General features: G+C 53.8%; 109 protein-coding genes, 5 tRNA genes and 2 pseudogenes (1 of these 116 running past the window's edge). 78 read left to right on the top strand and 38 right to left on the bottom strand.

All coding sequences use genetic code 11. From position 1 onward, the window contains the following. Window positions 1–9 carry the 5' end (the start) of a phage holin family protein gene (locus tag M2118_RS03950; RefSeq protein WP_280794638.1) on the bottom strand. Its footprint begins 390 nt before the window's first position, so 9 of the gene's 399 nt are visible here — the first part of the coding sequence; the start codon lies at window positions 7–9; its stop codon lies off the left edge, out of view. A 109-nt stretch (window positions 10–118) separates the two neighbouring features. On the opposite strand from M2118_RS03950, the gene M2118_RS03945 reads away from it, so the two are divergent. The 4 genes from M2118_RS03945 to M2118_RS03930 all read left to right on the top strand — a co-directional run bounded on the left by M2118_RS03945 (window position 119) and on the right by M2118_RS03930 (window position 4,825). Further along, the gene (locus M2118_RS03945; RefSeq protein ID WP_280794637.1) at window positions 119–1,255 is read left to right on the top strand and encodes a thiamine pyrophosphate-dependent dehydrogenase E1 component subunit alpha; all 1,137 of its coding nucleotides are present in this window, start codon (window positions 119–121) and stop codon (window positions 1,253–1,255) included. Further along, window positions 1,255–2,235, top strand: a complete 981-nt coding sequence (locus M2118_RS03940) for an alpha-ketoacid dehydrogenase subunit beta (RefSeq protein ID WP_280794636.1) — start codon at window positions 1,255–1,257, stop codon at window positions 2,233–2,235. Before M2118_RS03945 ends, M2118_RS03940 begins: the two co-directional genes overlap by 1 nt. A gap of 10 nt (window positions 2,236–2,245) precedes the next feature. Then, a complete protein-coding gene (locus tag M2118_RS03935) occupies window positions 2,246–3,643 on the top strand; it encodes a dihydrolipoamide acetyltransferase family protein (protein ID WP_280794635.1) in 1,398 nt (465 codons plus the stop codon). Window positions 3,644–3,742: 99 nt separating this feature from the next. After that, window positions 3,743–4,825: a Fic family protein gene (locus M2118_RS03930; protein WP_280794634.1), complete on the top strand. Its 1,083-nt coding sequence runs from the start codon at window positions 3,743–3,745 to the stop codon at window positions 4,823–4,825. A gap of 9 nt (window positions 4,826–4,834) precedes the next feature. On the opposite strand, the gene M2118_RS03925 is transcribed toward M2118_RS03930, so the two are convergent. From M2118_RS03925 to M2118_RS03885, 9 genes are all read right to left on the bottom strand, one after another. Further along, complete coding sequence (locus tag M2118_RS03925) at window positions 4,835–5,470, bottom strand: LysE family translocator (RefSeq protein WP_280794633.1); 636 nt, start codon at window positions 5,468–5,470, stop codon at window positions 4,835–4,837. An 8-nt stretch (window positions 5,471–5,478) separates the two neighbouring features. After that, window positions 5,479–7,062, bottom strand: a complete 1,584-nt coding sequence (locus M2118_RS03920; protein WP_280794632.1) for a phytoene desaturase family protein — start codon at window positions 7,060–7,062, stop codon at window positions 5,479–5,481. 33 nt (window positions 7,063–7,095) lie between these two features. Next, window positions 7,096–7,527, bottom strand: coding sequence for an Lrp/AsnC family transcriptional regulator (locus tag M2118_RS03915; protein ID WP_110232594.1), 432 nt, complete (start codon window positions 7,525–7,527; stop codon window positions 7,096–7,098). A gap of 136 nt (window positions 7,528–7,663) precedes the next feature. Further along, window positions 7,664–8,188 (bottom strand): nuclear transport factor 2 family protein, encoded by a 525-nt coding sequence (locus tag M2118_RS03910; protein WP_280794631.1) that lies wholly within the window; start codon window positions 8,186–8,188, stop codon window positions 7,664–7,666. Window positions 8,189–8,216: 28 nt separating this feature from the next. Next, a complete protein-coding gene (locus M2118_RS03905) occupies window positions 8,217–9,182 on the bottom strand; it encodes an MBL fold metallo-hydrolase (RefSeq protein ID WP_280794630.1) in 966 nt (321 codons plus the stop codon). A gap of 59 nt (window positions 9,183–9,241) precedes the next feature. Then, complete coding sequence (locus M2118_RS03900; protein WP_280794629.1) at window positions 9,242–9,676, bottom strand: cupin domain-containing protein; 435 nt, start codon at window positions 9,674–9,676, stop codon at window positions 9,242–9,244. A 27-nt stretch (window positions 9,677–9,703) separates the two neighbouring features. After that, window positions 9,704–10,141, bottom strand: a complete 438-nt coding sequence (locus M2118_RS03895; protein WP_280794628.1) for a cupin domain-containing protein — start codon at window positions 10,139–10,141, stop codon at window positions 9,704–9,706. 20 nt (window positions 10,142–10,161) lie between these two features. Then, a complete protein-coding gene (locus tag M2118_RS03890) occupies window positions 10,162–11,013 on the bottom strand; it encodes a fumarylacetoacetate hydrolase family protein (protein WP_280794627.1) in 852 nt (283 codons plus the stop codon). Window positions 11,014–11,032: 19 nt separating this feature from the next. Further along, a complete protein-coding gene (locus M2118_RS03885) occupies window positions 11,033–12,097 on the bottom strand; it encodes an NADH:flavin oxidoreductase/NADH oxidase (RefSeq protein ID WP_280794626.1) in 1,065 nt (354 codons plus the stop codon). A gap of 170 nt (window positions 12,098–12,267) precedes the next feature. On the opposite strand from M2118_RS03885, the pseudogene M2118_RS08875 reads away from it, so the two are divergent. The 14 genes and pseudogenes from M2118_RS08875 to M2118_RS03820 form a co-directional block, all read left to right on the top strand. Next, window positions 12,268–12,417: pseudogene (locus tag M2118_RS08875) on the top strand (helix-turn-helix domain-containing protein); the annotation flags it as partial. Window positions 12,418–12,486: 69 nt separating this feature from the next. Then, window positions 12,487–13,035 carry an IclR family transcriptional regulator gene (locus M2118_RS03880; protein ID WP_280794625.1) on the top strand — a complete coding sequence of 183 codons (549 nt, stop codon included), beginning with the start codon at window positions 12,487–12,489 and terminating at the stop codon, window positions 13,033–13,035. A gap of 87 nt (window positions 13,036–13,122) precedes the next feature. Beyond that, a complete protein-coding gene (locus M2118_RS03875; protein ID WP_280794624.1) occupies window positions 13,123–13,767 on the top strand; it encodes a TetR/AcrR family transcriptional regulator in 645 nt (214 codons plus the stop codon). 104 nt (window positions 13,768–13,871) lie between these two features. Next, complete coding sequence (locus M2118_RS03870) at window positions 13,872–15,416, top strand: class I adenylate-forming enzyme family protein (RefSeq protein ID WP_280794623.1); 1,545 nt, start codon at window positions 13,872–13,874, stop codon at window positions 15,414–15,416. A gap of 38 nt (window positions 15,417–15,454) precedes the next feature. After that, entirely contained in the window at window positions 15,455–17,212 is a 1,758-nt protein-coding gene (locus M2118_RS03865) for an acetyl/propionyl/methylcrotonyl-CoA carboxylase subunit alpha (protein ID WP_280794622.1), read from the top strand. 8 nt (window positions 17,213–17,220) lie between these two features. Continuing rightward, entirely contained in the window at window positions 17,221–18,102 is an 882-nt protein-coding gene (locus tag M2118_RS03860) for an HpcH/HpaI aldolase/citrate lyase family protein (protein WP_280794621.1), read from the top strand. Next, a complete protein-coding gene (locus M2118_RS03855; RefSeq protein WP_348519953.1) occupies window positions 18,044–18,583 on the top strand; it encodes a MaoC family dehydratase in 540 nt (179 codons plus the stop codon). The genes M2118_RS03860 and M2118_RS03855 overlap by 59 nt, the downstream gene beginning before the upstream one ends. After that, window positions 18,570–19,334, top strand: coding sequence for an SDR family NAD(P)-dependent oxidoreductase (locus M2118_RS03850; RefSeq protein ID WP_280794619.1), 765 nt, complete (start codon window positions 18,570–18,572; stop codon window positions 19,332–19,334). Before M2118_RS03855 ends, M2118_RS03850 begins: the two co-directional genes overlap by 14 nt. A gap of 224 nt (window positions 19,335–19,558) precedes the next feature. Continuing rightward, entirely contained in the window at window positions 19,559–20,659 is a 1,101-nt protein-coding gene (locus M2118_RS03845; protein WP_280794618.1) for a substrate-binding domain-containing protein, read from the top strand. A 104-nt stretch (window positions 20,660–20,763) separates the two neighbouring features. Beyond that, window positions 20,764–23,178 (top strand): ATP-binding cassette domain-containing protein, encoded by a 2,415-nt coding sequence (locus tag M2118_RS03840; RefSeq protein WP_280794617.1) that lies wholly within the window; start codon window positions 20,764–20,766, stop codon window positions 23,176–23,178. Then, complete coding sequence (locus M2118_RS03835) at window positions 23,178–24,212, top strand: ABC transporter permease (protein ID WP_280794616.1); 1,035 nt, start codon at window positions 23,178–23,180, stop codon at window positions 24,210–24,212. Before M2118_RS03840 ends, M2118_RS03835 begins: the two co-directional genes overlap by 1 nt. A 19-nt stretch (window positions 24,213–24,231) precedes the next feature. Next, window positions 24,232–25,287, top strand: a complete 1,056-nt coding sequence (locus tag M2118_RS03830; RefSeq protein WP_280794615.1) for a zinc-dependent alcohol dehydrogenase family protein — start codon at window positions 24,232–24,234, stop codon at window positions 25,285–25,287. Window positions 25,288–25,302: 15 nt separating this feature from the next. Next, a complete protein-coding gene (locus M2118_RS03825) occupies window positions 25,303–26,733 on the top strand; it encodes an aldehyde dehydrogenase family protein (RefSeq protein ID WP_280794614.1) in 1,431 nt (476 codons plus the stop codon). A gap of 75 nt (window positions 26,734–26,808) precedes the next feature. After that, on the top strand, window positions 26,809–27,552 hold the full coding sequence (locus M2118_RS03820) for an SDR family oxidoreductase (protein ID WP_280794613.1): 744 nt from the start codon (window positions 26,809–26,811) through the stop codon (window positions 27,550–27,552). A 65-nt stretch (window positions 27,553–27,617) separates the two neighbouring features. Here the strand turns inward: M2118_RS03820 and M2118_RS03815 are convergent, their stop codons facing one another. After that, window positions 27,618–28,088: a MaoC/PaaZ C-terminal domain-containing protein gene (locus M2118_RS03815; RefSeq protein ID WP_280794612.1), complete on the bottom strand. Its 471-nt coding sequence runs from the start codon at window positions 28,086–28,088 to the stop codon at window positions 27,618–27,620. 128 nt (window positions 28,089–28,216) lie between these two features. Between M2118_RS03815 and M2118_RS03810 the strand changes: the two genes are divergently transcribed. Further along, on the top strand, window positions 28,217–29,803 hold the full coding sequence (locus M2118_RS03810) for an acyl-CoA carboxylase subunit beta (protein ID WP_280794611.1): 1,587 nt from the start codon (window positions 28,217–28,219) through the stop codon (window positions 29,801–29,803). Between the two features lie 5 nt (window positions 29,804–29,808). Next, entirely contained in the window at window positions 29,809–30,123 is a 315-nt protein-coding gene (locus M2118_RS03805; protein ID WP_280794610.1) for an EthD family reductase, read from the top strand. Window positions 30,124–30,295: 172 nt separating this feature from the next. Here the strand turns inward: M2118_RS03805 and M2118_RS03800 are convergent, their stop codons facing one another. Next, entirely contained in the window at window positions 30,296–30,898 is a 603-nt protein-coding gene (locus tag M2118_RS03800; protein WP_280794609.1) for a biotin transporter BioY, read from the bottom strand. Window positions 30,899–31,195: 297 nt separating this feature from the next. Between M2118_RS03800 and M2118_RS03795 the strand changes: the two genes are divergently transcribed. Genes M2118_RS03795 through M2118_RS03780 form a run of 4 tightly spaced genes read left to right on the top strand, consistent with a single transcriptional unit; the run spans window position 31,196 to window position 35,517 of the window. Further along, window positions 31,196–32,476: a Mur ligase family protein gene (locus M2118_RS03795; RefSeq protein ID WP_280794608.1), complete on the top strand. Its 1,281-nt coding sequence runs from the start codon at window positions 31,196–31,198 to the stop codon at window positions 32,474–32,476. Next, window positions 32,473–33,198: a type 1 glutamine amidotransferase gene (locus M2118_RS03790; RefSeq protein ID WP_280794607.1), complete on the top strand. Its 726-nt coding sequence runs from the start codon at window positions 32,473–32,475 to the stop codon at window positions 33,196–33,198. The genes M2118_RS03795 and M2118_RS03790 overlap by 4 nt, the downstream gene beginning before the upstream one ends. Window positions 33,199–33,202: 4 nt before the next feature. Continuing rightward, complete coding sequence (locus M2118_RS03785; protein WP_280794606.1) at window positions 33,203–34,672, top strand: peptide MFS transporter; 1,470 nt, start codon at window positions 33,203–33,205, stop codon at window positions 34,670–34,672. Next, entirely contained in the window at window positions 34,672–35,517 is an 846-nt protein-coding gene (locus M2118_RS03780; protein ID WP_280794605.1) for an alpha/beta fold hydrolase, read from the top strand. Before M2118_RS03785 ends, M2118_RS03780 begins: the two co-directional genes overlap by 1 nt. On the opposite strand, the gene M2118_RS03775 is transcribed toward M2118_RS03780, so the two are convergent. Next, a complete protein-coding gene (locus M2118_RS03775; RefSeq protein ID WP_280794604.1) occupies window positions 35,514–35,840 on the bottom strand; it encodes a GNAT family N-acetyltransferase in 327 nt (108 codons plus the stop codon). The two genes, M2118_RS03780 and M2118_RS03775, sit on opposite strands and share 4 nt — an antisense overlap. Before the next feature lie 37 nt (window positions 35,841–35,877). Between M2118_RS03775 and M2118_RS03770 the strand changes: the two genes are divergently transcribed. Next, window positions 35,878–36,729: a DNA-methyltransferase gene (locus M2118_RS03770; protein ID WP_280794603.1), complete on the top strand. Its 852-nt coding sequence runs from the start codon at window positions 35,878–35,880 to the stop codon at window positions 36,727–36,729. Next, entirely contained in the window at window positions 36,722–37,387 is a 666-nt protein-coding gene (locus tag M2118_RS03765) for a pyridoxamine 5'-phosphate oxidase family protein (RefSeq protein ID WP_280794602.1), read from the top strand. Before M2118_RS03770 ends, M2118_RS03765 begins: the two co-directional genes overlap by 8 nt. Window positions 37,388–37,434: 47 nt before the next feature. Here the strand turns inward: M2118_RS03765 and M2118_RS03760 are convergent, their stop codons facing one another. After that, the gene (locus tag M2118_RS03760; RefSeq protein WP_280794601.1) at window positions 37,435–39,255 is read right to left on the bottom strand and encodes an MDR family MFS transporter; all 1,821 of its coding nucleotides are present in this window, start codon (window positions 39,253–39,255) and stop codon (window positions 37,435–37,437) included. A 106-nt stretch (window positions 39,256–39,361) separates the two neighbouring features. Here M2118_RS03760 and M2118_RS03755 point away from each other — a divergent pair, with 106 nt between their 5' ends. Next, window positions 39,362–39,751 (top strand): winged helix-turn-helix transcriptional regulator, encoded by a 390-nt coding sequence (locus M2118_RS03755; RefSeq protein ID WP_280794600.1) that lies wholly within the window; start codon window positions 39,362–39,364, stop codon window positions 39,749–39,751. Next, a complete protein-coding gene (locus tag M2118_RS03750) occupies window positions 39,748–40,488 on the top strand; it encodes a M15 family metallopeptidase (RefSeq protein ID WP_280794599.1) in 741 nt (246 codons plus the stop codon). Before M2118_RS03755 ends, M2118_RS03750 begins: the two co-directional genes overlap by 4 nt. Here the strand turns inward: M2118_RS03750 and pgm are convergent. Then, window positions 40,485–42,107 carry a phosphoglucomutase (alpha-D-glucose-1,6-bisphosphate-dependent) gene (gene pgm / locus M2118_RS03745; RefSeq protein WP_280794598.1) on the bottom strand — a complete coding sequence of 541 codons (1,623 nt, stop codon included), beginning with the start codon at window positions 42,105–42,107 and terminating at the stop codon, window positions 40,485–40,487. The two genes, M2118_RS03750 and pgm, sit on opposite strands and share 4 nt — an antisense overlap. Window positions 42,108–42,142: 35 nt before the next feature. On the opposite strand from pgm, the gene pheA reads away from it, so the two are divergent. The 16 genes from pheA (at window position 42,143) to M2118_RS03665 (ending at window position 60,260) form a co-directional block, all read left to right on the top strand. Beyond that, window positions 42,143–43,087 carry a prephenate dehydratase gene (gene pheA / locus M2118_RS03740; protein WP_280794597.1) on the top strand — a complete coding sequence of 315 codons (945 nt, stop codon included), beginning with the start codon at window positions 42,143–42,145 and terminating at the stop codon, window positions 43,085–43,087. An 18-nt stretch (window positions 43,088–43,105) separates the two neighbouring features. Continuing rightward, window positions 43,106–44,374 (top strand): serine--tRNA ligase, encoded by a 1,269-nt coding sequence (gene serS, locus M2118_RS03735; protein WP_280794596.1) that lies wholly within the window; start codon window positions 43,106–43,108, stop codon window positions 44,372–44,374. Then, the gene (locus M2118_RS03730) at window positions 44,375–45,202 is read left to right on the top strand and encodes an HAD family hydrolase (protein WP_280794595.1); all 828 of its coding nucleotides are present in this window, start codon (window positions 44,375–44,377) and stop codon (window positions 45,200–45,202) included. 91 nt (window positions 45,203–45,293) lie between these two features. After that, a tRNA-Ser gene (locus tag M2118_RS03725) sits at window positions 45,294–45,381 on the top strand. 34 nt (window positions 45,382–45,415) lie between these two features. Continuing rightward, window positions 45,416–46,756: an LCP family protein gene (locus M2118_RS03720; protein ID WP_280794594.1), complete on the top strand. Its 1,341-nt coding sequence runs from the start codon at window positions 45,416–45,418 to the stop codon at window positions 46,754–46,756. 69 nt (window positions 46,757–46,825) lie between these two features. Further along, window positions 46,826–46,917 (top strand) — tRNA-Ser (locus M2118_RS03715). A gap of 287 nt (window positions 46,918–47,204) precedes the next feature. Continuing rightward, window positions 47,205–47,783: a type IV toxin-antitoxin system AbiEi family antitoxin domain-containing protein gene (locus M2118_RS03710; protein WP_280794593.1), complete on the top strand. Its 579-nt coding sequence runs from the start codon at window positions 47,205–47,207 to the stop codon at window positions 47,781–47,783. After that, window positions 47,780–48,700, top strand: a complete 921-nt coding sequence (locus tag M2118_RS03705) for a nucleotidyl transferase AbiEii/AbiGii toxin family protein (protein WP_280794592.1) — start codon at window positions 47,780–47,782, stop codon at window positions 48,698–48,700. The genes M2118_RS03710 and M2118_RS03705 overlap by 4 nt, the downstream gene beginning before the upstream one ends. Beyond that, window positions 48,693–48,845, top strand: a complete 153-nt coding sequence (locus tag M2118_RS03700; RefSeq protein WP_280794591.1) for a hypothetical protein — start codon at window positions 48,693–48,695, stop codon at window positions 48,843–48,845. The genes M2118_RS03705 and M2118_RS03700 overlap by 8 nt, the downstream gene beginning before the upstream one ends. Further along, window positions 48,842–50,230 carry an antiviral reverse transcriptase Drt3a gene (drt3a, locus tag M2118_RS03695; protein ID WP_280794590.1) on the top strand — a complete coding sequence of 463 codons (1,389 nt, stop codon included), beginning with the start codon at window positions 48,842–48,844 and terminating at the stop codon, window positions 50,228–50,230. The genes M2118_RS03700 and drt3a overlap by 4 nt, the downstream gene beginning before the upstream one ends. Next, window positions 50,227–52,278: an antiviral reverse transcriptase Drt3b gene (drt3b, locus tag M2118_RS03690; protein WP_280794589.1), complete on the top strand. Its 2,052-nt coding sequence runs from the start codon at window positions 50,227–50,229 to the stop codon at window positions 52,276–52,278. Before drt3a ends, drt3b begins: the two co-directional genes overlap by 4 nt. A gap of 1,104 nt (window positions 52,279–53,382) precedes the next feature. Next, the gene (locus M2118_RS03685; protein ID WP_280794588.1) at window positions 53,383–54,078 is read left to right on the top strand and encodes an ABC transporter ATP-binding protein; all 696 of its coding nucleotides are present in this window, start codon (window positions 53,383–53,385) and stop codon (window positions 54,076–54,078) included. 62 nt (window positions 54,079–54,140) lie between these two features. Continuing rightward, entirely contained in the window at window positions 54,141–55,433 is a 1,293-nt protein-coding gene (locus M2118_RS03680) for a hypothetical protein (RefSeq protein WP_280794587.1), read from the top strand. Window positions 55,434–55,437: 4 nt separating this feature from the next. Continuing rightward, complete coding sequence (locus M2118_RS03675; protein WP_280794586.1) at window positions 55,438–56,328, top strand: ABC transporter ATP-binding protein; 891 nt, start codon at window positions 55,438–55,440, stop codon at window positions 56,326–56,328. Then, window positions 56,325–57,464 (top strand): ABC transporter permease, encoded by a 1,140-nt coding sequence (locus M2118_RS03670; RefSeq protein ID WP_280794585.1) that lies wholly within the window; start codon window positions 56,325–56,327, stop codon window positions 57,462–57,464. The genes M2118_RS03675 and M2118_RS03670 overlap by 4 nt, the downstream gene beginning before the upstream one ends. Window positions 57,465–58,133: 669 nt before the next feature. Next, complete coding sequence (locus M2118_RS03665) at window positions 58,134–60,260, top strand: DEAD/DEAH box helicase (RefSeq protein ID WP_280794584.1); 2,127 nt, start codon at window positions 58,134–58,136, stop codon at window positions 60,258–60,260. 48 nt (window positions 60,261–60,308) lie between these two features. Here M2118_RS03665 and M2118_RS03660 read toward each other — a convergent pair whose 3' ends face one another. After that, window positions 60,309–60,905 (bottom strand): DUF1349 domain-containing protein, encoded by a 597-nt coding sequence (locus tag M2118_RS03660; protein WP_280794583.1) that lies wholly within the window; start codon window positions 60,903–60,905, stop codon window positions 60,309–60,311. Window positions 60,906–60,963: 58 nt separating this feature from the next. Next, a complete protein-coding gene (locus tag M2118_RS03655) occupies window positions 60,964–61,878 on the bottom strand; it encodes an EamA family transporter (RefSeq protein WP_280794582.1) in 915 nt (304 codons plus the stop codon). 166 nt (window positions 61,879–62,044) lie between these two features. Here M2118_RS03655 and M2118_RS03650 point away from each other — a divergent pair, with 166 nt between their 5' ends. Next, window positions 62,045–64,066 (top strand): acyl-CoA dehydrogenase, encoded by a 2,022-nt coding sequence (locus M2118_RS03650; RefSeq protein WP_280794581.1) that lies wholly within the window; start codon window positions 62,045–62,047, stop codon window positions 64,064–64,066. A gap of 73 nt (window positions 64,067–64,139) precedes the next feature. Here the strand turns inward: M2118_RS03650 and M2118_RS03645 are convergent, their stop codons facing one another. Beyond that, window positions 64,140–65,753: an MFS transporter gene (locus M2118_RS03645; protein ID WP_280794580.1), complete on the bottom strand. Its 1,614-nt coding sequence runs from the start codon at window positions 65,751–65,753 to the stop codon at window positions 64,140–64,142. A gap of 56 nt (window positions 65,754–65,809) precedes the next feature. On the opposite strand from M2118_RS03645, the gene M2118_RS03640 reads away from it, so the two are divergent. Further along, the gene (locus tag M2118_RS03640) at window positions 65,810–67,111 is read left to right on the top strand and encodes an Nramp family divalent metal transporter (RefSeq protein WP_280794579.1); all 1,302 of its coding nucleotides are present in this window, start codon (window positions 65,810–65,812) and stop codon (window positions 67,109–67,111) included. Here the strand turns inward: M2118_RS03640 and M2118_RS03635 are convergent. Then, window positions 67,108–67,323 (bottom strand): DUF5652 family protein, encoded by a 216-nt coding sequence (locus tag M2118_RS03635; protein ID WP_110232646.1) that lies wholly within the window; start codon window positions 67,321–67,323, stop codon window positions 67,108–67,110. The genes M2118_RS03640 and M2118_RS03635 overlap by 4 nt on opposite strands. 60 nt (window positions 67,324–67,383) lie before the next feature. Between M2118_RS03635 and M2118_RS03630 the strand changes: the two genes are divergently transcribed. The 5 genes from M2118_RS03630 to M2118_RS03610 all read left to right on the top strand — a co-directional run bounded on the left by M2118_RS03630 (window position 67,384) and on the right by M2118_RS03610 (window position 73,970). Continuing rightward, entirely contained in the window at window positions 67,384–68,034 is a 651-nt protein-coding gene (locus M2118_RS03630) for a Pr6Pr family membrane protein (RefSeq protein WP_280794578.1), read from the top strand. Between the two features lie 42 nt (window positions 68,035–68,076). After that, window positions 68,077–69,009: a polyphosphate kinase 2 gene (gene ppk2, locus M2118_RS03625; RefSeq protein ID WP_280794577.1), complete on the top strand. Its 933-nt coding sequence runs from the start codon at window positions 68,077–68,079 to the stop codon at window positions 69,007–69,009. Window positions 69,010–69,023: 14 nt separating this feature from the next. Continuing rightward, entirely contained in the window at window positions 69,024–69,740 is a 717-nt protein-coding gene (locus M2118_RS03620) for a dienelactone hydrolase family protein (RefSeq protein WP_280794576.1), read from the top strand. A 21-nt stretch (window positions 69,741–69,761) separates the two neighbouring features. Then, the gene (gene metH / locus M2118_RS03615) at window positions 69,762–73,361 is read left to right on the top strand and encodes a methionine synthase (protein ID WP_432418376.1); all 3,600 of its coding nucleotides are present in this window, start codon (window positions 69,762–69,764) and stop codon (window positions 73,359–73,361) included. Window positions 73,362–73,484: 123 nt separating this feature from the next. Beyond that, window positions 73,485–73,970, top strand: coding sequence for a hypothetical protein (locus M2118_RS03610; protein WP_280794575.1), 486 nt, complete (start codon window positions 73,485–73,487; stop codon window positions 73,968–73,970). On the opposite strand, the gene M2118_RS03605 is transcribed toward M2118_RS03610, so the two are convergent. Genes M2118_RS03605 through M2118_RS03595 form a run of 3 tightly spaced genes read right to left on the bottom strand, consistent with a single transcriptional unit; the run spans window position 73,967 to window position 77,033 of the window. Continuing rightward, entirely contained in the window at window positions 73,967–74,734 is a 768-nt protein-coding gene (locus M2118_RS03605; protein WP_280794574.1) for an ECF transporter S component, read from the bottom strand. The two genes, M2118_RS03610 and M2118_RS03605, sit on opposite strands and share 4 nt — an antisense overlap. After that, the gene (locus M2118_RS03600) at window positions 74,731–76,524 is read right to left on the bottom strand and encodes an ATP-binding cassette domain-containing protein (RefSeq protein ID WP_280794573.1); all 1,794 of its coding nucleotides are present in this window, start codon (window positions 76,522–76,524) and stop codon (window positions 74,731–74,733) included. Before M2118_RS03600 ends, M2118_RS03605 begins: the two co-directional genes overlap by 4 nt. After that, window positions 76,521–77,033 carry a hypothetical protein gene (locus M2118_RS03595; RefSeq protein WP_110232653.1) on the bottom strand — a complete coding sequence of 171 codons (513 nt, stop codon included), beginning with the start codon at window positions 77,031–77,033 and terminating at the stop codon, window positions 76,521–76,523. Before M2118_RS03595 ends, M2118_RS03600 begins: the two co-directional genes overlap by 4 nt. Window positions 77,034–77,143: 110 nt before the next feature. Here M2118_RS03595 and M2118_RS03590 point away from each other — a divergent pair, with 110 nt between their 5' ends. After that, window positions 77,144–77,518, top strand: a complete 375-nt coding sequence (locus M2118_RS03590) for a hypothetical protein (protein WP_110232654.1) — start codon at window positions 77,144–77,146, stop codon at window positions 77,516–77,518. Here the strand turns inward: M2118_RS03590 and M2118_RS03585 are convergent. From M2118_RS03585 to M2118_RS03555, 7 genes are all read right to left on the bottom strand, one after another. Further along, window positions 77,515–78,126: a hypothetical protein gene (locus M2118_RS03585; protein ID WP_280794572.1), complete on the bottom strand. Its 612-nt coding sequence runs from the start codon at window positions 78,124–78,126 to the stop codon at window positions 77,515–77,517. The two genes, M2118_RS03590 and M2118_RS03585, sit on opposite strands and share 4 nt — an antisense overlap. Before the next feature lie 292 nt (window positions 78,127–78,418). Next, on the bottom strand, window positions 78,419–78,979 hold the full coding sequence (locus tag M2118_RS03580; protein WP_110232656.1) for a TetR/AcrR family transcriptional regulator: 561 nt from the start codon (window positions 78,977–78,979) through the stop codon (window positions 78,419–78,421). A 47-nt stretch (window positions 78,980–79,026) separates the two neighbouring features. Continuing rightward, a complete protein-coding gene (gene hemL, locus M2118_RS03575; protein ID WP_110232657.1) occupies window positions 79,027–80,337 on the bottom strand; it encodes a glutamate-1-semialdehyde 2,1-aminomutase in 1,311 nt (436 codons plus the stop codon). Next, a complete protein-coding gene (gene hemB / locus M2118_RS03570) occupies window positions 80,334–81,308 on the bottom strand; it encodes a porphobilinogen synthase (protein ID WP_110232658.1) in 975 nt (324 codons plus the stop codon). Before hemB ends, hemL begins: the two co-directional genes overlap by 4 nt. Further along, on the bottom strand, window positions 81,305–82,051 hold the full coding sequence (locus M2118_RS03565; RefSeq protein ID WP_110232659.1) for a uroporphyrinogen-III synthase: 747 nt from the start codon (window positions 82,049–82,051) through the stop codon (window positions 81,305–81,307). The genes hemB and M2118_RS03565 overlap by 4 nt, the downstream gene beginning before the upstream one ends. Further along, complete coding sequence (gene hemC, locus M2118_RS03560; protein WP_110232660.1) at window positions 82,048–82,974, bottom strand: hydroxymethylbilane synthase; 927 nt, start codon at window positions 82,972–82,974, stop codon at window positions 82,048–82,050. The genes M2118_RS03565 and hemC overlap by 4 nt, the downstream gene beginning before the upstream one ends. Then, window positions 82,967–84,232: a glutamyl-tRNA reductase gene (locus M2118_RS03555; protein WP_110232661.1), complete on the bottom strand. Its 1,266-nt coding sequence runs from the start codon at window positions 84,230–84,232 to the stop codon at window positions 82,967–82,969. The genes hemC and M2118_RS03555 overlap by 8 nt, the downstream gene beginning before the upstream one ends. 62 nt (window positions 84,233–84,294) lie before the next feature. Between M2118_RS03555 and hemE the strand changes: the two genes are divergently transcribed. From hemE to M2118_RS03535, 4 genes are read left to right on the top strand one after another with little or no spacing between them, the layout of a single operon-like run. Then, on the top strand, window positions 84,295–85,374 hold the full coding sequence (gene hemE, locus M2118_RS03550) for a uroporphyrinogen decarboxylase (protein WP_110232662.1): 1,080 nt from the start codon (window positions 84,295–84,297) through the stop codon (window positions 85,372–85,374). Beyond that, window positions 85,371–86,726: a protoporphyrinogen oxidase gene (gene hemG, locus M2118_RS03545; RefSeq protein ID WP_110232663.1), complete on the top strand. Its 1,356-nt coding sequence runs from the start codon at window positions 85,371–85,373 to the stop codon at window positions 86,724–86,726. Before hemE ends, hemG begins: the two co-directional genes overlap by 4 nt. Continuing rightward, window positions 86,723–87,409 (top strand): hydrogen peroxide-dependent heme synthase, encoded by a 687-nt coding sequence (gene hemQ / locus M2118_RS03540; protein WP_239406840.1) that lies wholly within the window; start codon window positions 86,723–86,725, stop codon window positions 87,407–87,409. The genes hemG and hemQ overlap by 4 nt, the downstream gene beginning before the upstream one ends. Further along, a complete protein-coding gene (locus M2118_RS03535; protein WP_280794571.1) occupies window positions 87,406–88,509 on the top strand; it encodes a ferrochelatase in 1,104 nt (367 codons plus the stop codon). The genes hemQ and M2118_RS03535 overlap by 4 nt, the downstream gene beginning before the upstream one ends. A gap of 73 nt (window positions 88,510–88,582) precedes the next feature. On the opposite strand, the gene M2118_RS03530 is transcribed toward M2118_RS03535, so the two are convergent. From M2118_RS03530 to M2118_RS03520, 3 genes are all read right to left on the bottom strand, one after another. Next, a tRNA-Phe gene (locus M2118_RS03530) sits at window positions 88,583–88,658 on the bottom strand. A gap of 51 nt (window positions 88,659–88,709) precedes the next feature. Then, a tRNA-Asp gene (locus M2118_RS03525) sits at window positions 88,710–88,783 on the bottom strand. Between the two features lie 29 nt (window positions 88,784–88,812). After that, window positions 88,813–88,888 (bottom strand) — tRNA-Glu (locus M2118_RS03520). Window positions 88,889–89,047: 159 nt separating this feature from the next. On the opposite strand from M2118_RS03520, the gene M2118_RS03515 reads away from it, so the two are divergent. Together M2118_RS03515 and M2118_RS03510 are read left to right on the top strand one after the other, a co-directional pair. Next, window positions 89,048–90,331 (top strand): M23 family metallopeptidase, encoded by a 1,284-nt coding sequence (locus M2118_RS03515; RefSeq protein ID WP_110232665.1) that lies wholly within the window; start codon window positions 89,048–89,050, stop codon window positions 90,329–90,331. A gap of 251 nt (window positions 90,332–90,582) precedes the next feature. After that, window positions 90,583–91,775, top strand: a pseudogene (locus M2118_RS03510) (IS3 family transposase); the annotation flags it as partial. 65 nt (window positions 91,776–91,840) lie between these two features. Here M2118_RS03510 and M2118_RS03505 read toward each other — a convergent pair. Beyond that, a complete protein-coding gene (locus M2118_RS03505; RefSeq protein WP_110232666.1) occupies window positions 91,841–92,332 on the bottom strand; it encodes an inorganic diphosphatase in 492 nt (163 codons plus the stop codon). Between the two features lie 46 nt (window positions 92,333–92,378). Here M2118_RS03505 and tilS point away from each other — a divergent pair, with 46 nt between their 5' ends. The 14 genes from tilS to M2118_RS03435 all read left to right on the top strand — a co-directional run bounded on the left by tilS (window position 92,379) and on the right by M2118_RS03435 (window position 104,585). Continuing rightward, window positions 92,379–93,404, top strand: coding sequence for a tRNA lysidine(34) synthetase TilS (tilS, locus tag M2118_RS03500; protein ID WP_280794570.1), 1,026 nt, complete (start codon window positions 92,379–92,381; stop codon window positions 93,402–93,404). A gap of 26 nt (window positions 93,405–93,430) precedes the next feature. Continuing rightward, the gene (gene hpt / locus M2118_RS03495; protein ID WP_280794569.1) at window positions 93,431–94,000 is read left to right on the top strand and encodes a hypoxanthine phosphoribosyltransferase; all 570 of its coding nucleotides are present in this window, start codon (window positions 93,431–93,433) and stop codon (window positions 93,998–94,000) included. 78 nt (window positions 94,001–94,078) lie between these two features. Then, complete coding sequence (gene ftsH, locus M2118_RS03490; RefSeq protein WP_280794568.1) at window positions 94,079–96,082, top strand: ATP-dependent zinc metalloprotease FtsH; 2,004 nt, start codon at window positions 94,079–94,081, stop codon at window positions 96,080–96,082. A 2-nt stretch (window positions 96,083–96,084) separates the two neighbouring features. Then, the gene (gene folE, locus M2118_RS03485; RefSeq protein ID WP_280794567.1) at window positions 96,085–96,666 is read left to right on the top strand and encodes a GTP cyclohydrolase I FolE; all 582 of its coding nucleotides are present in this window, start codon (window positions 96,085–96,087) and stop codon (window positions 96,664–96,666) included. Further along, window positions 96,659–97,474, top strand: coding sequence for a dihydropteroate synthase (folP, locus tag M2118_RS03480; protein ID WP_280794566.1), 816 nt, complete (start codon window positions 96,659–96,661; stop codon window positions 97,472–97,474). The genes folE and folP overlap by 8 nt, the downstream gene beginning before the upstream one ends. Further along, window positions 97,467–97,829 carry a dihydroneopterin aldolase gene (gene folB / locus M2118_RS03475; protein ID WP_280794565.1) on the top strand — a complete coding sequence of 121 codons (363 nt, stop codon included), beginning with the start codon at window positions 97,467–97,469 and terminating at the stop codon, window positions 97,827–97,829. The genes folP and folB overlap by 8 nt, the downstream gene beginning before the upstream one ends. Then, window positions 97,829–98,338 carry a 2-amino-4-hydroxy-6-hydroxymethyldihydropteridine diphosphokinase gene (folK, locus tag M2118_RS03470; RefSeq protein ID WP_280794564.1) on the top strand — a complete coding sequence of 170 codons (510 nt, stop codon included), beginning with the start codon at window positions 97,829–97,831 and terminating at the stop codon, window positions 98,336–98,338. Before folB ends, folK begins: the two co-directional genes overlap by 1 nt. Further along, on the top strand, window positions 98,335–98,817 hold the full coding sequence (locus tag M2118_RS03465) for a DUF3180 domain-containing protein (RefSeq protein ID WP_280794563.1): 483 nt from the start codon (window positions 98,335–98,337) through the stop codon (window positions 98,815–98,817). The genes folK and M2118_RS03465 overlap by 4 nt, the downstream gene beginning before the upstream one ends. Next, a complete protein-coding gene (locus M2118_RS03460) occupies window positions 98,801–99,523 on the top strand; it encodes a Rossmann-like and DUF2520 domain-containing protein (RefSeq protein WP_280794562.1) in 723 nt (240 codons plus the stop codon). Before M2118_RS03465 ends, M2118_RS03460 begins: the two co-directional genes overlap by 17 nt. Window positions 99,524–99,525: 2 nt before the next feature. After that, a complete protein-coding gene (panC, locus tag M2118_RS03455) occupies window positions 99,526–100,395 on the top strand; it encodes a pantoate--beta-alanine ligase (protein ID WP_280794561.1) in 870 nt (289 codons plus the stop codon). Further along, window positions 100,392–101,894: a lysine--tRNA ligase gene (lysS, locus tag M2118_RS03450; RefSeq protein WP_280794560.1), complete on the top strand. Its 1,503-nt coding sequence runs from the start codon at window positions 100,392–100,394 to the stop codon at window positions 101,892–101,894. Before panC ends, lysS begins: the two co-directional genes overlap by 4 nt. 27 nt (window positions 101,895–101,921) lie before the next feature. Next, window positions 101,922–102,098 carry a hypothetical protein gene (locus M2118_RS03445; protein ID WP_280794559.1) on the top strand — a complete coding sequence of 59 codons (177 nt, stop codon included), beginning with the start codon at window positions 101,922–101,924 and terminating at the stop codon, window positions 102,096–102,098. Beyond that, on the top strand, window positions 102,098–103,561 hold the full coding sequence (gene cls, locus M2118_RS03440) for a cardiolipin synthase (protein ID WP_280794558.1): 1,464 nt from the start codon (window positions 102,098–102,100) through the stop codon (window positions 103,559–103,561). The genes M2118_RS03445 and cls overlap by 1 nt, the downstream gene beginning before the upstream one ends. A 13-nt stretch (window positions 103,562–103,574) precedes the next feature. After that, complete coding sequence (locus M2118_RS03435) at window positions 103,575–104,585, top strand: aldo/keto reductase (protein ID WP_280794557.1); 1,011 nt, start codon at window positions 103,575–103,577, stop codon at window positions 104,583–104,585. A 16-nt stretch (window positions 104,586–104,601) separates the two neighbouring features. On the opposite strand, the gene M2118_RS03430 is transcribed toward M2118_RS03435, so the two are convergent. Genes M2118_RS03430 through M2118_RS03415 form a run of 4 tightly spaced genes read right to left on the bottom strand, consistent with a single transcriptional unit; the run spans window position 104,602 to window position 106,701 of the window. After that, window positions 104,602–105,084, bottom strand: coding sequence for a YbaK/EbsC family protein (locus M2118_RS03430; protein ID WP_280794556.1), 483 nt, complete (start codon window positions 105,082–105,084; stop codon window positions 104,602–104,604). Between the two features lie 15 nt (window positions 105,085–105,099). Then, complete coding sequence (locus M2118_RS03425; RefSeq protein ID WP_280794555.1) at window positions 105,100–105,423, bottom strand: TfoX/Sxy family protein; 324 nt, start codon at window positions 105,421–105,423, stop codon at window positions 105,100–105,102. A 1-nt stretch (window position 105,424) separates the two neighbouring features. After that, window positions 105,425–105,772 carry a carboxymuconolactone decarboxylase family protein gene (locus tag M2118_RS03420; RefSeq protein WP_280794554.1) on the bottom strand — a complete coding sequence of 116 codons (348 nt, stop codon included), beginning with the start codon at window positions 105,770–105,772 and terminating at the stop codon, window positions 105,425–105,427. After that, window positions 105,769–106,701: a pirin family protein gene (locus M2118_RS03415; RefSeq protein ID WP_280794553.1), complete on the bottom strand. Its 933-nt coding sequence runs from the start codon at window positions 106,699–106,701 to the stop codon at window positions 105,769–105,771. The genes M2118_RS03420 and M2118_RS03415 overlap by 4 nt, the downstream gene beginning before the upstream one ends. A 176-nt stretch (window positions 106,702–106,877) precedes the next feature. On the opposite strand from M2118_RS03415, the gene M2118_RS03410 reads away from it, so the two are divergent. The 6 genes from M2118_RS03410 to M2118_RS03385 all read left to right on the top strand — a co-directional run bounded on the left by M2118_RS03410 (window position 106,878) and on the right by M2118_RS03385 (window position 113,978). Continuing rightward, window positions 106,878–109,397 carry an ATP-dependent Clp protease ATP-binding subunit gene (locus tag M2118_RS03410; protein ID WP_280794552.1) on the top strand — a complete coding sequence of 840 codons (2,520 nt, stop codon included), beginning with the start codon at window positions 106,878–106,880 and terminating at the stop codon, window positions 109,395–109,397. 25 nt (window positions 109,398–109,422) lie between these two features. Next, entirely contained in the window at window positions 109,423–109,932 is a 510-nt protein-coding gene (locus M2118_RS03405; RefSeq protein ID WP_280794551.1) for an amino-acid N-acetyltransferase, read from the top strand. 13 nt (window positions 109,933–109,945) lie between these two features. After that, entirely contained in the window at window positions 109,946–110,593 is a 648-nt protein-coding gene (locus tag M2118_RS03400; protein ID WP_280794550.1) for a hypothetical protein, read from the top strand. Window positions 110,594–110,641: 48 nt separating this feature from the next. Further along, entirely contained in the window at window positions 110,642–111,925 is a 1,284-nt protein-coding gene (locus tag M2118_RS03395) for a helix-turn-helix domain-containing protein (RefSeq protein ID WP_280794549.1), read from the top strand. A gap of 92 nt (window positions 111,926–112,017) precedes the next feature. Continuing rightward, on the top strand, window positions 112,018–113,541 hold the full coding sequence (gene exaC, locus M2118_RS03390) for an acetaldehyde dehydrogenase ExaC (protein ID WP_280794548.1): 1,524 nt from the start codon (window positions 112,018–112,020) through the stop codon (window positions 113,539–113,541). A gap of 44 nt (window positions 113,542–113,585) precedes the next feature. Further along, entirely contained in the window at window positions 113,586–113,978 is a 393-nt protein-coding gene (locus tag M2118_RS03385; RefSeq protein ID WP_280794547.1) for a DUF779 domain-containing protein, read from the top strand. Here the strand turns inward: M2118_RS03385 and radA are convergent. Further along, complete coding sequence (gene radA, locus M2118_RS03380) at window positions 113,975–115,339, bottom strand: DNA repair protein RadA (RefSeq protein ID WP_110232691.1); 1,365 nt, start codon at window positions 115,337–115,339, stop codon at window positions 113,975–113,977. The two genes, M2118_RS03385 and radA, sit on opposite strands and share 4 nt — an antisense overlap. Window positions 115,340–115,343 lie beyond the last annotated feature (4 nt).

Raw genomic sequence — 115,343 nt, 5'->3', positions numbered from 1 at the left:
TGACTTCATACCTCCATTCTGGCAGGTGAGCTCTTTAGTTGGGATACTCCTACGGTTTTCGCGAGAGATTGTAGAAGACCTACCAGTTCAGGGGGCTTTGACGGGATAGATTGGGTACATGGCCGATGAGACATTAGATCCCATGGTGCAGTTCCTCACGCCCGAGGGACACTATGCCCCCAGCGCAAGTGCAGAAGAGTTTCTGCCTTACTTTCAGCGCCTAACTGAGGCAGACCACCGCAAGTTTTACAAAGACATGGTTGTCATCCGCCGCTTCGACACTGAAGCAACCAACCTCCAGCGCCAGGGCCAGCTTGCTCTGTGGGTACCTAGCCACGGTCAAGAAGGTGCGCAGGTAGGTTCCGCGCACGCGACCAAGAAGCAAGACCACATCTTCCCCGCTTACCGCGAGCACGCTATTGGCATGATCCGCGGCATTGATGTTCTGGAAATCATTCGTGTTCTTCGCGGTCTGACTCACGGCGGCTGGGACCCCACCCTGCCTGAGCACGGCAACTTCCACATCTACACGCTGGTTATTGGTTCGCAGGCATTGCACGCTACCGGTTACGGCATGGGTATCAAGTTCGATGGCGCCACTAACACCGGAAACCCAGATACCGACCAGGCCGTCATTGTCTACTTCGGTGATGGCGCAACCAGCCAGGGCGACGTCAGCGAAGCACTTGTCTTTGCTGCCAGCTACCAAACCCCTCAGGTCTTCTTCGTACAGAACAACCACTGGGCAATCTCGGTACCGGTGAGCACCCAGGCACGCGTTCCCCTCTACAAGCGTGGTGAAGGCTTCGGCATTCCCGGTGTTCAGGTCGACGGTAATGACGTCTTCGCCAGCTATGCCGTGACTGCCAAGCAGCTCGATGACGCTCGCAGCGGCAAGGGCCCCAGCTTGATTGAGGCTCACACGTACCGCATTGGTGCGCACACCTCGAGTGACGACCCCACGAAGTACCGCACAGATGCTGAGCTTGAATCGTGGATTGCTCGCGACCCCATCACCCGCATGGAAGCATTCCTGCGGAACTCTGGCGCACCCCAGTCCTTCTTTGACGAAGTTCACCAAGAAGCTGCTGACTTTGCTAGCGACATTCGTCGTCGCACCGTTGATCTGAAGAACCCTGAACCTGCCAGCATGTTCAACCACGTTTACACAGATCCACACCCACTCATGGAAGAACAGAGTGCGTGGCTTGCTAACTACGAAGCGTCTTTCGATGAGCAGGGAGGCGGTCACTAATGGCTATTGAAAACCTTCCTTTAGGTAAAGCAATCAACCTCGGTCTTCGCCAGGCGATGCTCAACGACCCCAAGGTCATCCTGATGGGTGAAGACATCGGAACACTCGGCGGAGTGTTCCGTGTGACCGAAGGTCTCAAGAACGAATTCGGCGCTGACCGTGTGCTCGATACTCCTCTTGCCGAATCCGGCATTGTCGGTTCTGCTATTGGTCTGGCAATGCGCGGATACCGCCCTGTGATCGAGATTCAGTTCAACGGTTTCGTTTACCCCGCCTTTGATCAGATCACCAGCCAGCTGGCGAAACTGACCAACCGTCACGAGGGTGCCATGCAGTTCCCCGTGGTGATCCGCATTCCTTACGGCGGTCACATTGGTGCGGTTGAGCACCACCAAGAAAGCAACGAGGCATACTTCCTCCACACAGCAGGTTTGCGCGTGGTCAGCCCCAGCAATCCTCACGATGCTTACTGGATGATCCAGGAAGCAATTCAATCGAATGACCCCGTCATCTTCTTCGAGCCCATGAGTCGCTACTGGCCCAAGGCAGATGTGGACACGTCGGCTTCCAACTTCCCCCTTCACGCCAGCCGCGTGGTTCGCCCAGGCAATGACGTCACCGTCATTGGCCACGGCGCGATGGTCAGCGTTTTGCTGCAGGCAGCAGAAGTTGCCGCCACAGAGGGCATGAGCCTCGAAGTCATTGACGTTCGTTCGCTTTCTCCCATCGACTACGCACCGATTCTCGAATCAGTTCGCAAGACCGGTCGTTGTGTCATTGCTCAGGAAGCTCCCGGCAACGTGAGCCTCGCATCTGAGTTGGCAGCAACCATTACCGAGAAGGCGTTCTACTCGCTTGAAGCACCTGTGCTCCGTGTGACAGGTTTCGATACTCCCTTCCCTCCAGCAAAGCTCGAGGCCATCTACCTACCCGACTCGGACCGCGTCCTCGACGCAGTCGACCGAGTGCTGAGTTACTAGGAGTGACCAGATGACGGTGTCTAAGTTCTATCTCCCCGACGTTGGCGAAGGTCTCACCGAGGCAGAAATTGTCTCGTGGAAGGTCAAACCCGGCGACTCGGTCGCCATCAACGATGTCCTCGTTGAGATCGAGACTGCGAAGTCTCTCGTTGAGCTGCCCAGCCCCTATGAGGGACAGGTTGGCGAACTTCTTGCCCAAGAAGGCGAAACCGTTGAAGTTGGCACCGCCATCATCACCATCGCAACTGCCGGCCACTCCATGCTGACTTCTCCCACCCCCACCCTTGCTCAGGCAGCAATGGCGAATGAAGTATTCGTCACCGCAGACAGCGAGATCGACGGGGCTGTTGACGCCAAAGAAGAAGGTTCCGGAAGTGTTCTCGTTGGCTATGGCGTTGGTGGTCATGCTGCGACGCGTCGTCGCCGCGGCGGCAACGCACCTGCACCGACTCCTCCCGCAGCACCTGCTGTGGTGACCCCCGCACCTCAGGCAGTTGCTCCAGCACCTGTTGCCAAGCGCCCAGCATCACTGCCTGTCGCCGAAGCAGTTCCTGTTATTGCCAAGCCGCCTATTCGCAAGCTTGCCAAAGACTTGGATGTGAACCTCGCAGAGGTGGAAGCAACCGGTCTTGCAGGTGAAATCACGCGCGATGACGTGATTCGTCACGCGTCTCAGGCCAGCGTTTTCCGCAACATTCAGACACCCGAGTGGCCAGAAGAGCGCGAAGAGCGCATTCCGGTCAAGGGTGTGCGCAAGGCCATCGCGACAGCGATGGTGCAGAGCGCATTCACTGCTCCGCACGTTTCTGTGTTCGTTGACGTTGATGCCACTCGCACCATGGAGTTCGTCAAGCGTTTGAAGAACTCTCCTGACTTTGCTGGTGTGAAGGTGTCGCCACTGCTGATTCTGGCCAAGGCCATCATCTGGGCAGTGCGACGCAACCCCACGGTTAACTCCACCTGGACCGACAAAGAGATCATTGTTCACCGCTACGTGAACTTAGGTGTTGCTGCTGCAACTCCACGTGGTCTGATTGTTCCCAACGTGAAAGACGCTCAGGAAATGAGCCTGCTTGAGCTGGCCCAGTCCCTGGAGCAGCTCACCTTAAATGCACGTGACGGCAAGACCTCACCGGCAGACATGGCTGGTGGAACCATCACGGTCACCAACATTGGTGTCTTCGGTATGGACACCGGAACACCCATCTTGAACCCCGGTGAAGTGGGCATCTTGGCCCTGGGAACCATTAAGCAAAAGCCCTGGGTTGTTGACGGCGAAGTTCGTCCACGTTTCGTCACCACATTGGGTGCAAGCTTCGACCACCGTGTTGTTGATGGTGACGTAGCTAGCCGCTTCTTGGCTGACGTGGCCAGCGTGGTTGAAGAACCTGCGCTCTTGCTCGACTAAATACGAAGATATGTATAGCTAGATATACATGTTTCTGAAATATGTATAGTTTTTGCAAAAAAATATACATATGTGCTGAATTTCAGATACCATTGCTGAATGCAATGGAACCCAGATCTGCCGTATAACAGCCTTCCATTGTTGCCTCCTGCCACAGAGATAGAGACAAAGCAGGTACTGAGGGCCACCACCGAGGCTCGCGCAGCACTAGCAACACTGAATCAAGTCGTCAGGTTTATTCCAGAGCCCGTTCTTTTGTTGAACGCACTCCCCCTCATTGAGGCACAAGCCAGTTCAGAGATAGAAAACATCTTGACGACGCGTGATGATCTGTTTCAACATTTTGAAAACGAAACAATTTCATCAAGCCCTGAGCTGAAAGAAACGTTCCGATATCGCAGGGCAGTATTTTCTGCAATTGACTTTTTAGATACCCGACCATTGAGTTTTTCAGTAGCACAGCATGTGTGCTCAGAAATTAAAAATCGACAAATGGACATTCGCACGTTGCCGGGAACTTTTATTGGCAATGCAACAACTGGAGCTGCTGTTTATACGCCACCTCAGGGTAGAGACGTTCTTCACTCATTAATATCCAATTGGGAAGAGTTTTTACATTCGACAACAGAGCTAGATCCCCTCATCGCAATGGCGGTGATGCATTACCAGTTTGAAGCAATACATCCCTTCAGCGACGGTAATGGTCGTACCGGCCGAGTGCTCAACATCCTTTTTCTGCTCGAAAAGCGTTTACTGACTTTGCCAATCCTGTATCTCTCGCGGTTCATCATTACGCACAAAGAGGAGTATTACTCCAAGTTGCTCGCTGTGACACAGAATGCAGCGTGGGAAGAGTGGATTCTGTTCATGTTGAATGCGGTGCGAGAAACGTGTGAGAGAACGACAGACCTCGTGGAAGAGATCTTTAGTCTCTACAACACCTATGTGGCACTTTTCCGTGAGGTTCCTGGTGTTCGTAATGACCCTTACTTAGTGAATGTTTTGTTTGCCAAACCTTTTTGCAGAATTTCAGATGTGGTTGAAAAATGTGGTGTCACACGACTGACTGCAACCAAATGGCTTGAGTCACTTCAACAAGCAGGGATATTAGAAGATAAAAAGGTTGGCAGGGATCGAATCTTCATCAATAGAAGGTTCTACGAAATTCTGCGAGAAATCTAAGTCCCGGGACTAAAGAGAATCGAAGAAGGCCACCCAAATGGCCAAGCCAACAATCAGAACACCTCCGGTGCCCTGAACAATGGCAAGTCGTTTAACGTCTTTAGCGAACCAGTCTCTGGCTAACCCCGCACCGATGGCATACATCGAGTCACTCAAGATACCGATGATCTCGAAGATGATGCCGAGGATCAGCAGCTGAAGCATGACGTTGCCTTGCTTCACATCAACAAAACCTGGGAGTACAGCGGTGAAGAACACCATGGTCTTCGGGTTGCTCAGACCAACGAAGAAGCCTTCTCGTAATGTCTTGAACTTTGATTGCGGAGAACCAGTGGCATCCACATCAAAGCCGTGGTCTTTGCGGTGACGGAAAGCCTGGATACCCAGATAAGCAAGATAGGCAGCACCGAGGTATTTGATTCCATAGAACAAGAACTCTGAGCTGGCAACAATGGCACCCAGGCCCAGAACTACCGCGATGAGCCACACCAATGTGCCCATCGCATTACCCACCACAGTAAGCACACCGGCGCCCTTGCCTAAGGCAAGCGAGCGCCCAACGGCAAACATCACCGAGGGGCCGGGGATCAAAATGATCACCAGCGCCGCAATGCTAAACGCGATCAGGTTCTCAATGGGAGGCATGGGCTGTATTAGTTACTTTCCAGCACAGCCATCGCTGCGTTGTGTCCGCCGATACCGGAGACAGCCCCACCGCGACGCGCACCTGAACCACAAAGTAGAACACCGGGGTAGTCGGTTGCCACACCCCAGCGCTTGGCAGGAGTGGACAAGTCATCGCCATCTTCAACCCACGGCCAGGAGAGCAGACCGTGGAAGATGTTTCCACCGGTCAGGTTGAGAGCATCTTCGAGGTCGAGGGTGGTCTTGGTCTCCACACAGAGCTCACCGTTGGCGTCACGCATGAGGACGTCTTCGATGGGCTCAGCTAGAACGCTGTTAAGTGAGCGCAACACAGCAGCCTGCAGTTCAGCACGAACAGCGTCATTGTTCTCGCGGTTCACCAGCGAGTGTGGTGCGTGAATACCAAACACAGTCAAGGTTTGAGCACCAGACGCACGAAGCTCGGGACCCAAGATGCTGGGGTCACTCAGTGAGTGACAGTAAATCTCACAGGGAAGAGTTGAAGGAACCTTCCCCGAGACTGCTTCATCAAATGCAGTCTGCAACTGGGAGTAGCTCTCGTTGATGTGGAATGTTCCACCAAAAGCCTGTTCAGGAGTCACGCTAGGGTCAGCCAACTTCGGCAGACGCTTGAGCAGCAGGTTCACCTTGACCTGAGCACCCTCTGGGCGAGAAGTAGATTCAGGAGTTTCACCCAAGAGCTCAGAAAGAACCCAGGGGGACACATTGGAAAGAACCCAAGGTGTTGTCACCTCGGTAGCAACGCCATCCTTGCTGTAGAACACAGAGGCTGCTTCGCCTGCCTTTTCTGCGGGCGCAATAGCGGTAACTTCAGCTTCGGTAACAAGCTGAGCTCCAGCTTCGCGAGCAGCGCGAGCAATCTCACCCGAGACAGCACCCATGCCACCAACAGGAACATCCCAGTCCCCGGTAGTGCCACCAATCACGTGATACAAGAAGCAGCGGTTCTGATCCAGACTCGCATCGTGGGGGGCAGAGAAAGTCCCAATGATGCCGTCGGTATAGACAACACCCCGAGCAATCTCACCCTGAATGTCGCGTTCAATAACTTCACCCAGAGGACGCTCGATGAATTCATCCCAGACAGCGTCGTCACCGACGATGGCCTTAGCTTCGGAACGGGTCACGAGAGGTTCAGTCACGGAAGGCCACAGTGCCTTGGCCAACGTGATGGTCTTGGCATAGAACTTCTCAAACCCGGCAGCATCTTCAGCTTCACCAATACGTGAGAAAGAGGACGCAGTCGCAGCAGAGTCCTGGTTGTCCACGAGCAGACCCACCTCCGGGTTGCCAGGCACGGGAGTGTATGAAGAGTAACGACGACGAATGAGCTTCACGTCGAGACCGAGGTCCTCGATGATCTTCTGGGGCAGCAAGCTGACCAAGTAGCTATAGCGAGACAGGCGGGCATCCACACCCTCAAATGCCTGGGCAGAAATAGCAGCGCCACCGAGGTGATCGCTCTTCTCCAGCACGAGGACAGACCGGCCAGTCTTAGCGAGATAGGCAGCGGCAGTCAGACCGTTGTGACCACCACCGACGATGACGACGTCGTAGGCTTCTTTGCTCATATTCCCAGCCTAGTGGGGACGTTCGGAGGCGAACTATTGGCGATAAATGAGTCGCGACATCACGATAGAAGTTCGCGTGTGGTCCACATTGGGTGCATTCCGAACAGCCTCAAGTGCGTCTTCCAAACTGGCGATGTTGTGGCTGCGCATGTGGACGATGGCATCGGCACTTCCTGAGACAGTTCCCGCATCCACCACATCAGGAACGCCTTCCAGTAGGCGACGAAGCTCATCCGGGGCAACAGTGCCACGGCAGAACAACTCGACATAGGCTTCCGTCTCCAGGCCCTCAACGGAGGGGTCAACGTGGATGGTGAAACCACGGATCACACCGTCTGCCATCAGGCGGTCAACACGACGTTTTACCGCTGAAGCTGAGAGCCCGATGACTCCACCAATGTCTCCATAGGCGGCTCGAGAATTCTGACGCAGTTGATCAATGATGCGACGGTCCAAGTTGTCCATGACATGAGCTTATAAGTCGCTCAAAATAGATGCTTTCAGAAGGCTGCGCAAGCCGCACTTGTAAAAGGTAAAGCTCAATTTATCCAATTGTTCGGATTCAATAGGTTTGAACCCCTACCCGTTCATAAACGTGTTGTTATGCCCAATCAACTTTGATTCGAGTAAGCAGCAAAGAAGAAATCTGCCACCGACCATCTTTGAGGAGGTAGGTCTCGTGGTAGTGGCCGTAGCCGTGCATAACTTCATTGCCATAGTCGAGCTGGTCATACAGAGTCCACTTCCCTTTCGCGGTAAGCGGAGACGTAAGCGTGAGTTGAGGGTCGTGCCCTTGGTGAACAGTAATGATTCCGCCCACCGCTTTTTCGATCCGTAAAGCTGCCTCCTTGCCACCCCGAACAATTGTTTTTGTCGGATTGAGGTGCTCAGAAGTCATGCCATGGCGGCCAACGTGATAGTGGTCTTCGCCGCTGAAATCAATGATGGCTTCATTAGTAAAGATTTCCTCCATTGCTGACCAATCCTTATGGTCCACAGCAGCGAGATATCTGGATTTTAGGTTTTTGATGGCCTCCAAGGCAATTAAAGATTCATTGAAACCAATTTCTCTGTGAGTTTCAATATCTAGTACGACCGAATCGAAAGGCTGCAAGTTGTCATTCATAAGAACTCCTTTGTTCTGAAGTGGTGATTTAGATGCCGGTGAAGTTTCTTGAGGCGTAAAGATACATATCTGCCTGTGCAATGACCATGCGACGTGTGGTTGGGTTCATCGAATCCCAGGGTTTTGTCCATGTCAGAGATTGCGCAACTGACCATGCGGAAGGCTCGACCCCACTGTTGAGAAGTTCAGTAACTTGACCTACTCGGTTGATGTGGTGGTTTCTTATCTCGGTGCATCTTGAACGGAGATTCGCAATGACAGGACCATGACCGGGAAAGCCAGTGGCTCCGCGCAAACCTTCAATGGTTGCTACAGAAGTCAAATAATTGACCATAGCTTCTGGTTTCCACACCTTTCCAAGCCCTACACCGGGATTGAATTCACCCAAAATATGGTCGCCAGTGAAAACCTGATTCTGGTCGACGTCTTCAATACAAATATGCCCCGGAGTGTGTCCAGGAGTGTGGTGAATACGTAAATTTCTCCCTGGAATTAGTAAATAATCACCATCACGTAGCAATATGTCGGCCCTAATTCGTGGCGGAATATTTGGTGTCTGTGTTTCAAGCTCAACTCGAAGCACGTCACGATGCTCTTGAGGTACCTGCCAATGCTCGAGCAGATTATTTCTTTGATCTACGGAATGAGGGAGAAAATCTAGTAGCAACTCTTCTTGCTCTATTTCGTGAAGAGCTATAGGACATCCTGACTCTTCACGAACATGGTGAGCCATGCCTACGTGGTCTTTATGTTGATGGGTGACGGTGACCGAGCACACATCTTTTGCTTTGCAGCCCAGACGCGAAAGTCCTAGCTGTAACTCGGACCAATTACTTTCAGAATTCCATCCCGGGTCGATGAGATGAATATCGCCAGCTTTATCGAGCAGCACATATGTTGCGATGTATTCAGGGTGATCTGAAGGAAGTACGTGAGGAATCATCCACACGTACTCACCAACTTGAGTAACTGGGGGGAGAAGTGAATTGACCATTAATTTGCTCTGGGAAAAACAGATGCCGGGGCTAAATGTCCCGGCATCTGTTCGTATCCTTATGGAATCAGGTCGATCTCGATCTCAGCGATGTCCTGGTCCTTGAGGTTCACAACAACGTTGTCGAGTGCACGAGCGGTCATCCACACAAGTTCCTTGGACTTAGAACGGTTGCCCTCAATGTGAGGAATTCCAGGGGGTACGTAAACGTAGTCACCTGCGGTGAGGTAAACAATGTTTTCGAAACGCTCTCCGTAACGAATGAATGCGTCACCTTCGAAAACGTAACCTGCGGTTTCTACTTCACCGTGGTGGTGAGGGTCTGAAACTTCACCGGGGCCGGTGTAGACCTTGCCAAGCCAAAGGCTTTCAACATCTGAGTTCTCTTTGCTAACACCCGAAACGCGGCGAGCGTTGAGGGTCTGAGTGGTGTTCTCAAGAAGGTCTGCTGCGCGGTTTACAGCAATCTTTTTCTGAATTACAGGAGTGGACATTTTTCTTCCTTTCAATTGGTTCTGTTGTTAGTCGACGTACTTGATGTCAATGTCAGCAACGTCTTGGTTTTCAAGGTTGATGACGATGTTGTCCGGATTACGAGTAGTCATCCAGATGAGTTCTTCAGTGTGAGAAAGGTTCCCTTCGATGTGAGGAACGAAAGGAGGGACGTAAACGAAGTCGCCTTCCTCCATGTAGACAATGTCTTCGTAGCGCTCGCCGAATCGGATGAACCCGTTTCCCTTGAAGATGTACCCGCCGGTTTCAGCTTCTCCATGGTGGTGAGGATCAGAAACCTCACCGGGGCCAGTGAAGACCTTTCCAAACCACAGATCTTTGACAGCTGTGTTCTCCTTGCTTACGCCAGAAAGTCGGCGGGCATGAGCGGTCTGGCCGGGTGCTTCTGGTAACTGATCTTTGCGCTGGACGCTAATTTTCTTGAGTACTTTTGGTGCTTCAGACATTTCTAATCTCCTTTGATTGGTTAAGAACGTTCTTCAATGACGGGGTTGACGAGGCGACCAATACCTTCGACTTCGACCTCCACGACGTCACCGGGGAAGAGCCAAAGCTGTGGGTCCCTGCCATCTCCGACGCCACCTGGGGTACCTGTGACGATGACATCTCCAGGATTGAGGGTTGTCCATTCAGAGCAGTAGATGATGAGGTCTTCGACAGAGAAAATCAGCTGGTCTAGCGTTGAGTCCTGAACGACAACATCATTGACCTTTGTCGTGATGCGCTTGCTACCCAGGTCATCAATCTCATCTGGAGTGACAATTGCCGGACCGAAACTTCCAGATTTCGGGAAGTTCTTTCCCGGGGCAAACTGGTGAGTGTGGCGCTGGTAATCACGGATTGAACCGTCGTTGAATACTGAATATCCAAAGACGGCAGCTTGCGCTTCCTCGCGGGTTGCATGTCGAACTGTCGAACCAATGACGACTGCCATCTCTCCTTCGAAGTCGAACTTCATGCTGTTCGTAGGGGCTACCAATGCCTCGCCGTCGCCTACCAATGAGTCATTGAAGCGAGTAAATATCACAGGGAACTCAGGAGTCGGCCGGTTCATTTCTGCAATGTGATCCGCGTAGTTCAATCCGACGCAGATGATTTTTCCTGCATCTGTAACTGGGGGTAAAAGCTCTACTGAAGCGCGGTTAACAGTTGGGGCAGTGTCGCGAAGATCAAGCGCAAGGGGAACTAGGTTACGACGCATGCTCTCTCCGAGAGAAGCCCCACCAACCAGCCGAATTGCACCGAGATCAACGATGGTGTCCCCTTCGAGGATTCCCCAGCTTTTCTTGTTTTCTTGTTTGAACGAAACAAATTTCATGATGATCCTTTGTGCTTCTTTAGTTCCAGTAACCAGGGCGGTGTGGGACGGGGCGGTAGTCAACTTCAATCCCTAATTCGTGTGCAGCACGAAGGGGGAAGTGAGGGTCGTTGATGAGTTGGCGGCCAATAAAGATGGCGTCTGCCTTCTCTTCTTGCAAGATCTGCTCCGCCTGCACTGCAGTAGTTATCTTTCCGACTGCAGCAGTGAGAACTTTGCCTTCGTTCTTGACGGTTTCAGAGAACGGGACCTGATAGCCAGGAGTGGAGGAGATGAAAATTGAACGCAACAGTCCACCGCTAGAAATGTCGAAGAGGTCTGCGCCTAATTCCTGACACCACTTTGCAACAATTGCAGTCTCTTCAGGATTCCAGCCGCCATCAACCCAGTCAGTGGCGGAGAAGCGAACAAACAGTGGAATATCCGAACCGATTTGCTCTCGGACAACCTTGACTACTTCAAGCAAGAATCGAGCTCTGTTCTCAAGCGAGCCACCATATTGGTCTTCTCGGATGTTGCTTAGCGGAGAAAGGAACTCGTGCAACAGATAACCGTGTGCGGCGTGGATCTCAATTACTTTGAACCCAGCTTCAACGGAACGACGAGCAGCATCAGCAAATTCTTGAACGACTACAGCAATATCTTCAGTCGTCATGACCCGGGGAACAGTAAGTCCATCTACTGCGAGCGCTGAAGGGCCGATGGTCTCCCAGCCTCCTTGATCCAAAGGCAAAGCTTTTTCATGCATATCGTCAGAAGCCTTACGTCCTGCATGTGCAATCTGAATAGCGGGCACAGATCCTTGAGATTCAATGAAAGCCGCTACAGGCTTCCAGAGATCACGCTGGTGGTCATTCCAGATTCCTGCACACTGCGCTGTGATTCGGCCGATTGGGCTAATGGCTGTTGCTTCAACCATGACCATTCCCGCTCCTCCAGCGGCGTAGCTACCGGCATTTACAAGGTGCCAAGAGTTTGGATTCCCAGTCTGGTCTTCGCATGCGAACTGGCACATAGGGGGTACCCAGATGCGATTACGGAAATAAACATCGCGAATTGTAAGCGGTTCGAATAGAAGTGCCACGGGGTTCCTATCGGTGTGAATTCTTCGTTGAAATCTTCAGACGCACTCATGTCGTCAAGTCAAGATTGATGTTCACACCCCCACTCACGCCATCGATATCGAAAGTTTGTCTCGCAGAGGGGGACTTAATCGGGTACTTTTGGTGAACAAGCGCTAGTTAGGAGTTAGAGGTGGAGAAATACACTGTTCAGTCACTTGACCTTGGCCTTCGGATTCTCCAGCTGATGGGGACTGCAGACGTCCTTACAGTGAGGAGCGCCGCAACTTCTCTTGGCATCAGTACTTCAGCAGCCCACCGAGCTCTGCGCACTTTGGAGGACAGAGGGTTCGTATCAATCTCTTCAAACTCAAGGGGATACGTCCCTGGCCCTTATCTAATGGGAATGTTGATGACTCCAGGAATCCAGCCTAAAACCAAATTCAAACTCAGACCAGTGATCCAGGCTGTTCGAGAGCAGACAGGTGAATCTGTTCATAGTGCTGTATTGCTGGGTAACCAGGTTCTTGTAGTCGACGGAAGAAGGTCTAATCATCCCAAAGACATTGGTTTACGAATTGGAATGACGGCCCCGGCACATGCGATGGCGGCGGGGAAATTGTTGCTGGCTCAACTAGATCAGGCACAGCTCAGAGCGATTCTCCCTAATCAGACTTTGCCAAGGAGAGGCCCGAAGACCATTACAAACAGGGATGAACTCGAGGCTGAGTTACGGCGTGTGCGAGTAGGGGGAGTGGCATATACCATTCAAGAATCTGAAACAGGTATTAACTCCCTCGCACTTCCTCTTGCAGGCTCAAACTGGAGAGACAGAATCGCTCTGGTTATCTCACTCCCGATTAGTCGAGGAAAAGCCAGCCGCTTGCGAGAGTTGGCAGAAATCAGCGAATCAATTATCAGCTCTTTTGGTGGGGAACAAGCTGTGACAAATAAATGGTGAGACAAGCAATAAAAAGGACCGCTAGACCCTTAGGCTAATAAAATAACTAACAACTCATAGTTCGTTTAGAAACTTCCTCCACGCAACATGATCGGAACCAGAATGACCGGTATTACTGCTGCAGGCCAGATCACAGCCAACGCCATTCGCGATGAAGCTGCTCAGCTGTTCTTTCTGCATGGTTTCGAAGCCACGAGCCTTCGCCAAGTTGCTACTGGCGTGGGGATCAAAGTTGGAAGTCTCTACAACCACATTGAAAACAAAGAAGACCTCCTGCTTCAAATCATGGGTGGCACCATGGATGAACTTATGGAGATTCAGGAGAAAGCCCTAGCTGAGTGCTCGGACATCATCGAAAAGTTAATTGTTCTACTTTCTTGCCACATCCGTTTTCATGCGGAGCATGCACAAGTTGTATTCATCGGTAACTCGGAACTTCGTTCACTCTCCCCAGAGAACCGTGCACAAATCATCGCTCGCCGTCGCGAATATCAAACGATGATCCAAAATCTCATCGAAGAAGCTGATCGAAGTGGAAGAGCGTTAGTGCTCGATGCGCGACTGCACACCTTCAGCATTGTTGCTATGGGTACCCACGTTGCAAGTTGGTACAAGGGTTCTGGAAACCTTTCTTTGGACCGAATTATCAACATCTATTCGAAGATTGCGCTCCGTGGACTTGGCGTCGCTGATGCGGATGCACTGGTCGACAAAAAGTTCCCCGCTTTATAAAGCCACACTCTTGAGTAGCCAAAGGCTTGCTCATTTGCTTTCAACCCGTTATCGTATAAATCACGAACAAGCGTTCGCTTGTTTGTTCAACCGGGAGAGCAAAGATGCACACCATTGGAGACTGGACTCGACTCAACTACAGACGTAATCCATCAAAGGAAGCGTTTGTAAGTTTTGACGGACGAGTCAGTTTTGGTCAGGTAGCCGAGCGAGCTTGGCAACTCTCCCGCGGATTGCGTGAAGCTGGGGTTAAGCCTGGCGAGGTTGTTGGCGTATTGGCCGGTAACTCAACCTTCAACGCCGAGCTCTTTATTGGCATCGCAAACTCAGGTTCAATCTACGGTGCGTATAACTGGCGTTGGGCGGCAGAAGAGCTTGCTGGCGGAATTAAAGAATCAAGTCCAGCCCTCATCATCGCCGAGGACCGCTTCACAGATTTGGTAACTCAGGCAATCGAGATTCTGAATAACGATGCTGAATATTCCGGCACAATCCCACGCGTAGTTTTTGAGGGAGAAGTAGAGAAACTTCGAATTGGCACTGGAGTATTCACCGCTGAAATCACTTCCGAAGATCCGCTTTGTTTGATCTATACCGGTGGCAGCACTGGAATTCCAAAGGCAGTTGTTCTTTCGCATCGTTCAGCAACTTCTAATGCTTTGAACGAAATCATCTCGTGTGATTTGGGCAAGAATCCCGAAGACCGTGGATTGATCCTCACTCCAATGTTCCATTCGGCTGCACTTCTTTGCTGGCTCACAACCCACTTCGTCGCTGGATCCACAAGCATCATTGCTCAACAGTTTGATGAAGAAACAATGATTCGACTCGTAGAGAGCGAACAAGTCACCAACACATTCATGATCCCTAATATGATGCGACGCGTGATGCAGGCAGGCGTATTCGACCAGCCTGCTTTCCAAACGCACTTCCGCGCACTACATACCGGTGCAGGTTTGTTACGCATGCCAGATAAGGAACGCTTCCGAGAGATTCTTCCCAATGCTGATCTGTTCTTCCGATACGGACTTACAGAAGCTGGTCCGCAAGTTACGAGACTTCACACCCGGGACATGCTTGACCCCGCAGTTGATGGATCCATCGGACAGGAGTACTTCACTGTTGAAGCTGAAGTAATGATTCCCGGCACTACTGAAATAGCAGCTCCTGGAGAACTGGGAGAAATTTACGTCAAGGGACCTTCTCTCATGACGGGGTACCTCAACCGACCTGAGGCAACTGCAGAAGCATTTATCGACGGTTGGTTACGAACTGGTGACCTTGCAACGCGTGACGACCGAGGGTTCTTCTTCTTCAAAGACCGCCTTAAAGAAATGATTAAATCTGGCGGCGAGAACGTGTATTCCGTCGAGGTAGAGCAGGTGCTTTACACACACCCTGCTGTGTTGGAAGCAGTTGTACTCGGAGTTCCGAACCTGGAATGGGATGAAGAAGTCCGAGGCGTTATTGTCCTTCGCGACAACATGACTGCAACAAGTGACGAATTGCGTGCACATGTTCGCAAGTCACTTGCTGGATACAAAGTTCCCAAGAAGCTCGAATTTGTCACAGCTGACTTTCTGCCAAGAAGTGCTGCAGGAAAACTCGAAAAACTCACACTCAAGTCAAAGCTTGGCTGGCTCGGGTAGCCAGATCATCGAACACAAGAAAAGTAGACAGGTTCAGAATGTTTAAGAAGGTCCTTATCGCCAACCGTGGTGAAATTGCTGTTCGCATCATGCGAAGCGCGAAAGAACTCGGCATCACTAGTGTCGCTGTTTACTCTGACGCAGATGCTCAAGCACTTCATGTTCGAAGCGCAGATGAGACTGTCGCGCTAGGGGATGGTCCCGCGAAGGATAACTACCTTAATATCGAGAAAATAATTCAGGCCGCTAAAAAATCAGGTGCTGAAGCTATTCACCCGGGATATGGCTTCCTTTCCGAAAATGCAGAGTTTGCTGCAGCTGTCACAGCCGCAGGTATGAAATTTATTGGGCCTTCTGAACACGCAATTCGCACTATGGGGGAAAAGGTGGCAGCTCGTGCTGTTGCTGTAGAAGCTAATGTTCCCCTCGCACCTGGAACCAATCACGCTGTTTCTGGGGAGGCAGAGCTTCTAGAATTCGGTGAAAAGAATGGCTACCCCATTCTCATCAAGGCTTCAAATGGTGGTGGCGGTCGCGGAATGCGTCAGGCAAAGAGCGCTGACGAAGTAGCTGAGGCTTTTGCCTCTGCTGTACGCGAGGCAACTGCGGCCTTTGGAAGCGGAGATGTATTCGTCGAGCGATACCTCACTAACGCTCGCCACGTTGAAGTCCAGGTATTCGCAGACTCGCACGGAAACGCTGTGTTCTATGGTGATCGTGACTGCTCGGTGCAACGTCGCCACCAGAAACTTTTGGAAGAGGCACCCGCACCCTTCCTGAGCGAAGAGCTTAGAGAGCAAATGGGCGAGGCTGCCGTTCGTCTTGCACGTGAAGTTGCATACGAGGGTGCTGGAACTGTTGAGTTCCTCGTCGAGGACAACAAGTTCTACTTCCTCGAAATGAACACACGAATTCAAGTAGAGCACCCCGTCACAGAAATGGTTACCGGAGTTGATCTGGTTTCAGAGCAAATCCGAGTCGCAGCAGGTCTTCCTCTCAATCTTCCGACTTCGCTCACATCCGTCAATGGTGCTGCCGTTGAAGCGCGTATTAATGCAGAAGACGTCGCAGGCGGAAACTTCTTCCCCTCGCCGGGCCTGATTGAGAGCATCAGCGTCCCCGAGGGGAGCTCCATTCGTTGGGATTCTGGTTACCTCAGTGGTGACGAAGTTTCTCCAAACTACGACAGTCTTGTGGGCAAGTTAATCGTTCATGGGGCAAACCGTGCAGAGGCAATCAAGGGCCTTTATGACGCACTCGCCGCACTCAAGATTGAGGGAATTTCAACCACAATCCCCGCGGCTATGGCGGTACTCGACCACTCTGATTTCCAGTCCGGAGCCTTCTCGACGCTGTGGCTTGAAAGAAGTGTGACGCTTCCTGAGTCGGGTGAAGAATACGAAGGTGCACTCACCCGTCAAGAAGTAGAGGTAGGTGGCCGATTCTTCGTAATTCCTTTCATCGATGAGAACTTCGTTGGAGTTGCTTCGGCAGGAGCACAAACTGCCGCATCAGACTCTGCTGGTTCAGGACGAGGAAAGTCTCGCCGTTCCGGAGGGAAAGCAGCTGGAGCTCAAAGCGATGGCAAGGTGAAAGCACCGATGCAGGGAACGATAGTGAAAATGAACGTTGCTGTTGGAGACGCCGTTACTGAAGGAACCGTTCTCTTTGTTCTTGAGGCGATGAAGATGGAGAACCCGATTAAGGCTCCGTTTGATGGAACCGTCAAGGAAATCAATGTCGAACTCGGCTCCGCGATTGCCGCGAAGACTGTCCTTGCTGAGATTGAGGCTTAGGAGCTGTAATGAAGGCTGTTAGATCTGTACTCTTTGTTCCTGGACACAAGGCTGATTGGATTCTCAAAGCTTTAGCGTCGCAGGCAGATGCCATCATTATCGACCTCGAGGATTCGGTCCCTGAGGCTTCAAAGGCAGACGCACGGATCAACGCTAGGGAAGCAATTCAGGCAAACAACACTGATAAGACAGTGTTAGTTCGCCCAAATGCGCTTGATACTCAGCACTTTGGGAAAGATATTGAATCGGTCGCGGTTTCAGGATTAACTGCTTTACTTCTCCCAAAGCTTTTCTCGCGCGATGACATGATCCGATTCGATGCCTTGGTTACAGCAGCTGAAATCTTAAATGGCGTTGAACGAGGTTCAATCGAACTTGTCCCCACTCTAGAAACAGCCGCATCAGTAAATAAGGTAGACGAACTTCTCGATGCCCCCCGTGTGGGTGGAGTTATGGCTGCTGCAGCCAAAGATGCTGACATTTCCCGTGAGGTTGGTTTCAGTTGGACTGAAGAGGGTTTTGAAACCTTGTATCTCCGAAGCAAGGTTGTTGTCGCTGCGCGCAGCGCAGGAATTCAATGCATCTTGCTAGGCCTCTGGCAGGACGTACACAATCTCGATGGAATGCGTCGATTTGCACAAGCAAATTCTGGCCTTGGGTACAGCGGACAGGTTCTCATCCATCCTTCGCACGCTGAGATTGCGAACGAAGAGTATGGGCTTTCCGAAAAGCAAGCAGATTACTATCGCCGCCTCATCGCTGCATTTGAAGCTGGTGTAGCTGTCGGTAATGGTGCCGTCTCATTTGAGGGCGACCACATTGATTTAGCTCATGCAAATAACGCGCGTGATCTTCTCATCCAGTCCGGGCAATCCCTGGAATCTAACTAAACCTAGAAAGAAAACAATCATGTCCGGAATGTATTTTGAAGATTTCGTAGTTGGAGAAGAAATTCACCACGCAGTCACACGCACTGTGACGGAAACCGACAACCTCATGTTCACTACTTTGACCATGAATGTTCAGCCACTTCACCTTGATGAAGAATTTGCCTCCAAGAGCATGTACGGTCAGCGCATTGTGAACAGTATCTTTACTCTTGGACTTGCAACCGGTATCCCTGTTCAGGAAACCACGCTGGGAACCACGCTGGGTAACCTTGGTTTTAGAGACATTGAATTCCCCAAGCCTGTATTCATAGGCGACACGCTTCGTGTCTCGACTATTGCACTAGATAAGCGACTTTCTTCCTCACGCCCCAACACGGGCATTGTTGGAATCGAACACCGCACTTACAACCAGCGTGATGAGCTAGTTTGTGTTGTACGCCGTAGTGCTCTCATGATGTGTAAGGACTATGTCTCAAAGTAATCAACAAGCTGCCCCTAGGACTGTTCTAGTCACGGGAGCAGCCGGCGGTATGGCTGCCGGTATCAATCAAAAACTGATTGAGCAAGGGCACACAGTAATTTGTGCTGATTTGATTTTTGAGAAAGTCCAAGCCGAAGCAGTAAGGCTTAAATCACTCGAGGGAAATGCTTTCCCACTCGAGCTTGATGTCAGCAAAGTTGACTCGATACGAGCTGCCATGCAGCAGTTGAAAGACCAGTCACTGAACGTTGATGTGATTGTCAATGCTGCCGGGATACTCGATCGAAAATCTATGGCTGATCACGATGACGAATCTTTTCAGAACGTCATGCTTGTCAATCTCGTGGGCCCCTTTAACCTCATTCGTCTATTGAGCCCTGGAATGGTTTCACGAGGATGGGGCCGAATAATCAACATCTCCTCCATCGCAGCTAGGAACGGCTACCCGTTCCCAAGTTATGCCTCTTCAAAAGCAGGACTTTCGAACCTTACTCGCTCGTTAATCAATGATTTCTGGGGTACGGGGGTGACAGTTCACAACATTTGCCCGGGGCTAGTCAATACCCCTATGGCCGATCCTCACTTGATTGAGAACGCTGAAAAACGAATTCCTACTGGAGCAGCAGTTCAACCTGAAGAAATTGGCCAAGCGGTGGTTTTCCTCATGCAAGATGCAGCTGCAAGCCTCAATGGAAGTGATTTTGTGATGGATGGTGGCGTCACGAGTTACTTCCAGCTTTTCGAGCGCTGAAGCCAACTTTCTGCAATTTTTTCGCACTTTTGTATTGACATGCGTGTTTACTAATGAATAACATTTAGATAACAAACAAGCGTTCGTTATTTTATTTGGGAATTAATCCCTATAATAAAAATACAAGCGGTTGTTCGTTTGTTTCGGAGATAGAATCAGAATCGTCGGTGATTCGAATCGGGTGACTACTTCGAAGATCAACAAAAACAAAGGAGTTATTGTTCATGGCTAAGAATCGACTATTGCTGGCCGCAGCTGCTGTTGCTGCTTCCAGCGCGTTGCTTCTGAGTGGTTGTGCATCAACTGATGCAACAAGCACTGGAACTGCAACCGAAGAAGCCGGTAGCGCTGTCTACAACACCGGAAACATCAAGGACTTTTGTCCAGACACCCCAACCAAGGTTGGCTACGCAAAGGGTAGCAACAACACTTGGACCAAGACCGTTCTGGCAGAGCTGACAAAGGCTGCTGAACAGTGCTCAAACATCACTGAGGTTATCTTCACCGATGCAAAGGGCGATCAGCAGAAGGCAATTTCTGATGTTGACAGCCTCGTTGCTCAGGGCGTTCAGGTACTTATCGTTCAGCCCGAATTTGGCGCTGCACAGCTTCCTTCCATCCAGGCTGCAACTGACGCAGGCGTGAAGGTTGTATCCTTCATCTCTGACCCAGGTGGAACCCCTGGAACTGACTACGTAACCTTCGTGAACCACGATGTTAAGTACATCGGTGAGCAGCAGGCTGCTTTCTTCAACAAGGCTCTCAACGGCAAGGGAAAGATCGTATTCCTTGGTGGTACACCTGGTGCAGCATCTAGCGTTACCTTCTTCGACGCTTTCAAAGAAGCACTCAAGGCATACCCCGGCCTGAGCCTCGTTGAAGACAACTTCGTTGTAACCAACTGGGATCCAGGTGAGAAGAAGAAGGTTATGACCGCTCTTCTCGCTAAGTACGGACGTATCGACGGTGTCGTTTCTGACTACACCACCACCGACACTGGTGTTATCGATGCTTACACCGAAGCTGGCGTTGCACTTCCTGCACTAGCTGGTCAGGCATCTGCAAACGTAAACGGCTGCCAGTGGGAGAAGTCGAACTTCGCGTTCTTCACTCTCGATGGAACCACCACCACTGTTGAGATTGCTCTCCGCAAGGCACTTGCTGCATACGTCGGCAAGGACAACCCAGAGCCTTCTCGTCCACAGTTGCCTATCTTCATTGACACCACTTCGGGTAAGAACCCTAAGTGCAGCACCGTTCTTCCTCCAGACGCTGACCTCTCGTCAAGTCTGACCGAGGCTGAACTCAAGAAGATGCTCGGCTAATTCAGTAACAACTAAGAAATAACGAGGTATTACCAATGGCGGTAGAAGCTCTCCACGTAAACGACGTGTCAAAGAGTTATCCAGGTGTTCGGGCTCTCAGAAATGTGAGCTTGAACGTACTGGCTGGCGAAATCCACGGAGTTGTCGGAGAAAACGGAGCTGGAAAGTCCACCCTGATGGGTGTAATTTCTGGAACTGTTACTCCAGAGACAGGAGAAGTCCGAGTCTTCGGAGAGCTTCTACCGTCAGGTAATGCCTCGGCATCGCGTGACTTTGGAATCACCATCGTCCGTCAAGAACCAGCGCTTCTTCCAGACCTCACAATCGCCGAGAACATGTATCTCGGAATGCCCAAAGAAAAGCGCCCAAAGACTACCGAGCTCAACTCCTGGGCAACCAAGCAGCTCGCTGTTTGGGGAACAGACCTCAATCTCTCGCCTTCATTGCGAGTTGAGGATCTTCCACCAGAACACAGATTTATCGTTGAAATTGCTCGCGCACTCGCAGCGCAACCCAAGGTACTTATCCTTGATGAGCCAACTGAGCATCTCTCTGCCGAGGACGTAAATATCCTCTTCGGGCACATTCGCCGTCTTGCAAAAGAGGGCGTTGCGATTATTTACATTTCGCACCGTGTAGCTGAAGTTCGAGACATCGCTGAACGAGTGAGTGTTCTTCGCAACGGTGCTTCACGTGGTACCGAACTAGTGTCGAAACTTTCAGAGTCCGACATTGTCAACTTGATTGTGGGACGTGAACTTTCATCTACGTACCCTGCAAAGTATTCAGGCGACAAGAATGCAATACCCAACTTTGTCGTTAGTGGATTACACGGGGATAAGTTCAAAGATGTTTCGCTCGAGGTTCGTCCTGGTGAAGTAGTTGGCCTGGCTGGAATTGACGGTAACGGTCAACGCGAATTCCTTCGTGCTCTGGCCGGTCTTAACAAGTTCGCTGGAGTTGTAGAAATCAGCGGACAAGAAGTGAAGTATCGCTCCGCTGCTCAAGCTACAAAGCAAGGAATTGCTTACGTTGCAGCAGACCGTCACCGAGAGGGTGTTGTCTCAGGCCTAAGTGTCAAGGACAACATTGCGCTTCGTTCGCTCAAAAAATTCACATCGATGGGCCTCGTCTCCAACAAAAAAGAGAACTCCTCAGTTAGCTCATTGGTTAATGAGTTCAATGTAAAGACTCCAACAATTGCCGCATCTATTGCGACACTGTCGGGCGGTAACCAGCAAAAGGCAGTACTCGCAGGAGCTTTTGGATCGGGTCCATCTGTACTTCTTCTTGACGAACCTACTCAGGGAGTAGACGTTGGTGCGCGAAGCGAGATTTATACGCTCATACGTCAGCGAGCTGAAGAAACCGGCATGGCTGTAATCGTACTTTCGACAGATGCCAAGGAACTTGCAGGAATTGCGGACCGAGTCCTTGTCTTTTCCCGCGGAAAAGTTGTAAGTCAACTTGAGGGAAAGAAAGTCACTGAAGAAGAAATCATCGGTGAAGCCTTACGCTCGACAGCAGTCCGTGAAACTCAAGTAGTAACGCGATCTAAGCTTGTTCGCTGGCTGGGCGGTGACGCCGCACCTCTGGCAATTGTGGGGCTTGCGATTATTGCCCTTTCACTCATTACCCAAGTGGCAAACGGCTTCTTCTTGTCTCCGATGAGCATCCAAAGCATGCTTACCTTGCTTGTGCCACTTGGTTTGGTAGCTATGGCGCAGGCGATGGTGCTTCTTGTGGGAGGAATTGATCTTTCAGTCGGCCCACTAATGGGTTTGATAGTTGTCCTGGAGTCCTACCTCCTGATAGACGGCTCATCGATTGCGATGCAGGGATTCGGTTGGAGTCTTTTCGTAATCGTCCCAATAGTCGTCGGTTCAATCAACTGGGCTCTAGTTGACTTAGCAAAGATCAACCCAATGATTGCCACCCTAGTAACTTTCACAGGAGTTCAGGCAATCTCACTGATTCTTCGCCCAACACCGGGCGGTGTAATTGCACGTTCAATTACAAAGTCGATTACGACCAAGATTGGTCCAGTTCCAATCCTGTTCATAGTTGTCGTAATTCTTGCCCTCCTATTAACCTGGGCACTTCTTAAGACTCGCCAAGGAATTGTTCTACGAGCAACTGGGTCGGATGAAAATGTTGCAGCTCTCAACGCAATTAATCCAAAGAAAGTTCGCTATTTTGCCTACGTCGGCGCGAGCCTTCTGGCTGGTGTTGCTGCAGTAACTTTGATGGCTCAAATTGGATCCGGTAATGCCTCAGGTGGTACTAGTTACACCCTCGCAAGTATTAGCGCGGCAGTCATCGGTGGCGTCAGCCTTGCCGGTGCACGCGGTACATTCTTTGGCGCGATCATGGGTGGCGCACTTCTCCAAGTGGCCAACAGCGTAACAACATTCCTCGGGCTCTCTACTGAGTGGCAGTCGTTCCTTATGGGCGGTTTGACCTTGTTTGCCGTAGCTGCTTACTCATTGTTCCGTTCACTCAAGAAGGCGGGTCACTAATGTCTCAACAGAACACTCTCCGCAAGGGCTTCACTAGGCCTGCCTTTACTTCCATCGCGATTACGACAGTGATTTTGTTCGCAATTTGTGCAGTATTCGTGCCGAGTTCATTGGATCCCATATCTGTAGTTGGCATGATGCCGTTCGCCGCGGTCCTGGCAATTGCATCAATCGGTCAGACCTTGGTTATTCAGCAGAGAGGTATTGACCTCTCCGCTGCAGGTGTAATTAGCATCTCTGCAATGGGTTTTGGTGTGATGTACTCACGCTGGGGCATCGATCCGTTTACGGCTGTGTTGCTTTGTTTCGGAATTTCTGCAGTGGTGGGTCTTGCCAATGGCTTATTGGTTGCGCTTGTAGGAATTAGTCCGCTTGTAGCAACTCTTGCAATGAACACAATCCTCTTTGGATTTGTTCAGTTGATTACAGGTGGGGCCCCTGCCCAAGCACCAGAAGTATTTAGCCAGTTCGCGCAATCAGACATCTTTGGAATTTCCACACTCGTATGGATTGCAATCGTGACTGTACTTGTCATGGCACTGCTCACCTCGAAGACGGTATCTGGACGTCAGTTCATTGCGGCAGGCGCAAACCCTGCTGCAGCGCGGGTAAATGGAGTACGTACGAACTCCAGCGTAATTCTGGCTTATGTCACTGCTGCCTTGACCTACTCTTTTGCCGGGATGCTGCTTGCTAGCTACCTCCAAAACGTCGGCGTCCAGGTTGGTAATGGCTACATGCTCGCGGTTATTGCCACCGTCATTGTTGGTGGTACACCATTGGCTGGAGGCAAGGGAACCATCATAGGTTCAGCAATCGCAGCGCTCTTTATGTCTCAACTTGTTCAGATGGTTCTCACGATGGGAGCACCAACATCTGTCCAGATGCTCGTACAGGCTTTGACGATTGCTGTCGCGGCAACTCTTCAAGGTGTCTCGGGTAACTTCAAGTTCAAAGAGAAGAAAAAACCACTTCACCCCTCTCAAATCGTGACCACGGATACCGAATCAGTCGGCGTCCACCACATGCCCTAACTAGAAAAAGGAGACAACAATGAAAGCTTTAGTTCTCACAGAACTGGGTAAGGACCTGGAGATCCTCGATGTAGAGGAGCCCACAATTACCCCTGATGGCGCAATTATTCGCGTCAAGGCAAACGGCATTTGCCGAAGCGACTGGCACCTGTGGCAGGGTGACTGGGCATGGCTCGGTCTCGAACTCCCGCTTCCTCACGTCATGGGACACGAATTCTCAGGTGTTGTTGAAGCTGTTGGTTCAAACGTCACCCGTTACAAGGTTGGCGACCGGGTAATCGTCCCACACGCACACGGTTGTGGCGTTTGTGAATACTGTCTCAACGGTTACACCAATGTCTGCCAGAACGTCTCCTTTGCAGGAACCAACTACTGGGGCGGATACGGAGAACTTGTACTCGTTCCAGAAGCAGACCGTAACCTCGTAGCACTTCCTGAATCAGTTTCATTTGAAGCTGCTGCAGGCTTGAGTTGCCGCTTTATGACTGCTTGGCACGGCATTGTCGACCAGGTAGCAGTTCGCCCTGGAGAATGGGTTTTCGTCAACGGTTGCGGTGGATTGGGCCTTTCCGCAATTCACATTGCTCGCGCACTTGGCGCATCTGTAATTGCAGCTGACATCAACCCTGCGGCACTTGCGCTTGCTAAGGAGCAAGGTGCAATGCACGTCATCAACTCCAAAGAAGAGGACGTAGTAGCAAAGGTTCACGAACTCACTGGCGGCGGCGCACATGTTGCCGTTGATGCCCTCGGTATCAAGATCACTTGCCAGGCAGCAATTGGCAGTCTCCGTAAGCGTGGACGTTTATTGCAGGCGGGCCTCACCTCTGCTGCGGAAGAGGGCTACATTCCCATCCCAATCGACGCATTGGTTCTTCAGGAGCTCTCGATCGTGGGTGTTGCAAACATGCCTATCGCTCGCTTCCCTGACATGATGCGCATGGTCGAAAACGGTGTTATTGACCCCCAGGCCATGGTAACTAAAACCGTAAACCTCAAGGAAGCTGCAGACATCATGCAGAACATGGGTAGCTTCGCTAACCCAGGTGTCAGCGTCCTCACCGACTGGAACTAATAAAGGGAAACCACAATGAAGAAATATGAAAACCTCTACATCAACGGTGAATGGGTTCCTGCTCACGGTGAAAAGAAAATTGAAGTTGTTAACCCTGCGAACGAAGAAGCATTCGCAGTCGTTACCAGCGCAAGCTCTGAAGATGTCGAACGAGCAGTTGCGGCAGCCAAAGAGGCATTCAAGACATTCAGTCAAACTACTTTGGCAGAGCGTATTGAACTCCTCGAGAGGATCCTAAAGATCTACGAGCGTCGTCGTCAGGAGTTCTCAGATGCTCTCACCGAAGAGTTGGGTGCTCCAAAAACCCTTTCTGAAGGTGCACAGACTTGGCTTGGAATCGGTCACATTCAGGCGACCATTGATGCTCTTAAGTCGATGACTCTCGAGGAGAAGAAGGGTAACTCCACCATCGTGCGTGAGCCCGCTGGTGTTGCTGCGCTGATCACCCCATGGAACTGGCCTATCAACCAGGTCTTCACCAAGACCGCTTCAGCTCTCGCTGCAGGTTGCACGATGATCCTCAAGCCAAGCCAGGTCACACCAATTGACTCATTCCTCTTCACTGAAATTCTTGATGAGGCTGGAGTCCCCGCAGGTGTGTTCAACCTGGTTACGGGAGACGGTGTAGTTATTGGTCGACAGCTTTCCTTGCACCCAGATGTAGATGTGGTTTCCTTCACCGGTTCGACACGCGCGGGACGCGAAATTTCTCGTGACGCTGCTGAGACAATCAAGGTTGTTCACCTCGAACTCGGTGGAAAGTCTCCGAACATCATCCTTGACGATGCCGATCTTGAGAAGGCTGTTTCGACTGGTGTAACCATTTGTTACAGCAACGCTGGTCAATCCTGCAGTGTTGCGACTCGTATGCTCGTGCCTCGCTCCAAGCTGGCAGAAGTCAATGAGATCGCTAAGCGAACCGCTGAGGCGTTTGTCGTTGGTGACCCCACCAAGGATGAAACCACAATGGGTCCATTGGTAAACGCTCGTCAGTTCAAGTCTGTACAGGGATACATCCAGACTGGAATTGAAGAAGGCGGAGAACTCCTCACTGGTGGCGTCGGTCGTCCAGAAGGTCTCGCCAAGGGCTTCTACACAAAGCCAACGATTTTCACCAATGTTGACCCCAAGTCGACAATTGCCCAGGAAGAAATCTTCGGCCCAGTCCTCGTCATCATTCCTTTTGACAGTGAGGAAGAAGCAATCGAAATTGCTAATGATTCAATTTATGGACTTGCAGCGGTAGTTCAGTCAGCAGACAAGGACCGCGCAATCAAGGTTGCCTCCAAAATCCGTTCGGGACATGTCTACATCAACCACTACACGGATGATTACGTCAGCGTTCCATTCGGAGGTTGGAAGCAGTCTGGTACCGGATACGAACACGATGAGTGGGGTATCCGAGGCTTCCAGCTAGTCAAGGCAGTACTGGGAACTGCTGTCTAGACCTGAAATCGCCGATGGCGATGGCCCCGTGTAAAAGCGGGGCCATCGCCATTTGAAAGCTAATTGGAGAATTAAATGAACAGGCTTAGTGGAAAAATAGCGCTCATTTCTGGTGCAGCCAAAGGTATGGGTGCGAGCCACGCGAGAGCAATCGTTGCAGAGGGCGGATCTGTCGTTATTGGCGACGTCGATGAACAAAATGCTCTTGCCCTAGTTGAAGAGCTCGGCGAGAGGGCAGCTTTTGCGCGACTTGATGTTCAAGTAAATGAAGACTGGGATAACGCAGTCCAAACTGCACTAGATGCTTTTGGCGGTTTGAACGTATTAGTAAACAACGCTGGAATCTTGCGATCAGCAGACATCGTAGACATGCCTGATGCTGATTGGGATTTGGTAATGGGGATCAATCTCACTGGAGTGATGAGGGGAATGCGTGCTGCAATTCCCGCGCTCGTTAAGTCAGGCAATTCTTCGATCATCAATATTTCGTCTACGGCAGGGCTTAAGGCGTTCCCGGGCACGGCTGCTTACAACACTGCTAAATGGGGCATTCGTGGCCTTACGAAGACAGCAGCACTTGAGCTTGCGCACCAAGGGGTTCGAGTAAATTCCATTCACCCTGGAAACGTCAAGACGCCAATGATTGATGGCCTCTACATGGACTTCAAGCACGTTGCTCAGGGGCGTGCGGGAGAGCCAAGCGAGATCAGCAACCTCATCGTTTATCTAGCCAGTGACGAAAGCTCATTCTCAACTGGTAGCGAATTTGTTGCAGATGGTGGAGAGACAGCAGGGCTACCGAATCTGGCAGACCTGTAGTGACAAAAACAAATCTGCCCCCGGTTAAATATTAGACCGGGGGCAGATTTGTTCAAGAGAGGTCTTTATTTGCGCTTCATGAGGAAGCTGCTGGAGAAGGTCATCACGGTCTCTTCACGTTGATTGAGCACACGGTAATCAAACTTCCAAATTCCATTAGTGGGCTTTGAAGTCTCACGAGTTTCGACAAGTTCTGCGGTCGCACGAATTGTGTCTCCGATGAGTACTGGTGCAGTTGCTCGAACCGCATCAAGTCCCAACCAGGCAGCCACGTTGGTGAAATAGCCAGTTTGAGTCATCAAACCCAGTGCGCACGACAATGAAAGCGGGCCATGGCCAATTCGCTGACCAAAGGGAGTTTGTGCGGCATAGACCTCGTCTAAGTGGAGAGAGACGATGTCGCCAGTCAGTCCAGCCCAGGTAACGAGGTGGGCTTCAGAGATTGTTAGTCCTGGGCTCAAGATTAGGTCGCCGAGTTCAAGATCTTCCCAGAAGTAGTTGGGCTGAGTCTTTACTGATGAAAGCGTTGTGTCCACGATGGCTCTTTCCTCTGTATCCACATTGATGAGAGTTAGTTCTATGTGCAAAAAACAATTTCGTTGCAACTAAACTAATACTAGCGTACGCTCGTTCGTATAAAGCAATAGTTTTCTTGGAGGAAGTTATGTCGGCAAAAGACATCAAAGTGGATGAATCCGCGGCCGTAGATGCAGAAGTAGCGGACAAGACAGTCCACGATGTTCTCGCCGAGTACCTTGTAGAGGCTCGACTTGGTGGTTCAGAGAAGAACCGAACCAAAATCAAAGAGTCAGGCAAGATGCTTGTTCGTGAGCGCCTCGCTCACCTTTTCGACGACGAAGAGTACGTAGAAGACGGCCTCCTTGCTCGTTTCACTGAGGGCCTTCCCGGTGACGCAGTTGTTTGTGCTTATGGAAAAGTAGATGGCCGCCAGGTTTGTGTCATTGCAAATGACTACAGCGTAAAGGCTGGTACTTGGGGTAAGCGCACATTCGAAAAGATCACGTTTGCACAGGAAACCGCAACTGCTGCCGGTATCCCCATCATCTACTTGTTCGATTCAGCAGGTGCTCGTATTGATGAGCAGCTAGATAGCTTTGCTGGTCGTCACGCCTGGGGCAACATCTTCTATAACCAGGTACAAATTTCTGGTCGTGTACCTCAAGTTTGCGCATTGTTCGGACCCTCGCCTGCTGGTTCGGCATACGTTCCGGCGTTGTGTGATCTCACAGTCATGGTTCGAGGCCACGCAACTGCATATCTTGGATCTCCACGTCTTGCTGAAATGGTTACCGGCGAAAAAGTTACTTTGGAAGAAATGGGTGGAGCAGAAATGCACTGCACCGTTTCTGGCTTGGGTGATGTTCTCGTTGAAAATGACATCGAAGCGCTTGACGCAATTCGCGTCTGGTTGTCCTTCTTGCCTGCGAACTGGGAGCTGCCCGCACCCATGGCAGAAGCAAGCGAGCCACGTGAAGGACGAAAGCTAAGCGATATTGTTCCTCTTCGCGAAGCTGAAGTTTTTGACATGGAAGAGTTCATCGAATCCTTGGTTGATGAGGGCTCTTACTTCCCTTACAAAGAATTATTTGCTCCTGAAATGATCACTGCTTTTGCACGAATTAACGGCCAGCCAGTGGGCTTGGTAGCAAACCAGCCCATGCACATGGGTGGTGCAATTTTCCCGAACTCTTCGGACAAGGCAGCACGATTCATCTGGATTTGTAACGCATATAACGTTCCAATCATCTTCCTTGTTGACATCGCTGGATACATGATTGGTTCCGAAGTAGAGCGCCAAGGAATCATTCGTCATGGTGCAAAGATGATTTTCGCAGTGTCTGAGTGCCGCGTACCTCGTATTACGGTCCTTGTTCGTAAGGCTTACGGTGGTGGCTACCTAGCCATGTCTGGTGCACCAATGAACCCAGATGCAATCATCGCCTTGCCGACTGCTCGACCTGCATTGATGGGCCCAGATGCTGCTGTAAACGGCGTCTACTACAACCAAATCCACGCGATTGAAGACCCAGCAGAGCGCAAGGCATTTGTTGCAGAAAAGCAGGCAGAGTACGCAGAAGGAATTGACGTTTTCAAGATTGCTGATGCGAACGCTGTTGAAGCTGTAGTACCTACAGATGAATTGCGTGATGACCTAACTAAGCGCCTTTATCTTTACAAAAAGCGTAAGGCAGTCCCCGTCGAACGCCGTCAAGCAGTTACTCCTGTCTAATTCTAATGTTCAAGATAATTTCAAACCTGACTGCTCTTCCAGAGCTCACACGGGAAGAATTTATTGAACACTGGCAAGAGGTTCATAAGCCGTTGATTTTGGCATTGCCTGGGCTAATTGCCTACCGCCAAAGCCCTGCTATAGCCCACAAAAATAAGTGGCCTGCAAGTGGTTTAGCAGAGCTTTGGTTTGATTCCTTAGGGGATATCAAAACAGCTTTCGAAAGCTCTGCTGCGGACGCTATGAGAGAAGACGAAAAAGTACTTTTCTCGGATATCTCTTGGTACATCGTTGAAGAAGGGCCCATGCTCAAGCCTTGAACGCGAGTTCCTTGTGTGAGGATCCAGGCGTGATTACCTTTCATCACGGAAATACTTACCAAGGCTTCAGGAGTGCTAGCAACATCTAAATCGATTCCTCCATTTTGAGATAGATGTCACTTCTGGAAACAAGAAAACCCCCGACTAATGCCGGGGGTTTTCTTTATGTGAATTACTTGGTGCGAGTGGTGAGCTTCCATACGAGAGGAAGCAGTCCGCCTGCAGCAAGAGCCTTGATCAGGTCACCTGGAATGAAGGGGTAAAGACCGGCCTGGAGAGTTGCGGACAGGTCGTTGGGGTAACCAAGCTGACCGAGTGCAACAGAAAGCCAGGGCAGACCTACTGCGTAGATCACAGCGGTACCGGCAAGGAATGCACCGATGGTGCCCAGAACCTTACGGTCCCACTGCTTCTGTGCGAGCCAGCCCACGAGAGCTGCTGCCAGAACGAAACCGATCATGTAGCCACCGGTGGGGCCTGCAAGCTTGGCGAGACCAGCGCCGCCCTCAGCGAAGACAGGAAGACCTGCAACACCGAGACCGACATACAGAAGCATGGAGAGGGCACCGCGGAGTGAACCGAGGGTTGCGCCAACGAACAACACTGCGAAGGTCTGTCCCGTGATGGGCACAGGCCACATGGGGATAACCAGCTGTGCTGCGCCTGCGGTCAGAGCTGCACCAGCAGCAATTACAGCTAGATCTGCAGTCACGCTCTTTGCGACCCAACGGTCAACAAGTACTTCACGGGGTGAAGCTAAGGCAATAGAGGACAAGATGACTCCTGGTAGTTAAATGACGAACAAACGATTGTTAGTAATATGGTACGTCTATTTGGCACTAATTGATACTTTTTTATTCGGTTACTGTCTCAGCATCAGCGCGGTATCCGTAAATGTGGTCTGGGGAGACCTCACCAAAGAAATGGATTAAGGCATGTATATGCACAACTGGAAAAGTATTTTGCATTCCTGAAAAGGGGGTCTGCTATCAAAAAACCCCAGTAATTTACTAGAAAAACTGGATGCGCCTGTCAGCACACTGTTCTCATCATGAGCTTATAAAGTGGAGACGTGAATACGCCCCTGCGAACCCGTCTGGCGATTTTTGCGGGCAAACTCGCAGCCGCCGCTTCGAGGCTGGCTGGCCGGGGTGAAGGCATGATCATTGGCGGAACTGTCGCCCTGAAGCTTTCTCCTCACGCACTCGAAGATCTAGCTCAGGGTCGTGTTGCTGCGCTTGTCTCAGCAACCAACGGCAAGACCTCCACCACTCGCCTCCTGGCAACAGCCATGAGTCAGGGTGGTCCAATTGCTTCTCCTACTACCGGCGCCAATATGACCGAGGGTGCTGTCTGGGCTTTGGCCACCGGTGCGCCCGGTGCACAGGCAGTTCTGGAAGTCGACGAGGCATATCTGCCTCGCATTGTGAAAGAGACACAGCCGAAGGTTGTTCTCTTGGCTAACCTCAGTCGTGATCAGCTCGACCGCATGAGCGAAGTGGCGATGCTCGCGCGCAAGTGGCGCACCATGATCGAAGAGAACCCCGAGGTTCTGATCATTGCTAATGCCGATGACCCCATTGTGGTTTTTGCTGCCGAGAAGGCCAAAAAGATTGTCTGGGTTGCTGCCGGCCAGGCGTGGACTGCTGACTCGTCGGTGTGCCCAGAGTGTGGAACTCTGCTGACGCGTGACGAGAAGACCTGGAGCTGCTCGGGATGTGGTCGCACACGTCCAACTCCATCGTGGAACTTTGAGTGGAAAGCGACCAAGGGCAAGACGTCCGCAACTGCGGTGTCTCCTAGCGGTGAGAAGTTCGACCTTTCCAACTTGAACCTGCCTGGTCGCTTCAATGCCTCTAATGCCACTATGGCGTTGGCCGCCTGTAGTGAGTTGGGTTACAACCTGCCCAAGGCTGTGGAGCTCATGTCCACCGTCTCTGCCGTCTCCGGCCGTTACGCCATTGTTCAATCCGGTGCTCTCAAGGTTCGACTGCTCTTGGCCAAGAACCCTGCTGGCTGGAGCGAACTGCTCGACATCATGCCGCCAGCACCCACTCCCGTCATTGTCATGATCAATTCGAACCATGCAGATGGCCGCGATCCGTCGTGGTTGTGGGATGTCCCTTTTGAGCGTCTTGCCGGCCGCACGGTGATTGCTTCAGGTAACCGCAGGCGTGATCTGGCGGTGCGACTGCTGCATGCCGCTGTGGACTGCGTCGTGGTTGAGGACCCCTTCGCTCCAGATGCTGATCTGCCGGAGAGTGTTCGCAAGCTGGACGTGATTGACTGCGCTGCAACCTATACGGCATTCCAAAAGATACGCGTGGGAGCACTCGGGGAGGTGGACGCATGAGCAAGACGGTGAAGATTGCCTCCATCTATCCCACCTTGTTGGGCACCTATGGTGATGGTGGAAATGTGGCTGCTTTGCGCCACATTGCTGCACTGCACAGCATCACGGTGTCAGTTGACGAGATTTCTCCCGGCCAGAAGGTGCCTGCGAATGCGGACATCTATGTCTTAGGTGGTGGCGAAGACACCGCACAGTCAGCTGCAGCTGCTGCTTTGCATGCCAGCGGAGCGCTCGCCGAGGGTGTGAAAAACGGTGCAGCTGTTCTGTCTATTTGTGCCGGGTATCAAATTTTGGGCCACACTTTCTTGGACGCTGAGGGCAAGCCTTCTGCTGGCCTGGGATTGCTGGATGTCACTACGGATCGCTTAGAGAAGCGTGCTGTGGGTGAGCTCGTGGCACATCCTTTGTCGTCAGGCCCTGCCGGAATTTCTGCTGTGCTGACCGGTTATGAAAACCATGGTGGTTTCACTCATCTTGGCTCCGGTGTTGAACCTTTTGCGTCGGTCACCTCGGGAATTGGCAATGGAGATGGCACAACCGAGGGTGCCATCAACGGCAGAGTTATCGGCACCTACCTGCACGGACCCTGCTTGGTTCGAAACCCCCAGGTAGCTGAACAGCTTCTGAGCTGGGCTGTAGACCGCAAGCTTGAACATATTGTCGAGGCAGAAGTGGAGGCGCTCCGACGTGAGCGCCTGGACTTTGTGAGCAAGAGTAGGTAATCCCATGAGCACAACGGCCAACGCTGTCAAACCTGAAAAGACCTTCTTTGGTCAGCCCCGTCAGCTCACCACCATCTTCGGTGTGGAGATGTGGGAGCGCTTCTCCTTCTACGGCATGCAGGGCATTCTGCTGCTCTACATGTTCTACCCCATCGCCCAGGGTGGCCTGGGTATCGACATCAAAGTCGCTACCGGCATCGTGGGTGCGTATGGCGGTGGCGTTTATCTCGCAACCATCTTGGGAGCCTGGCTCGCCGACCGTCTCTTCGGTAGCGAACGCGTTCTGTTCTATGCCGCCGTCATGGTCATGTTTGGCCACGTTGCCCTGGCTGTTTTGCCGGCATACGTGGGTCTGACCGTTGGTTTGATTCTGATTGCTATCGGAGCCGGTGGTGTCAAGGCGAATGCGACCAGCATCGTGGGCCAGCTTTATGCCCCAGGTGATGTTCGTCGAGACGCCGGTTTCTCTCTGTATTACTTGGGTATCAACTTGGGTGCCTTCTTAGGTCCTCTTGCTACCGGTTTCTTGCAGACCACTTACGGCTTCCACTGGGGCTTCGGTCTTGCTGCCGTAGGTATGGCTGCTGGTCTGATCCAGTACTCGATTGGTCGCCGCAAACTTCCACCTCAGACTCGCGTTGTTCCTAACCCGCTTCCTGCAAATAAGAAGTGGCTGGTGGGTGTTCTCGCTGCAGCGGGAGTTGGCCTCATTGTTCTTCTGGTCTTCTCGGGCGTGATTACCAGCAGCAACTTGGCCACCGTGATCATCATCGTGACGGCAGCGGCAGCGATTTCTTACTTTGTTGTGATTCTGGGCAGCAAGCTCATCACCCCCATTGAGCGCAACCGCGTGCTGGCGTTCATCCCGCTGTTCATTGCCTGTGCCGCGTTCTGGTCGCTGTACCAACAGCAGTTCACAGTGGTCACGATTTTCGCCAATGATCAGTTGAACCTGAGCATCTTTGGTTGGACCATGCCTGTTTCGTGGGTTCAGTCCATCAACCCGGTCTTTATCTTGGCTCTTTCCGGCGCATTCGCTGCGCTGTGGACCAAGTGGGGAACCAAGCAGCCCAGCACCCCCGTGAAGATGGGTCTCGGAACCATCGTGATGGGTATTGCGTTCCTGCTCTTCCTCACCATCTTCAACGCAGCACCTCACACTGCACCTTTGCTTGCATTGGTTGCCATCTTGTTTGTGTTCACAATCGCTGAGCTATTGATCTCACCAGTCAGCCTCTCGGTGAGCACCAAGCTTGCCCCCACTGCTTTCCGCACCCAAATGGTTGCGCTGTTGTTCCTCTCCAGCGCACTAGGAACTGCAATGTCGGGACAGCTTGCTGGCCTCTATGACGAAAAGCACCCTGAGTTGAACTTCGATTACTTTGCCTACTCTGGTCTTGCTGCTATCGGACTCGGTATTGTGCTCTTACTCATTCGTAAATGGGTACTCAAGCTGATGGAAGGCGTTCGCTAATGATCACCACCGAGTTCACTGACTCACACGGCGTCGCCATCACCTATGACGTGTACTCGGTTCCCACACCTCGTGCTGTTGTTCAAATCATGCACGGACTCGGAGATCACGCCGGACGCTACAAGCATGTTGCCGAAGCACTTAACTCAGCTGGTTACAGTGCCTATGTTCCTGACCAGCGCGGGCATGGCCGCACGGGTGTGAAGCAATTTGGCGGTGACTTGTCCAAGCTCGGCAAGCTGGGCCCGGGCGGTTTCCGTGCTGCGGTTGCTGACTTCACTGAACTCACCAACATTATTCGGGCAGAGAACCCCGGTGTTCCTATCGTGCTTCTCGGTCACAGCATGGGCTCACTCATGGGCCAGGTGCTGATCAATGACCACGCCGCGGATTACGCCGCTGTCGTGTTCTCGGGTAGTGCATACCGTCAGCCAGGCTCAATGAATGCCGGCAAACTGAACAAGCGTTTTGATGCTCCTGGCTGCACAGGACACGAATGGCTTAGCCGTGACCCTGCGGTGTGGAAGTCATTCAAGGAAGACCCCTGGACTTTCGAAGCAGACACTCTCAAGCTTTATGGTGTTGCCGATGGCTTACGCCTGTTCGGCAAGCCTGCCAAGGACATGTCTCAGGTTCCTTTGCTGTTGATTGTGGGCGAAGAAGACCCACTCGGCGGCAAGCCCAGTAACATCAAGCTGGCAGAAAGCTATATCGAGCGTGCTGGCCAGATGGATGTGACCGTGGGAATCTATCCCGAGGCTCGTCACGAAATCTTTAACGAGACCAACAAAGAACAGGTCATCGATGACATGATCTCGTGGATCTCTGAGCGCGTAGCTTCCTAAACGATTCGGCAGGAATTACCCAGTTCAGGGTCAATTCCTCCAGATCGGGTTTCCTCGATGAAGCCCGGGTGCATTTCAATCCACTTAGTTACATAGCTGCATGCGGAGACAACCTTGAGTTGTGTGTTTGCAACGGTGTCTGCAATACCGGCCCGCACCAAGATAGAAGCAAGTCCCTCACCGCGAAAAGCAGGATCAACAACTGTGTGAGTGAAGAGCCGATGTTCGCCCTGATCTTCATATTCGAGGAAACCTGCCTGTGTCCCATCTGAGCTGATGAGAAAACGCCGGACGGAAGGTTTGTGGGTCACTTCTGTGCTCATAGAACGAGCCTAGGACGATAACTGCGAGAATGGGCAAGTGAGTTCAGCAACCGGTCGCATCATCGAGGGAAACAACCTCGAAGTCTTGGCGACCCTGCCGGATGAATCCGTCACCCTGATCTATATCGACCCTCCCTTCAACACAGGGCGTGAGCAGAGTCGCAGCAAGGTGACTTCGGTCCTTGCTGCTGACGACTCCACGAGCGGTCTGGTCGGGTTCAAGGGTAAGAGCTATGAGCGCACCCGCAGCGATTTGATGAAGTATGACGATCGCTTCGATGACTATTGGGCTTTTCTGGAGCCACGTCTGCGTGAAGCATGGCGACTGCTTGCCGATGACGGAACGCTCTATCTTCACCTCGACTACCGCGAGGCTCACTACGCCAAGGTGATGCTGGATGCGCTCTTTGGCCGCGACTCATTTATCAACGAACTCATCTGGGCTTATGACTACGGCGCAAAGGCTAAAGGCCGTTGGCCCGCCAAGCACGACACCATTTTGGTTTATGTGAAGAACCCGAAGAACTACTACTTCAACTCTGAAGAGGTAGACCGCGAGCCCTATATGGCTCCTGGCCTTGTTACAGCAGAGAAGGCCGCCAAGGGAAAGCTCCCGACAGATGTGTGGTGGCACACCATCGTCTCGCCCACGGGCAAAGAGAAGACCGGATACCCCACTCAGAAGCCAGAGGGTATTTTGCGCCGCATTGTTCAAGCATCCAGCCGCGAGGGTGACACCGTACTCGACTTCTTCGCAGGCAGTGGAACCACAGGAGCGGTTGCAGCCGCCCTCGGCCGCGATTTCATCTTGATTGATCAAAACCCCGAAGCGCTCGCCGTCATGCGGTCGCGCTTCGCCCCTTACGAAGGAGCTGTTCTCTTTGAGTAATGCTGAACTTCCTCGCACCGAAGAACTCCGCGTCAAGCGCATCCCCGAGAAGCAGGTCTTTGACCGCGATGCGCTGAATGCGCTCCTCGATGAAGCCATCGTGGGCCACGTTGCTGTCGTGCGCGGGGATCAACCTGTCGTTCTTCCCGTCGGTATCGGTCGCGATGGCGACACCTTGCTGATTCACGGTTCGACCGGGTCAGGGATCTTCCGAGAGATGTCGGATGGACGTCCGCTCTCGATTGCCGTCACACTTCTTGACGGCCTTGTCTATGCACGCTCTGCTTTCGAAAGCTCTATCCACTACCGCTCAGCTGTGATCATGGGCAGCGCAACCGTGGTTGAGGGGGAAGAGAAGCTGGAAGCTCTCGCCATTCTCACCAACCACATGATGCCCGGTCGCTGGGAAGAAGTCCGCGAGACCACCAAAAAGGAACTGGCCGCAACGATGGTGCTGCGCGTTCCACTGGAGCGAGTCAGCGTCAAGATCAGCGACGCCGGACCAGATGAATTCGAAGATGATGGAGATGACCGCTCCATCTGGGCAGGAATTCTCCCGCTGCGTATCGTTGCCGGTGAACCCTTTGCTTCAGAGATGACTCCTCAGGGAACTCCCGTCTCACCTTCAGTTATTGCTCAGACCACGCGACTGGTTTAACCGACTCTGCCCAGACATTGTCTGGGCAGAGAATAAAGAGTGAGTGACTAGGAAGAAGACTTTGCCTTCTTCTGTGCCTTTCCCTCAGCCTTGGCCTTGTGAGCTTCACGTGCCGCTTCACGAGCTTCAGCTTCCTTGAGCTTGATTGCACCAGTTGCAGTGCCAGGCTCCATCATGGAGCCCATCATCTCTGCTGAACGCTCGGCAATGAGTTCCGCATCTTCATCTGCTGCTTCCTGCATGGCGGACTTCTGACGAAGGGGGGTTGCCTTGAGGAACCAGCTCAGGATGAAGGCAATCACAACAACAACGAGGCCGATTTGGTAGACGGTCACCGTTGCGTCAGCGAAGCCCACGAGGAAGGGCTTAGCCAATGCCTCATTTGCTCCCACCAGGAACGAAGTGTCGCCATCGAGGGACGTTCCCACAGCGGTGGGGTCCTTATAGACGGCAAGAATGCCTGCGTTAGCGGGGTTAGAAGTAATGGCTGGATCAGCTAATGCCTTGGCAACACCAGCGGTGATGGAAGGAGTTTCGAATGCCTTCTTCAGTGCTTCAGGAATGGTGTTGAACAGCACCGAGAACAAGATTGCCGTTCCGGCTGTACCGCCCATGGTGCGGAAGAAGGTGGAGGAGCTGGTGGCCACACCAATGTCACGGGGGCCAACAGAGTTCTGGCTGGCCACGGTCAGGGTCTGCATGAGCTGGCCCAGACCGGCGCCCATGAAGAACATGCCAATCATGACGAACCAGAGCGGGCTGTCCCACGTCAGACGTGTGAAGAGCAAGAAGCCCAGAATCATGAACGCGGTTCCAAAACGAGGGAACCACTTGTAGCTTCCGGTCCTGGACATGACCTGACCACTCACGATGCTGGCAATCATCATGCCCAAGATCATGGGGAGCATAAGAAGGCCGCTCTCTGTGGGAGTCGCACCCTTGACCAGCTGGAGGTAGAGAGGAATGGTCATCATCGCGCCGAACATACCGAAGCCCACGAACACACCCAAGATGGTGGCCATGGTGAAGGTCTGTGACTTGAACATCTTCATGGGGATGAGTGCGTCATCTCCCATTGAGCGCTCAATCATGACGAAAGCAACTGCCGAGAAGACACCAACAAGGTAGCAGGAGATGGACGCAGTGGAGAGCCAGCCCCATTCGCGGCCCTGCTCAGCAACAACCAAGAGAGGAACGGTGGCGGTGATAACCGTTGTGGCACCCCACCAGTCAATGCGCACGCGGCGGTGAGTCTTAGGCAAGTGCAGGGCCTTGAGAACAATAGCCAGTGCCACGATGCCGATAGGCACGTTGATGAGGAAGACCCAGCGCCATCCAGTGATGCCAAGGATTTCCGGAGTACCCGAAAGCAGACCGCCAATGAGGGGTCCGATGACCGAGGAGACACCGAAGACGGCGAGGAAGAAGCCTTGATACTTTGCGCGCTCACGTGGCGCGAGCATGTCGCCCATGATGGCAAGCGGCAGCGCCATCAGACCACCAGCACCCAGACCCTGGATCGCGCGGTAACCAGCAAGGGCATACATCGAGTCCGCGGTTCCGGCCAGAAGTGAACCTAGAACGAATACCGAGATCGCGATGATGAACAGCGGGCGACGACCAAAGATGTCGCTGAGCTTGCCATAAAGCGGAGTCGAGATGGTTGACATGATCATGTAGGCGGTGGTGACCCACGCCTGTAGAGACATACCGTCCAGGTCGTCCGCGATGGTGCGCATCGACGTGCTCACCACGGTCTGGTCCAGTGCGGACAGGAACATACCGGACATGAGTCCGATCATGACGAGAAGGATTTCTCGCTTCGACATAATTGCTTGGCCTATGGCCTGAGCCTCAGTTTTGGACATACCTAGCCTTAGGTTGAGAAAAGTTTGGAGGTTACTAAAAGTAACCTAAGTCACTCATAGTATCCTAGATTCACAAGTCCATTAATTATTTCCCGGGGGTGAATACATGAGCGAAGAACTATCAGGCATTAAAGAGCGCATCAACAAGGTTGATAAAGACGTCTTTTTCTCTGTGCTCTCCCATATCGGCGACAAGTGGAGTTTGGTTCTTCTCGGAATCTTGAGTTACCAGCCACTTCGTTACACAGAACTTGCCGTTCGCATCCCGAAGATTTCTCGGCGCATGCTCACGGTAACCCTGCGCCAGCTAGAGCGCGATGGACTCGTTGAACGCCAAGCACACAGCGGACCTCAACCCTGGTTTGAATACGCGCTGACTGATCTGGGGCGAACCCTGATTGTTCCTGTGAAGGCACTCGCCGATTGGGCCCTCGACAATATTGACCTCATTATTGAAAACCGTGATTCCTACGACGCGGAGAACACAGGGTCGTGAGCACTCGAGCAATAATCGCACTGCTTATTCCACTGGCGTTGGTGCTTTCTGGGTGCGCTGTAACAACAGCACCTGTGGCGAAGCCAACCGCGACGCATTCTGTGAGCCCCACTCCAACAGCGACCCCAACTCCCACTCCAACACCGACATATAACCTCGACGATCCTGCATCCTTTACGGTGGTGGTGAACAAGCATCGCCCACTCAATCCGCTCGACTATGAAGCAGGGGACATGGTTCTTCCTGGAGTGATTGGCAATCCCAACTCGCGGCTTCTCAGGGCTGAAGCCGCTGGCGCTCTTGAACGTCTAGCCACCGATGCGGGGAATGCTGGAATCTATATGAGCATCCTCAGTGGATACCGCAGCTATGCCACCCAAGACCAGACCTATAACAACTTCGTTGCCCGAGACGGTGAAGAACGAGCCAACCAGTACTCAGCTAAGCCAGGTCACTCAGAGCATCAAACAGGTCTTGCTGTTGACCTCGATGATGGCAATGGGTGTGCGTTGTATAACTGCTTTGCTGACACTGCCGCAGGACAGTGGCTAGCTACCAACGCGTGGCAATACGGGTTTATCTTGCGCTACCCACTGGGCTCAGAACACATCACTGGCTACGAATTTGAGCCCTGGCACTACCGCTATGTTGGCACGGAAGTATCGAGGGCAATGCACAACAACGGCATTGCCACACTCGAGGAATTCTTTGGTCTCGAGCCAGCACCGACTTACTAAGCCTTCAGAGCAGCGTCAACAATCTTTTTTGCTTCAGCCTGCACCAGCTTGAGGTGTTCAGGACCCTTAAAGGACTCTGCATAGATCTTGTAGACGTCCTCGGTGCCGGAAGGTCGCGCAGCAAACCACGCAAACTCTGTTTCCACCTTCACACCGCCAATAGCTTCGCCATTTCCAGGTGCATGAGAAAGCTTGGCAATGATGGGATCGCCTGCAAGCTCCGTGGCGGTGATGTCGTCACCGCTGAGCTTGCCGAGGCGAGCCTTAGCTTCACGATCAGCTGCAGCATCCACGCGAGCATAGGCAGGGTCTCCGAAGCGTACGGTCAATTCTTTATAGAGAACCGAGGGGGTCTTGCCCGTGACGGCAATGATCTCTGCTGCCAGCAGGGCAAGAATGATGCCGTCCTTGTCAGTGGTCCAGACAGTACCGTCCTTGCGTAAGAACGAAGCTCCTGCGCTCTCTTCACCGCCGAAACCTACCGAGCCATCCACCAGTCCTGGGACAAACCACTTAAAACCGACGGGCACTTCCCAGAGCACGCGGCCCAAGCCATCTGCCACGAAGTTGATCATGGAACTAGAGACCAGGGTCTTGCCAATGCGGGCATCCTTGCGCCAACCGGGACGGTTGGCAAACAAGTATTCAATGGCTACTGCCAAGAAGTGGTTGGGGTTCATCAGTCCAGCATCAGGAGTGACGATGCCGTGGCGGTCTGCGTCGGCATCATTTCCGGTCAGCACGTCAAAGTCGTGGCGCTTGGAAATGAGAGAGGCCATGGCGTTGGGGCTGGAAGGATCCATCCGGATCTTCTCGTCCCAGTCCAACGTCATAAATGACCAGGCAGGGTCGACGTTGGGGTTCACCACGGTGAGGTTGAGGTTGTAACGATCCTTGATGGCTGCCCAGTAGGCAACAGAAGCGCCACCGAGGGGGTCAGCACCAATGCGGACGCCTGATTCAGCAATTGCTTTCATGTCGATGACGTTCTCGAGGTCAGCAACATAGTGCTCGAGGAAGTCATACTCCTCGATGAGACCTTCGGGGTTGGTGCGTTTCACCTCAGCCAGGCCTGCTTCGATGAGCTCGTTGGCACGAGCGGCAATCCAGTTCGTGGCCGAACCGTCAGCAGGACCACCGTGAGGAGGGTTGTATTTGAAGCCACCATCTTGGGGTGGGTTGTGGCTGGGGGTAACCACAATGCCGTCTGCCTCATCAGTGTGACCGCCGTTGTTATAGGCGAGGATCGCGTGTGACACAGCAGGAGTAGGCGTGAATCCATCTCGAGAATCCTTGAGGGTTCGCACGCCATTGGCCGCGAGCACTTCCAGCGCTGTTTCCTGGGCAGGGCGGCTCAGGCCGTGAGTGTCAGCACCAATAAACAAAGGCCCGGTAATGCCCTGCAAGGCACGGTATTCCACGATTGCCTGGGTGGTGGCGAGGATGTGCTGCTCATTGAAAGCTGCGTTCAGGGACGATCCGCGGTGACCACTCGTGCCGAAAACCACGCGCTGCTCGGGCACGCTCATGTCCGGGGTGAGGTCGTAATACGCCTTCACGAGGGCATCGATATCGATGAGGTCGGAAGGGAGGGCCTGGGTTCCTGCGCGGTTAGTCACAAGCTAAGTTTGTCAGCCCCGGTAGCATTTGAGACATGGGTTCTTCAGAAAAAGTAACAACGGCACCGGCATATAGCTATTTAGGCCCTGCCGGCACCTTTACTGAAGCTGCCCTGGCACAGGTTCCTGAAGCTCAAGGAAAGACCTGGCACTCCGTCAATAACGTGGGCGAAGCACTCGCTGATGTTGTCTCAGGCCGCTCCGTTGCAGCCATGATTGCCATTGAAAACTCGGTTGAAGGTGGCGTCACTGCTACCCAAGACGCCTTGGCAAACATTCCCAACCTGCGCATCATTGGTGAATACCTCGTGCCCGTTGAGTTCGAGCTTGTTGCCCGCAAGGGAACCTCTCTTGCCGATGTGAAGATTGTCAACGCTCACCCGGTTGCCTATGCCCAGTGCCGCGGATGGCTTGAGAACGCCATTCCCCACCACGGACACATTCCTTCCTCCAGCAACGTGGCAGCTGCTGCCAGCCTGCTGGAAAACGACACCGCAGATGCCGCCATCGCACCTGCCGGTATTGCCCGTCACTACGACGTCGAGGTACTGGCTTCTGGAATTGCCGATAACCCCAATGCTGTGACCCGCTTCGTCTTGGTGAGCAAAACAAAAGAACTTCCAGCACCCACCGGGTCGGACAAGACCAGCTTGATTGTGGAACTTCCCGATGACCGCTCAGGTGCTTTGCTAGAAATGCTCGAGCAGTTCGCTACCCGTGGCGTGAACCTCTCGTTGATTCAGTCCCGCCCGATTGGTGACGAGTTCGGTCGCTACCGCTTTGTTATCGATGCCGAAGGCCACGCTCGTGATGAGCGCGTGGCGGACGCATTGCTTGGCCTGCGTCGTTTCAGCCCCAAGGTGATCTTCCTCGGGTCCTACCCCCGCGCGGACAAGATCACCACAGAGCACTCCAAGCGCTATGCGGATGGCATCTTCACTGACGCACGCGCCTGGCTTGCGGAGATACTCGGCGACTAGTCACCGTAAACTGGGTGAGTGATTGACCCAGTATTGCTCCGCGAAAACCCTGACGTTATTCGAGCCTCCCAGGTTGCTCGTGGATCAGACCCAGGACTCGTAGACGTTGCCCTGCAGGCAGACGCTGATCGTCGTTCTGCGCTGGCAGCTTTCGAAGAGCTGCGCGCTGAACAGAACGTGTTCAGTAAAAAGGTTGGTCAGGCACAAGGCGATGAAAAGAAGGCTCTTCTCGCTGAAGTAGCTCAGCTTGCCGCCAGGGTGAAAGAAGCCAACGCTGCAGCAACCGCTGCAGATGAGGCTTATACCGACGCTGCCCGCAAGATTCAGAACCCCATCATCGAAGGCATTCCCTCTGGTGGCGAAGACAACTTTGTCACCCTGCGCGAGGTCGGCACTGTTCCCACCTTCGACTTTGAACCCAAGGATCACCTCGAGCTCGGTGAGAGCCTCGGCGCTATCGACATGACTCGTGGCACCAAGGTTTCTGGTGCCAGGTTCTACTTCCTGCGCGGAATTGGTGCACGTCTTGAGCTTGCCCTCATGAACTTGGCTCTGGACCGTGCGCTCGAAGCAGGCTTTGTTCCGCTGATTACCCCAACCCTGGTTCGTCCCGACATCATGCAGGGCACGGGCTTCTTAGGTGAGCACTCGGACGAGATCTATTACCTCCCCGCTGATGACCTGTATCTCACGGGAACCAGCGAGGTTGCGCTCGCCGGCTATCACTCTGACGAAATCATCGACCTCACCAATGGTCCGCTGCGTTATGCCGGTTGGTCTACCTGCTACCGCCGCGAAGCCGGATCCAGCGGCAAGGACACCCGCGGCATCATTCGTGTCCACCAGTTCAACAAGCTGGAAATGTTTGTCTACACAACTCCTGAAGAAGCAGAGGCAGAGCACGACCGTCTCGTTGCGTGGCAAGAAGGCATGCTCCAGTCGCTCGGACTGGCATACCGTGTCATTGATGTTGCTGCAGGAGATTTGGGTTCCAGCGCTGCTCGCAAGTTCGACATTGAAGCATGGGTTCCCACCCAGGATGCGTTCCGTGAGCTGACCAGTACCTCGAACTGCACGACCTACCAATCGCGTCGTCTCGAGACTCGCTACCGCACTGAGAGCGGAAAGACCGCTCCTGTGGCAACCCTCAACGGAACTCTTGCCACCACGCGCTGGTTGGTTGCCATTCTGGAAACTCATCAGCAGGCAGATGGCTCGGTCATTATTCCTGAAGCCCTTCGCCCCTATCTCGGCGGAATGAGTGTCATCACTCCGGTGGGCGCTTAAGTGTCAGCAGTGACCCAGGTTGCACCTGAAGACCGGTGGCTTGTTGCCCTCGATGTTGACGGCACCCTGCTGACCCATCGCGGCGATGTTGCGCCGGAGGTTGTCGACGCTGTTCGTGCAGCTGCCGCCAGAGGTCACGAAGTCATGCTCGCTACTGGGCGCTCACTTGTGGAGACCATTCCAGTTTTACGGCAACTCGACATTTGGCCTGAATATGTTGTGAGTTCAAACGGAGCCATGCTGCTCAAGCGTGATCCTCTTGCTGACGACGGCTATGTGAAGCACTTCGTTGAGACTTTCAATCCTGAAAAGGTTCTCAAGCTGATCAAGGGCCACTTGCCCGAAGGTTGTTATGCGGTTGAGGATGAGGACGGTAACTACTACTACACCGAACCTATTCCTGGCGTGGACCCCAACCTGCTGGCTCATCAGGTTGATTTTGACGGTTTACTCAATCTCAATGCCACACGCGTGGTCGTCGTCTCTCCTGATCACGACACCGAAGACTTCCTTCAGGTCGTCGAACGTATTGGTCTCAAACAGGTCAGCTACACCATTGGTTGGGCCGCTTGGCTCGATATTGCCCCTGAGGGTGTGAGTAAAGCTTCTGCATTGGAGAAGGTGCGCGAAGCTCTAGGTTTCCCTCGTTCTCGTATCTTTGCTGCCGGTGACGGCAATAACGACATCCAGATGATTGAGTGGGCAGCTGAGCTCGGCCGCGGAGTTGCCATGGGCAACGCAGAGCCTGAAATCAAGGAAGTTGCCAACGAAGTCTGCGGAAATGTGCAGGATCTAGGCCTGCTTGAAGCCCTCAATAAACTTCCCTAACCCACTAACAGGGCTCTCACAGGATGCTCTGAAACGCTTATCTGAGCAGTTCGGGTAGACTCATCAAGTTGTTTTCTTTGGAAGACAACAAGGAGGGCTGTCCGAGCGGCCGATGGAGCTGGTCTTGAAAACCAGTGTGCAGCAATGCATCGTGGGTTCGAATCCCACGCCCTCCGCCACATAGATTCATTTCCGCCGATGTCAGGGGAGCAGATGAGCGAAGAAAAGGCTTCACGCCAACGCCGCATTCGCTCTGCTCGTGCTGCCATTCGTCACGGTCGCGTTGCCCCAGTAAAGGGCTCGCGCACCATACTTGGTTTCATCGCTGCAGGACTTTCAGTCGTCCTGGTCGCAACCCTGTCTATTGCCGGCATTGCATTCTGGGACATCACCCGCAGTGCCAATGCAGGTGTGGCACTGGCGAACGATCAGAAGATCCCAGACATTGGGGCCATCGAAGGTGGCGTGAACTTCCTGCTGGTTGGTAGTGACTCTCGTGAGGGTACCGACGCTAATGTGTTCGACGCGGACCCAGGTAGCACGCTCAACGACGTCAACATCTTGCTCCACATCTCTGCTGACCACACCAACGCAACCGTGGTCTCTATTCCTCGTGACCTTGTAGTTCCCTACCCCGAGTGCCCTGACGCTGATGGCGACGGGTACAGCGGCGGTGGCTGGACCGGCCCCATTAACGGCTCGCTTAACGAGGGCGGTCTTCCCTGTGTTGTACTCACCGTTGAAGAACTCACCGGCCTGAGCATTCCCTTTGCGGCGATGATTCAGTTCAATGGCGTGATCGAGATGGCCAATGCTGTCGGCGGCGTTGAGGTCTGTGTTGCTGAACCCATTGAGGACGAATACACCCAGACCTTCCTTGATGCAGGAATGCACACCCTCTCCGGCCTTGAAGCTCTTCAATTCCTCCGCACCCGCCACGGCGTGGGTGACGGTAGTGACTTGGGACGTATTAGCAACCAGCAAGTCTTCTTGTCTTCTCTCGTGCGCAAGCTCAAGAGTGCCCAGACTCTGACCAACCCGGTTGCGCTCTTTGGCCTTGCCAAGGCAGCAATCTCTAATATGACCTTGTCGAACAGCTTGAACAGCCTCGACACCATGGTCTCGATCGCGATGGCTCTCAAGGACATCCCACTCGAGAACATCGTCTTTGTTCAATACCCCGGTTCAACCGGTGGTGAAGGTGTTTACTCAGGCAAGGTTCAACCCAACCAGGCAGAGGCAGACGCACTATTTGCTGCAATCTTGGCTGATCAGCCCGTGGGACTTTCGGGAACCACTGGAAACGGTTCAGTTGCTGACCCAGAGGCAGAAGCAAAGGCAGCAGCCGCTGCTCAAGCAGCAGCTAAAGCTGCGGCCAAAGCAGCCAAGGCTTCACCAAGTCCTTCTGCTTCCTCTTCGTCGAGTGCAACAGCAGCCCCTTCCGCAGCTGCTGCTACTCCAGCACCTGAAGTTGCTGTCCTTCCTGACACCGTGAACGGTCAAACCGCAGGTCAATACACCTGCTCCGCAGGCCGCACGCTCGACCAGCAATAAAGCTTCGATTATTCCCGGCGAAATCCTCCGGGTATGATTGCTGAGGTACTTCTGCTTGCAGAAATACATGGAGACGTCGCATAGTTCGGCCTAGTGCACCACCCTGCTAAGGTGGAGTCCTCGTAAGGGGACCGCGGGTTCAAATCCCGCCGTCTCCGCCATGTGATGTCGCAAGACATCGGAAACACCTGAACCCACGGGTTCAGGTGTTTCTTTCATTTCTGGCGTTGATAATCCCGGCTTGTGTCGAGGGTGAGTTCTCGTATTAGATCGCCTGTTTGTTGGTCAACGACTCTGATTTCTAGTCCGTCGATGAGCAGGATGACGCGCGTGTTAGGTCTGATCGTTTTGGCCTATAATCCCAGTTTGCCCATTGGCACACTTACTTACTCTTGCCCGCCTAGCTCTCCACAGGTACCATTGATGTGTCAAGAGTTAGAAGGTTGGGATGTCGATACGCGGACTTGCGCCAGTTTTCACTCTCGAAGACGCTCGCGCAGCGGGTCTGACCAGGGATCAGGTGTACTCCTTGCTCGAACGAGACGAGATTGAGCGTGTGGGGCGGGGCGTCTATGTGTGCCCAGAAGTGCTCCAGCCTGCTTTCACCGCGCTTGCTGTGGCAACCGCAATCCGCGAAGACGCGACGCTATGCCTGACGAGCGCACTCGTCCACCACGACCTCAGCGACGCGATTCCGCTCGCTTCCGACATCGCGCTGCCACGCGGAACACACCAGCCCATCGGCCTCTCGAACGTGAGCTGGCACAGCTTCGACCCGGCAACCTTCCCGATCGGGCGTGAACATGCGGACGCGGGAGGAGGAGCCAAAGTGGCAATCTACTCCGCAGAGCGGAGCATTGTCGACACCTTCCGACTCATGCACCAAGAGGGCAGCGACGTTGCCTATGAGGCGCTTCGACGTTGGCTTCGACGACGAGGGAATACGCCAACGGGTCTGCTAAAAGTTGCGGGCTCGTTCCCGAAAGCGCTCCCTCGGATTCGGCAAGCGTTGGAGGTGCTCCTGTGACTCCGCCGACACCATCCAGAAACACCCCAGCGGGGCGCGCGTACAACAACCTCCGCAACCTCGCCAAGCGACAGAATCGCGACCCTGCGGAGTACATCACTCTGTACGCATTGGAAGGTTTCCTTGCCCGGCTTTCAGCATCCGAATCTGCCGGAGACTTCGTCCTCAAAGGTGGCGTGCTTATGGCGGCCTTCACTGATCGGCGACCCACCAGAGACATCGACTTCGCCGCGAGAGGGTTCAACAACGATATCACCGAGGTTGAAAAACGCGTCAGAAATATCCTTTCCGTTCCTCGTGACGATGGTCTTGAGTTCGACCTCGACTCCGTCAGCGGAGAGCAGATCCGCGACGAAGCCGATTACAACGGTGTGCGGGTCAAGATGACCGCCCTATTGGCGACCGCGCAGGTAGCGCTGCACATCGACGCAAACTTCGGAGACCCCATCTGGCCCGAACCAACAGAGGCCGTACTGCCGCTCCTGTTGGGTGGCTCTCTTCGGCTGCTTGGGTATCCGGACCACATGGTGCTGGCTGAAAAGATTGTCACCGCGCTCGAACGAGGAGAGCAAAACACTCGCTGGCGAGACTTCACCGATATTGCGGCCATCGCCCACTCCCGAACTGTCAAAGGTGCGGAACTTCAGGAAGCAATTAGTGTTGTTGCTCACCACCGCAAGGTTGAGTTGGAACCGCTCGGACCTTTGTTGACAGAGATGCCAACACTCGCGCAACGTAAGTGGGAAATCTGGCGGAAGAAACAACGACTCGAGCAGTCAACCCCTGTGAGCTTCGCTAACTTGCTCGGAACGTGCTTGGACTTCGTGGAGCCGGTTCTCGCAAGAAGTGTGGGCCAGAGGCAATGGTCTCCGAATTCCCTCACCTGGGAGAAGGTTTCGGAGGCCGTCAATGGCTGAATCACTGATGATTACACTTGCCCCGAAAGAGGACGAGAAACAACGCGCCCGCCTGGGGAACGTTTTTCAGCCGCGAGAGCTCTTCGCGACTGGCGACCAGGTCGCTGCTAAAAACTGCGTGCGGCAGATCGGCTTAGCAACATGAAAGCGATCCCTTACACACTCCGAAGCTTCATCGAGCTTGCCGATAATGAGAACCGTCGAGGCAGGGACATAAGCCGTCTTCATCCAGATGTGGGGCGCGCGACTCGAGCTCTCCGCGAACGGCGCGAACGGTTTCTTGCAGAGATCAAAAGACTTGAGAGGGACGACCTCGCGCGTGTTGAAGTCCGAACGGCGTATCGTGAGGGTCGGCTTGAACTGCGCCGGGAGCGCGATCAAGCGGTCGAAGCGGCGATGCACGATGCTCTCTCTAGGTTCGAAGAACAGCTGTCCAATGACAAGTTCACCTTTGGACTGAGGGAAGGTCCAAAGGTGGGACCCAAGTCGACTCCCACCTATCGAACCGCCGCCGCGGCCGAAATCGCGTTCCCGGCTAAACAGGCAGCAGACGCTGTCAAACGTGCGGCACGCATCGATACTTCCAGCCGCAACAGCATCATCAGGGCGCTCCAGGATACCCTCGACAAGAAATACCTGCATGCCATCTACAGGGTCGATGTCCAGGAGTTCTTCGAGTCCATCCCGCACCGCACTCTCCTGGAGCGTCTCACTGCCTTCCCCGAACTAGACAGAGTCACGAGTCAACTCATCCGGCGCTTGCTCCACGAGTACGAATCAATCAAAGGTGCCGACATTGGTCTCCCCAGAGGCGTCGGCCTGAGCTCACACCTTGCGGAGCTGTATCTCAGCAACCTCGACTTCAAGCTCAAGACGCACCCCGGAGTGCTTTTCTATGCACGTTACGTAGACGACATCATCATGGTCCTCGATAACGCCACGCACCTTGCTGAGGTCAAAGACCTGGTTGTATCTGAGCTGGGTTCTCTTCAACTCACACTCAACCACGATAAGACCTTCGAGCTCACTACAAACGATGCCGGAGACTATCTGCCGGGTGAGCAGATCGAGTACCTCGGATACCGATTTTCTCGTGCCGACGGACGCCTCATCACTGGACTGACATTCAAACGCAAGAAACGACGCTCCGTGCGGCTAGAGCAAGCATTAAACGCCTGGCTGGCCACGTCCCCCAGTGCGGTCGACCCGAATGACGGACACAACGGATTGCTTGTCGACCGGGTACGGTATCTCGCAGGTAACACGAAGCTTCTCAACTCGAAGAACAACGTCGCCATTGGTCTCTACTTTTCCAATAGCGCGCTCACACTGGATGCTGCAGAACTTGTCGAATTGGACTGCATCTTGCAATCCTTTATCGAGAACCACGCTTCAAAGATGCCCGACAAGATGCGCGAAAGAATGGCTCAAATCTCGTTCGTAGAGATGTTTGCGAGCCAGACTTTTCTCAGGTTTCGCCAGAAACGCATCGAACAGATTATGGGAATCTGGAAGGGGCAAACGCGATGAAGTACCGTGCCGTGAAGCGGGACCGTTTGCGCGCGTTAACGTCCGAGATTCTGCCGTATGAAGTACCTATACCCTTCGATATCACCCGACTTTACGAGTTTCTCCGGTGGCTCAAATTCAACTGGACCGGAGATCATAAATTCACGGTTCTAAAGGCGCGGCTCGGTGAAGCAGAAAAGTCTTGGCTCGATATCGTCTTCGACCCGATCAACCTGGGCTCAGGAAAACCCCTCGACGATAAGAAGAGGATTGAGTTCGACCTCGCTGGACTTGTCCGAAGTAGGCCTGACCTTCGACACCCCTACAAGTTTCGATCAAGACGCAACAATGGAAAATCGCGTGAGCTATCAGTTCCACACCCTCACTCGATGGTGCAGATGGCATCCTTCGTCCACGAGAACCGAGACTCAATCCTCTATTACACGAACCGCAGCAGCTTCTCGATAAGACACCCTCACAAGGTGGCACGACTCCAGGCCATGACCGATTCCGTCTTCGATGGCATCCTCGACCGAGAGTCGTATGGCGTTGAGCAATCGGACCTCGAATATGCACACGTCTCCTCATACTTCAGCTATCGCAGATACAACAACATCAATCGCTTCTACTCATCCCCGGAGTTCCAAGCCTGCGAGCGAAAGTATCCCCACCTGATGCGGGCAGACGTATCCAAGTGCTTCGATAGCGTTTACACGCACACCGTGTCATGGGTGACCAATGGCGTTTGGGCGAGCAAGAACAAGATGAAAGAGACGAAGGGGACCTTCGGTGGCAGATTTGATCACTTGATGCAGTATCTTAACTACGCCGAGACCAGCGGGATCATCATAGGCCCGGAACTCTCAAGAGTCTTTGCGGAGATAATTCTGCAGGAAGTGGACGTAAGGATCGAGCGCGAACTACTCAACGCTGAGCTTCTTCGCGGCACGCACTACGAGATCATGCGGTACGTCGATGATTACTTCGTGTTCCTAGCCGACTCGCATAAAGCGCCTCTGATTGAGGAGATCCTCGCTACACAGCTTGCATCATTCAAACTTCACCTAAACGAACAGAAACTACGACACTTTGAGACACCATTACAGTCGCACATGTCGGTTGCTAAGGTCAGGATTCGCGAAGATCTCAGAGAACGGACGCAGTACGTGTATGACTCCGATGAGGAGCCGGCGAAGGCAACGCTACATTTCTCATCCAGTAAGGCAATCCTTGATTACAAGGCGCTCCTCATAGATACAAGCCTCGAGCACGGCGAGCTTGCTAACTCATACCTATACGAGCTCGGCCGGCGTCGCGACAAGACGGTTCGAAAGTTTCGGAGATACCTGAGCAGGGTCGCCGAGACTGGTGATTCCAAGGCGATCAACGCGGCACGACTACTTTTTATTAGATACCTCGTGGCTGTTCTCGATGTTGCTGTATTTATTTACTCAGGCGCTCCTTCGGTATCCCACAGTGTGAAGCTGACGCGAATGGTTGCCGCCTCAATGGGAGAGCTCGAAGTGAACGGATTTGGAAGCCTAGAAACTTACCAGTTTTCTGACAAAGTTGCCCGCGAGATAATTGCACAACTCAATGCAGTAAAAGATGAAGCATCGTTTGGCGCACATACCTTGCTCCTCCTCGACTGTCTCATATTCGTCGATCCGAACGTCTCAGAAGAAAACCTGAGGTCCTGTCTTGCTCGTCGAAAGAAGACAGTTAAAGATCTAGACGCATTCGGAGTTTTGACCCTGCTTCGACGGTTTCAGGATCCGAAGGCTCAAAGCGCACTTAAGCAGGAGTTACTTGACCAGGCAGGGGCGCTGATTGAGAACGGAGCGGCGCACCGCGAGCATGAAACTGCCCGCGCGATTCTCCTGCTTAGTCTTCCCACATTCCCGGGAGCCTCAGCGAAGGAGATCTCGAAGGCGATGGGTAATGGATTCTCTGAGAAGAAGGTCCAGTTGCTGCAGGAAGTACAGCGCGACCCTTCGATGTTCTCATGGGACGCTAGCGAGAACTACTACGAACGACTACTGCTGAAGTCAACCCAGTTCGTATACTAGGGATGCAGCCATGACGCACTCACGGAGTCCCAGACTCCTACACACGGGCGCTTGGGAGCGAGCGTCATCGAACTCCCATCAACATCTTCATACGGGCAAGACCCTTGGGGGTTGGGGCACGGAGGCCTCGCGCTCCGATGGACGTTCTCCATAGTTCCCAACGTCAGGGAGCTAAACGGACGGGGTTGCTCGTCACGCCGTTGTCGCCGGGACTGAGACACTATCTTGTGGAAAGGCTTCAAGAGGAGTTTGGAAACCCAGCGGGGTGAGACTCCGTAGCGGCGGGCTGCTTCTGCCTGGGTGATCTTTTCAGCGTTGGTGGCGGTGATGATGAGGCTGGCTTTGATCGTTGTTCAAGTTGAGCAGTTTTTATTTCCTATGACTTGGGACATGTGTTTTCTATGTCCTGCAACCAGACACCGCCGTCTCCGCCAAGTCAGCCCGACGTAAAAGCCCAGTTGAAAAGTTATTTATCAGGGCTTTGTTGCGTCTGCCGACGGATTTGAGGTCGAAAAACCCCAATGATCCGAAGGAACCAAATACTTCCCGCAGGAAGCGACACTGATAGACCACAGCCTTTGCAGCAGTTTCACCGAGACATAAAAAGAACTTACGGCTGCGTTGTTTCCGAACAGGCTGAGCTTTGCGAGGTTTAGCTAATTGGTTCAGTCTTCTCCGGGCATTGTCTCTGGACCAACTACGTGGCCTGGACAACTCGATCCTGAATTCCACTCATTTCAGCTTTAGAACGGCCACGATAATCATGAGAATATTTCGCGGGGATCTCACAACGTGATTGCAAAGATAATTCAACACCCATGCACACAAACAGTGGCACTAACGCGGGCAAAAATATATGAGGCACCGATAGAGCTTCGCAGGCTAAATTGATGAGTCTCGTCGATTGCTTCACTTTTAAAAGATAGTTCGGTATTCTCTGGATACAGCTAGAAGGGAGGGTTTTAGTATGTGGATTCCAATTCTTATTGGCTTCGGACTCGGTATTGTTTGGGTCTTTATTAGCGCATCATCAGCTCGATAGTTTCGAGAATCGGGTGGTGCCAACAATGTCTGGCACCACCCGGCCATAAAGGAATAATCTAAATGAGAATCGGATCACCAGTTATACCCCTTAGCCGGATTTCTATAGATTTCAGGGGTTCTGTTGATGTTTCAGAGTCTGAAATTTGCGCCATTATTGGTGGGAATGGGATGGGCAAGTCAACTCTGCTCCGGGCTGTTTCTGGGTTTTTACCTGTCTCGAGTGGCATCGCAGAGATTTCGGGAAGTTTAGGCTTCGTTGACGAAGCACTGAAAGGTATTGAGAGCTTCACAACATTCGAATTACTTTATAACGGCGGGTTGTTGAATGGGTTGGAAGCTTCAGAAGCAAAGGCTCGCGCGAGGCAATTAATAAATTATTTTGGGTTGGAATCTGCTCGGGACATGCCTGTCGTTGTGCTCTCTTCAGGTACGAAAAAGCGGGTGTATTTTGCCCTTGCTATTGCGCATCGGCCAGCAAACCTTTTGCTTGACGAACCCTTCGAATCTGTTGACCCCATCGCTCTAGAACAGATGCTGAACGCGGTGCGCTCAGCGTCTGTTGCTGGAACGCGAATAATTTTTACTTCTCACCAGTTGGATCTCGTAGAATCAATCGCTACAAAGGTTATTTGCCTGACGAAGGACTCGAAACGCGCAACGGTTCAGATCACACCTTGGAATCATGTTGGAAAATTAAAAGAATGGTTTACTGAGTTGACGGCACACAATAGCAACGAGGTGGAAACTATTTGGTGAGGCTGGCTCTCGCGCTCATACTGCGAGATAAGTGGCGGCGCTTTTTTGGAATCAAAACCGTTTTGTCTGCGCCAAAATTTATTTCCTTTTTAGTGTTGGGGTTCGTTTTGTTTGAATGGGGGGCTTCGTACCGCTCTTTGGCTGAAAATATTGCGCTTGTCGGTATCTCGGGAATTGTTGTAGCTTTTGCGACTAGGGTGCAAGTTCAGAAGGCCACGATTATTGATTTTCTTTGCGGTATAGGGATGAGTAAGGTGGTTTTTTTGACGAGCGTCTTATTTTCGGAGTATTTATCCTTCCGTTTTGCGTTAGCTGTTTGTTTCTTTGCCGGATTTGCATCGAAGGCTCAAAGCGGTGTGGAAATATTCGCCCTAGCAAGTTTGATCTTGGCGATACCAATGATTACTTCAACAATTCAGATTGAGCAGCGATTCTCAAACAAGCAGCAAAAATCAACTCTCGTATATATTGCGTGGGCAACGATCTCGGTTGGCTGGGCAGTTTTGTTCGTGTTTGAAAAAGTCGAGAGTAGCTCTCGTGAATTTTTGAACTTCTCTTTGCTTATTTACGGTTTCGGTGCGTTTTATTTATCACTTATCTTGTTTCTACGTAGTTATACAAGCGGTTCTCGCTCGCTTGGGGCTGGTGCGTTTTCTCGAGATTATTCGAAACGGAGACGCCCAGACACTAACCCTTTTGCCGCTCGTGATGAAGCAACTCGTTGGAGATATGCGACATTTATTGAACCAGTCATCGCATTACTAATCTGTGTGCCGGTTTTTTCTTTTATCGGGTTCTCTAATCTTGCAGCTGCAGCAGTCGTAATCATTCTTTTCATTCCTATGGCGAACGCGTTGTCGCGAGAGGGGGTGGCAATTTGGCAGGTAATTACAGCAGCAAGGCATCCCATAAATGATTTCGTAAAACGGTGGAGGAAACCGGCGATTGTTGCAGTAGCTTCTGCTTTCATAGCAACTTTTTTGGTTCAGTTTCAGCCGAATGCTCCGGACCCTGTCAATTCAATAGCATTTGCAGTTTGTACTTGGGTGGTTGCAATTCCTTCAAGTACATTAGTTTCTCAGTTCAGTAGTGCAACTGATGGGCGCACTCCATATGCATTTCGTGACCAGTCTGATTTTTTCAAATTATTGATTACGCAGTTGGGATACTTACTGCTCGTCGTAGCTCCTGTTCTGGCGATAAGGGGAGTGCTGGACAACACTCCGGATATTTTTGTGTACATATTGTCATTAGCTTTCTTAGCGCTGTGGACGACAGTCATTTCGCTATTGTCGGTGCGGCGCTACCGTGTTCATTCTCAGCGATTGTTGTTAAGTCAGCTCAAGGGGGTTTAAGAAAATGGTTTCCGATCTTGCTGTTGATGCATCATTACTCAATGTCCGAATTGCTGGAACGAAAGTTCTTGATGGCTTCTCTCTCCAAGTAAAACGAGGGGAAGTAATTGCACTCCTAGGGCCCAATGGCTCTGGAAAAACTACGTTCATTCGCACGCTTCTTGGATTTTACGCAGCCGATTCAGGCACGGTACGTATACATTTCCCCAAATCAGACAACACAAACATTGGGTATTTACCCGAGGAACGCGGTTTGTATCGGAAGGAAAGCTCACTGCAGCTAGTTCGTTATTTCAGCAAACTCAAAGCTGTTTCCCGTGCTGAAGAAGTTTTTAATGCGTGGGTAACCGAGTTTCAACTCGAAGGAATTCTACCGAAACGAGTTGATCAATTATCAGGGGGACAGCAGCAACGTCTGCAGCTTGCAATAGCACTTCTCGGTAATCCATCGTTAATTATTTTGGACGAGCCGACAAAGGGATTCGATCCAATCGCGCGAGAGCTGTTACATTCCGCCATTCGTAGGCGTAGAGCAGAAGGGGCCGCAATTTTGCTTGTGTCACATGATATGGATGAGGTGGCTGTACTTGCGGATCGCATTGCGTTTCTCAACGAGGGTCAAGTTGCAATTGAGGGGTCACTGCAGAAAGTACGGCAGGCTTTTGTGTCGGAACACCGATTTCGGGTAGCACATACCGGTGAAATTCCTGAAACTACACTTTTTCGACAAGAAATCATCGGAACTGAAATTACTGATATTTTCTTCGAAATTGGATTAGCACCTCAGGAAATGTTGGCGCATTTAATCGAAATCGGGGTTCAGGTGCGGGAGTTCGAAGACAAAGCTCCTACTTTGGCAGAAATCTATACCGCTCAATATGGTGGTGCTCGGTGAAGAAATTTTTGGTGGTTTTCGGTTTTGAGCTATCACGATCCATACGTAAACCAACATTTTGGCTGGTCTCAATCTTTGTTCCGAGCATCGTGTTCGGAGTTCTGATGTTGTCTGTCTCGACATCGAAGCCAATCTCTGAAACAGGGACTATTTCGATTGGTGTGTGGGACGAATCGGGGCTACTAACGACACAGGGGCTTCAAGAGTCTTTTGTCGATATTGGAACGTTTGAGCAGGGTAAGGAACTTCTCGAGAGTAAAGATATTGAATACTTCGTGCATGTTCCGAGCGCCTTAGCAACTTCGATTGATCTGTATTCCCTACAGGGAAGTTCAAATTCCGCAAGTGTTGAATCGCAAATAAGAGGGGAGTTGCTGGAATCTGCCGGAATAGCAATCGCTGAACCGAACCTCATCGCAACTGCCTCGGGAGCGTTGACGTTTAGGCATTTGGTCGATGTCGGAGATGGATTCTCAGCAAGTCCAGTTCCCTCAGTTGCACTGCTGCTCTTTGTCGTACTTTTACTCTCATTATCTTCGGTTGTCGGGAGTTTAGGCATGAATGCCCTGGTGGAGGAAAAAGAGAACAAGGTACTAGAGGTGCTTCTGTTGGAGGTCAAGCCCCGAACATTCTTGCTAGCTAAGATGTTTGCGCTACTGATTGTTGGAGTCGTTCAGGCATTTTTATTCGCCGTTCCTTTCGTGCTCAGCCTTATATTTCTGCGAGATCAACTTGGCTTACAGGAGTTTTTCTCGTCTGATGTTGAGCCGCTTAGATGGCTAGTGGGTGCATCTTTTGCGATTAGCGGGATGGTACTAATGATGGCAATTCTGATAGCTGTAGGAGCATTTGTGGCCACAGCGAAAGAGGCGAGTCCTTTCTTTAGCGGGCTGATCATTTTATTGTTTTTGCCTGTGGCGATTGCTCAGCCTATTTTGAACGGAAGTATTTCCAGTTGGATGTATTGGCTTATATATTTTCCGATTACTGCCCCTGTCGGAGGAATCTTATTGAACGCCGCTGGGCCTATGCCTTTTGCGGAGGTCATCGGAATACTAGCTGGAATTCTTGCGCTGACTTCAATTGCACTCTTGGTAGCGATCCGCCGATTTAGTAGGAAAAATGACCAATACTAAATGGGCTGAACCTGCCGCGTGAGTTCTATCCCGGATTGTTGAAGTCTCCGGCTGGGAACTCGTACCTATGGCTATGGCAAATGTTTTACCAAGGCAAACTATTCAATATTCCTTCTAGCAAGTTAGCAATTTGCTTCTTTCCAGTAATCCGTTGTACGAGAAGCCCCGCAAGTAAAAGCACGACACTTCCTGCAACCACGTATAGAAGAAAACTTTGTATCAGCCAATCAGGCTGTATGGAGAGCATCCAAAGTTGAGCAAAAAGTCCCGTGAATATTGCTAAAAGAGCTCCACAGATTGGGATACATATGCGTTCCCACTTCTTTAGTGGCCTGTATTTTTTATTCCCGGACATAGTGATGAGCCTTTCACACACTATTGTTCAATTCAATATTTTCAGAACTCTACAGTTTCGATAAATTTAAGCAAGTTTTTGTTAAACCTTAAACTTTTTCTTGAACCTTTGCGGCATCTCCCGTATAGTCAAGAGGTCGGCTCTTGACACTGCACAGTGGTGCAGATGGGTTTGTAAGTCAGGTGGGCCGGTTCCCCAACAATCGTGTTGGTGATAGTCACTCAATGTGAATCGGTCCCGGCCATAGACTGCCCGGGTTCTTACCAGCGCGTTTGTGCGCTGTTTTGCTTTGAATCCAACCCAGAGAAAATGTCATGCCTAAGAACAAGAAACCAGCCGGCGGTCGTCCGGCTAAGAACTTTGAACCCCGCTACGGCGCGAAGAAGACCGGCGGTCCTTCCGCAGGTTCTCGCAGCCCAGGCCACCGCGGATTCCGCGCAGAGTCCACTGAGGCTCCAAGCAAGAACCGTTGGAACAGCGAAGACCGCGACGCACGTCGTGGTGCACCAGCAGGAGAGCGTCCCGCATACGGTGACCGCGCTCCTCGCGGTGATCGCTCCGAGCGTCCCGCATATGGAGATCGCGCACCTCGTGGAGATCGTCCTTCCTACGGTGACCGTAATGAACGTCCTGCATACAACCGTGGTGAGCGTTCCGAGCGCCCCTCCTACGGAGACCGCGCTCCTCGCGGAGACCGCCCATCGTATGGTGACCGTAATGAACGTCCCGCGTATAACCGTGGCGAGCGTTCTGAGCGTCCCGCCTTCAACCGTGGCGGAGACCGTCCCGCGTATGGTGACCGCACAGAGCGCCCACGCTTTGACCGCGATGCACCACGTGGCGAGCGCCCCTCCTACGGAGACCGCGCACCTCGTGGAGATCGTCCTTCTTACGGCGACCGTAATGAACGTCCGGCGTACAACCGTGGTGAGCGTTCCGAACGCCCAGCATTTAACCGCGGAGAACGCTCTGAGCGTCCTTCCTACGGTGACCGTAACGACCGTCCCGCCTACAACCGTGGCGAGCGTTCTGAACGCCCAGCTTTCGGTGATCGTGCTCCTCGTGGAGACCGCCCATCGTATGGTGATCGCAACGACCGTCCCGCACGTAACTTTGGTGGAGACCGTCCCCGTTACAACAAGGACGAAGCTCCTCGTCGTTCCGCATCAGACTTCTACCCTGCAAAGGACGAGAAGGCACGCTTCACTCCTGAAGAGGACGTCGTACTCGAGCGTCTCGAAGCTCAGGCAACCACTGCAGCTGATGTCGATGGCGTGAGTTTTGCTGACCTCGGTCTTGGTGACAACATTTGCCGTCAGCTCGCATCGATGGGTGCAGCTGCACCTTTCGCTATCCAGGCTGCAACTATCCCCGACGTTCTCGCCGGTAAGGATGTTCTTGGCCGCGGGAAGACCGGATCGGGCAAGACCATTGCCTTCGGTTCACCTGTTGTTGAGCGCCTGATGGAGAACAACGGTGGCAAGGACCGCAAGCAGGGCCGTGCTCCACGTGCCCTGATCATGGCTCCTACCCGTGAGCTCGCTATGCAGATTGACCGCACCGTGCAGCCCATTGCTCGCTCGGTTGGTCTCTTCACCACCACCATCTTTGGTGGCGTTCCTCAGCACAAGCAGGTCATGAGCCTGCGCCGTGGCGTGGACATCATCATCGCGACTCCTGGTCGTCTGGAAGACCTCGTCGAGCAGGGTCACATTGACCTCAGAAACATCACCATCACGGTGCTGGATGAGGCTGACCACATGTGCGACTTGGGCTTCCTCGAGCCCGTGCAGCGCATCCTGCGCGCCACCAAGGCAGACGGACAGCGTCTGCTGTTCTCGGCAACCTTGGACAAGGGCGTTGCCGCGATCGTGAAGGAATTCCTCAAGGATCCTGCTGTGCACGAAGTTGCTGGTGAAGACCAAGCTTCCTCGACCATTGACCACCGCGTCTTGGTTGTTGAGCACCGCGACAAGCCCATGGTGATCGAGCAGCTTGCTTCTCGTGAAGGAAAGACTCTGATCTTTGCTCGCACCCGTGCTTATGCTGAGCAGCTTGCTGACCAGCTCGAGGATGCAGGTATCCCCGCAACCAGCCTGCACGGTGACCTCAACCAGTCGCGTCGTACTCGTAACCTGCAGCTGCTCACCAGTGGCCGCGTGAACGTGCTTGTTGCAACTGACGTTGCAGCCCGCGGTATTCACGTCGATGACATTGACCTGGTTATCCAGGCCGATGCTCCAGATGAGTACAAGACCTACATGCACCGCTCCGGTCGTACCGGTCGTGCGGGAAAGCAGGGAACGGTGGTCACCATCATTCCTCGCACCCGTCAGCGTCGCATGAACGAACTCTTGGGCCGCGCAGAAATCTCTGCTGAGATGATTCCTGCACAGCCAGGTGACGAGCTGCTTGACCAGCTCGCGTCATCCAACGCTTAAGGGTTTAAGTAACAAGAACCGCATCCTTCAGGGTGCGGTTCTTGTTAGTTAATGCAGTTGATGATCGGGTTGCCCACTCGTGAGTGAGGTGAACTGAACGGTCAATCCTGCCCGGCTTGGACTGGCGAGGTGAATCCCTGCTTTCCAGGTTCGTGAGGGAGCTAGTGGCACGAGGCGAACAAGCTGCCAGTCACTTTCGCATCTGGCCCGGATGGTGAGGGCATCGCCAGATCTACTCATGCGAAGGTGAACTTCTTTATTCATCCATTCGCTTACTGGAGCAACTGACCAGTCGGATAGCCCGGACGTTACAACTGCGCCAAGCTGGGGTGACCCATCAGCGTATTCAATTCCTGCTTTGATCCAGTGCTCTTCGTCAGACCAGACCATGAGGCCAGCTTGATCAAATTGTTGGTCGTAGTTCAGAATCCAACTGACCTCGAGCGAGCTATCTTGAGGGAAGTCATTGAGCAGGGCATGCCCGCTATCGTGAATGAACCCGTATGACGTGGTTTTCCAAAAGTCACTGTGTTCCTTTGCCGTCACAAAGAACCCAGAAGAGCGTGACTCTAGTGCGAGGGGCGGGTTAAGCCATTCGCCGTCTGTGATGTCCTGAGGGTTCATGGACATAATGTTATTGCTCACAGGGCGGGACGATACGTGAAGAAACCGTTCCTTTTCACCTGATCGGTAAGACGACGAATTAGCTCAGTGCTAGAAGTCCGGCTGCAGCGAGGGCCAGCACCATGCCGAACAATTGCAGTTTGGTGATCTTCTCGCGCAGGATGACGGCGGCCAAAATGATTGTTCCTGCTGGGTACATCGCGGTCAGCACAGACATCACGCTGAGGTTTCCGGTCTGGATGCCAAAGAGCAACAGAGCATTACCGGTCGCATCGAGGATTCCACAGCCCAGCGCCAGCAGGATGCCATTCTTGTAATCAAGAACACCCTTGTCACCGACAACGAGATCAGCGCGAGGCTTACCGTCGCGACCGAGATAGCCACGCTTGTGTGCCCAGCGAATGAGAGCCATGCCTCCGACGGCACTGAACATGATCGTGATGTTCACGAAGCGGTTGAATACCAACGGGTAAACGCCGGCACCTTGTGGAACCTGATCCATCACGATCAGGAACAGGCCAATCAAGATGCCAGAAATAGACGCAAAGATGATTCCACGTAGGCGAGGCTTGACGGCTTCCTTCTCGAGGGTAAATGCCACCAACACGATGGCGATGGCTCCAATGCCCAGTGCGAGATAACCAAACCATGCCAAGGTTTCACCGGCGATAAAGATTGCCCACAGCACAGGGAAGATAGCGGAGATGAGAGCGCCCAGGGGAGAGAGGATACTCATCGGACCAATGGCAAGCGCTGCATAGAGAAGCAAGATCGCGAGTGAACCACAGACGCCAGAAATGAGACCCCAGAACACTGTTTCAGGAGTGACTTCGCCGGGAACAAAAAGGTTCAGACCGAACAAGACAAATAAGCCCACCACGCCAGCAACACCCGTTGCCAGGAATGCACCCATGCGCTTGGAGGCCATTCCACCGAGGAAGTCGCCGCTGCCAAAGACGAGGGCGCCGGAGAGGCCAAAGAGGACGGTGAGCATTGTTCCAGCCTAAGTGTTTCCTGTGAGCATCGGTACGGAAACAACAAACAAAACAGGGCTTGCGCCCTGTTGGTTGTAGAAGCTCCACACAGGTGTTGCTCAGTGAGTTGTGGTGAGGTGCAATAAGTCTGGAGTTGTAGATATTCACCTCGAAAGGTTCCACATCATGTCAGTCATCGACAAAATTGAGACAGAAAACGAGTCAGCGACCGTTGACCGCACATTTCTGGAGCGTTTTTTGCTCGGTAAATGGGCAGATATTCGTCTCGCTTCGCGTGAACTAGCCGGACGGCCTGAAATGCAGGGCATTCCCGGACTTTCCCGGGATGAACACCGTGCCAGGGCGTTGGAACAATTGAAGCTTCTGGTGCAGAACGGTCAGGTCAACCTCTCCTTCCCTGTTGAGTTTGGTGGAAAGGCCGATCATGGCGGAAACCTGGCAGCTTTCCAGGAGTTGGTCGTCGCCGACCCCTCTATGCAGATTAAGTCCGGCGTCCAGTGGGGCCTCTTTGCTGCAGCCATCCTGCACCTCGGCACCAAGACCCACCACGAACTGTGGCTTCCTTCGGCGATTAGCTTAGAAACCCCAGGCGTCTATGCCATGACGGAAACCGGTCACGGCTCTGATGTGTCCTCCATTGCCACCACGGCAACCTTTGATGTGGATTCCCAGGACTGGGTGATCAATACACCATTCCGTGGTGCATGGAAGGACTACCTCGGCAACGCTGCCGTTCACGGCAAGGCAGCTGTGGTCTTTGCTCAGCTGATTACCAAGGGAGTGAACCATGGTGTTCACGCGTTCTATGTTCCTCTTCGTGATCACGACGGAAACTTCTTCCCCGGAATCGGTGGCGAAGACGACGGGCTCAAGGGTGGATTGAACGGCATTGATAATGGCAGACTTCACTTTGACCACGTTCGTGTTCCACGAACCAACCTGCTCAACCGCTACGGCGATGTTGCTGAAGACGGTACCTACACCTCGCCTATTGCCAGCCCAGGCCGTCGTTTCTTCACGATGCTGGGCACGCTGGTGCAGGGACGCGTATCTCTCGACGGAGCTGCAGTAAATGCCTCCAAACTCGCTCTGCAAATTGCCGTGACCTATGGCAACGAACGACGCCAGTTTGGCCAGGCAGGTCACGGCGAGACGGTGTTGATGGACTACCAACGCCACCAGCGCCGTTTGATTCCACTCATTGCCACGACCTATGCACAGGCCTTCTCGCAGGAAGTACTTCTGGAGAAGTTCGATTCCGTGTTCAGCGGGGCAGATGACACGGACGAGAACCGTCAGGACCTCGAAACCCTCGCAGCAGCTTTGAAGCCACTCTCCACCTGGCATGCACTCAACACTCTGCAGGAAACACGTGAAGCATGTGGTGGTCAAGGATTCTTGGCCGAGAACAGATTGACGGCACTACGTGCAGACCTAGACATCTATGTCACCTTCGAAGGGGACAACAATGTACTTCTTCAGCTGGTGGCCAAGCGTTTGCTCACTGATTACAGCCGCAAGTTCAAGGACGCCGACACGGGCACCCTTGCCCGCCTCATGATGGAACAGGTAACTGAACGTGCTGTCACGGGCTCAGGACTTCGACGACTCGGACAGAACGTGCACGACCGTGGTTCAACTGCACGTGCCGTCAATGAACTGCGCGATCCTGAAGTTCAGCACGAACTGCTCACTGATCGCGTCGAGACCATGATTGCGGAAATAGCACTTGACCTTCGCGATGCGAAGAAGAGCGGGACAGAAGCTGCCGTGTTCAACGAGAAGCAGAGTCAACTCATTGAGGCAGCTTCCGCTCACGGCCACCTGCTGCAGTGGGAAGCCTTCACTGAGGCCCTCACACGAATCGAAGATGAGGGAACAAAGCAGGTGTTGACCTGGGTTCGTGACCTCTTTGGACTCCACGTCATTGAGCAGAACCTTGCCTGGTATTTGATCAAGGGACGTCTGTCAGCGCAGCGTGCAGAGGCCGTTACTGCTTACGTTGACCGCTTGATCACACGCTTGCGCACACACGCTCAAGATTTGGTTGATGCGTTTGGGTATGGCCCCGAACACCTCCGCGCTGAGATTGCCACCGGCATTGAAGGCATTCGTCAAGAAGAAGCACGCCACTATTTTGAAAAGCTTGCCGCCAGCGGTCAAGCGCCCGTTCCAGAAAAGCATTAGACACACCTCGCCTCCAAGCACGACAGAGCCGGCCCCCTATTGGGGGCCGGCTCTGTCGTTTGAGTGAAGTTACTTAGATGACGTGAGCGTCTCCGTCTTCGTGGAGCTTCTCTACTTCTTCCTTGCGGGTTGCCCCGAGTGAAAGAGTGGCGAGGAAGCCCAAGCCGAGGAAGCCAGCCGCTGCGAATGCGCCATAGCGAGTTCCATCAGAGATGGCTACCTTGGCAGCAGTTGCGATGGGTTGGGTCGCGGGGTTCTGCTCGAGACCGATAATCGCGCCACCAGCGCTGTCAACGACCGAGTCCACAATCTGAGTGACCTGTGCTGCAGGCAGCTTCTCATCGGTGAGCTTCTGGGTGAGCTCAACCTGGACGGAGGTGAACAAGATTGTTCCCAGCACAGCAATACCAAGAGCCGATCCAAGCTGACGAGCGGTGCTCTGCGTTCCAGATGCCTGACCAGATTCTTGAACAGGAACATCCTTGAGCACGACGTTGGTCAGCTGCGCGGTGGCCAGGCCAACACCCATTCCATAGACGAAGAGCCAGGGAACAACGTTGATCCAGCTTGCCTCTGGGCTGATGGCAAATCCAACACCGGCAACACCAACGATTTCGAGCAAGATACCGAGGCGAACCATGGCAACGGGTGAAACCTTGCCGGAAAGTCCACCAGCAAGACCGGAAGCTACGAATGCTCCACCGGCAAGACCGAGGAGAACGAAACCGGTCTGGAGAGCGTCATAACCAATAACGAACTGCAGCCACAGTGGCAGTGACAAGATGATGCCGAATTCGCCTAAAGCGATAACCATCGCCGCAATGTTTCCGTTACGGAACGAGGCGATGCCGAACAGTTTGAATGCGATGAGGGCTGGTTTGCCCTTCTTCAGGCGGGCTGCTCCGTGAGTAATGAACAGGGTGGTCGCCAGAACGAAGACCAAGAACATCACGGGGATGATGGACACCTTGCCAGGCCAGGTCCAGTCGCCCACGGTGAAGGGCTTGTTGACTTCCCACCAACCGTAAGTGCGACCTTCGATGAGACCAAAGACCAGGGTTGACATGGCGATGACAGAGTACACAGCACCAAGCCAGTCGATGCGACCGTTGTTTCCGTCTTCCTTGGATTCGGGAACGGTGAGCAACGCACCAATGATGATGATGATGCCGATAGGGATGTTGATTCCGAAAGCCCAGCGCCATGAGTAGTCCGTGGTGAGCCAGCCACCGAGGAGGGGGCCAACGGCCACCATTCCACCAATGGTGGAACCCCAGATGGCGAATGCGATGCCACGCTCTTTGCCCTGGAAGTTGGCGTTGACCAAAGACAAGGTGGTGGGCAGAACCATCGCGCCACCGAAGCCCTGAAGCACACGTGCTGCGATGAGCAGGTTGCCATCTTCGGAGAATCCGGCAATCACCGAAGAGATGACGAAGATTGTCATACCGATAATAAGCAGGCGGCGACGTCCGAAGCGGTCAGACAGTGCGCCGAATACCAAAATCAGTGCAGCGAAGACAAGTGTGTAGGACTCCTGAACCCACTGCACCTGGGTGCTGGTGATTCCGAGGTCTTCAATGATTGAAGGAATCGACACATTGATAATGGTCGAGTCGACGATGATGAGCGAGACAGCAAGGCTGATAAACAGCAGGCCGAACCAACGTGTGCGGGGAGAAGTCATTGTTTCAATCGACTCTCGAGTAGTCGGCGTAGGCTGGAGCACGGAGGGAGTTCTTCATGACTATTCGTGATGCTGAGATCGCTGAACCTGAAGAGGCACCCTCTCAGCACCACCCCAGAAGAAATCTCGTCAGGGGTCGCGGCTATTTCCGCAGACTCGGGCCCGGCATCGTTACCGGTGCCGCAGATGATGATCCTTCGGGCATTGGCACCTATTCTCAGGTTGGTGCTGCAACAGGGTATCGACTGCTGTGGAGTGCACCACTGTTACTTCCTTTGGCGTTTGCCGTGCAGGAAGCGTGCGCCCGAATTGCCTTAGTTACTGGTCATGGTCTGGCGGGGGTCATCAAGGCTCGTATGCCCAGGCCCATTCTCTATTTGTGTTTGGTCTTGGTCGTGGTGGCCAACACGGTGAACATCGCTGCGGATCTAGGTTCGATGTCCGCTGCGCTCCAGCTCCTTGTTCCCGTCCCCCAATTTGCGGGAGTGATTCTCTTTGCTGTCGTCATCGTGGTGGCCGAAGTTTTTGTTCCTTATCACCGCTATGCCAAGATTTTGCGCTGGTTGTGCCTGTCGCTCTTGGCGTATTTCGCGGTCATGTTTGTTGCCCATGTTGACTGGGCTCAGGTTGGCAGTGACCTCCTTATTCCGCAGTTTGAGTGGTCAAAGGGAGACATCGCACTGCTCATCGCTATTGCGGGAACCACCATTTCTCCCTACTTGTTCTTCTGGCAGTCCGCCGAGGAAGTAGAAGAGCGACGCAACACTGCGAACTATCGTGTCTCGAAGGTTCACATTCAAGCCATGCGCGGCGATGTGTTTGCAGGCATGGCCACTGGGGTCTTCGCAATGGCCGCCATCATGATTACCGCTGCCGCGACCCTGCACAAGAACGGTGTCACGAACATTCAGACCGCAGAACAAGCAGCACAGGCTCTTGTTCCTATCGCTGGTGATTACGCTGGAGTGCTGTTTTTATTAGGCATCTTAGGAACAGGATTGCTCAGCGTCCCTGTTCTTGCTGGAGCCAGCTCCTATGCCATGGCGGAGACTTTTGGATGGCGTGAAAGTTTAGAGAAGCGCCCCAGCCAAGCACGTGCTTTTTATGCCGTGATCTTCTTGTCGATCGTGGTGGGGCTCACCCTCAACTTGGTGGGGTTGAACCCGATGCAGTTCCTCATCATTGCCGCAATTACGAATGGTTTGGCAGCACCGATCCTGATGGCAGTGATTTGGTGGATTGCTTCGGATGAGAAATTACTCGGGAAGTGGAAGAGCCCGCTGTGGTCGAGAATTCTTCTGGGTATCGCCACAATTGCTATGGCATTGCTGCCTCTTTTGTGGCTATTGGCGCCCTAGTCCTTCTTGCGCTTGCTGAAAACGAAGAGGTAGAGGATCTCGAGGATTCCTGCGGTGTTCAGAATGAACAGCACCACGAACCAGGGCACCGACTTCAGAGAGCCAGCGCGATAGAGGGCAAAAGCTTTCCACACGTAGCTCCATAGAAACAGCAAAGCAAGTAGGGCGAATACTCCGGGCTGTTCTGCGAGAAGACCTTGATCTGTGTTCATGACTTAATTCTATGAACTCAAACCTGTTAGTGCGCTGAATGAGGTGCTAACGTCATGCTCGTGAGCTCAACGTCACGCAAAATCACTGCCCTTGTCCGCTGGGGAATTTCTGCATGGGTTTTGGCAGCAATTGTGACCCAAATCTGGTCCGAAGTGGCTAATGATGCTTTCTATCCTGAGAAGTACTTCAGCTACTTCACTATCCAGTCCAGCCTGATCAACATCGTCGCCTTTGCTGTCGGTGGCTACTTGGCGTGGACCACGGTTCGAGACAGCAGACTCTTCACCATCGTTCGAGTCTCGGTGTTCTCCTATGCCATCGTGACCGGTGTTGTTTATAACGTGCTGCTGCGCAACATCCCTTCCGAAGGCTATGAACCACCTGCCTGGTGTAACGAAAGCACCCATGTGTGGGTTCCAATCGTGATCGTGCTGGAGTGGCTGTTTTCCTCCGGTCGAATTGCCCTGCGGATTCGAGCAATGTGGTGGGCGCTGGTGTATCCATTGGGCTGGGTTGGCTTCACCGTGATCCGCGGAATGATCACCGGTTGGTGGCCTTACCCCTTCCTCGAGCCTGACGGCCCCAACGGTGTCGGTGGAGTTGTTGCCTACATTCTGGGTATCGCCACCTTCATGTCGATCAATGCCTTCATTGCACTGGTGATTGCCCGAGTGTGGGCCAAACTGCGCAAGCAACCGCTTCACCCCTAATCGGGTTACCAACTGTTTACCCTCGAGACCTAGGCTGAAAACATGAGCCCTAACAGCGATGGCACCATGGACACCGCCGAAATCCTCAAGGCCGGTTTCACTGCCGAGGATCTCCTTGACGACGATGCCCCCACGACCCTCGCTGAGGATGACGCGTGGCGTCAGGGCTTTCCCTATGACACCAAGCTGACGCGCAAAGAGTATGACCATCGCAAGCACGTGTTGCAGGTTGAGCTGCTCAAGCTCCAGGTATGGATCAAGGAAACAGGCCAGCGCGTCATCATTGTGTTTGAAGGCCGCGATGCCGCCGGCAAGGGTGGAACTATCAAGCGTTTCATGGAACACATGAACCCTCGTGGTGCGAGGGTTGTGGCTTTGGAGAAGCCCACCGAGCGCGAACGCAGCCAGTGGTATTTCCAGCGTTATGTTGAACACCTGCCCGCTGCAGGTGAGCTCGTCATGTTTGACCGCTCTTGGTATAACCGTGCTGGTGTTGAACGTGTGATGGGTTACTGCACGGATGAGCAGTATGACGAGTTCATTCGCTCCACCCCTGAGTTTGAGCGCATGCTCGCTCAGTCAGGTATCAAGATTTTCAAGTTCTGGTTCTCGGTTGGAGAAGCTGAGCAGCGTCGACGCTTCCTTGAGCGTCGCACGGACCCCGTCAAGCGCTGGAAACTTTCCCCCACAGACCTCGCCTCCTTGGACAAGTGGGATGAATACACCGAAGCCAAAGAAGCAATGTTCCAGGCCACTGACACAGACGTTGCTCCGTGGACCGTGGTGAAGTCGAATGACAAGAAGCGTGCTCGTCTTGAAGCCATGAAATGGGTGCTCAACTCTTTCGATTACGACGGCAAAGACGCCAGCGTGATTGGCCCCACCGATTCACTCGTGATCGGCAGTCCCGATGAGGTTTATGACCAAGGCGAGACGCCCACCACCGCTATCCCTGTGGTCAAGAAGCTGCGCTAGTTATGGTGCATGACGTGGAGCTGAAAGAAATCAGCATCCCACTCGAAGGTGACGATGAGCTCCGCGGTGTGCTCGCCGTTCCTGCTGGGAAAGGCCCCTTCCCTGCAGTGGTGATGGTGCACGAGGTTTTCGGAATCGACGAGTCGATGCGCTCGCAGATTACCCGGATGGCCAGTGCGGGCTATTTGGTGCTGATGCCTGATCTCTTTAGCCGGGGCGGCATGCGCAAATGCCTCAAGGCAACCTTCCGTGCACTCGTGGATGGAACGGGACAGGCTTACGTCGACGTGGAGGCGGCCAAGCAGCTGTTGCTCTCCCGCCCCGATTGCAGTGGCAAGGTGGGTGTCGTGGGCTTCTGCATGGGTGGCGGCTTCGCACTTCAACTTGTGAGCAAGGGCTATGACGCTGCTGCCGTGAACTACGGTCAAGCAGCCAAAGACCTTGATACCCAATTGGTGGGGTCGTGCCCGATTGTTGCCAGCTTCGGTGGCAAGGATTTATCCCTCAAGGGTGCTGGTCCCAAACTCGAAGCGGCGTTAACTCAGGCAGGTATTCCTCATGATGTGAAGGTGTACCCGGAAGCATCCCACGCGTTTATGAACCCTACGCAAGCAGGGCCCAAGGCGCTGCGCCCGCTGATGAATACTGTTGTGGGGTTCAAGCCCCGTCCTGTTGAGGCTGCCGATGCGTGGTCACGCATCGAGGCTTTCTTCGGCGAACATCTGGCTTGAACTGAACGGTAAACTTCAGGGGTGTCTATTCCTGTGATTCCGCCACGTTCCCAAGCACTTCTTACCGCGCTCTCTGAAAGAGTCGTGATTGCAGACGGCGCCATGGGCACCATGTTGCAGGATCAAAACCCCAGCATGGAGGACTTCCAGCAGCTTGAGGGTTGTAACGAGATCCTCAACATCAGCCGACCTGACATTGTGGCTTCAGTACACGATGCTTATTTTGACGCAGGCATTGATTGCGTCGAGACCAACACCTTCGGTGCGAACTGGTCCAACCTGGGTGATTACGGTATTGAAGATCGCATCACTGAACTTGCTCAAGCAGGCGCTGAGATTGCTCGCGCCAGTGCCGAGAAGTTTGAAGCTCAAGATGGCCGCATGCGCTGGGTATTGGGCTCAATGGGTCCTGGAACCAAGCTCCCCAGCCTGGGCCACACAACTTATGCTCACCTCAAGGCCACCTTCGCGGAGCAGGCCGTTGGCCTCATCCGCGGTGGTGCAGATGCATTCCTCATTGAAACATCGCAGGACCTGCTGCAGACCAAGTCTGCCGTCAATGGGTGCAAGCAAGCCATCGAAGAAGAGGGCATCAAGCTCCCCATCTTTGTCGAGGTAACGGTCGAAACTACCGGAACCATGTTGATGGGTTCCGAAATCGGTGCCGCTCTGACCACTCTCGAGCCACTCGGTATTGACATGATCGGCTTGAACTGCGCCACTGGCCCTGCCGAGATGAGCGAGCACCTGCGCCAGCTCTCCAAGTACTCGACCGTGCCCATCATGGTGATGCCCAACGCCGGTCTTCCTGAGCTCACTGCAGATGGTGCGAGGTACCCGCTCGGCCCCGAAGAGCTCGCAACTGCGCACGAACAGTTTGTGAAAGAGTTTGGCCTCGCTCTTGTCGGCGGCTGCTGTGGCACAACCCCCGCCCACCTCAAGGCAGTAGTTGACCGCGTCGGTGGCATGAAGCTCACTCCCCGCACACCTGAGCACGACGCTGGTGTGGCCAGCCTGTACCAACACGTTCCGTTCACCCAAGACAATGCGTTCCTCGCTATCGGTGAGCGCACGAATGCCAACGGTTCCAGGGCATTCCGCGAAGCCATGCTCGAAAGCCGTTGGGATGACTGTGTAGATATAGCACGTCAGCAGGTTCGCGATGGCGCTCACCTTCTTGACGTATGTGTTGACTATGTCGGCCGCGATGGCACCGATGACGCCCGCGAAATCGTGTCACGATTCGCGAGTGCGTCTACGCTGCCTCTCGTGATGGACTCCACTGAGCCTGCGGTGCTTCAAGCCGGTATGGAACTCATCGGTGGTCGTCCGGTGATCAACTCCGTGAACTTCGAAGACGGCGATGGCCCCACCTCTCGATTCGGGCGCATCATGCCGTTGGTGAAAGAACACGGCGCTGCCGTCATCGCCCTCACCATCGATGAAGAAGGCCAAGCCAGAACTACTGCGGACAAGGTTCGCATCGCGAGCCGCTTGGTTGACACCCTGGTCGACGAATGGGGAATGCGCGTCGATGACATCATCGTGGATGCCCTGACCTTCCCCATTGCCACCGGCCAGGAAGAAACCCGCCGCGACGCTATCGAGACCATTGAGGCTATTCGTCAGATCAACGCGAAATACCCGGGAATCCACACCACTCTGGGTGTTTCTAACGTTTCCTTCGGCTTAAACCCCGCTTCGCGTGCGGTGCTGAACTCGGTCTTCATCCACGAAGCAGTCGAGGCTGGCCTCGACTCGGCCATCGTGGACGCAGCAAAGATTGTTCCTTTGGCCTCTATTCCAGAAGACCAGCGCAAAGTTGCTTTGGACTTGGTCTGGGATCGTCGTGAATACGATACCGATGGCAACGTCACCTATGACCCTCTCTCCACCATGCTCGACTTGTTCGATGGCGTGGACTCTGCCAGCCTCAAGGACGCCCGTGCGGCTGAACTCTCAGCACTTCCTGTGGGAGAACGCCTCGAACGCCGCATTATTGACGGCGAGGGTAAAGGCCTGGAAGAAGACCTCGACCTCGCCCGTGCGAATGGCGTGAGTCCGCTCCAGATCATCAACGACCACCTCCTCGCCGGCATGAAGGTTGTGGGTGAGCGCTTTGGTAGCGGAGAAATGCAGCTGCCGTTCGTTCTCCAATCAGCAGAGGTGATGAAAACCGCTGTTGCACTTCTCGAACCCCACATGGAGAAGAGCGACGAAGCCGGCAAGGGAACGATTGTCCTGGCAACAGTCCGCGGTGATGTGCACGACATTGGTAAGAACTTGGTCGACATCATCCTGACCAACAACGGTTACGACGTCATCAACATCGGCATCAAGAAGACCATCAACGAGATCATTCAGGCCGCTGAAGAGAACAATGCTGATGTCATCGGCATGAGTGGTCTTCTTGTGAAGAGCACCGTCGTGATGAAAGAAAACCTCGAGGAGCTCCAAAACCGTGGCCTGGGCACCAAGTGGCCCGTTATTCTCGGTGGCGCTGCCTTGACCCGCACCTTCGTGGAAGATGACCTCACCTCGGTATTCAATGGCACCGTGCGCTACGCGCGCGATGCTTTTGAAGGTCTGGCACTGATGGAACCACTTGTGGCAATTGCTCGTGGCGCAGATCCTGACTCTGTGGGTCTGCCAGCACTGAAGAAGCGCATCCACAAGAAGAGCTTGCTCGAGGTTACCGAGCCCGAGAACATGCCAGCACGCTCTGATGTGGCACTCGATAACGCTGTTCCCACCCCACCTTTCTGGGGAACTCGCATTGTGAAGGGCATCGCCCTTGCTGATTACGCCGCTTTCTTGGATGAACGTGCCACTTTCATGGGTCAGTGGGGCCTCAAGCCCAGCCGTGCTGATGATGGTGCCAGCTATGAGGAGCTCGTGGAGACCGAAGGTCGACCACGTCTGCGCTACTGGCTCGACCGCATCTTGGCCGAGGGCATCATGGATGCCTCAGTTGTCTATGGCTACTTCCCTGCAGTGTCTGAAGGTGATGACCTTGTCATCCTCAACCACGGTGATGACCCGGAAGGAATTCTGGGCCGACCAGGCCTTTTAGCACCAGATGGTGGCTCGGCAGACCTGCCAGGTGGGGGAGCGATTGGCACCAATCGCCTGCGCTTCACCTTCCCGCGTCAGCGCCGTGATCGTCACCTATGCCTGTCCGACTTCGTCAAGTCACGTGAAAGTGGCCAGATTGACGTGGTGGGCTTCCAATTGGTCACCGTGGGTGCCACGGTGGACACTTTCACGACCAAGATGTTTGCCGAGAACTCCTACCGCGACTACATGGAGCTCAATGGCCTCGCCATGCAGCTCACCGAGGCATTGGCTGAGTTCTGGCACTCGCGTACCCGTGAAGAACTGGGATACAAGGCCGAAGATCCCGAAGATCTTGCCGGAATGTTCAAGTTGGACTACCGCGGAGCCCGTTTCTCCCTTGGATACCCTGCTTGCCCCGACATGGAAGACCGAAAGAAGGTTGTGGAGCTACTGCGCCCTGAGCGTGTGGGAGTAGTTCTCTCTGAAGAACTCCAGCTTCACCCCGAGCAGTCCACTGATGCCTTGGTCTTCCACCACCCCGAGGCTAAATACTTCTCCGTTTAGCCCACTCAGACGATTATTCGTTAAGACAGCCCGAAAGGGCTGTTTTGTGTGCCCACAAACACAATTACAAATTTGTACATAAAAAATATACAAATTTATGTACACATTTGATAACCTAGCAACGTGTGGTACTCAAATCCCGATGTCATCGTCAGCGTGGCCGATGCACGTGAGAACTTTTCCAAGATTCTGAAGACATTTCGGGCAGATCCGAATGCACTTCCCGTGGTTTTGGGTGCACACCGTAAGCCTGAGGCGGTCATTGTTCCCTATAAGGAATACATGGCTGGCCGCAGGGTGCTCCTGGGTGGATCAGGCAATGTGAGTATGGAAGCCCTCGGAGAGATGAGCGATGTGTTGCACAAGCTCGCTGCCATGAACAACATTGATGAACTCGCCATCTTTGGGCCGGCCCTGACAGATTCTCTGGGTGAAGATGACGCTCTGGACATGTTGGTTGGACCTAACCCAAGCGCTACCTACTTTGATCTGGTGCAGTTTGCTACCGAAATGGAACTTGTTCTACGCAGATTCGTCAACGTGGTGAACCGCGATGGATTACACCCCATCGCTGACGCTCACACACTTGAAGAAGCGGTCTATATCTAGAGCTTTGCTCTACGGAGTGCTTTCAGCGCAGGAACACCTATGAGTGCAAGGCCAATGCCGGTGGTCAATGCCCGCACAGTGTCCCAGGTGAGGGTGGATGTCACCAGGGTGTAAATCCCGAAGCGACTGAGGTTATCTGGCAGGGAACCTGCGGGGAGATAACTAATGGACGTCTCCGGTCCAACACCAAAGGGCCAGAACCACAGGTTCATCAGTGCCCCGAAGAGATATGACGCAATAACACCGTAAGCAATGAGCCACATAATCTCTCTGCGTCGAGCTGCCTTGTCAGCAACACCGGTGATGCGCCCTGGAATCAAGCCAGCTCCGGCGCCAACCCAACCCGCTGCAAACATCTGGAATGCGGTCCAGGGGCCAAAACCGCCCCACAATATAGATGACAGCGCGATGGTGAGCATTCCAAGCAGGAATCCAAACCTGGCACCATACGCTCGTCCACCCAGAATCAGAATGATGAAGACGGCTTCGAAACCGCCCACTCCGGTGCTGGCAATACGAACAGCCGCTCCCACGGCGGCAAGCAGTCCAAGAAGTGCCAATGTCTTCGAGCTAGAAACAGCACCATCCAGTAGCAACGAAATAACCACGATCAATGCAGGAACGAGCGCAAACACCACAACAGGAACAGCAGCCTGAGCCTGCTGGGGAAGAGCCGTGGCAAAGAGTGGCCATGCGAATGCACTCGCGGCAAGGATTGTCGCGAGAATGACAAAACCATTCTTGACGTTGAGGCGTTCAATCATGCGGTCACCTCGTCTGAAACAAGAACACCCTCACGAATCGCAAGAACACGGCAACCCAGGTCTGAAACAAAAGCCTCATCGTGGGAAGCAAAGAGGACGGCAGTTCCTGTCTCGGCAACACAGCGCAGGACTTCTGCCATGGCTTCACGTGAAATAGCATCAAGTCCGCGGGTAGGTTCATCGATGAGAATAACCTGAGGCTTCCATGCCAGTTGAAGTGCAATAGCCAATGCCACTTGGGTTCCTGCAGACAAATCACGGGGATGAACGCTGAGTAACTCAGGAGATTCTTCGGTCGCAAGGATAGACCAGAAGGTCATTGCGGTGAGTCCGCTGTGTTTGTGGTCAGCAAGTGAATCAGCTCGAGAAAGCTCCTCTTCGAGGGTCTCTGTAATGAAGAGGGAGCTCACGTTCTCGGGAACAAGACGGCAGATGCTCTGCGAGGGAGCTTTAGCAGCCAAGGCATGGAGCAAGCTCGACTTTCCCACTCCGTTGGCACCGGTGATAGCGAGCACCTCACCAACATGGAGTGAGAGCGAAACATCTTGAACAAGTTCACGGCTGCCCTGGACAACGGAAAAGTTGCTCACCTGGAAGATCTCATCTGATCCCACAACAGGAAGTGAACGGGCAGGCAGCGTGTCCACATCCGAACCCCATTGGCCTGAACACACCTCGCCAGAACTCACCGAAAGCCACTGTGGTGTGAGGCGTTCGAGTTCGGAGGTGTGGTGCTCTGCCATCACGATGGTGAGTTGTTCTAACTTCTGGAGCTCGGCGAGAAGAGCAACTAACTCAGCTCGAGCGTCCCGGTCTAGATCAGCAAGAGGTTCATCCAGAAGAAGGATGCGGGGGTGCAATGCCAGTGCTGCAGCGATGGCAACGCGGGTTGCCTCTCCCGCAGAAAGTATTTCAATGGGCTGGTCAGCGTAGGCCTCCAGAGAGAACTGAGCGATAAGCTCCTCAGCACGATTAGAGGCTTCAGCTGTGGTGTGGCCACTGACGCGTAGGCCGAACTCCAGCTCCTCACGAGCAGTAGCGGCGGCAAAACTGAGACGAACGTCTTGGCCAACATACCCAATCAACCCTGCGGTGAGGCGAGGAGGAGTGAGGTTGCGATCAATCACACCCACGGTGAGTGTTCCTGTGTTCTGACCGTTGTGGAAGTGCTGGCTGAGGCCAGCAATGCTCTCGAGAACTGCAGTCTTGCCCGACCCGGTCTGTCCGGTGAGAACAGTGATCTCACCTGCAGGGATGGTGAGGGTGACGTCAGTCAGGACGGTCTTGTTGCCGTAACGAAGTGTGAAGTGATCTAGTTCGATCGAAGCCGAATCATTCACTGACGCTGGCTTGCCTGCCCCAAAGCCACGCAGATCCATGGCGGCTGCCAGAGCAACAGCTCGCTCAATGGTGTGCTCCAGAAGTGGAACAAGGAAAGCTGAACGAGATCGAACACCACGGAGTGTGCGAGCTGTGCCCAGCAGTTTGACCTGATGAATCAGGGTGGGGTAGCTGGACAGTGCAATAGCGAGTGCTGTTCCGATGGAGCGGCCATAACGCAGCGCTGACATCGCAGGCAGTAGCTTCCGCACATCCACCAGCGCGCTAAGGAAACCACAGACCACGATGACGAGGGCAAAAGGAACAGCAAGACTTGCTGCTTGTCCAATGGCCTGCCAGCTGAAACTTCCGAAGACCAGCCGGTAGACAATGCGCAACAGGATGAAAACAGCAGCAAACGTCAGGCTCACCCAGAAGGGAGCCCAACGTCCGCGGCTGTGAGAGATCATTCGACTACAGGAGTAGGAGTGCTGTCGCCGGTGGTGAAGACGAGACCAAGGGACTCGCCCTTCTTAACCGTGAGGTCGCCAAGCCCAGCCTGGGCGTAGTCCCACGAGGCAGCGTCAGAGCTCTTCTGCCAGAGTGCCCAGTAGGCGTAAGCAGGTGGCATATCTGCGCAGCTCTCCGTGAACTCGGCCTGTCCCTCCACCACAACAGGTTCGGTGGGTGAAGGCAGACCATTCACGCGGCAGACAATGGCATCGCCATAGGTGGCAGTGCCTTCCGTGGAGAAACCAGCGTCGTGGACAACATCAATAGCTTTGGCGGAAGAACCCGTAATCTCGATGCACTGCGAGCTGTTGGTGCCATCGAGGATGCCGAAGTTCACCACAACTTCAACACCGTCGCATGATGCTGTGGTGCTAGTGGCTTCTGTTGTGGTTGCAGCACAACCAGCAAGCAGAAAAGAGGTTGCTGCAACAAGAGCAACAGCAGAGCGAGCGCGGAATAGTTTCATTTCTTCTCCAGAGGTTTCACAATGATGTGCGCAGCTGGAGGCTTCCGAGATGTGCGCGGTAGTGCAAGTTTATCCCGAGTACTGGCAAGAGCCAGTCATAAGATGAGCACATGACTGAACGTGAATTTCTCGAACTCTGGAACAAGAATCGTCAGCAGATTGTGGTGTCCCAAATGGCGCCGACGTTTCTGCTCATTGTGACCGTGGGTCTGATCACTCTCGGTCTCGCAGGCGGGCCACTGTTTTTGAGCCTGGCCACCCTTGGCATTCTGCTTGCGTCAGGAATCTTGGGCGCTCTCGTTCAATACGCCAGTGCAACAGAGGCCATGGCAGTTGCCGCCGATTTGGCACTCGTGAAGTCACCTTCGGCAGCTAGCCGTCAGGTGGTCAAGTTTGCGCCATGGCTCAACGTCGTGCGGTTTGTTACTCCCGCCATCTTCACGCTGATTTTCTTGCTCTTGGCCTCAATCTTGTTGATGGGCTAGAAGCCGAAGTCTCCAAAGTCACCAAATCCGGCTTCGCCGAACCCAGCATCACCAAAACCGCCACCATCGGCGGAGATGGTTTCAGCTCCACCAAAATCTGATCCAGTATCTGCGCCGGTGTCAGCTCCGCTGTCGCTGGCCATATCTCCGCCCATATCCATGGGCATGAAAGCACTCATCAGCGTTGAGGCGATGACATAACCGGCAACGCTTCCGAGAAGTGAACTGGCAAACATCGAACCAAATCCTGGACCGTTCTGTCCTGCCTGGCCGAGTGTTCGTTCCATGGTGCCGGGCTGGCGCATCTCGGAACGGGTGGCTGAGACAGCAAGAGCTCGAGGTTCATCGCTCAAGGGTGCTTCACCAGCTGGCGCATCAGCACTGAGCTGGGTAAACAACATCTTGCGCTGCTCCGGCGTGAGTTTGGCAAAGGCTTCTTCGTGCACTTGTTCAATAGCTTCAGGCGAGGCCGTGCGCAGGAGGTAGCGGTAACGCTCAACGGCAATCTCGTCTTGGTTGCGTGCGGCTGAAGCCTGACGAACCTGATCGGTTGTGCGGCGGTACTCCTCATCGGAGTTGGTTCCAAAGAGTCGATCTAGAAATCCCATGCCAACAGGCTATGGATTATCACTGGGAACTAGCTGAGCACCGCCTGAAAATGAGGCGAACAAAAAGCCCCTGATATTCAGGGGCTTTGAGGTGGTGGCTCCGACGGGCGTCGATCCCGTGACCTCACGATTTTCAGTCGTGCGGGGGATGATTCTGTTGAATGAGTTTCAGTCACTAACCCTTATATCGCTTAGGTTTTTGACGCTACTCGTTCACAACAGTCGGGTTAGTTCTTTGGGTTTTGTGGGCAAAATGTGGGCAAAAACAATTCAGTTTCTAAAAAATAAATTGCTAGAGGGCGGCATCTACTCCAGCAATTACAAATTTTTCTAAAGCCGCTGCTTCAGAAATGAAAGGCTTACCCGAATCGATTCGCTCTGCAGCTGAGGTAATTGCAGCAAAAATCAGGCTGACTTGAGAAGAAGGATCCTCGATACCCAACTCTTTAAGCGGCGAAATCAGGCTAGTCAGAAAGTAGCCGTGCATTGCCATCAGTTCGCCGCGTTGTTCTTCACGAAGATTCTTTACGGAAATCTCCCTCACCACACGGTGTTCTTTGCTTGCCATGTGTGCCAGGGAGTAGTGAATCCACAGACGCACTTGTTCCATCGGTTCTTGTTCGGCAGAGACAATACGGTCAATCTCATTGCTGAGATCTGCCATGTCGTTGATGAGTAGTTCACCAAGAATGTTTTCTCGGGAAGAGAAGTATTGATAAATCGCGGGGCGTGACAATCCAGTCGCCTGGGCGATACTCGCCATGGAAATTCCCTCGACGCCTGAGGCATCGAGCAACTGGAGAGAAGCCGACAAGATTGCTTCTCTGCGAGTATCTGCAATCGGGGAAACCATAACGATTAATCCTATAAGCGTGCGGTAATACCGCTTTCAGTAATTTCTCAGCTTGAGCGCAGTCTCACTTGTTGCGCAGCGACTGACGCGGCCTTGGCAATCTTGTCCACGTCGTCATCTGTCAAAGCACCGGAGACAAACCACGCCTCGAATGCAGACGGAGGTACCGAAATTCCCTGTTCAAGCAACGAATGGAAGAATACTGCGAAAGCCGAAGTGTCCTGCTTTTTTGCGTTATCAAAGTTGTAGACGTTATTAGGCGTGAAGAAGAAGGAAAAGAGGTTTCCCGCCTGCTGAAAACTGTGTTGGACATCTGCGGCGATTAAGGCATCAGAGATAGCAGAACCCACTTCACGAGCTCTGGAATCAAGTGCCGTATAAAGCTCTGAGTCACACAGCTCTAACGTTGCTAGACCGGCCGCGGTGGCAACAGGATTACCGCTCAAAGTGCCCGCTTGATATACAGAACCGCTTGGGGCGAGAAGTTCCATGACGGCAGCAGAGCCACCCACGGCAGCCAGCGGCATACCTCCACCAATGACCTTTCCAAAGGTGAACAAGTCAGGGGTCCAGTCCTCTTCAGTACCAAACTTTCCCCACCATCCACCTTGAGAGATTCGGAAGCCTGTCATGACCTCATCCAGGATGAACAGCGCACCGTGCTTCTTCGTAATGTCTGAGAGGAACTTGTTGAAACCTGGCAGGGGTGGAACAACACCCATGTTCGCAGGGGTTGCTTCAGTGATCACTGCGGCAATCTCAGAACCTCGTTCGGTAAAGAGCTGCGTCACAGCGTCAATGTCATTGAAAGGAACAACAATGGTGTCTTGGGTCTGGCCAGGCGTCACACCAGGTGAGTTAGGCAATCCGAGCGTCGCAATACCGGAGCCTGACTGAACTAAAAGGGAATCGCTGTGCCCGTGATAGCAACCCGCAAACTTCACGATCAGGTTGCGGCTAGTTGCAGCTCGAGCGAGTCGAACTGCTGTCATTACAGCTTCTGTCCCAGAGGAAACAAATCGCACGCGTTCACAAGCAGGAACACGAGCAGCAATTTCTTCAGCGAGCAATACTTCACCCGGTCCTGGTGCGCCGAATGAGAAAGACTTCTCCATTGCGGACTTCACTCGCCCCACAACATGTGGATGAGTGTGACCAACAATCATGGGTCCCCACGAACCCACAAGGTCTACGTATTCGTTGCCATCAACATCCCAAACTTTCGACCCTTCGCCTTTGACGAAGTAGCGGGGAGTGCCACCGACGGATTGAAATGCTCGGACAGGTGAACTCACGCCACCAGGGATGATGCGCTGGGCTCGGTTGTGCCATTGCAGTGACGTCTCAAAAGTGGTCATGATTGCTCTTTCAGTTTGAGTGCAAATTCAAGTGCCCAGTATGTGCAGATAATGTTTGCGCCAGCTCGCTTGAGGGCATAAAGAAGTTCGAAAATAGTTGCTTCCCTTGGAATGACGCCCTGAGCTGCTGCCGTTTCCACCATGGAATATTCACCAGACACCACATAGGCAGCAACAGGCTTGGAAGACAGTTGTGCCGCTTGTCTGAGCACGTCCATATAGGCGAGGGCAGGTTTCACCATCACCATGTCTGCGCCCTCATCCAAGTCCAGAAGAATCTCTTCAGCTCCCTCTTTGGTTCGGCGAAAATCTTGTTGGTAGGTCTTGCGATCACCAGAAAGTTGAGATTCCACAGCATTACGGAAGGGGCCATAGAAGTTCGAAGCATACTTCGCGGCATAGGCAAGAATCCCGGTGTTCACAAACCCACGGGCATCTAGACCGTCACGAATGGCAGTAACCTGTCCATCCATCATTCCGCTGGTTCCCAAGAGATCAGCTCCAGCTTCCGCGAGAACGGAAGCCATCTCCACGTAGTGCTTCAATGTCGCGTCATTATCAACCGCTCCGGAGGAATCCAACACTCCACAATGTCCATGATCAGTGAATTCATCGAGGCAGAGATCTGCAACGAGCACTAACGTGTTGCCCACGTGCTCACGGGCTTTCCTGACTACTCGAGTCAAGATTCCCCCAGACAAGCAGGCCTGGCTGCCTGCCTCATCTCTCTCTTCAGGAACAGCAAAGAACATGACAGAAACAATCCCGGCAGCAATCGCGTCGTCAAGGACGTGAAGGAAGGATTGTTCTGTGTGCTGTAGAACACCAGGCATGCCCGGGATTTCACGAGGTTCAGTGATCCCCTCCTTTACGAAGATGGGGAGCATGAGGTTTTTGGGGCTTAATGTGACATCTGCAACGAGCTCGCGCATCGCTGGGGTTGTCCGGAGTCGTCGTAGACGATTAATCATGAGCTGTGTGCTTTCAGATATTCGGAGATGGTCAGGGCAACTGTTTCAGGGCTGGGGTCGACTGACACTGCGGAAACGGAGAGACCTAGCACCCCCGCCTGCGCTGCAGTTGTGCGCCCAGCACAAAAGACAGGAAGGTCTACTACCCCGTTGAAATCAACAAAGGCACGAGCAGCACTCGGGGAGCGAAGCAGCACTCCTGAAATCTGTCCGTTGGCTATCTGTTTCACAGACGTGGGGAAATGTGTAACGGCTTCAGTCGCATAAATCACTTCTTCCACAAGCTCAAAGCCATGTGTGATCAGAGTTCGGGAAAGTGACTTCATGGCAATAGAACTCGAGGGGATGATGACAGGACAAGGCTCTGTTTTCGCAATCACCGAAGCCAGTGAGTCTGAATCTGCCTCGCTTGCACGAAGTACGTTGTGAGCACCGAGGTCATTGAGCAGCTTCTCGGTTTGTGCGCCGATTGCTGCGAAATTGAGATCAGGCGCTGTCTGAATAATCTGCTCAAGTTCGCCAGGATTAAGTTCTGCTTGAAAAAAAGACAGGGCATTTGTCGAGGTCACCACGAGCCATTTGCTGCCCGGTGCAATCAACGCTTCACGCAGTCGAGCGATCCCTCCAGGATTGTTAACTTTGGAAATGCTCAGATAGGGATCGACGATGCTCTCGACACCATGCACGTCAAGTGCAGCCTGATCAACGTCATTTCTGTTTGCACGGATGAGGAGTATGCTCATTTCCAAGCCACCCGCTCTGCGATAGGACTTGCCTTCAAGCGGGAAGCAATCTCGAGGCCTAATTCTTGTGCCCGTGGGCACTCATCAAGACCTAGTTCAGCACTGAGTTCAACCCGTTGAGACTCTCCCGTGCTTTCCACGGACAACTCTGCACGAAGGATGAGGGTTCCTTGTTCCCAGAAAGCCCATGCCCCAATTGCTGTGGCACAACCGGCATCCAATCCGACTAAGACATGACGTTCCGCTGCGACAAGAAGTCGGGTCTCCTCATCATCGAGAACAGCGAGAAGCTTTCGGACATAAGCGTCTTCCGAGCGGCATTCAATTGACAATGCGCCCTGTCCTGCTGCCGGAATGAAGTCGGTGTTCTCAAATATTTCGCAGACCACATCAGCCCGCCCAATACGGTTTAGCCCTGCCATGGCGAGTAACGTGGCATCAAATTCGCCCTGCTCGACTTTGGCAATTCTTGTGTCGATATTTCCGCGGATGGAGGTCACGGTCAGATCTGTTCGCAACTGCCGAATACGTGCCGCACGTCGTGGTGAAGACGTCCCAACGACAGCCCCTGCAGGCAGTTGCATAAGAGGGATATTTCCTCGACTCACGAACCCATCACGCGAATCTTCACGGAGGGGGATGCATGCAGTCTCGATTCCCGGGAAGGGCTGGGCGGGGAGATCTTTCATGGAATGCACGATGAAGTCGACCTCATGAGAAAGGAGAGCATCACGTAAGGCAGAGACGAACAGGCCCGGGGTCTTTGATTGATTGAGCGGTTCGGTGCTGATGTCACCCTGTGTCTGTATGAGGACTTCTTCAATCTCCAGATCAGGATGCTTCTGACATAGCTGGGAGGTAAAAAGTCGGGTCTGGGTGAGGGCGAGAAGACTGCCTCGCGTGCCCACGCGTAATTTAGCCACCTTCGTTCACCTCGATATTAAAAAGAAGCCGAACAGCATTGATGTAGTCATCGTGATTGCCATCAACAGCGAGCTCTTTGGCCTTTACAGACGGTGCATGCAAGATGGCATTTGTGACTTTGCGAAGGGACTTCTGCACTTCTTCGGCAGCTGAATTGCCGGACTTTCGCCTCACACTTTCAATCTCTTCATCAACCCAAAGGCCGATGTGTGAACGAAGTGCGGCAACGACAGGATCGATACTTCGTGACGCCATGCTGTTTTCAAAATCAGTCACAGCAGTATGAATGATTTCTCGCGCGGTGAGGACAGATTCAATGTGTTCTTGAGGTGCCCGATGCTTAATCTGCTCAAGATCAATCACACTCATTTGCTCGAGCTGAGACACCTCCGGCGCAACATCCTTCGACAGTGAGACATCGATAAGCACTAAATCTGACTTGCCCGATCTGTAGGCGAGGACTTCCTGGGCAAGGGTTACATCGACGGCATACCCAGGAGCGCCACTTGCGCTGATGACGAGATCTACCTCTGCCATGACCTGAACGAGTTGCTCTTTGCTCACGGGAGTTGTTTCATGATTTTCTGAAAACTTCTCAGCCCGTCCCGCACGTGAGTACACAAAGATGTTGTCTACGCCCTGCCTCTGAATCGCCGCAGAAACTACTCGGGAATAGGCGCCCGTGCCAATGAGGAGGACCGACTTACCTGCAATCCCGCCCAACTCTTCAGAGGCCACATCCAGTGCCGTCGTGATGACCGAACGCCCAGAAGCTCCCAGACCGGTTTCAGTCGTAACTGCTTTGGCAACCGAGGCCGCGTTTTGGAACAAGTGGTTCAAGTTTTTAGAAACATAGCCCCGCTGATGAGCCAGAGAAAGTGAGCGTTTGACCTGCCCAGATATTTCTTCCTCGCCAACAATCATGGACTCAAGTCCCGCGGCAACAGAGAACAGGTGTTGCGGAACACTATCGCCGTAGAGAACCTTCAACATGGACGTGACTACCTCGGAAGAAACGCCTAATGCAGTTGCTACCGCAGAGGTGACATAGTCCATGGAGTCGTGAAATGACTCCGCCTCAAAATAAATCTCAAAACGGTTACAGGTCGCCAACACGACGACCCCTTCAAGAAAAGAATCATGCGGACTCAAGGTGTTTAACACCTGCGCCGAAGCTGCTTCAAACTTCTCGAGATCTGTTAACGGGGTGTCGTGGAAGTCGGTTCCTATAAAGACGAGTGCCACAAAGCTCAACATAACAACTGGGCTTCTGACACTGTGTCAGCTTTTCTGGCCTCTCCGCTCTAGAGAATGAGCCTGTGAATCTACCCGCGGAACACCCACTAAACACCGGCGCAACTGGCGCATCTTTATTGGTGTTGAACATGCGCGGTCACCGCACCTCTCCTCTGCCCGTATGGTTCATGCGTCAGGCGGGTCGCTCGCTACCTGAGTATCGCAAGTTGCGCGAAGGCATCGCGATGCTAGATAGCTGCCTCACTCCTGAACTGGTTGTCGAGATCACTCTGCAACCCGTGCGACGCCATGGGGTGGACGCCGCTATCTTCTTCTCCGACATTGTGATCCCCCTCAAACTTGCTGGTCTAGATGTTGATATCAAGCCAGGTGTAGGTCCTGTGTTGGAGAATCCGGTGCGAACCAAAGAAGCCGCCGATGCGTTGCGCCTGATTGATGGCGACGCTTTTGCTCCCATCACAACTGCTGTTGGCATGCTTGTGAAGGAACTAGCTTCAACTCCCCTGATTGGGTTTGGTGGAGCTCCCTTTACTCTTGCCTCCTATCTCATCGAGGGTGGTCCGTCGAAAGAGCTCCCCCATTCCAGAGAGATGATGCGAAACCAGCCTGAGCTGTGGGCTCAGATTTTGAACTGGTGTGCAGATATCACTGCACAGTTCATCTCCGCACAGGTCGTTGCAGGTGCGAGCGCACTCCAAGTTTTTGATAGCTGGGCAGGACGTCTGAGCCCGGATGAATATGAAACATTTGCCAAGCCCTATTCAGAACGATTGTTTTCACAGCTTGCACTACTCGTTGACAAGGATGGAGTTCCGGTTCCGCGCGTTCACTTTGGCGTAGGAACAGAGTCACTCTTGGAATCTATGCATGAAGTAGGTGCAACTGTGATGGGTATCGATTCCAACACTGATCTAGAGCGTGCTTCAGCACTTTTCACTAACAAGGTTCCTCTCCAAGGCAACATCTCTACAGAACTGTTGACAGCAAACTGGGAGACGTTGGCAGAACACATAGATGAAGTTATCGCCTCTGGTTTGAATGCTCCTGGTCATGTGGTGAATCTGGGCCATGGTGTTCCCCCTGAAACAGATCCAGACGTGCTCACCCGAATTACTGAATACATCCACCGCACAACAACATGATTCAAACAGATCGGGTCGTCATTGGTGCCGGGATTTCCGGCATGCTGGCAGCGCTTCGGGCGACTTCCCGTGGCGAAACGGTTGTAGTTCTCGAGAAAGAAGCGCACGCTGGTGGACTGATTGCACCCGTCACTATTGGCGAGATTGATATCGATGCTGGCGCTGAAGCGTTTTCAACCGCCGGGGAGAGCTTCCTGCAGCTGCTCGATGAATTGGGTTTGAACGATCACATCGTTTCCCCCCAGCGAACTGATGCGCGCATCGTTGCCTCCCCGACGCTTCGGTATCCGATTCCACATGGTGTTTTAGGGATCCCGAGTTCACTTGAGGACCCCGAGCTCGCTTCCATCATTTCTCCGCAGGGACTGGAAGAAGCTCGCCGCTTAGATGCACAACCAGTCGGTGAGCTGCAGGGTGTGAGCGTGGCGGAATTGGTTAAGACACGTCTCGGTTCTGAGTTTGTTGACAAGTTAGTCGATCCTCTTTTTAGCGGGGTTCACGGTTCGTCAGCGCACACGCTGTCGGCCGAATCCACAATTCCCGCACTTCTGCGAGCTCTGAGAGAAACAGGATCTCTGTGTTTGGCAGCACGACAAATTCGCGCCTCCCAGCCGCGTCCTGGAGCCGCTGTGGCAAGTCTTGATGGCGGCATGTTCACTCTCGTCGCTGAGCTCTATCGACTTTTGGTGAGCAAGAAAGTTTGGTTCTCTTTCAACAGCAAAGTAGCCAGTGTCCAGCAGGAGAATGACCAGTGGCGCTGTGAAACGAGTAACGGAGCCTTCGTCAGCACCCACCTGACTATTGCAACCGGAATCAGTACTGCTTTACACGTCCTCACGTCCTGTGACAGTCAAGAAGTAGTTGCTGAACTTGCAACACCGGAGACTCATTCCGTCGATGTTGCACTAGTGATTTTGTTGGTCGAATCGACCCAGCTGGATTCCTTCCCCCTCGGTAGTGGCGCGCTCATGTCAGAGAACAGTGACGTGACCGCAAAGGCATCAACTCACGTGAATGCCAAGTGGGAATGGGTGGACAATGCCCTGCCAGAGCATCACCATCTCATTCGCCTGAGTTATGGCCGCGACGGAATTCTTCCTGAGGGTGATCTCATTTCTCTAGCCCAGGAAGACCTTCCCCAGCTTTATCAAATTGACGACGCGACTATTCACAGTGCGGTAGTTCAGCATTGGCCCGGTTCGCTTTATCAAGCAAGTACTCCAGCCAAGGCCCAACAAGAGCAACTCCTAAACACTGCACAAAAACTCGATGTCGAACTGTGTGGCTCCTACATTTCCGGAAACGGACTACTTGGCATTACTCGTGATCACTATCAAAGGATGACCCCGTGACAGAAACAAAATTCGACACCATCAACGACACCATTCGATACACAAACTGGACGTCATATCGCATGATGAGTCCCGTCGCTCTGCCGGAAGCTGCCCAAGCAGAGTTCACCGAATGGGTTGCGAGCTTGACTGCCCGTGACCTCACCTTGCGTGGAACTTACGACATTCGAGGGTTCCGTGGAGATACAGCCTTGCTGTTGTGGATACATGCCAGCTCTGCAGAAGAAGTTCAAGATGCTCTCAAAGAGTTCTCCCACCTTGCATTCGGCAAACACTTTGAATCCACCTGGTCTGGAATGGGACTTCACCGTCCTGCAGAGTTCAATCGGACTCACGTGCCCGGCTTCATGTTGGGAAAGGAAGCAAAGAAGTGGCTGTGCATGTATCCCTTCGTGCGCTCTTACGACTGGTATCTCATTCCTGAAGAGGAGCGTCGTGAGATGCTCGTCGAACACGGTGTTGCTGGTCACAAATACGAAGGCATCACTTCCAGCACGGTGGCGTCTTTTGCTCTCGGAGATTACGAGTGGCTGCTTGCTCTCGAATCTGAAGACCTTCACGAAATTGTCGACATGATGCGCGACCTCCGATACACCAAAGCTCGAATGCATGTCCGCGAAGAAGTTCCCTTTTTCACCGGCCGTAACGTTGAACTGACACAGATTGCCGAGAACTTCTCATGACCTACGACGCAATACTCCTCACATCCTTTGGCGGACCCGAAGGTCCTGACGAAGTGATGCCCTATCTCGAGCGCGTCACCGCCGGTCGCGGTGTTCCACGAGAAAGGCTAGAAGAGGTCTCGCACCACTACCTAGCTCTGGGTGGCGTCAGCCCCATCAATGAACAAAACCGTGCTCTCCTTGCCGCGATGAGGGAGAGGTTCCCCGAACGAGGGATTGATCTCCCGATCTATTGGGGAAATCGCAACAGTGCACCGTTCTTTGCTGATGTCGTCAAGGAAATGTATGACAACGGCCACCGTCGCGTTCTTGCGTGGGTCACGAGCGCTTACTCGTCCTACTCAGGGTGCAGACAATATCGAGAGAACCTCTATCAAGCCCTGGCGGACAATGACCTCGTCGGCAAAATGGTCATCGACAAAGTGCGTCACTACTTTGATCACCCAGGTTTCCTCCAGCCTGTTATTGAAGACCTTGAGGACAAACTCCAAGCAATGGTCAAGGACGGCCTAGATTATTCAGAAATCGACGTCATGTTTGCCACCCATTCCATTCCAGATGCCATGGGTGAAACGAGTGGACCACCAGCTTTGCGAGAAACCTTTGAAAAGCCAGGTGGAGCTTATGAAGCTCAACATCTTGCTGCTGCAGAAATAGTGATGAATAAAGTCCATTCTGATCTAGGAGTTTCTTCGGTGTCATGGCAGCTCGTCTATCAATCTCGCAGTGGCTCCCCACAGATACCTTGGCTCGAACCTGACGTCAACGACGCTATTCGGGATATTCACGCATCGGGAAAGAAAGGCGTCATCGTTGTTCCAATCGGTTTTGTGAGCGACCACGTTGAAGTAATTTGGGATCTCGACAACGAAGCACAGGAAACTGCGTCAGAGCTGGGGATGTATTTTGCTCGCGTCACCACTCCTGGGAGCAGTCTTGCTTTCACAGACGGTATCGCGGATCTCATCCTGGAACGGGTTAACGGAGCTGCTGCTCAAGCACTCTCACCTCTGGGACCTTGGCCAAGCCAATGTGCGGCGGGGTGTTGCCCTAATTTGAGACGTGAACTCAAAGTCATAGCCGAGGCCAGCGCAGAGTAAGCAGGAAGCTCTGAAATCTGCTACTGATACATCCGACAGAAAATCTAAAACCCCCGCGCAAGCGGGGGTTTGGTGGTGGCTCCGACGGGCGTCGATCCCGTGACCTCACGATTTTCAGTCGTGCGCTCTACCAACTGAGCTACAGAGCCCTAAGCAAACTAGCCGCTTAGATGAAAAACCCTTCCGAAGAAGGGCATCCGCGACCCTGACGGGACTTGAACCCGCGACCTCCGCCGTGACAGGGCGGCGCGCTAACCAACTGCGCTACAGGGCCTTACTTGGTAATCAGTTCATCCTACATCTTGGTGACCCCAACGGGATTCGAACCCGTGTTGCCGCCGTGAAAGGGCGGAGTCCTAGGCCGCTAAACGATGGGGCCAAGAAGTAGAGATAAAGCAACTACCGAGAGATAAGCATAGGGAAAATGCGTGCGGTTCGCCAATCGAGGTATCCACAGGCTCGGAGAGCCTTCCCAGCTTTCTCCAAGTTCGCTTGTTACTGTCGAAGAGACCGTGCCTATATGCAACAGGAGAAGTGAATGAAAAGCACCGAAGGAACGCCCAAGGCGTCCGTCTTGTTGCTGCGTAATTCGCGGACCTATCTGGCCATCGCTGTCATCGCGATCGCAGGATTGGTTTCTGGCGTCGTGGTATCTCAGTCTGCTTCGGCAACTGATTACCCCTCCTGGGCTGACGTGGAAAACGCTCGCGGTAATGAGGCTGCGAAGACGGCACAGATTGCTCAGATTCAAGGCCTCATCGCCCAGCTCCAAGCGGAGACGGAAGCTGCCATAGCTGAAGCTACGAAAAAGGGTGAAGAATACGGCGTTGCCATGAAGAAGTTCGGCGCAGCCGAACAGACCGCAGGTCAGCTCGAAGCTCAAGCAACGAAGAGCCAGGCAGAAGCAGATGCTGCAGCTGCCCAGGCTGGTCGTCTCGCTGCTCAGTTGTATCGCTCCGGCGGTAGTGATCTCAGCATGAATCTGCTGATGGAGAAGACCTCAGACGGTGCAGACAAACTCCTGAGCAAGCTCGGCAGTATGAGTAAGCTCGCGGAACGATCGAACGCCATTTATGCCACCGCCCAGACAGCACAGAACGAGGCTGCTTCGCTGTCGAAGCAGGCCAAGGTTGCTCTCAAGGCACGTGATGAACTTCGTGCACAAGCTGAGGCAGCTTTCACCGCTGCAACTGCTGCACAGGAAGCTGCTCAGGCAAAACTAACCGAGAGCGAAAACCAGCAGATGATCATGCAAGCTCAGCTTGCTGCGCTGCAAGACGCCACCGCGGCAACGGTTGCTGGCTATGAGGCGGGTGTTGCCGAGGCTGCACGTATCGCTGCTGAGCGCGCAGCTGCTGAAGCAGCGGCACGAGGCATTTCCGTTTCGGGTGCAGGGTGGACCCACCCGGTTCCCAATGGATACATCTCGAGCTCGTGGGGTCCTCGCGATAACTTCTACATTCCCGGTGTGGGCTGGACTGGTTCCTTCCACAACGCAACAGACCTTGCCGCGGGCTGTGGCTCACCAATCTATGCCGCCTCTGGTGGTCGCGTGACCTATGCCGGCGCAATCGGTGGCGGTTACGGCTACATGGTGGAGATTAACCACGGTGGCGGTATCCGTACACGTTACGGCCACGTCACCTCTGGTGGTATTGAAGTTGGCTACGGCGACACTGTCGGCCCCGGCACGCTCATTGCTCGCGTTGGTGCCACTGGTCTTGCGACTGGTTGCCACGTTCACTTCGAGGTTCACGACAGCCCCGCTTTCAACGGTATTGACCCCGAGCCCTTTATGGCTGACCGCGGTGCACCACTCTAAAGATTCGACGCAACATACAAAGAACCCCCGCTCAACAGTGAACTGCTCCCCAAAAGTTGGACTGATTAATCAGTATCCAATTTCTGGGGAGTATTTCTTTGCAACCAAATAGTTCACTCACAACACCTCAACGAGAACAGCTCGTTGATCTCTTCGAAACCGGCTTCGGTTATGTTGCCGCCGCTAACCGTTTAGGTTTCTCCGTTGACGCCTCGAAACAGTTCCATCGCAAGTGGATGCTTCATGGCAGGCTTTGTCTTATGCAAAGCAAAACCAAAAGTACTTTCTCTTTTGAAATCAAAAAAGAAGTAGTCGAACGTTTTCTTGCCGGTGCGACAAAGATGGAACTCGCGGCAGAGTTTCAGTTAAGTTCTGTTCAGCTTGTGACCGCATGGGCTCGTCAATGGCGAGCAGGCGGTGATGAGGCGTTGATGCCCAAACCTAAGGGCAGGCCTTTTGGTTCGGTTCAAAACCAGGAAGTTTCCAGCGAAGAAGACCGGCTGCGCCAACAAGTTAAACGCCTTGAAGCAGAGAACGCGTATCTAAAAAAATTGCGGGACTTGAGGAACCAAGGACACGCCTAAAGGTCCAGGTGATTTCCTCCCTCAAGTCCGATCACGCCCTTGACGATCTCCTCGCCGCAGCGCAGATGGCAAGGTCGACCTATTATTACCACCTCGCCCGGCTTGATGCGCCTGACCGGCATGCCTTCCTCAAAGCAGTCATCGTCACAGTCTTCTTCGCAAAAAAGAGACGATATGGCCATCGCAGAATCTGGCTGCATCTAACTCAACATGGTTGGCAAGTGGGGAAGAAGCTGGTTTATAAACTCATGAAACAGTTAGGCCTGAAATCGAAAGTGCGCATCAAACGCAAATACAACTCCTATCAAGGCACGATTTCTCATATCGCAGCGAACCATCTCAACAGAGAATTCGACGCAACAGCACCAAACCAGAAATGGGTCAGTGACGTGAGCGAATTCCGGGTGGGAAACCAGAAAGTGTATCTCTCAGCGATCTATGACCTGTTCGATCATGCAATCGTGAGCTTCAAAACAGGAACCTCACCGAATACCGGATTGACGTCACGGAGCCTGAAAGACGCGTTTGAACGTGAACAACCAGCTGCCGGACTACTCGTTCACACAGATCAAGGATTCCACTACCAACACCACTCGTGGCGTGAACTGTTGGAAGAACATGGCGCTATCCAATCCATGTCCCGCAAAGCAAACTGTTATGACAACGCCCTGATCGAGAACTTCTTCGGACACCTCAAAACAGAAATGTTCCATGGTGAAAGATTCAACACCGTCAACGAACTCATCGAAGAAATTGAGGAATACATCGATTGGTATAACAGAGATCGTCTACAAGAACGACTGAAGGGCATGACCCCGATGCAATATCGGAACCATGCCCTTCAGTTAGAAGCCGCCTAGTATTTATCCTGTCCAACTTTCGGGGGACAGTTCACAGAGCGGGGGTTCTTTCGTGGTCTGTGTGCCTAGTGGCCTTCAGCCTTGAGGCGAGCGAAGCCGTCAACGACGATCTGCTCGGCTTCAGCTGCGTTGCCCCAGCCCTCAACGTTGACAAACTTGCCAGGCTCGAGGTCCTTGTAACGCTTGAAGAAGTGGTCGATCTCGTTCTTGGTCTGCTCAGGAACATCGTCGATGTCCTGGATGTGAGCCCAACGAGGGTCCTTAGCTGGAACGCAGATGACCTTGGCATCTGATCCAGCCTCGTCACTCATGTTGAGAACGCCGACGGGGCGGACCTTGACGCCCACTCCGGGGAACACGGGGTACTCGAGAAGAACGAGAGCGTCAACGGGGTCACCGTCGAGGCCGAGAGTGTTCTCAAAGTAGCCATAGTCGGTGGGGTAAACGAAAGTGGTGAACAGCACGCGGTCCAAGTAGACGCGACCAGTTTCGTGGTCAACTTCATACTTGTTGCGGCTTCCCTTGGGAATTTCAACGACGACGTCGTAAGCGGCCACGAGGGGCTCCTTCACGGTTGAGATGAATACCTCATAAGGTTACTTGATGATGACCGAACGTCCCCGACTCACGCCAGCCATGGCTGACGTTCGTCGTGCCGTTCGAGAGAACCTCTCAGACCTCTCACCTGATGCTGTTGTTCTCGTTGCACTCAGCGGCGGCCCAGACTCGTTAGCTCTAGCCGCCGGTTTAGCCTTTGAAGCGCCTCGTGCCGGGCTTCTTGCTGGGGCCGTGATCGTGGATCACGGTCTGCAAGAAGGTTCTGATGTCGTTGCCGACAACACTGCGGAGCAGGCGCGAGCACTGGGATTAGACCCGGTAGTTATCCGCAGAGTGAAAGTTGTGGCAGCCTCTGGCCCCGAAGCAGATGCCCGCTCGGCACGTTATGACGCATTACACACGGTTGCTTCAGAACTGGGTGCCGTCGCTGTGTTGCTCGGTCACACCCTGGATGATCAAGCCGAAACAGTGTTGTTGGGCTTGACTCGAGGCTCGGGTGCAACAAGTTTGGCCGGCATGAGCGAGGTCAACGGAATTTATCGCCGCCCTCTGCTGAGTATTCGTCGGACTGAGACCGTTGCTGCCTGTGAAGATCAGGGTCTAATCGCGTGGAACGACCCCCACAACCAGGACTCCAGTTACACCAGAGTCCGCATTCGTCACGAAGTCATGCCTGTGTTGGAGCACCAGCTGGGCCCCGGTGTTGCTGAAGCACTGGCGAGAACAGCAGAGCAGCTCAAGCAGGATGCCGAAGTACTCGACACTCTTGTGGCAGAAATCATGCCCACGGTGATGATCCCGTTGTTGGGTGAAACAGGCCAACCTCAACGGGCTACTCTCGAGATTTCTTCCCTAGAAAGCCTCCCTGCTGCCTTGCTTAATCGAGTGATTCGACGCTCTGCCCTCGACGTTTTTAGGGTCAGTTTGTCTGCGGTTCACACCAACTCCATCGCCCGGCTGGTAACGGACTGGCATGGACAGGGTGAACTCCACGTTCCCGGTATTAGAGTTGAGCGACAAGGTGCTCAGCTTGTGCTGACCGCATCATCGTCCACACCCACCGAGGCTTAGTCTCACCAGCTCAAAGGAACGCACGCATGGAGTTGCGCGACGTCGAATCCGACATCACCGAAATTCTCTTCTCGGAAGAGCAGATCCAGGGCCGTTTGGCCGAGCTCGCTCGCGAGATTGAGCGTGACTACGAAGGCAAAGATGTCCTCATCATTGCCGTGCTTAAGGGTGCTGTTATGGTGCTCAGTGATCTGGTGCGCGAGCTGAAGTTCCACGCACACATCGACTTCATGGCAGTGTCTTCCTACGGTTCCAGCACCAAGTCGTCCGGTGTTGTGCGCATCGTGAAGGACTTGGATGCCGAAGTTGCCGGACGCCACGTTCTGATTGTGGAAGACATCATTGACTCGGGTCTGACCCTGAACTGGCTCATTGGAAACCTGGAATCTCGTGGTCCTGCCTCGATTGAGGTTGTTGCCATGTTCCGCAAGCCCGAAGCCATCAAAGAACCAGTAGACGTGAAATACGTGGGTTTTGACATCCCCAACGCCTTCGTTGTTGGCTATGGCCTCGACTACAACGAGGACTACCGCAACGTGCGCGGCCTGGCAGTTCTTTCCCCACACGTGTATGGCGGAGAAGACCCTCACGCCTAAACAGGTGGGTTAACTCCCATTCCGCCCTCGGCAAACACCCAGCGGGCATAGCCTCCACACCGATACCCTGAGAAGACCATGAAATTGAAGAACCTTCTGCGCGGTCCCCTGCTCTACATCATCGTTGCGGTGATTGCTGTCTGGGTGGGCTCATCCCTCATCTCTATGACCGGCTTCCAAGCTGTCTCTACCGATGACGGTTTGACCTTCCTCAAAGAGAACAAGGTTGCCAGCGCAACCATTGTTGACATTGAGCAGCGCGTTGACCTCAAGCTCACTGAAGCCGATGCGAAATATGGCAAGGACGTTCAGTTCTTCTATGTTGCACCCCGTGGTGTTCAGGTCGTTGACGCTGTCAACGACGCCACCCTCTCTGACGGCTTCAACGATGAGGTTCCCAAGGAAAACTGGTTCCTCAGCATGCTGGGAATCTTCCTGCCCGTTCTTCTGATCGGTGCGTTCTTCTGGTTCATGCTTTCTTCCATGCAGGGAGGTGGCCGTGGTGTCATGCAGTTTGGTAAGTCCAAGGCCAAGCTCGTCACCAAGGAAACCCCCACCGTCACCTTCGCTGACGTTGCAGGTGCAAACGAAGCTGTTGAAGAACTTTCAGAAATCGTGGACTTCCTCAAGGAGCCTGCTCGTTTCCTTGCGGTAGGCGCCCGCATCCCTCGCGGTGTCCTGCTCTATGGCCCTCCCGGAACCGGTAAGACACTGCTTGCTCGTGCCGTTGCCGGTGAAGCAGGCGTCCCGTTCTACTCGATCTCTGGTTCCGACTTCGTTGAGATGTTTGTCGGTGTCGGTGCCAGCCGTGTTCGCGACTTGTTCGAACAGGCCAAGCAGAACGCCCCTGCCATCATCTTCATCGATGAAATCGATGCCGTCGGTCGTCACCGTGGTGCCGGTATGGGTGGTGGCCACGACGAACGTGAGCAGACCCTCAACCAGATGTTGGTGGAGATGGATGGCTTCGACGTCAAGACCAATGTCATTCTTATTGCTGCCACAAACCGTCCTGACATCCTGGACCCTGCCCTTCTGCGCCCAGGTCGTTTCGACCGTCAGATCGGCGTGGACGCTCCAGACATGGAAGGCCGCAAGCGCATCCTCGAAGTTCACGCCAAGGGCAAGCCCATGGCCAAGAACGTCGACCTCGAAGTTGTCGCACGCAAGACTCCCGGCTTCACCGGTGCTGACCTTGCCAACGTTCTCAACGAGGCAGCTTTGCTGACCGCTCGTTCCAACGCACAGCTGATTGACAACCGTGCACTCGATGAGTCGATTGACCGCGTCATCGCTGGACCTCAGCGTCGCAGCCGTGTCATGAAGGATCAGGAAAAGCTCATCACCGCGTACCACGAAGGTGGTCACGCGCTCGCTGCAGCAGCAATGAACTTCTCTGACCCCGTGACCAAGGTCACTATCCTTCCTCGTGGTCGAGCCCTCGGATACACCATGGTGCTTCCTCTGGAAGATAAGTACTCGGTCACTCGTAATGAACTTCTCGACCAGCTCACCTATGCAATGGGTGGCCGCGTGGCAGAAGAGATCGTGTTCCACGACCCCACCACTGGCGCATCGAACGACATCGAGAAGGCAACCAGTATTGCCCGCAAGATGGTCACCGAATACGGCATGAGCTCAACCGTGGGCTCGGTCAAGCTCGGCGCCGCATCCGGCGAGATGTTCCTGGGCCGTGACATGGGTCACCAGCGTGACTATTCCGAGCAGATGGCAGAGCACGTGGATAAGGAAATCCGCGCACTCATCGACAATGCTCACACCGAAGCGTGGAAGGTTCTGAACTCCAACCGCAAGGTGCTGGACCGTCTGGCAACCGAGTTGCTCGAGAAGGAAACTCTCGACCACAACCAGCTCGCCGAAATCTTCAAGGAAGTGAAGAAGCTCCCATTGCGTAAGCAGTGGCTTTCGAGCAATGAGCGTCCTGTCTCCAAGCTTCCTCCCGTCAAGGTTCCTGCCAAGAAGGCAGAAGCTAAGCCTGCAGTGAAGAAGCCTATCGCCAAGAAGGCACCCGCGAAGGCAGCAGCAAAGCCTGCTGCAAAGAAGCCAGCGCCCAAGGCATAACTATGGCTATCGACCGGGCTCGCATTGAGGCTGCTGTCGTCGAACTTCTCCACGCAATCGGTGAAGATCCGGCGAAGGCAAACTTCTCGTCGACCCCGGAACGTGTGGCTGAGGCTTACTCCGAGTTTTTTGCCGGTGTAGGTCAGGACCCTCTCGACCACTTGCGTGAGAGTGTTCCCATCGACCAGCTCTCGGATGCCGTCGTGGTCACCGACATCACCGTTCGGTCGATGTGTGAACACCACCTGCTTCCTTTCCTGGGCGTTGCCCATGTCGCCTACCTCCCCGGTGACCGCGTTGTTGGCCTGGGGAAGTTGCCTCGTGTAGTGAATACCCTCGCAGCTCGACCACAGATGCAAGAAAGCCTGACCGAGCAGATCGCAGACGCGCTCGTGGAAGGTCTCGACCCTCGCGGTGTTGTGGTTGTCATTGAAGCCCGACACCAGTGCGTGGCTGCCCGGGGGGTTGAACAAACCAACAGTCGCACCATCACGATCGCTTCTCGCGGCGAGCTCACCGAGCCTGCGGCTCGCGCAGAAATTATGGCCCTTATTGGTCCACCAGGTGGTGACAGCAATGACTGAGCACCGCACCAAGATCATGGGCATCCTTAACGTCACCGTTGACTCATTCAGTGACGGTGGCAAATACCTCGATACCGACTCTGCAGTGAAACATGGCGTTGCCATGATGGAGCAGGGTGCAGACATCATCGATATCGGAGGCGAATCAACGCGTCCCGGTGCTCAGCGCGTCAGCGTGGAAGAAGAACAGCTTCGTGTTCTTCCTGTCATTGGCTCACTCGTTCGCGCTGGAGCAGTGGTCAGCATCGACACCATGAATGCGGCCACGGCAATCCTTGCTATCGAACGCGGAGCGCAATACGTCAATGACGTTTCGGGTGGTCTCGCAGATTTCTTCATGCCCAAAGTCGTTGCCCAGTCAGATGCGACCTTTATTGCCAGCCATTGGCGCGGGCACTCTGTCGATATGGACAACAAAGCGCTCTATAAAGATGCGCCCACGGATATCACTCGCGAACTCAGCGAACGGGTTGAAGCACTACTTGCTGAAGGCATGAAGCCAGAAAAACTCATCTTGGATCCAGGCCTTGGTTTTGCCAAGAATTCTGAGCACAACTGGCAGATGCTGGGTCGTTTGGATGAACTCAAGGCTTTGGGGTTCCCGCTCTTGGTGGGGGCATCACGGAAACGATTCCTCGCATCACTGCTGCCAGAAGATGCCACGGTCGAAGACCGTGACTCTGCCAGTGTTGCTGTCAGCGTGCTGGCTGCTCAAGCAGGAGTCTGGGCAGTACGTGTTCATGACGTTGCGCGCACCGCAGGAGCACTGCGCGTGTTGGAATCATGGAATAAGGGCGCTCGTGAGTAACGACCGCATCACCCTCACCGGCTTGCGCGTCCAAGCCAACCATGGGGTGTTTGATTTTGAGCGAGCCAATGGACAGCTCTTTGTCATTGATGTCACCGCGTGGCTGGAGCTATCACCCGCCGCACTCAGCGATGACCTGGCCAACACCGTGCACTACGGTGAGCTCGCTGAAGAAGTTGTTGCTGCTGTATCCAGTGACCCCGTCGATCTCATCGAAACCGTTGCCGAGCGCGTGGCGCAGGTTGTGCTGACACACGCACCCGTTCAGCGCGTGGAGGTCACGGTCCACAAACCACAAGCACCCATCAGTGTTGAGTTTGCTGATGTCGCGGTCACGATTGAGCGCAGCCGCTAATGGACGCACCTCGCAGAAACGCCATCATCGCCTTCGGTTCTAACCTGGGGGATCGCGCTGCGACCATCAAGCAAGCAGCTAACGAAGTTGCTGACCTGGGTGGAACAGTTTTACTCAAACTCTCTCCGCTCTATGAATCTGCCGCAGTGAAACCTGACGGTGTTGATCTGGATGCTCCGGAATATCTCAACGCCGTTGCATTGATCAGCACGGATCTACCCCCAGAAGCACTACTGACTGAGCTCAATGGCATTGAACAAGATCACGGCCGTGAGCGTCACGAACGCTGGGGCGATCGCACCTTGGATCTCGACATCATATGGATGGATGGTGTGCAGATGGAAACTGAACACCTCACCATTCCTCACCCTCGTGCTTTCGAACGCTCCTTTGTCGTGGTTCCTTGGCACGATGTTCAACCCACTGCCGTGGTTGAACCCCACGGAGCAATCTCTGCTCTGGCAGAACAGCTCAGTCATGAGCTTCACCGCTATGAGGTGAGTTCATGAAGCGCACAAGCCCAGCTCCCTTGATTGGTTTCTTCCTGATTGGAGGCGTCGCTTCCTATCTCCTGGAACTCGTCGTTCAATCCCGTGGTGGATTTATCTATGTGCCACCACTGAGCTTGGCTTTCACCTTGTTTGTTGTGGCCGTGGCAGTGGTGTTGCTCGCCATTCCTATTCGCCGCAAAGTGACCGGCAAACGCAAAGAACCTGTTGACGCCTTCTATGCCGCACGCGTTCTCGCCTTGGCTAAAGCCAGTAGTTTTGCCGGGGCATTGCTTCTGGGGCTCGGCGCAGGGGTGCTGGTCTATTTGTTTGGTCGACCCATTGCGCCCAGTGGTTCAATCTTGTGGAATGTCATTGCCCAGTTGATTTCAGCAGCGCTACTGATTGCTGCCGGATTGATTGCAGAATGGCTCTGTGTTCTTCCTCCGGAAGACATGGATAAGTCAGACAAGGAGGTGGCCGGTGAACCAGCAGCGTGACGGTCGCCTCGGCATCGGCATTATTGGCGCAGGCAAAGTCGGCCCTATCTTGGGCGCAGCATTAGCTGGCGCAGGTCATGCGCTTGTGGGCATCTCTGCCATCTCCGAAGAGAGCAAAGAGCGCGCACAGGCAATCCTGCCGGACGTTCCCGTGATGGAAGTTCCGCGCATTGTGGAACTCAGTGAACTTGTTTTAATAGCTGTTCCTGATGATGAACTTCCTGACCTAGTCAACGGCCTTGCCGTTGCCGGGGTGTGGCAACCGGGTCAGATTGTTCTGCATACCTCAGCTCAGTTTGGTGTTGAAGTGTTGCAGCCTGCTGTTCTGGCAGGAGTAATTCCTTTGGCTCTTCACCCCGCCATGGCATTCACCGGAACCAGCATGGATATTGCCCGCCTAGCAGATTGCTACATCGCGGTCACCGCCCCGGCACCTGTGCTTCCGATTGGGCAAGCACTCGCAGTGGAGATGGGCGGAGAGCCCGTTGTGATCTCAGAAGCACAGCGTCCGCAGTATGCAGAGGCGATTGCGACTGCGTCGCAATTCTCTGCAGCGATTGTGGATCAGGCAACCAACTTGTTGGGTGAAATTGGCATCGAGAACCCGGGCCGTATTGTTGCTCCGCTGATTCGTTCTGCCGTGGACAATGCCCTGGGCCAAGCAGGGGACGCTTCGCGTCTCGGATTTACCGGACTCGACGACTAATCATGGCGACACCTCAGGTCCTACACACCGTCGCGGAGATGACAGCGCTTCGTGAGCGCCTCACCTCAGAAGGAAAAACCCTTGCACTTGTTCCCACCATGGGAGCACTGCATGAAGGCCACCTTGCCCTTGTCACCCGAGCACGAGAACTCGCAGACGTTGTTGTGGTCTCGATCTTTGTCAACCCGCTGCAGTTTGGTGCGGGTGAAGACTTTGACCGCTATCCCCGCACGCTCGAAACAGATGTTGTTGCTTTGGCTGACCACGCAGAGTTCGTCTTTGCTCCAGATGTGGACGAGGTGTATCCAGACCGTGTGGGTGGAGCTAGCGTTCCTGTTCAGAGCGCAGGGCCGGTAGGCGAAACCTTCGAGGGCGCAAGTCGCCCCGGCCACTTCGACGGTGTGCTCACTGTTGTGGCGAGACTGTTCGACATTGTGAAGCCCGACGTTGTTGTCTTTGGGCAAAAGGATGCGCAGCAAGTCTTCTTGGTACGTTCCATGATTGAGAAGATGGCACTCCCCATCCGCTTTGAGGTGCTGGAGACCATTCGAGAAGCTGATGGCTTGGCGCTCTCCAGCCGTAATCGTTATCTCAATGAAGAAGAACGCACAGCGGCTCTTGCGTTGCCCCATGCTTTGCTCGCTGCAGCTCGCGAAGCGCACCATGCCAACGCGGGTGCTGTGCGCGAGGTAGGCAGGAGCGTCTTCGAGAACTATCCGCTGGTTAGACTTGATTATCTCGACCTTGTCGATCCCACGAACTTTCAGAGCGTGAGTGACGACTACCAGGGACCTGCCACTGTGGTGGTGGCCGCTGTAGTGGGAACCACACGACTTATCGATACCGAAAACCTTGAGAGACTCCACGCATGAGTGAGAACACCACCCCTGAGCCCGAACTGACCGATGCAGAAGTCAGCGAGCAGAAGGCTGTCCGCCTTGCTAAGCGTGATCGACTCAACGAGCTAGGCCTTGAGGCATATCCGGTTGCTCTGCCCATCACGGACAACATCCCTGCCGTGCGTGCTCGTTTTGGTGATCTGGAAGCAGATGCCACCACTGGTGTGACCGTGGGCCTTGCCGGCCGAATTGTTCACCTGCGCAACACGGGCAAGCTGTGCTTCGCCAGCTTGCAGTCGGGTGATGGTTCACGCATTCAAGCCATGGTTTCCTTGGCTGAGGTTGGCGAAGAAAACCTCGAACTCTGGAAAGACCTCGTTGACCTCGGTGACCACGTTTTTGTCTCGGGTGAAGTGATTTCTAGCCGCCGCGGTGAGCTTTCCATCATGGTGCGCGAGTGGAAGATGGCCTCTAAGGCTGTTCTGCCCCTTCCCAACATGCACAACGAACTCAACGAGGAAACGCGTGTTCGTTCTCGCTACCTCGACCTCATCGTTCGTGAGCAGGCTCGTGCCAACGTCTTCGCCAGAGCGAAGACCATGGCGTCGCTGCGCAGTACTTTCACTTCACTCGACTTCATCGAAGTTGAGACGCCGATGCTGCAGGTGATGCACGGTGGTGCTTCGGCGCGTCCCTTCGTGACTCACTCCAACGCTTTCGACATGGAACTCTTCCTGCGTATTGCTCCCGAGCTCTACTTGAAGCGTGCACTGGTCGGCGGCATTGAGCGCGTCTATGAGATCAACCGCAACTTCCGTAACGAAGGTGCTGACAGCACTCACTCTCCCGAGTTCGCGATGCTTGAGGCCTACGAAGCATATGGAGATTACAACTCCATTGCAGACCTGACCCAGAAACTCATCCAGGATGCAGCTCTCGCTGTTGCAGGAAGCCACGTGGTCACCTGGGCAGATGGCACCGAGTTTGATCTCGGTGGTGAATGGGATCGCATCAGCATGTATCACTCGCTCAGCGACGCTGCCGGTGTTCAGATCACTCCAGAAACTTCAGTTGCAGACCTCCAGGCAATGGCCAACAAGGAAGGCGTGGAAGTTCACCTCGCCAACCACGGCAAGCTCGTGGAAGAACTGTGGGAGCACTTCGTCAAGGACGGCCTCACTCGCCCCACCTTCGTCATGGACTTCCCTGTTGAGACCAGCCCACTCGTGAAGGAACACCGTTCCATTCCTGGTGTGGTGGAAAAGTGGGACCTGTACGTTCGCGGCTTCGAGCTCGCTACTGGCTACTCCGAACTCAATGACCCCGTTATTCAGCGGGAGCGCTTCGTTCAGCAGGCAGCACTCAGCGCCAAGGGTGACGTTGAAGCAATGCACTTAGATGAGGACTTCCTCAAGGCTCTCGAGCACGCCATGCCACCAGCTGGCGGTATGGGTATGGGCATGGACCGATTGCTGATGGCCATCACAGGCCTCGGCATTCGCGAGACCATCCTCTTCCCTCTGGTTAAGTAATCAGGTTCCTTAGGTAGTCTGACCACTATGGACAACTTCTGGCTCAACGCGCTCTGGTCGGTGACCCCTACCGTGCTGCTCGGTCTGCTGTTTTGGCTCATCATCCGCTCAATCTTGCGGTCCGATCGCACCGAGCGTGAAACGTATGCCCGCATGGAGGCAGAGGAACGCGCGAAACGCGGACTTCCCAAGGCAGAAAAATAATGACTCAAGCTGAGTTTTCTCTCTGGTTTGCCATCTTTGCCCTCGCGGTTGACTTCGTCATCCGCGTAATGGCCATCATCATTGTTCCCCGCAACCGCCGACCATCCTCGGCGTTGGGCTGGCTGCTGGCCATCTTCTTCATTCCTTATATCGGCGTGATTCTGTTTCTTCTCATTGGTAGTCCACGTTTGGGCCGTAAACGTCGCCGTCGTCAGCGCGAGATTAATCAGTTCATTCTTGATTCCACCGAAGGTATCGACAAGGTTGCCCACAACAAGACCTGGCCAGCGTGGCTGGATCGCGTTGTTGAACTCAACCGCAATCTTGGTGCGATCCCCCTCGTGGGCGGCAACACGGCCCACATGCAGATTGACTACGAAAAGAACATTGCGGATATCGCCGCCGATATCGACAAGGCGAAGAGCTTTGTCCACGTCGAGTTCTACATTCTTTCTTCTGACTCGGTCACCGAGCCTGTGTTCCTCGCGATGCAGCGCGCAGTGGAGCGCGGTGTTGAAGTCCGCGTTCTCTTTGACCACGTCGCAGCCATGCGCACGGTCGGTTACCGCAAGACCAAGAAGCGCCTGACAAAGATTGGTGTCGACTGGCACCTCATGCTTCCCTTCCTGCCATTCCAGGGAAAGTATGAACGGCCCGACCTGCGCAATCACCGCAAGCTTGTCATCATCGATGGCAACATCGGCTGGATGGGTTCGCAGAACCTCATCGATTCGAGCTATCTCAAGAAGTCGAACCTCAAGCGCGGCCTGCACTGGAAGGACGCGATGGTCCGTCTGCGCGGCCCGATCGTTGCTGGTCTGAACGCCATTTTCATTACCGACTGGTACTCCGAAACAGATGTGCTGCTCACCCGTGAAGCAGAACCCATCGAGGCTTTCCATGAAGAGCACACCTTGGATTGCCAGATTGTTCCTTCAGGTCCCGGATTTGCTTCCGAGAACAACCTGCGTCTGTTCTTGACGCTGATGTATTCAGCTCAAGAGAAGATCATCATCACTTCCCCTTACTTCGTGCCAGATGAGTCGCTGATGTATGCGATCACCTCGGCCTGCCAACGCGGCGTTCGGGTCGAACTCTTTGTTTCTGAAATCGGCGACCAGGCACTTGTCTTCCACGCGCAACGCTCCTACTACGAGGCATTGCTTCGTGCTGGTGTCGTTATCTGGCTCTACAAAGCACCGACTATTTTGCACTCCAAGCACATGTCCATCGATGACGAAGTAGCTGTGATCGGTTCTTCCAACATGGACATGCGTTCCTTCTCCCTCAACCTTGAGGTGTCTCTGATGGTTCGCGGTGCCAGTTTCGTCACACAAATGCGTGACGTGGAAGACGCTTATCGCGAGAACTCCCGTGCCCTCACCCTTGAAGAGTGGAAGAAGCAGCCATTGCGCTCCACTGTTCTTGATGGTTTGGCTCGTCTCACCTCGTCGCTCCAGTAGTTAGGCTCGTTCCATGGCATACGAAGCAGCGTCCACCCGCTACGACATCATAAACTTCCGCCGCAGTGGGAAGTCAGGTCTCAAGCTCCCTGAAATTTCTTTAGGCCTGTGGCACAACTTCGGCGATGAGGGTGCACTCAAGAATCAGCGCGCCATCCTGCGTCGCGCTTTTGACATGGGCGTGACCCACTTTGACCTGGCTAACAACTACGGCATTCCTGCTGGTTCAGCTGAATCGCACTTTGGTGAGGTGCTTGCTTCAGACTTCAAGCCCTACCGAGATGAAATGGTCATCTCGTCCAAGGCGGGCTATTTCATGTGGGACGGCCCCTATGGCGAATGGGGATCGCGGAAGTACCTCATCTCCTCGCTCGACCAGAGCCTTTCTCGTATGGGGCTCGACTACGTCGACATTTTCTACTCACACCGCCCCGACCCCAACACTCCCATTGAGGAGACCATGGGAGCACTGGCCTCTGTCGTGAAGCAGGGCAAGGCGCTCTATGTTGGCATTTCGTCTTACACACCCGAGCAGACCATGGCTGCGAAGAAGGAACTGGATCGACTCGGCGTTCCTCTTCTGATTCACCAGCCTCGCTATTCCATGTTTGATCGCACGATTGAACGCTCTGGCCTGCTTTACACGCTCGATGAAATCGGTGCAGGCTGCATCGTCTTCTCGCCCCTGGCTCAGGGCCTGCTCACCGATCGCTACCTCGGCGGAGTTCCCAAAGACTCACGAGCTGCTGTTGGAGAACACCTCAAAGCTTCGACCATCACGGACACCTACCTCGAGCGCGTCCGGGGCCTCTCGGCTATCGCCGAGGCCCGCGGCCAGACGCTCGCTCAGATGGCTCTGCTGTGGACTCTGCGCAACCCCGGTGTCACCTCAGCACTGATTGGCGCATCTTCGGTCAAGCAGCTCGAAGACAACCTTGCTGCAATTCACGGCCCAGAGTTTGAACCAGAAGAGCTTGACGCTATCGACGTCTTTGCGGTGCACGGAACCGAATCTGGCAAGTAAAACTTCTCAGAGAAAATTACTCACCGATATCGGCGGGTGTTCCACCGGTCATGCGAACCAATTCACTGAACGTGGTTTGGTAAACGTAGGCAGGATGTCCACCGGCAGACCAGATGGTCTCGTATTGCGCCAGGTCGTTATCCACCAAGGTGGGCAGCTCCGTTGCTAGGCCCACGGGCGAGACGCCACCAATGACATAGCCCGTTGCGGCTCGAACGTCATCGGCATTGGCCTTTGTGATTTTCTTGCCACCGAAGGCAGCAGATACTTTGTCGGTATCGACGCGGTGCCCACCCGAGCTCATCACGAGCACCGGTTCGCCATCAGCCAAGAAGACGAGTGAGTTCGCAATCTGACCTCGGGTAATGCCGAGCCCTTCAGCAGCTGCCTGGGCAGTGTGGGCATTGTCATCGAGGCGAACAACATCACCTTCCGCGCCGTGCTCTTTCAGAGCCGCGCGGAAACGTTCAACAGATTCGGGGTGTGAGATCTCGGTCATGAGTATTTCTTCCGGTTATGGCTTCTTCTTCGGCTTCTGAACTGGCAAAGCAGCCCATGTCAGATCCAGCATTTCATGCATCCAATCGGCATCAGAGAACTTCTCAATCGGGATCACAAAATGTTCCTTGGCACCGGGGTAGGGAGAGCCCTTGTCGAGCTCAGAGGCAAAGACATCGCCTGGTGACGTGACTTTTAAAAAGAGAGTGTTGTCACAAATCACACCGACAAAGGTGTCTTCGCAATAAAGTCCATACTCGCCAAACATGGGTTTGACCCGCACATTGCGTGCGCCGAACGCGTCCAGAACGTCTTCAGTGAATTCTTTACGTGTTGCCAAGTTAGTGCTCGTGATCGAGTGTGCTGCTGACCTGGAGGGCCATACGTCCGTGAGTGAATGCTCCGCCAGCACGAAGGGCCGCAGCAATCCACGCAGCTTCGGCAATCTCGGCATCGGTGGCACCTGCCTTCACCGCACCCTTGGTGTGGGCATCAATGCAGAAAGAACACTGCGTGGTGAATGCCACACTCAACGCCATCAGTTCGCGGAACTTGAGAGGGATAGCGCGGCCTTCTTCAGCGAAGACGGCGTTATCGAAAGCAACGAAGGCTTCCAGGATGTCTGGAGTTTCCTTCTTATAGATCCGGCCGAATTTGCGGTTCTCGGTTCCGTCATAGAGATCACTCATGGTCTGGGCAGCTTTCGTGGTCGGAGTTGAACGTGGGGCATTTCTGGAGCTGGGATGGTTGAGCCACTGTGCTCGACATGTCCAAAAATACCCTCAGGGTTGCCTTCGTGCACAACATCGTGTTGCCATTGCTCACGCATGGCCACGATTTCATCATGGCTTCGCCCAATGAAGTTCCACCACATCACGAGCTCTTCTTCGAAGGGTGTTCCGCCGAGAAGCAGCAAACGTGCAGGCTCATCCCTAATGGTCAAGGTGAGGGTGGAGCGGCCAGGCTCAACGTAAGCGAGCTGGTCTTTGGTGGCGATCTCGCCGGCCACGGCTACCGAACCAGTGTCGACCAGGACACCATGTTCGAAGGTTGAGTCCACTGGGATAGTGAAGGTGCTTCCGGCTGGAGCCAGAATCTCTGCACCCAGCAGGGGAGTAAACGTGGTGGTTCCTGCCGTTACTGTTCCCGTGTCACCTGTGAGGGAACCAATAAAGACAATGAGCTGGGCATCACCAATCGTGGTGCGGGGAGCAATGTGGTGTTCAAAGAAGGGCGGGATGTGGCGATCTTTCTCAGTCAGTGCCACCCAGAGTTGAACGCCATGCATCACGGGCACCCGTCCGGTGGAGTGCTCGGCATGGGCAATTCCTGCGCCGGCGGTCATCAAGTTGACCTGGCCAGGTTCAATGAGTTGAACGCTGCCCACACTGTCGCGGTGCTCCACTTCACCCTGGAAAAGCCAGGTCACGGTTTGTAAGCCGGTGTGGGGGTGTGCGCCTAAGTTCATCCCGCCGGTGAGTTCCACCTCGTCAGGACCATAGTGATCCACAAAGCACCATGCCCCAATCGTGCTGCGCTGGCGATTAGGCAAGGTGCGCCTCACGGTCATCGCGCGGAGGCCACCCAATGGGACGTCGCGGGGAGTGAGGATGCTCATGTTTACAGACTACGTATCTCGGGGAGGATTTATTCCTTTCAACTCCTCGTTCTTCCTCCAGCGAACACGGCCCGTTCTACTCACGCCGTGGGCGAACAGGGGCAGTTTTTGTGCCTTCTTGTCGTTACTCTCAAATCAAGACCTGCACAGACCATGTGTGCTGATGGGAGTTAGAAATGTTTGAGAGATTTACCGACCGCGCTCGCCGCGTCGTTGTCTTGGCGCAAGAAGAAGCCAAGATGCTCAACCACAACTACATCGGCACCGAGCACATCCTGCTCGGTCTGATCCACGAGGGCGAAGGCGTTGCCGCTAAGGCACTTGAGTCGCTGAACATCTCTCTCGATGCCGTGCGCGAGCAGGTCCAGGACATCATTGGTCAGGGACAGCAGCAGCCCACCGGCCACATCCCCTTCACTCCTCGTGCGAAGAAGGTTCTTGAGCTTTCCCTGCGCGAAGCACTGCAGCTTGGTCACAACTACATTGGCACCGAGCACATCCTGCTCGGCCTCATCCGTGAGGGTGAAGGAGTGGCTGCCCAGGTTCTGGTCAAGCTTGGTGCTGACCTTAACCGTGTTCGCCAGCAGGTCATTCAGCTCCTCTCTGGTTTCCAGGGCAAGGAGCCTGTGGCAGCAGGTAACAAGGAAGAAGCCGCTGCAGCTCAGGGTGGTTCTCAAGTTCTGGACCAGTTCGGCCGCAACCTGACCCAGGCTGCCCGCGAAGGCAAGCTTGACCCCGTTATTGGTCGTGAGAAGGAAATCGAGCGCGTGATGCAGATCCTCTCGCGCCGTTCCAAGAACAACCCTGTTCTCATCGGTGAACCCGGTGTGGGAAAGACCGCTGTTGTTGAAGGCCTTGCTCAGGCAATTGTTTCTGGCAACGTTCCTGAAACCCTCAAGGACAAGCAGCTCTACACCCTCGACCTCGGTTCACTCATCGCCGGTTCTCGTTACCGCGGTGACTTCGAAGAGCGACTGAAGAAGGTCACCAAGGAGATCCGCACCCGCGGCGACATCATCACCTTCATCGATGAGATTCACTCGTTGGTTGGTGCCGGTGCTGCAGAAGGCGCGATTGATGCAGCTTCTATCCTCAAGCCACTTCTTGCTCGTGGTGAGCTCCAGACCATCGGTGCCACCACTCTGGATGAATACCGCAAGCACTTTGAGAAGGATGCTGCTCTTGAGCGTCGCTTCCAGCCCATCCAGGTTGCAGAGCCTTCCTTGCCTCACGCAATCAACATCTTGAAGGGCCTTCGTGACCGTTACGAAGCACACCACAAGGTTCAGATCACTGATGGCGCCATCGTGGCTGCAGCAAACCTCGCTGACCGCTACATCTCTGACCGCTTCCTGCCTGACAAGGCCATCGACCTCATCGATGAAGCCGGTGCACGTCTGCGCCTCTCGATTCTTTCTAACCCACCAGAGCTACGTGATCTGGACGACCAGATTGCTCTGACGCGCACCAAGAAGGAAACCGCGATCGAAGATCAAGACTTCGAGCGCGCAGCAGCTCTTCGTGATGAAGAGAAGCAGCTCCAGGGTGAGCGCGTTCGCCGCGAGAAGGAATGGCGCAAGGGCGAAGCCGGCGGCCAGGGCATCGTGGACGAAGGCGTTATTGCTGAGGTCCTCGCACAAGCAACCGGTATTCCTGTATTCAAGCTCACTGAAGAAGAGTCCGCTCGCCTGGTCTTCATGGAGAAGGCACTTCACCAGCGCGTAATTGGCCAGGAGAAGGCTATCTCGGCACTTTCTAAGACCATTCGCCGTACTCGTGCAGGTCTCAAGGACCCCAAGCGTCCTTCTGGTTCGTTCATCTTCGCTGGTCCTACCGGTGTGGGAAAGACGGAGCTCGCCAAGGCACTTGCTGAGTTCCTCTTCGACGACGAGAACGCCATGATCTCTCTCGACATGAGCGAATACGGCGAGAAGCACACCGTGTCTCGTCTGTTCGGTGCTCCTCCCGGATTCGTTGGATTCGAAGAGGGTGGCCAGCTCACTGAGAAGGTTCGCCGCAAGCCCTTTAGCGTTGTGCTCTTCGACGAAATCGAGAAGGCTCACCCCGACATCTTCAACTCGCTCCTCCAGATTCTGGAAGAGGGTCGTTTGACTGATGGTCAGGGTCGTGTTGTTGACTTCAAGAACACCGTCATCATCATGACCACCAACCTTGGCACCAAGGAGATCTCGGGTGGTCCCGTGGGCTTCCAGCTCGAGGGCGATGCAGGTAACGACTACGACCGCATGCGCGGCAAGGTCAACGAAGAACTCAAGAAGCACTTCAAGCCTGAATTCCTCAACCGTGTTGATGACATCATCGTGTTCCCTCAGCTGAGCAAGGAAGAGCTGGTCCAGATCGTGGACCTGTTCACCAAGCGTCTGAGCGACCGCATGCTGGACCGCGACATGACCATCGAGCTCACTCGTTCGGCCAAGGACCGCCTGATCGAGGTCGGCTTCGATCCATCACTGGGTGCTCGACCACTGCGTCGTGCAATGCAGGCCGAGGTCGAAGACAAGCTCTCCGAGAAGATCTTGGAAGGACAGCTCGCAGCTGGAGACCACGTTCACGTGGACTTCATTGCTGGTGAGTTCGTTTTCACAACGACTTCGCGCGAGACTGTCGGTGCTTCTGTCGCATCACAGGCAAACGGTATTTCGGCTACGCCAGATATCGTCGCCGACGGCGAGTAATTCCTCTCGACACTATTCTTGAGGAATGACTGAATCCAGCTTTAACGTTCGCCGTGCACGCACGGCAGATGTTCCGTGGATTCTTGAGGTGACCAAGCCTCTGGTTCAATCGCGCGTTCTGCTCGGTAAAGATGCCGTGTCCATCTATGAAGCAGTGCAGGAATTCCGCATTGCTGAGGATTCCAATGGCAACCCCATTGGCTGTGGTGCGTTGCACGTCATGTGGGAAGACTTAGGTGAGATTCGTACCCTCGCTGTCGAAGAATCCTGGTTAGGCAAAGGTGTGGGCGCTGCGTTGATGCAGCGTCTGGTCGATGACGCCACCGAGCTGGGTTTAGGTCGCCTGTTCTGTCTCACTTTTGAGGTGGACTTCTTCACTCGTCACGGTTTTGTCGAGGTTTCTGACGCCATCATTGACCCTGAGACATACTCTCAACTCGTACTTTCTCACGATGAGGGTGTTGCTGAATTCCTGGATCTTGCCCGTGTAAAGCCCAACACTCTGGGAAATACAAGGATGTTGCGCCAGCTCTAGGTAACTTAGGCACATGAGCACTCCAGCACCTGGACAACCACGTCGAGTTTCTCCTGCTGTTTATCGCCGCCGCAGACTCGTTGCGCTGCTTGCATTGATCGCAATTGTGACTGCCGTTGTGTTGATTATTGTGCGTCCGGGTCAGGCCGTTCCTGAACCAACACCCACTGCTGCAGCTGTGGCGAAGAAAACCGCAGCCCCTGTGGCGAGCGAAACGCCAACACCCACGCCAACTCCCACCGTGGATGTCACCGATTACAAGGAATGTTCAACCAAGAACTTGGTTGTCTCACCTGTGCTGGATTCGGTGGACTACCAAGCCGGTGTCCTGCCGAACCTGTCTCTGACTATTCAAAACACAGGTAAGACTGCGTGTTTCTATAACGTGGGAACTTCCGCACAAGAACTTTCCATCACATCTGGAGCCGAAACATACTGGGTTTCAACAGATTGCCAGACGGAAAAGTCTGACACTGTTGCCATCTTGGAGCCAGGAGTTGTCTACCCCTCAGCACCGATTGCGTGGGAACGTCAACGCAGTGCTCCCGACACCTGTGGCGGTGACCGCCAAGTTGTTCCTGCAGGTGGTGCTTCCTACTACCTCACCGCCAAGGTCGGTGAGGTGGGCTCGAAGAGTTCCGCCCAGTTCCTTCTTTACTAGCCATTCTGAGAGTTCACTTTCTGTGAACTCGGGCGTAGGCTCATCCTCGTGACAAGTCCTTGGCTTGCCGACCCCGATGTTGTGGTTCCCGGCACTGTTCGCGCAGTCGTGCGCGATTCATGGTCGCGCGCGGAACAAAGCCAACTTGATCCTGAGCGAATGCTCTCGCCACTTCTGTTTGAGAGCTCAGAGCTCAACGACTACCGCCAGGCCCACCCCTTGGCCCAAATGATGCCTGTCATTCGCAAACTTCTTGTCCGCGATGCAGACAACGATTCCGGCATGCTCGTTGCTGTCGGCGACGCTATGGGCAGGTTGCTGTGGGTTGAGGGCGACCAGGGACTCAAGTCCAAGGCAGAGTCCATGATGTTTGTCGAAGGATCGGACTGGAGCGAATCCGTTGCGGGAACTTCCGCTCCCGGAACAGCACTCGCACTGGATCACGCCATCCAAATCCGCCGGGATGAACACTTCAATCGTCTTGTGCACGCATGGAGCTGCACGGCCGTCCCCGTGCACGACCCCGAGACCAAAGCAATCATTGGTGTTATCGACATCACCGGTGGTGAGCAAGCTGTTGATCGTCACACCATGCCACTGATGGAAGCCACGGCTCACGCCGTGGAGACCGAGTTGATGGTGAGCCGTCTGCGCAACCGTGACTCGTCCAAGAATGCACCGAGCTCCAAGTTTGTTCTGTTCAACAACCTTCCTTCGGCTCCGAAGAACAAAGCAGCTCGCGCCACGATGCACATCCTGGGCCGTGACACCGCCCTCGTCACCATCGAGGACCGCTCTATAGAACTCACCCAGCGTCACGCCGAGATCATGACCCTGCTTGCGTGGAACCGGTCAGGGCTCTCAGCTGAACGGTTGTCAGAACTGCTCTGGGGAGACTCCTCGTTCACGTCACGACTGCGCGCCGAGATGGTGCGCTTGCGCAAGTTGCTTGATAAGTTCCACCCTGGACTTGCTCCCGAATCCAAGCCTTACCGTTTGCCCGAGCAGGTGGAGATTGATGCCCAACAGGTTGTGGCGCTTCTCGATCGTGGAGCACATCGCGCAGCGCTGTCCGCGTTCCGCGGGGCGCTGTTGCCAGACTCTGTTTCGCCAGGTATCGAAGACATTCGTGAAGAAGTCTGTATGCATTTACGCGAGTCACTCCTGAGCGATGCTTCAGTTGAAGTTCTGATGGACTTCGCCAACACTGAACAAGGCTTGGAAGACATTGATGTGTGGCACCAGGTGCTCAAGATGTTGCCCATCAAATCTCCCAAGCGTGCCCATGTTGTCGCTCACGTGGAGAGCCTCAGCATCGCTCAAGACATGTAGCTTTCACTGCGCAACTTTCTGCAACCTTCCTCGCCGTAACGTGTGAACTGCCAAATTAGGCACTAACGACAAAGACGTCGAAAGGTAAAGAAATGACCGTCTATGCAAACCCCGGCACACCCGGTGCCGTCATGTCCTACAAGGGTAGGTACGACAACTACATCGGTGGCAAGTATGTCGCCCCCTCCTCTGGTGAGTACTTCGAGAACATCACACCAGTAACCGGTCAGGTTTTCTGTGAAGTAGCTCGAGGAAACTCCAAAGATGTCGACATGGCTGTTGCAGCTGGTTGGAAGGCATTCGAGAGCTGGGGCAAGACCAGCGTCACCGAGCGCGCCATCATCCTGAACAAGATCGCTGACCGCATGGAAGCCAACCTTGAGCTTCTGGCTGTTGCCGAGACTTGGGACAACGGTAAGGCTGTTCGCGAGACCATGGCTGCGGACATCCCACTTGCTATTGACCACTTCCGCTACTTCGCAGGCGCTATTCGTGCTCAAGAAGGTTCGATTGGTGAGCTCGACGAGAACACCGTCGCCTACCACTTCCACGAGCCTCTCGGTGTTGTTGGCCAGATCATCCCCTGGAACTTCCCCATCCTCATGGCTGTCTGGAAGCTTGCTCCCGCACTCGCTGCAGGTAACTGCATCGTGTTGAAGCCTGCTGAGCAGACTCCTGCTTCGATCCACGTTCTGATGGAACTCATCGAAGACCTGCTTCCTGCTGGTGTTCTCAACATCGTCAACGGTTTCGGTATTGAAGCTGGTGCACCTCTTGCTTCTCACAACAACATCCGCAAGATCGCGTTCACTGGTGAAACCACCACAGGACGCCTCATCATGCAGTACGCAAGTGAGAACCTGATTCCTGTCACCTTGGAACTCGGCGGCAAGAGCCCCAACATCTTCTTCGAAGACGTTGCTTCTCAGAAGGACGCTTACTACGAGAAGGCTCAGGAAGGTTTCACCATGTTCGCCCTGAACCAGGGTGAAGTCTGCACCTGTCCTTCACGTGCACTGGTTGCCAAGCCCATTTATGACGGCTTCATGGCAGACGGTATTGCTCGCGTGGGCAAGATCATCCAGGGTAACCCTCTCGACACCAAAACCATGATGGGTGCTCAGGCTTCCAACGATCAGCTGGAGAAGATCCTCAGCTACATCGACATCGGAAAGCAAGAAGGCGCCAAGCTCCTCTGCGGTGGTGAGCGTGCTGACCTCGGTGGAGAACTCTCCGGTGGTTACTACGTCCAGCCCACCGTCTTCGAGGGCAAGAACTCGATGCGTATCTTCCAGGAAGAAATCTTCGGCCCTGTGCTGTCGGTTACTTCCTTCAAGGACTACGACGAGGCCATCTCGATCGCGAACGACACCCTCTATGGTCTCGGCGCTGGTGTGTGGAGCCGCCAGGCAGACACCTCCTACCGCGCAGGTCGTGCCATCCAGGCCGGTCGCGTGTGGACGAACACCTACCACCAGTACCCCGCTCACGCCGCCTTCGGTGGTTACAAGCAGTCTGGTATCGGTCGCGAGAACCACAAGATGATGCTCGATCACTACCAGCAGACCAAGAACCTCTTGGTCTCCTACGCAGAAGGCCCCATGGGCTTCTTCTAAATCGGCACTATCTAAACGGATAAGTACACAGGAGAATCGTGAGTATGGACTTCACCCGAGTTGAATGCACGCCTGAAGCTGAAGAGCTCATGCGCAAAATGACGCTCAAGCACGGTCCACTCATGTTTCACCAGTCGGGGGGCTGCTGTGATGGCAGCTCCCCGATGTGTTACCCCGTAGGAATGTTCAAAATCGGCGGATCGGACATCCTGCTCGAAACACTCCATGTCGAGGGAATCCCCTCCATCGAGTTCTATATGTCCGCCTCTCAGTATGAGTACTGGAAGTTCACCCACCTCACAGTTGATGTGGTGAAGGGTCGAGGCAGCGGTTTCTCCGTTGAATCCCCTGAGGGTGTGCGCTTCATGATTCGCTCACGCATGCTCGATGATTCAGAGATTGAGCACTTCGGTTTGCTCAAAGCTGAGTCTGTTTAGAACGCAGCGTCAATCTCGCGCTCACGCGCATCTTTGGCAGTGTCAAAGGCTGCCTTCAAGGCTGAACGCAGTGTTCCCACCTTGTCATCAATACGGGTGGTGAAGCCCAAACGAGTCGCTTCAGCATCACGCTGCTTGCCGCCGTTTACTGGTCGGATCTCTCCAGCAAGAGAGATCTCACCAAAGGCAGCAACGGTGTGAGCAATGGGCTTGTCATGGAATGCACTGGCCACTGCGATGGCAATGCCTAGGTCAGCACCAGGTTCATTCAAGCGGACTCCACCCACGGTGGAGACGTAAACATCTTTGTCACTGAGTTTGAGTCCAGCACGGCGTTCGAGCACAGCAAGAAGCATGGCCACGCGAGAGCTATCAACACCGTTGGTTACACGGCGAGGATTGGGTGCACTGGTGGGAACAACCAGAGCCTGAATCTCAACAGGAAGTGGACGGCGACCTTCGAGGGCAACGGTTGCACAGGTTCCCGAAACGGCAACAGCAGAACGGCTCAAAAACAGTCCACTGGGATCGGGGACTTCGGCAATGCCGTCACCGGTCATCTCGAAGCAACCAACTTCATCGGTAGGGCCGAAGCGGTTCTTCAACGCGCGGACAAACCGCAGCGCGGTTTGGCGGTCACCTTCGAACTGGCAGACCACATCGACTAGGTGCTCGAGAAGGCGAGGACCGGCAATGCTGCCGTCCTTGGTCACGTGACCTACAAGAAGAATCGGGAGGTTGCGTTCCTTCGCTACGCGAATGAGAACGCTGGCGACTTCGCGCACCTGACTAGGACCGCCAGCGAGACCTTCAACTGCTGAACTCGCAACAGTCTGGACAGAGTCCACTATCAGAAGGGCAGGGGAGACAGCATCGATCTGACCAATGATGGTGGAGAGATCGGTCTCAGCGGCGAGATAAAGATTGTCGGTCAGTGCGCCCGTGCGAGAAGCACGTAAGCGCACCTGGCTGACGGATTCTTCCGCGCTGACATAGAGAACCTTGGCTCCGGTCTTCGCTGCGCGCGAAGCAACCTCAAGAAGAAGAGTGGACTTTCCCACACCAGGTTCACCTGAGAGCAAGATGGCAGCGCCTGGAACAATGCCACCGCCGAGCACTCGATCGAACTCATTGATCCCACTAGCCCAATGCTTGAGCTCGCCATCGGCAGGGACTTCCGTGATGGGACGCGCAGCATTTGCTTCGCTCACGACCACGGGCTTCATCTTGACCTGGATGCCCGTCTTGGTGGCTTCCTCAACGACGGTTCCCCAGGCTTGGCATTCGCCACAACGCCCCACCCATTTGACGGTGTTCCAACCGCATTCGGTGCAGGTGTATCCAGGAGATGCTTTGGCCATGCGG

The sequence above is a fragment of the Aurantimicrobium minutum genome, from assembly GCF_029892845.1.
GTDB lineage: Bacteria > Actinomycetota > Actinomycetes > Actinomycetales > Microbacteriaceae > Aurantimicrobium > Aurantimicrobium minutum_B.
Note: the sequence above shows the minus strand (reverse complement) of the source record. Positions and strands in the feature narration are given on the sequence as shown.

Bases quoted from the DNA above. Each gene is read 5' to 3' on its own strand.
- M2118_RS03945 (WP_280794637.1), top strand. From the start codon at position 119: ATGGCCGATGAGACATTAGATCCCATGGTGCAGTTCCTCACGCCCGAG.
- M2118_RS03940 (WP_280794636.1), top strand. From the start codon at position 1,255: ATGGCTATTGAAAACCTTCCTTTAGGTAAAGCAATCAACCTCGGTCTT.
- M2118_RS03935 (WP_280794635.1), top strand. From the start codon at position 2,246: ATGACGGTGTCTAAGTTCTATCTCCCCGACGTTGGCGAAGGTCTCACC.
- M2118_RS03930 (WP_280794634.1), top strand. From the start codon at position 3,743: ATGCAATGGAACCCAGATCTGCCGTATAACAGCCTTCCATTGTTGCCT.
- M2118_RS03925 (WP_280794633.1), bottom strand. From the start codon at position 5,470: ATGCCTCCCATTGAGAACCTGATCGCGTTTAGCATTGCGGCGCTGGTG.
- M2118_RS03920 (WP_280794632.1), bottom strand. From the start codon at position 7,062: ATGAGCAAAGAAGCCTACGACGTCGTCATCGTCGGTGGTGGTCACAAC.
- M2118_RS03915 (WP_110232594.1), bottom strand. From the start codon at position 7,527: ATGGACAACTTGGACCGTCGCATCATTGATCAACTGCGTCAGAATTCT.
- M2118_RS03910 (WP_280794631.1), bottom strand. From the start codon at position 8,188: ATGAATGACAACTTGCAGCCTTTCGATTCGGTCGTACTAGATATTGAA.
- M2118_RS03905 (WP_280794630.1), bottom strand. From the start codon at position 9,182: ATGGTCAATTCACTTCTCCCCCCAGTTACTCAAGTTGGTGAGTACGTG.
- M2118_RS03900 (WP_280794629.1), bottom strand. From the start codon at position 9,676: ATGTCCACTCCTGTAATTCAGAAAAAGATTGCTGTAAACCGCGCAGCA.
- M2118_RS03895 (WP_280794628.1), bottom strand. From the start codon at position 10,141: ATGTCTGAAGCACCAAAAGTACTCAAGAAAATTAGCGTCCAGCGCAAA.
- M2118_RS03890 (WP_280794627.1), bottom strand. From the start codon at position 11,013: ATGAAATTTGTTTCGTTCAAACAAGAAAACAAGAAAAGCTGGGGAATC.
- M2118_RS03880 (WP_280794625.1), top strand. From the start codon at position 12,487: ATGACTCCAGGAATCCAGCCTAAAACCAAATTCAAACTCAGACCAGTG.
- M2118_RS03875 (WP_280794624.1), top strand. From the start codon at position 13,123: ATGATCGGAACCAGAATGACCGGTATTACTGCTGCAGGCCAGATCACA.
- M2118_RS03870 (WP_280794623.1), top strand. From the start codon at position 13,872: ATGCACACCATTGGAGACTGGACTCGACTCAACTACAGACGTAATCCA.
- M2118_RS03865 (WP_280794622.1), top strand. From the start codon at position 15,455: ATGTTTAAGAAGGTCCTTATCGCCAACCGTGGTGAAATTGCTGTTCGC.
- M2118_RS03860 (WP_280794621.1), top strand. From the start codon at position 17,221: ATGAAGGCTGTTAGATCTGTACTCTTTGTTCCTGGACACAAGGCTGAT.
- M2118_RS03855 (WP_348519953.1), top strand. From the start codon at position 18,044: ATGCAAATAACGCGCGTGATCTTCTCATCCAGTCCGGGCAATCCCTGG.
- M2118_RS03850 (WP_280794619.1), top strand. From the start codon at position 18,570: ATGTCTCAAAGTAATCAACAAGCTGCCCCTAGGACTGTTCTAGTCACG.
- M2118_RS03845 (WP_280794618.1), top strand. From the start codon at position 19,559: ATGGCTAAGAATCGACTATTGCTGGCCGCAGCTGCTGTTGCTGCTTCC.
- M2118_RS03835 (WP_280794616.1), top strand. From the start codon at position 23,178: ATGTCTCAACAGAACACTCTCCGCAAGGGCTTCACTAGGCCTGCCTTT.
- M2118_RS03830 (WP_280794615.1), top strand. From the start codon at position 24,232: ATGAAAGCTTTAGTTCTCACAGAACTGGGTAAGGACCTGGAGATCCTC.
- M2118_RS03825 (WP_280794614.1), top strand. From the start codon at position 25,303: ATGAAGAAATATGAAAACCTCTACATCAACGGTGAATGGGTTCCTGCT.
- M2118_RS03820 (WP_280794613.1), top strand. From the start codon at position 26,809: ATGAACAGGCTTAGTGGAAAAATAGCGCTCATTTCTGGTGCAGCCAAA.
- M2118_RS03810 (WP_280794611.1), top strand. From the start codon at position 28,217: ATGTCGGCAAAAGACATCAAAGTGGATGAATCCGCGGCCGTAGATGCA.
- M2118_RS03805 (WP_280794610.1), top strand. From the start codon at position 29,809: ATGTTCAAGATAATTTCAAACCTGACTGCTCTTCCAGAGCTCACACGG.
- M2118_RS03790 (WP_280794607.1), top strand. From the start codon at position 32,473: ATGAGCAAGACGGTGAAGATTGCCTCCATCTATCCCACCTTGTTGGGC.
- M2118_RS03785 (WP_280794606.1), top strand. From the start codon at position 33,203: ATGAGCACAACGGCCAACGCTGTCAAACCTGAAAAGACCTTCTTTGGT.
- M2118_RS03780 (WP_280794605.1), top strand. From the start codon at position 34,672: ATGATCACCACCGAGTTCACTGACTCACACGGCGTCGCCATCACCTAT.
- M2118_RS03775 (WP_280794604.1), bottom strand. From the start codon at position 35,840: ATGAGCACAGAAGTGACCCACAAACCTTCCGTCCGGCGTTTTCTCATC.
- M2118_RS03760 (WP_280794601.1), bottom strand. From the start codon at position 39,255: ATGTCCAAAACTGAGGCTCAGGCCATAGGCCAAGCAATTATGTCGAAG.
- M2118_RS03755 (WP_280794600.1), top strand. From the start codon at position 39,362: ATGAGCGAAGAACTATCAGGCATTAAAGAGCGCATCAACAAGGTTGAT.
- pheA (WP_280794597.1), top strand. From the start codon at position 42,143: ATGGGTTCTTCAGAAAAAGTAACAACGGCACCGGCATATAGCTATTTA.
- M2118_RS03720 (WP_280794594.1), top strand. From the start codon at position 45,416: ATGAGCGAAGAAAAGGCTTCACGCCAACGCCGCATTCGCTCTGCTCGT.
- M2118_RS03710 (WP_280794593.1), top strand. From the start codon at position 47,205: ATGTCGATACGCGGACTTGCGCCAGTTTTCACTCTCGAAGACGCTCGC.
- M2118_RS03700 (WP_280794591.1), top strand. From the start codon at position 48,693: ATGGCTGAATCACTGATGATTACACTTGCCCCGAAAGAGGACGAGAAA.
- drt3a (WP_280794590.1), top strand. From the start codon at position 48,842: ATGAAAGCGATCCCTTACACACTCCGAAGCTTCATCGAGCTTGCCGAT.
- drt3b (WP_280794589.1), top strand. From the start codon at position 50,227: ATGAAGTACCGTGCCGTGAAGCGGGACCGTTTGCGCGCGTTAACGTCC.
- M2118_RS03685 (WP_280794588.1), top strand. From the start codon at position 53,383: ATGAGAATCGGATCACCAGTTATACCCCTTAGCCGGATTTCTATAGAT.
- M2118_RS03675 (WP_280794586.1), top strand. From the start codon at position 55,438: ATGGTTTCCGATCTTGCTGTTGATGCATCATTACTCAATGTCCGAATT.
- M2118_RS03665 (WP_280794584.1), top strand. From the start codon at position 58,134: ATGCCTAAGAACAAGAAACCAGCCGGCGGTCGTCCGGCTAAGAACTTT.
- M2118_RS03655 (WP_280794582.1), bottom strand. From the start codon at position 61,878: ATGCTCACCGTCCTCTTTGGCCTCTCCGGCGCCCTCGTCTTTGGCAGC.
- M2118_RS03650 (WP_280794581.1), top strand. From the start codon at position 62,045: ATGTCAGTCATCGACAAAATTGAGACAGAAAACGAGTCAGCGACCGTT.
- M2118_RS03645 (WP_280794580.1), bottom strand. From the start codon at position 65,753: ATGACTTCTCCCCGCACACGTTGGTTCGGCCTGCTGTTTATCAGCCTT.
- M2118_RS03640 (WP_280794579.1), top strand. From the start codon at position 65,810: ATGACTATTCGTGATGCTGAGATCGCTGAACCTGAAGAGGCACCCTCT.
- M2118_RS03635 (WP_110232646.1), bottom strand. From the start codon at position 67,323: ATGAACACAGATCAAGGTCTTCTCGCAGAACAGCCCGGAGTATTCGCC.
- ppk2 (WP_280794577.1), top strand. From the start codon at position 68,077: ATGAGCCCTAACAGCGATGGCACCATGGACACCGCCGAAATCCTCAAG.
- M2118_RS03605 (WP_280794574.1), bottom strand. From the start codon at position 74,734: ATGATTGAACGCCTCAACGTCAAGAATGGTTTTGTCATTCTCGCGACA.
- M2118_RS03600 (WP_280794573.1), bottom strand. From the start codon at position 76,524: ATGATCTCTCACAGCCGCGGACGTTGGGCTCCCTTCTGGGTGAGCCTG.
- M2118_RS03595 (WP_110232653.1), bottom strand. From the start codon at position 77,033: ATGAAACTATTCCGCGCTCGCTCTGCTGTTGCTCTTGTTGCAGCAACC.
- M2118_RS03590 (WP_110232654.1), top strand. From the start codon at position 77,144: ATGACTGAACGTGAATTTCTCGAACTCTGGAACAAGAATCGTCAGCAG.
- M2118_RS03585 (WP_280794572.1), bottom strand. From the start codon at position 78,126: ATGGGATTTCTAGATCGACTCTTTGGAACCAACTCCGATGAGGAGTAC.
- M2118_RS03580 (WP_110232656.1), bottom strand. From the start codon at position 78,979: ATGGTTTCCCCGATTGCAGATACTCGCAGAGAAGCAATCTTGTCGGCT.
- hemL (WP_110232657.1), bottom strand. From the start codon at position 80,337: ATGACCACTTTTGAGACGTCACTGCAATGGCACAACCGAGCCCAGCGC.
- hemB (WP_110232658.1), bottom strand. From the start codon at position 81,308: ATGATTAATCGTCTACGACGACTCCGGACAACCCCAGCGATGCGCGAG.
- M2118_RS03565 (WP_110232659.1), bottom strand. From the start codon at position 82,051: ATGAGCATACTCCTCATCCGTGCAAACAGAAATGACGTTGATCAGGCT.
- M2118_RS03555 (WP_110232661.1), bottom strand. From the start codon at position 84,232: ATGTTGAGCTTTGTGGCACTCGTCTTTATAGGAACCGACTTCCACGAC.
- hemG (WP_110232663.1), top strand. From the start codon at position 85,371: ATGATTCAAACAGATCGGGTCGTCATTGGTGCCGGGATTTCCGGCATG.
- M2118_RS03535 (WP_280794571.1), top strand. From the start codon at position 87,406: ATGACCTACGACGCAATACTCCTCACATCCTTTGGCGGACCCGAAGGT.
- M2118_RS03515 (WP_110232665.1), top strand. From the start codon at position 89,048: ATGAAAAGCACCGAAGGAACGCCCAAGGCGTCCGTCTTGTTGCTGCGT.
- tilS (WP_280794570.1), top strand. From the start codon at position 92,379: ATGATGACCGAACGTCCCCGACTCACGCCAGCCATGGCTGACGTTCGT.
- hpt (WP_280794569.1), top strand. From the start codon at position 93,431: ATGGAGTTGCGCGACGTCGAATCCGACATCACCGAAATTCTCTTCTCG.
- ftsH (WP_280794568.1), top strand. From the start codon at position 94,079: ATGAAATTGAAGAACCTTCTGCGCGGTCCCCTGCTCTACATCATCGTT.
- folE (WP_280794567.1), top strand. From the start codon at position 96,085: ATGGCTATCGACCGGGCTCGCATTGAGGCTGCTGTCGTCGAACTTCTC.
- folP (WP_280794566.1), top strand. From the start codon at position 96,659: ATGACTGAGCACCGCACCAAGATCATGGGCATCCTTAACGTCACCGTT.
- folK (WP_280794564.1), top strand. From the start codon at position 97,829: ATGGACGCACCTCGCAGAAACGCCATCATCGCCTTCGGTTCTAACCTG.
- M2118_RS03465 (WP_280794563.1), top strand. From the start codon at position 98,335: ATGAAGCGCACAAGCCCAGCTCCCTTGATTGGTTTCTTCCTGATTGGA.
- panC (WP_280794561.1), top strand. From the start codon at position 99,526: ATGGCGACACCTCAGGTCCTACACACCGTCGCGGAGATGACAGCGCTT.
- lysS (WP_280794560.1), top strand. From the start codon at position 100,392: ATGAGTGAGAACACCACCCCTGAGCCCGAACTGACCGATGCAGAAGTC.
- M2118_RS03445 (WP_280794559.1), top strand. From the start codon at position 101,922: ATGGACAACTTCTGGCTCAACGCGCTCTGGTCGGTGACCCCTACCGTG.
- cls (WP_280794558.1), top strand. From the start codon at position 102,098: ATGACTCAAGCTGAGTTTTCTCTCTGGTTTGCCATCTTTGCCCTCGCG.
- M2118_RS03435 (WP_280794557.1), top strand. From the start codon at position 103,575: ATGGCATACGAAGCAGCGTCCACCCGCTACGACATCATAAACTTCCGC.
- M2118_RS03430 (WP_280794556.1), bottom strand. From the start codon at position 105,084: ATGACCGAGATCTCACACCCCGAATCTGTTGAACGTTTCCGCGCGGCT.
- M2118_RS03420 (WP_280794554.1), bottom strand. From the start codon at position 105,772: ATGAGTGATCTCTATGACGGAACCGAGAACCGCAAATTCGGCCGGATC.
- M2118_RS03415 (WP_280794553.1), bottom strand. From the start codon at position 106,701: ATGAGCATCCTCACTCCCCGCGACGTCCCATTGGGTGGCCTCCGCGCG.
- M2118_RS03410 (WP_280794552.1), top strand. From the start codon at position 106,878: ATGTTTGAGAGATTTACCGACCGCGCTCGCCGCGTCGTTGTCTTGGCG.
- M2118_RS03405 (WP_280794551.1), top strand. From the start codon at position 109,423: ATGACTGAATCCAGCTTTAACGTTCGCCGTGCACGCACGGCAGATGTT.
- M2118_RS03400 (WP_280794550.1), top strand. From the start codon at position 109,946: ATGAGCACTCCAGCACCTGGACAACCACGTCGAGTTTCTCCTGCTGTT.
- exaC (WP_280794548.1), top strand. From the start codon at position 112,018: ATGACCGTCTATGCAAACCCCGGCACACCCGGTGCCGTCATGTCCTAC.
- M2118_RS03385 (WP_280794547.1), top strand. From the start codon at position 113,586: ATGGACTTCACCCGAGTTGAATGCACGCCTGAAGCTGAAGAGCTCATG.
- radA (WP_110232691.1), bottom strand. From the start codon at position 115,339: ATGGCCAAAGCATCTCCTGGATACACCTGCACCGAATGCGGTTGGAAC.